This window comes from Streptantibioticus silvisoli, from assembly GCF_027947535.2.
Lineage (GTDB): Bacteria > Actinomycetota > Actinomycetes > Streptomycetales > Streptomycetaceae > Streptantibioticus_C > Streptantibioticus_C silvisoli.
Genome location: NZ_JAAGKO020000041.1, coordinates 1 through 80937, shown reverse-complemented (window position 1 = coordinate 80937; position 80937 = coordinate 1). Strand labels below are relative to the sequence as shown.

The 80937-nt window shown below is 72.4% G+C and carries 59 protein-coding genes, 1 tRNA gene, 4 pseudogenes and 2 riboswitches; of the genes and pseudogenes, 43 read left to right on the top strand and 21 right to left on the bottom strand.

From position 1 onward, the window contains the following. The coding region (locus tag POF43_RS24695) for a potassium/proton antiporter (RefSeq protein ID WP_282704760.1) at positions 1-1570 on the bottom strand (1570 nt) is incomplete at its 3' end. Between the two features lie 262 nt (positions 1571-1832). On the opposite strand from POF43_RS24695, the gene POF43_RS24690 reads away from it, so the two are divergent. Next, positions 1833-4571, top strand: a complete 2739-nt coding sequence (locus POF43_RS24690) for a penicillin acylase family protein (protein ID WP_271324589.1) — start codon at positions 1833-1835, stop codon at positions 4569-4571. Between the two features lie 18 nt (positions 4572-4589). Here the strand turns inward: POF43_RS24690 and POF43_RS24685 are convergent, their stop codons facing one another. Further along, a complete protein-coding gene (locus POF43_RS24685; protein ID WP_271324590.1) occupies positions 4590-5222 on the bottom strand; it encodes a 5-formyltetrahydrofolate cyclo-ligase in 633 nt (210 codons plus the stop codon). 62 nt (positions 5223-5284) lie between these two features. On the opposite strand from POF43_RS24685, the gene galU reads away from it, so the two are divergent. The 7 genes from galU (at position 5285) to POF43_RS24650 (ending at position 10794) form a co-directional block, all read left to right on the top strand. Continuing rightward, positions 5285-6196 (top strand): UTP--glucose-1-phosphate uridylyltransferase GalU, encoded by a 912-nt coding sequence (gene galU / locus POF43_RS24680; RefSeq protein WP_271316538.1) that lies wholly within the window; start codon positions 5285-5287, stop codon positions 6194-6196. A gap of 4 nt (positions 6197-6200) precedes the next feature. Then, complete coding sequence (locus POF43_RS24675) at positions 6201-7787, top strand: molybdopterin molybdotransferase MoeA (RefSeq protein ID WP_282704759.1); 1587 nt, start codon at positions 6201-6203, stop codon at positions 7785-7787. Positions 7788-7840: 53 nt separating this feature from the next. Beyond that, a complete protein-coding gene (gene moaC / locus POF43_RS24670; RefSeq protein ID WP_271325483.1) occupies positions 7841-8323 on the top strand; it encodes a cyclic pyranopterin monophosphate synthase MoaC in 483 nt (160 codons plus the stop codon). Then, positions 8320-8856, top strand: a complete 537-nt coding sequence (locus tag POF43_RS24665; RefSeq protein ID WP_271325482.1) for a MogA/MoaB family molybdenum cofactor biosynthesis protein — start codon at positions 8320-8322, stop codon at positions 8854-8856. The genes moaC and POF43_RS24665 overlap by 4 nt, the downstream gene beginning before the upstream one ends. Next, the gene (locus POF43_RS24660; RefSeq protein ID WP_271318234.1) at positions 8853-9479 is read left to right on the top strand and encodes a GNAT family N-acetyltransferase; all 627 of its coding nucleotides are present in this window, start codon (positions 8853-8855) and stop codon (positions 9477-9479) included. Before POF43_RS24665 ends, POF43_RS24660 begins: the two co-directional genes overlap by 4 nt. Positions 9480-9625: 146 nt before the next feature. Continuing rightward, positions 9626-10672 carry a divisome protein SepX/GlpR gene (sepX, locus tag POF43_RS24655; protein ID WP_282704758.1) on the top strand — a complete coding sequence of 349 codons (1047 nt, stop codon included), beginning with the start codon at positions 9626-9628 and terminating at the stop codon, positions 10670-10672. Between the two features lie 48 nt (positions 10673-10720). Next, positions 10721-10794, top strand: a tRNA-Ala gene (locus tag POF43_RS24650). Between the two features lie 112 nt (positions 10795-10906). Here POF43_RS24650 and POF43_RS24645 read toward each other — a convergent pair. Beyond that, complete coding sequence (locus POF43_RS24645) at positions 10907-11164, bottom strand: tyrosine-type recombinase/integrase (RefSeq protein WP_271325954.1); 258 nt, start codon at positions 11162-11164, stop codon at positions 10907-10909. A gap of 813 nt (positions 11165-11977) precedes the next feature. On the opposite strand from POF43_RS24645, the pseudogene POF43_RS24640 reads away from it, so the two are divergent. The 5 genes and pseudogenes from POF43_RS24640 to POF43_RS24620 all read left to right on the top strand — a co-directional run. Next, positions 11978-12223, top strand: a pseudogene (locus POF43_RS24640) (thiamine pyrophosphate-dependent enzyme); the annotation flags it as partial. Between the two features lie 153 nt (positions 12224-12376). Continuing rightward, positions 12377-13645 carry an AAA family ATPase gene (locus POF43_RS24635; RefSeq protein ID WP_271323623.1) on the top strand — a complete coding sequence of 423 codons (1269 nt, stop codon included), beginning with the start codon at positions 12377-12379 and terminating at the stop codon, positions 13643-13645. A 68-nt stretch (positions 13646-13713) separates the two neighbouring features. After that, a complete protein-coding gene (locus POF43_RS24630) occupies positions 13714-14328 on the top strand; it encodes an RloB family protein (RefSeq protein WP_271323622.1) in 615 nt (204 codons plus the stop codon). A gap of 90 nt (positions 14329-14418) precedes the next feature. Continuing rightward, positions 14419-17070 (top strand): type I restriction-modification system subunit M, encoded by a 2652-nt coding sequence (locus tag POF43_RS24625; RefSeq protein WP_271323621.1) that lies wholly within the window; start codon positions 14419-14421, stop codon positions 17068-17070. Further along, a complete protein-coding gene (locus POF43_RS24620) occupies positions 17060-18265 on the top strand; it encodes a restriction endonuclease subunit S (RefSeq protein WP_271323620.1) in 1206 nt (401 codons plus the stop codon). Before POF43_RS24625 ends, POF43_RS24620 begins: the two co-directional genes overlap by 11 nt. 44 nt (positions 18266-18309) lie before the next feature. On the opposite strand, the pseudogene POF43_RS34975 reads toward POF43_RS24620, so the two are convergent. Then, positions 18310-18447 (bottom strand): annotated as a pseudogene (locus tag POF43_RS34975) (DUF397 domain-containing protein); the annotation flags it as partial. Positions 18448-18932: 485 nt separating this feature from the next. Between POF43_RS34975 and POF43_RS24610 the strand changes: the two are divergent. Further along, positions 18933-22520, top strand: coding sequence for a type I restriction endonuclease subunit R (locus POF43_RS24610; protein ID WP_271323624.1), 3588 nt, complete (start codon positions 18933-18935; stop codon positions 22518-22520). Between the two features lie 4 nt (positions 22521-22524). Then, on the top strand, positions 22525-23331 hold the full coding sequence (locus POF43_RS24605) for a M48 family metallopeptidase (RefSeq protein ID WP_271323619.1): 807 nt from the start codon (positions 22525-22527) through the stop codon (positions 23329-23331). 925 nt (positions 23332-24256) lie between these two features. On the opposite strand, the gene POF43_RS24600 is transcribed toward POF43_RS24605, so the two are convergent. Continuing rightward, positions 24257-25069: a site-specific integrase gene (locus POF43_RS24600; protein WP_282704757.1), complete on the bottom strand. Its 813-nt coding sequence runs from the start codon at positions 25067-25069 to the stop codon at positions 24257-24259. 192 nt (positions 25070-25261) lie between these two features. Between POF43_RS24600 and POF43_RS24595 the strand changes: the two genes are divergently transcribed. Continuing rightward, positions 25262-26632, top strand: a complete 1371-nt coding sequence (locus POF43_RS24595; protein ID WP_282704756.1) for an MFS transporter — start codon at positions 25262-25264, stop codon at positions 26630-26632. A 188-nt stretch (positions 26633-26820) separates the two neighbouring features. On the opposite strand, the gene POF43_RS24590 is transcribed toward POF43_RS24595, so the two are convergent. Then, entirely contained in the window at positions 26821-27804 is a 984-nt protein-coding gene (locus POF43_RS24590) for a C40 family peptidase (protein WP_282704755.1), read from the bottom strand. Between the two features lie 451 nt (positions 27805-28255). Between POF43_RS24590 and POF43_RS24585 the strand changes: the two genes are divergently transcribed. The 4 genes and pseudogenes from POF43_RS24585 to POF43_RS24570 form a co-directional block, all read left to right on the top strand. Further along, positions 28256-28615: a hypothetical protein gene (locus POF43_RS24585; RefSeq protein WP_271318347.1), complete on the top strand. Its 360-nt coding sequence runs from the start codon at positions 28256-28258 to the stop codon at positions 28613-28615. A gap of 188 nt (positions 28616-28803) precedes the next feature. Then, positions 28804-28968 carry a hypothetical protein gene (locus POF43_RS24580; protein ID WP_271325882.1) on the top strand — a complete coding sequence of 55 codons (165 nt, stop codon included), beginning with the start codon at positions 28804-28806 and terminating at the stop codon, positions 28966-28968. Then, positions 28965-29888 (top strand): RibD family protein, encoded by a 924-nt coding sequence (locus tag POF43_RS24575; protein ID WP_271325883.1) that lies wholly within the window; start codon positions 28965-28967, stop codon positions 29886-29888. The genes POF43_RS24580 and POF43_RS24575 overlap by 4 nt, the downstream gene beginning before the upstream one ends. A 117-nt stretch (positions 29889-30005) precedes the next feature. Continuing rightward, positions 30006-30473: pseudogene (locus tag POF43_RS24570) on the top strand (cytidine/deoxycytidylate deaminase family protein); the annotation flags it as partial. Between the two features lie 252 nt (positions 30474-30725). On the opposite strand, the gene POF43_RS24565 reads toward POF43_RS24570, so the two are convergent. Beyond that, the gene (locus tag POF43_RS24565) at positions 30726-31799 is read right to left on the bottom strand and encodes a C40 family peptidase (protein WP_271325724.1); all 1074 of its coding nucleotides are present in this window, start codon (positions 31797-31799) and stop codon (positions 30726-30728) included. 5 nt (positions 31800-31804) lie between these two features. Next, positions 31805-31965, bottom strand: a riboswitch (cyclic di-AMP (ydaO/yuaA leader). Positions 31966-32583: 618 nt separating this feature from the next. Here POF43_RS24565 and pcrA point away from each other — a divergent pair. Next, complete coding sequence (gene pcrA / locus POF43_RS24560; protein ID WP_271325275.1) at positions 32584-35073, top strand: DNA helicase PcrA; 2490 nt, start codon at positions 32584-32586, stop codon at positions 35071-35073. A gap of 637 nt (positions 35074-35710) precedes the next feature. Beyond that, complete coding sequence (gene icmB / locus POF43_RS24555; RefSeq protein ID WP_271317654.1) at positions 35711-36118, top strand: coenzyme B12-dependent isobutyryl CoA mutase small subunit; 408 nt, start codon at positions 35711-35713, stop codon at positions 36116-36118. Between the two features lie 494 nt (positions 36119-36612). Here the strand turns inward: icmB and POF43_RS24550 are convergent, their stop codons facing one another. Together POF43_RS24550 and POF43_RS24545 are read right to left on the bottom strand one after the other, a co-directional pair. After that, positions 36613-38520, bottom strand: a complete 1908-nt coding sequence (locus POF43_RS24550; RefSeq protein ID WP_282704754.1) for a DUF5691 domain-containing protein — start codon at positions 38518-38520, stop codon at positions 36613-36615. A 79-nt stretch (positions 38521-38599) separates the two neighbouring features. Beyond that, on the bottom strand, positions 38600-39991 hold the full coding sequence (locus POF43_RS24545) for an SWIM zinc finger family protein (RefSeq protein WP_271323473.1): 1392 nt from the start codon (positions 39989-39991) through the stop codon (positions 38600-38602). Positions 39992-40205: 214 nt separating this feature from the next. On the opposite strand from POF43_RS24545, the gene POF43_RS24540 reads away from it, so the two are divergent. The 8 genes from POF43_RS24540 to POF43_RS24505 all read left to right on the top strand — a co-directional run bounded on the left by POF43_RS24540 (position 40206) and on the right by POF43_RS24505 (position 52224). Beyond that, positions 40206-41291, top strand: coding sequence for an ATP-binding protein (locus POF43_RS24540; RefSeq protein ID WP_271315064.1), 1086 nt, complete (start codon positions 40206-40208; stop codon positions 41289-41291). Continuing rightward, positions 41288-43906, top strand: a complete 2619-nt coding sequence (locus tag POF43_RS24535; protein WP_271323474.1) for a DUF5682 family protein — start codon at positions 41288-41290, stop codon at positions 43904-43906. The genes POF43_RS24540 and POF43_RS24535 overlap by 4 nt, the downstream gene beginning before the upstream one ends. Further along, on the top strand, positions 43903-45102 hold the full coding sequence (locus tag POF43_RS24530; protein WP_271323475.1) for a VWA domain-containing protein: 1200 nt from the start codon (positions 43903-43905) through the stop codon (positions 45100-45102). The genes POF43_RS24535 and POF43_RS24530 overlap by 4 nt, the downstream gene beginning before the upstream one ends. A gap of 223 nt (positions 45103-45325) precedes the next feature. Beyond that, entirely contained in the window at positions 45326-46114 is a 789-nt protein-coding gene (locus POF43_RS24525; RefSeq protein WP_271323476.1) for a hypothetical protein, read from the top strand. A gap of 309 nt (positions 46115-46423) precedes the next feature. Further along, positions 46424-47518 (top strand): hypothetical protein, encoded by a 1095-nt coding sequence (locus tag POF43_RS24520; RefSeq protein WP_282704753.1) that lies wholly within the window; start codon positions 46424-46426, stop codon positions 47516-47518. Positions 47519-47892: 374 nt separating this feature from the next. Next, a complete protein-coding gene (gene sucC, locus POF43_RS24515; RefSeq protein ID WP_271315059.1) occupies positions 47893-49065 on the top strand; it encodes an ADP-forming succinate--CoA ligase subunit beta in 1173 nt (390 codons plus the stop codon). Between the two features lie 21 nt (positions 49066-49086). Beyond that, positions 49087-49971, top strand: a complete 885-nt coding sequence (gene sucD, locus POF43_RS24510) for a succinate--CoA ligase subunit alpha (protein WP_271315058.1) — start codon at positions 49087-49089, stop codon at positions 49969-49971. A gap of 369 nt (positions 49972-50340) precedes the next feature. Beyond that, complete coding sequence (locus tag POF43_RS24505; protein ID WP_282704752.1) at positions 50341-52224, top strand: cell division protein PerM; 1884 nt, start codon at positions 50341-50343, stop codon at positions 52222-52224. A gap of 22 nt (positions 52225-52246) precedes the next feature. Here the strand turns inward: POF43_RS24505 and POF43_RS24500 are convergent, their stop codons facing one another. After that, the gene (locus POF43_RS24500) at positions 52247-53266 is read right to left on the bottom strand and encodes a hypothetical protein (RefSeq protein ID WP_271324613.1); all 1020 of its coding nucleotides are present in this window, start codon (positions 53264-53266) and stop codon (positions 52247-52249) included. A 204-nt stretch (positions 53267-53470) separates the two neighbouring features. On the opposite strand from POF43_RS24500, the gene purN reads away from it, so the two are divergent. Next, on the top strand, positions 53471-54115 hold the full coding sequence (gene purN / locus POF43_RS24495) for a phosphoribosylglycinamide formyltransferase (protein ID WP_271316629.1): 645 nt from the start codon (positions 53471-53473) through the stop codon (positions 54113-54115). Continuing rightward, positions 54112-55686, top strand: a complete 1575-nt coding sequence (gene purH / locus POF43_RS24490) for a bifunctional phosphoribosylaminoimidazolecarboxamide formyltransferase/IMP cyclohydrolase (protein ID WP_271324612.1) — start codon at positions 54112-54114, stop codon at positions 55684-55686. The genes purN and purH overlap by 4 nt, the downstream gene beginning before the upstream one ends. A 223-nt stretch (positions 55687-55909) precedes the next feature. Here purH and POF43_RS24485 read toward each other — a convergent pair whose 3' ends face one another. After that, positions 55910-56524 carry a hypothetical protein gene (locus POF43_RS24485; RefSeq protein WP_271316627.1) on the bottom strand — a complete coding sequence of 205 codons (615 nt, stop codon included), beginning with the start codon at positions 56522-56524 and terminating at the stop codon, positions 55910-55912. Positions 56525-56588: 64 nt separating this feature from the next. Next, on the bottom strand, positions 56589-57305 hold the full coding sequence (locus POF43_RS24480) for an RDD family protein (RefSeq protein WP_271316626.1): 717 nt from the start codon (positions 57303-57305) through the stop codon (positions 56589-56591). A gap of 253 nt (positions 57306-57558) precedes the next feature. On the opposite strand from POF43_RS24480, the gene POF43_RS24475 reads away from it, so the two are divergent. The 3 genes from POF43_RS24475 (at position 57559) to POF43_RS24465 (ending at position 61136) form a co-directional block, all read left to right on the top strand. Further along, positions 57559-58428 (top strand): bifunctional methylenetetrahydrofolate dehydrogenase/methenyltetrahydrofolate cyclohydrolase, encoded by an 870-nt coding sequence (locus POF43_RS24475; protein ID WP_271324611.1) that lies wholly within the window; start codon positions 57559-57561, stop codon positions 58426-58428. Then, positions 58418-58825, top strand: a complete 408-nt coding sequence (locus POF43_RS24470) for a DUF3017 domain-containing protein (RefSeq protein ID WP_271324610.1) — start codon at positions 58418-58420, stop codon at positions 58823-58825. The genes POF43_RS24475 and POF43_RS24470 overlap by 11 nt, the downstream gene beginning before the upstream one ends. Positions 58826-60146: 1321 nt before the next feature. Next, positions 60147-61136 (top strand): malate dehydrogenase, encoded by a 990-nt coding sequence (locus tag POF43_RS24465; RefSeq protein ID WP_271318358.1) that lies wholly within the window; start codon positions 60147-60149, stop codon positions 61134-61136. Positions 61137-61549: 413 nt separating this feature from the next. Here POF43_RS24465 and pdxR read toward each other — a convergent pair whose 3' ends face one another. Beyond that, positions 61550-63298, bottom strand: coding sequence for a MocR-like pyridoxine biosynthesis transcription factor PdxR (pdxR, locus tag POF43_RS24460; RefSeq protein ID WP_282704751.1), 1749 nt, complete (start codon positions 63296-63298; stop codon positions 61550-61552). A gap of 49 nt (positions 63299-63347) precedes the next feature. Here pdxR and POF43_RS24455 point away from each other — a divergent pair, with 49 nt between their 5' ends. Then, positions 63348-63902, top strand: a complete 555-nt coding sequence (locus POF43_RS24455; RefSeq protein ID WP_308217761.1) for a carboxymuconolactone decarboxylase family protein — start codon at positions 63348-63350, stop codon at positions 63900-63902. Positions 63903-63998: 96 nt separating this feature from the next. On the opposite strand, the gene POF43_RS24450 is transcribed toward POF43_RS24455, so the two are convergent. Continuing rightward, positions 63999-64568 (bottom strand): dTDP-4-dehydrorhamnose 3,5-epimerase family protein, encoded by a 570-nt coding sequence (locus POF43_RS24450; RefSeq protein ID WP_271325362.1) that lies wholly within the window; start codon positions 64566-64568, stop codon positions 63999-64001. A 165-nt stretch (positions 64569-64733) separates the two neighbouring features. On the opposite strand from POF43_RS24450, the gene POF43_RS24445 reads away from it, so the two are divergent. After that, positions 64734-65525: a VOC family protein gene (locus tag POF43_RS24445; RefSeq protein ID WP_271325363.1), complete on the top strand. Its 792-nt coding sequence runs from the start codon at positions 64734-64736 to the stop codon at positions 65523-65525. A gap of 369 nt (positions 65526-65894) precedes the next feature. On the opposite strand, the pseudogene POF43_RS24440 reads toward POF43_RS24445, so the two are convergent. Next, a pseudogene (locus tag POF43_RS24440) lies at positions 65895-66719 on the bottom strand (hypothetical protein); the annotation flags it as partial. A 169-nt stretch (positions 66720-66888) separates the two neighbouring features. On the opposite strand from POF43_RS24440, the gene POF43_RS24435 reads away from it, so the two are divergent. Further along, complete coding sequence (locus tag POF43_RS24435; RefSeq protein ID WP_271323196.1) at positions 66889-69225, top strand: FUSC family protein; 2337 nt, start codon at positions 66889-66891, stop codon at positions 69223-69225. A gap of 246 nt (positions 69226-69471) precedes the next feature. On the opposite strand, the gene rocD is transcribed toward POF43_RS24435, so the two are convergent. Further along, positions 69472-70695 carry an ornithine--oxo-acid transaminase gene (gene rocD / locus POF43_RS24430; RefSeq protein WP_271314271.1) on the bottom strand — a complete coding sequence of 408 codons (1224 nt, stop codon included), beginning with the start codon at positions 70693-70695 and terminating at the stop codon, positions 69472-69474. A gap of 199 nt (positions 70696-70894) precedes the next feature. Beyond that, positions 70895-70981, top strand: a riboswitch (ZMP/ZTP riboswitch). A gap of 32 nt (positions 70982-71013) precedes the next feature. Here rocD and POF43_RS24425 point away from each other — a divergent pair. The 4 genes from POF43_RS24425 (at position 71014) to POF43_RS24410 (ending at position 75631) form a co-directional block, all read left to right on the top strand. Next, positions 71014-72456 carry a glycine hydroxymethyltransferase gene (locus POF43_RS24425; RefSeq protein ID WP_271323195.1) on the top strand — a complete coding sequence of 481 codons (1443 nt, stop codon included), beginning with the start codon at positions 71014-71016 and terminating at the stop codon, positions 72454-72456. 72 nt (positions 72457-72528) lie between these two features. Beyond that, on the top strand, positions 72529-73554 hold the full coding sequence (gene trpS, locus POF43_RS24420; RefSeq protein ID WP_271323194.1) for a tryptophan--tRNA ligase: 1026 nt from the start codon (positions 72529-72531) through the stop codon (positions 73552-73554). A 115-nt stretch (positions 73555-73669) separates the two neighbouring features. Next, entirely contained in the window at positions 73670-74263 is a 594-nt protein-coding gene (locus POF43_RS24415; RefSeq protein WP_271314268.1) for a 2'-5' RNA ligase family protein, read from the top strand. A gap of 330 nt (positions 74264-74593) precedes the next feature. Then, complete coding sequence (locus tag POF43_RS24410; RefSeq protein ID WP_271323193.1) at positions 74594-75631, top strand: YihY/virulence factor BrkB family protein; 1038 nt, start codon at positions 74594-74596, stop codon at positions 75629-75631. On the opposite strand, the gene POF43_RS24405 is transcribed toward POF43_RS24410, so the two are convergent. Further along, on the bottom strand, positions 75534-76730 hold the full coding sequence (locus POF43_RS24405; RefSeq protein ID WP_308217284.1) for a D-alanyl-D-alanine carboxypeptidase family protein: 1197 nt from the start codon (positions 76728-76730) through the stop codon (positions 75534-75536). The two genes, POF43_RS24410 and POF43_RS24405, sit on opposite strands and share 98 nt — an antisense overlap. A gap of 249 nt (positions 76731-76979) precedes the next feature. Here POF43_RS24405 and POF43_RS24400 point away from each other — a divergent pair, with 249 nt between their 5' ends. Beyond that, entirely contained in the window at positions 76980-77246 is a 267-nt protein-coding gene (locus POF43_RS24400) for an SCO4848 family membrane protein (RefSeq protein ID WP_271314266.1), read from the top strand. A 67-nt stretch (positions 77247-77313) separates the two neighbouring features. Here POF43_RS24400 and POF43_RS24395 read toward each other — a convergent pair whose 3' ends face one another. From POF43_RS24395 to sdhC, 4 genes are read right to left on the bottom strand one after another with little or no spacing between them, the layout of a single operon-like run. Continuing rightward, positions 77314-78090 carry a succinate dehydrogenase iron-sulfur subunit gene (locus tag POF43_RS24395; protein ID WP_271314265.1) on the bottom strand — a complete coding sequence of 259 codons (777 nt, stop codon included), beginning with the start codon at positions 78088-78090 and terminating at the stop codon, positions 77314-77316. Further along, the gene (sdhA, locus tag POF43_RS24390; protein ID WP_271323192.1) at positions 78090-79844 is read right to left on the bottom strand and encodes a succinate dehydrogenase flavoprotein subunit; all 1755 of its coding nucleotides are present in this window, start codon (positions 79842-79844) and stop codon (positions 78090-78092) included. Before sdhA ends, POF43_RS24395 begins: the two co-directional genes overlap by 1 nt. 19 nt (positions 79845-79863) lie before the next feature. Beyond that, positions 79864-80352, bottom strand: a complete 489-nt coding sequence (locus POF43_RS24385; protein ID WP_271314263.1) for a succinate dehydrogenase hydrophobic membrane anchor subunit — start codon at positions 80350-80352, stop codon at positions 79864-79866. Positions 80353-80354: 2 nt separating this feature from the next. Beyond that, positions 80355-80735 (bottom strand): succinate dehydrogenase, cytochrome b556 subunit, encoded by a 381-nt coding sequence (sdhC, locus tag POF43_RS24380; protein WP_271314262.1) that lies wholly within the window; start codon positions 80733-80735, stop codon positions 80355-80357. Between the last annotated feature and the right edge of the window lie 202 nt (positions 80736-80937).

The window sequence follows — 80937 nt, the reverse complement described above, 5'->3', positions numbered from 1 at the left end:
GCGCCCCCCCACCCGCTCCCCGCCGCGCCCACCGCATCGGGGTCGACCCCGACCCCTGGCCGCCGGAGGAGGCCGGGCCGTCGTCGTCCGGGGTGCCGAGCCAGCCGGCCAGCTTGCCGCCGCGGCCCACCGCCCGCAGCCGGCGCTCGGTGCGGTCGCGTACCGGGTCGGTGGTGACGACGAGCAGTTCGTCACCGCGTTGCAGCATCGTGCGGCGGTCCGGCACGAAGCTGCGGCCCTCGCGCACCACCAGGGTGACGGCGGCACCGGCCGGCAGCCGCAGTTCGGCGACCTCGACGCCGTGCATCCGCGACGCCTGCGGCACGGAGACCGACAGCAGGTGGCCGCGCAGCCGTTCCAGCGGCGCCGACTCGATGCCCAGGTCGGCCGGGCCGCCGGTCTCCGCCAGTCCCAGCCGCCGGGTCAGCCACGGCAGGGTCGGCCCCTGGAGCAGGGTGAAGACGATGACCAGCACGAAGACGATGTTGAAGATCCGCCTGCTGTCCGGCACCGCGTAGACCATCGGGATGGTCGCCAGCACGATGGGCACCGCGCCGCGCAGTCCCGCCCACGACAGCAGCACCCGGTCCCGCCACGGCGTGCGGAACGGCGTCATCACCGCGAAGACCGACAGCGGTCTGGCCACCAGCGTCAGCAGCACCCCGATGACCAGCGCCGGCACGATGTCCCCGGCCAGTTCCGCCGGGTTCACCAGTAGCCCCAGCAGCACGAACATGCCGATCTGCGCCAGCCACGCCACGCCCTCCGCGAACCCCTGGGTGGCTGGCCGGTGCGGCAGCGCCGCGTTGCCCAGCACGAGGGCGGCCAGGTAGACCGCCAGGAAGCCGCTGCCGTGCGCGAAGGAGCCGCCCGCGTAGGCCAGTACCGCCAGCGCCATCACCGCGATCGGGTAGAGGCCGGAGGCGGGCAGGGCCACCTGGCGCAGCGCGGCGGCGCCCAGCATGCCCACCGCGATGCCGATCGCGGCGCCGATCGCCAGCTCCAGCGCGATGTCGCCGAGCAGCAGGTACCAGGAGTGGACCGGCCCGTGCGAGCAGAAGGCGACCACCAGGATGACCACCGGCGCGTCGTTGAAGCCGGACTCGGCCTCCAGTACGCCGGTCAGCCGGGCCGGCAGCGGCACCCGGCGCAGCACGGAGAAGACGGCGGCGGCGTCGGTGGAGGAGACGACGGCACCGATGATGAGTGCCTGCCGCCAGTCGAGGCCGGCCAGGAAGTGCGCGGCGGCGGCGGTGACCCCGACGCTGACGGCCACCCCGAAGGTGGCCAGCGCGGCGGCGGCCGGCAGGGCCGGCCTGACCTGCCGCCACTTGGTGCCCAGGCCGCCCTCGGCGAGGATCACCACCAGGGCGGCGTACCCCAGGACCTGCGTCAGCCGGGCGTCGTCGAACCGGACCCCGATGCCGTCCTGGCCGATGGCGACGCCGATGCCCAGGTAGATCAGCAGGCTGGGCAGTCCGCTGCGCGACGACAGCCGGACGGCCGCGACGGCGACGAGCAGCACGAGCGCGGCGACCAGCAGGAGCGCGTTGAGGTGTTCGACAGACAGCTGCGGTCCTTCCGTGTCGGCAGGGCCTGGGCCGGCGGGTGGCGCACCTTCCGGTGCCGGGGCCGGCACCGGTGGTGACGGTGTCGATGCCCCACGCAACCATTTTACCTGATCTTGGCATTCCGGCCCGGCGGCCCGTATCGCGGCTGGATGAACGCCTGCGGCCGTCCCCGCCGCCCGGGGTCCGCGTGCCTCACGTACAGCCAGGCCCCATATGGTGGCGGTCGTACCTCGGTCCGCCCTGCCCCCGCGAAGGACAGCGATGCCCGCCAACTCGTCCGCCCCGCCAGCGAAAGCGAAGAAGAAGGGACGTCGGCTGCGCGCCCTCGTGGTCGTGGTCGTCGTCGCCCTGGTGGCGGGCATCGGCTTCGGCTCGTACTGGAGCGTCAGCACGGTGCGGGCCTCCTTCCCGCAGACCACCGGTTCGCTCCAGCTGTCGGGGCTGTCCGGGCCGGTCCAGGTGCTGCGCGACAAGCAGGGCGTGCCGCAGATCTACGCCGACACCCCGCAGGACCTCTTCCGCGCCCAGGGCTACGTGCAGGCGCAGGACCGGTTCTACGAGATGGACGTGCGCCGGCACTACACCTCCGGCACGCTGTCGGAGATGTTCGGCTCCAGCCAGGTCGGCAACGACGCCTTCCTGCGCACCCTGGGCTGGGACCAGGTCGCGCAGCAGGAGTGGGACCACGAGCTGTCGGCGACCACCAGGTCGTACCTGACCGCCTACTCGGCCGGCGTCAACGCCTACCTGGCCGACCACCACGGCGCGGCGCTGTCGGTGGAGTACGCGGTGCTCGGCCTGAAGAACAGCTACACGCCGGCCAAGTGGACGCCGGTGGACTCGATCGCCTGGCTGAAGGCGATGGCCTGGGACCTGCGCGACAACATGCAGGACGAGATCGACCGGGCGCTGATGACCAGCACCCTGACGACCCAGCAGATCGCGCAGCTCTACCCGGCCTACCCCTACAGCCGCAACCAGCCGATCGTCCCGGCCGGCACGGTCAGCGGCGCCGGCACCCCGCAGGCCACCTACACCCCGGGCAGCGGCACCGGTTCGCAGCCGGCCGGCGCCTCCAGCGCCACCACCGCGTTCAACAACGTCAGCGACCAGCTGTCCTCGCTGGCGAACGAGGTCGGCAGCATGCCGTCCATGCTGGGCCAGGCCAGCAACGGCATCGGCTCCAACTCCTGGGTGGTGGCCGGCAAGTACACCACCACCGGCAAGCCGCTGCTGGCCAACGACCCGCACCTGGAACCGGCGATGCCGTCGCTGTGGTACCAGATGGGCCTGCACTGCCGCACGGTGAGCGCCGCCTGCCCGTACGACGTGGCCGGCTTCACCTTCTCCGGCATGCCCGGCGTCGTCATCGGCCACAACCAGTCCGTCGCGTGGGGCCTGACCAACATGGGCGCCGACGTGACCGACCTGTACCTGGAGAAGGTCACCGCCACCGCCTACCTGCGCGACGGCAAGTGGGTGCCGTTCACCACCCGCAAGGAGACCATCAAGGTCGCCGGCGGGGCCAGCCGCGTCATCACCGTGCGCAGTACCAACAACGGGCCGATCGTCTCCGACCGCGACACGCAGCTGGCCGACGTCGGCAAGACCGCGCCGGTCGGCAACGCGGCGCCCGACCGAAGTACCGGGTACGCCGTCGCGCTGCGCTGGACCGCGCTGAACCCCAGCAAGTCCATGCAGGCGGTCTTCGAACTGGACAAGGCGCAGGACTTCACGCAGTTCCGCGCCGCCGCCCGGGACTTCGCGGTCCCCTCGCAGAACCTCATCTACGCCGACACCAAGGGCAACATCGGCTACCAGGCCCCCGGCCAGATCCCGGTGCGCGCCAAGGGCGACGACGGCACCTACCCGGCGCCCGGCTGGGACTCCTCCTACGACTGGAAGGGCTACGTCCCGCAGTCGGCGATGCCCTGGGAGGAGAACCCCTCGCGCGGCTACATCGTCACCGCCAACCAGGCCGTCACCGGCCCGGACTACCCGTACCTGCTCACCCAGGACTGGGACTACGGCACCCGCAGCCAGCGCATCAACGACCTGATCGCCTCCAAGATCAAGGGCGGCGGCAAGATCTCCATGGACGACATGCAGTCCATGCAGCTGGACGACAACAGCGAGATCGCCGCACTCCTGGTGCCGTACCTGCTGAAGATCAACGTCCCGGACGCCTACGTCCGCCAGGCCCAGCAGCTGCTGGAGGGCTGGGACTTCGGGCAGGACTCCGACTCGGCCGCCGCCGCCTACTTCAACGCGGTCTGGCGCAACGTCCTCAAGCTGGCCTTCGGCAACAAGATGCCCAAGGAACTGCGCCCCCAGGGCCAGTGCCTGCGGGTGCCCGCGGTCGGTTCCGGCCCGGTCGACAACCTCGACGGCAAGGAGCGGCTGGTCACCGAGTGCGGCACCGCCGACGCCGACGTGGCCCAGCCGGACGGCGGCGACCGCTGGTTCGAGGTCGTCCGCGACCTGCTGCCGAACGCCACCAGCCCCTGGTGGAACGTCTCCACCACCAGCACCGCCAAGCCCACCGACCGCGACGCGCTGCTGCTCCAGGCGATGACCGACGCCCGCTACGAGCTGACCTCCAAGCTGGGCAAGGACACCAGCACCTGGAGCTGGGGCCGGCTGCACACCATGGAGCTGCGCAACCAGACGCTCGGCACCTCCGGTCCCGCCGTGGTCAAGTGGCTGCTCAACCGCGGCCCCTGGCAGCTGTCCGGCGGCGAGGGCGCGGTCGACGCCACCGGCTGGAACGCCCAGGAGGGCTACGGCGTCACCTGGGTGCCGTCGATGCGGATGGTCGTCAACCTCGGCGACCTCGACGCCTCGGTCTGGATCAACCTCACCGGTGCCTCCGGCCACGCCTACGACGCGCACTACTCCGACCAGACCAAGCTGTGGGCCGAGGGCAGGACGCTGCCGTGGTACTTCTCCGCGCAGCAGGTGGACAAGTCCACGCAGGACAAGCTGACGCTCACCCCGTGACCCGCCGCACCACGGGTCTCACCGCACGAAGCGCCGCACTCCCTCGGGGGTGACCGCCGCGTGGACGGGGTGGTCGTGCGGTTCCCTCGGGACCGCCGCGACCACCTCGTCCGCGTACAGCAGCACCACCAGCGCCGGCCCCGCCCCCGTCCGCTCGCGCGCCAGCCGGGCCAGCACCCGGTCGTAGGAGCCGCCGCCGCGGCCCAGCCGCCAGCCCGCCGCGTCCACCGCCAGCCCCGGCAGCAGTACCGCGCCGGCCGCCAGTACCGCGCCGGTGCCCAGCCGCGGCCCGGTCGCCTCCCGCAGCCCGCGCGGCCCGGGGGCCAGTGCGTCCGGCCCGGTGTACCGCGCCCAGTCCAGGTCGTTGTCGGGCCGCAGGACGGGCAGCAGCACCCGGGTACCGCGCTCGCGCAGCGCCTCCAGCAGTTCCCCGGTGCCCGGCTCGCCGCCCACCGAGACGTACGCGGCCACCGTCGCGGCGTCCGCCAGCTCCGGCAGCTCCAGCGCGTGCCGGGCCAACTCCCGTGCCGCCGCAGCCCGTTCAGGCAGGCCGCGGGCACGTCGCGCCGCCGTCAGCCGGTCGCGCAGCGGCTGTTTGCCGCCGTCGTCCGGCCGGGCACGGGCCCTGTCATCAGGCTGTGGATCACGCATGAGTTCGCTCACCAGTCCCATCGATTCGTACACCCGACCTGGTCAACGGATATCGTGCCCATATGACTGACGTACGTCCCCGCATCACGAAGGCCGTCGTTCCGGCGGCGGGCCTGGGCACCAGGTTCCTGCCGGCCACCAAGGCGACGCCCAAGGAAATGCTGCCCGTGGTCGACAAGCCCGCGATCCAGTACGTGGTCGAGGAGGCCGTGTCGGCGGGCCTGTCCGACGTACTGATGATCACCGGCCGCAACAAGCGCGCCCTGGAGGACCACTTCGACCGCAACTACGAACTGGAGGAGGCCCTCGTCCGCAAGGGTGACGCCTCCCGGCTCGCCAGCGTTCAGGAGTCCGCCGAACTGGCCACCATGCACTACGTGCGCCAGGGCACCCCCAAGGGCCTCGGCCACGCCGTGCTCTGCGCGCAGCCGCACGTCGGCGACCAGCCGTTCGCCGTCCTGCTCGGCGACGACCTGATCGACCCGCGCGACCCGCTGCTGTCCGCCATGATCGACGTCCAGGGACGCTTCGGCGGCAACGTGCTGGCCCTCATGGAGGTCCCCGCCGAGCAGATCCACCTGTACGGCTGCGCCGCCATCGAGGCCATCGAGGGCGAGGACGGCGTGGTGCGCGTCACCGACCTGGTCGAGAAGCCCGCCACCGACGACGCCCCCTCCCGGTTCGCCGTCATCGGCCGCTACGTCCTCGACCCGGCCGTCTTCGACGTCCTCAAGCAGACCCCGCCCGGCCGCGGCGAGGAGATCCAGCTCACCGACGCGCTGCGCGAACTCGCCCGCGGCAGCGCCCCCGGCGGCCCGGTGCACGGCGTGCTGTTCACCGGCCGCCGCTACGACACCGGCGACCGCGGCGACTACCTGCGCGCCATCGTCCGCCTCGCGGCCGAACGCGAGGATCTCGGCCCCGACTTCCGCGCCTGGCTGCGCGACTACGTCACCGGCGACATGCAAGAGTGACGCCATGGGCGAAACGAACGGCGGCCACGACGAGGGCCGGCTGTGGACGGTTGACGAGCATCTGACGGACATCCTGCGGCAGTTGACGCCCCTGGAGCCCATCGACGTCCCCCTGCTCGACGCGCAGGGCTGCGTACTGGCCGAGGACGTCACGGTCCCCGTCGCCCTGCCGCCGTTCGACAACAGCTCGATGGACGGCTACGCGGTCCGGGTCGCCGACCTCGCCGGCGTCCGCGACGGCTCACCGCGGGTGCTCGACGTCATCGGCGACATCGCGGCCGGCGACGCCACGCTGCCCACCGTGCACCCCGGCCAGGCCGCCCGCATCATGACCGGCGCCCCGCTGCCGCCCGGCGCCGACGCCGTGGTGCCCGTCGAGTGGACCGACGCCGGCCGCGGCGGGGGCCCGGCCACCACCATGCGCGCGCACAGCGCCGACCCGTCCGGCGCCACCGGCCAGGTCCGCGTCCACCGGTCCGCCACCGCCGGCGCCCACGTCCGGCCGCGCGGCAGCGACGTGGCCGCCGGCGAACTCGCCCTCGGCAGCGGAACGCTCGTCGGCCCGCCGCAGATCTCGCTGCTCGCCGCCATCGGCCGCGCCCGCGTCCGGGTCCGGCCGCGCCCGCGCGTCGTGGTGATCTCCACCGGCTCCGAACTCGTGCCGCCCGGCGAACCCCTCACCCCCGGCAGCATCCACGACTCCAACAGCTTCGCCCTCACCGCCGCCGCCCGCGACGCCGGCGCCCTGGCCTACCGCGCCGACACCGTCACCGACGACGCGGAGGCCCTGCGCGACGCCATCGAGGACCACCTCGGCCGCGCCGACGTCCTGGTCACCAGCGGCGGCGTCAGCGTCGGCGCGTACGACGTCGTCAAGGAGGCGCTGTCGGGCGGCCCGTTCGGCGGAGCGGGGGCGTTCGGGGCGGCGGGGGCGTTCGGGGCGGTGGATTCCTTCGGGGCGGCGGGGTCTTCCGGGGCGGTGGGGTCTTCCGGGACGGCGGGGTCTTCCGGGGCGGCGGGGTCCGGCGACGGTGGTGGGGCCGACGGCGGTGCCGGCTCCGGCGACGGCAAGGGTGGCTCCGGCGACCGCGACCGCGGCGGGTCCGGCGACAGCGGCGGAGCGGCGGGGGCCGGCGGAGCCTCCTCCTCCGGCGGCGGTGCGGCCGCCTCCGGCAGCGGTGGTTCGGGGGTCGACTTCCGGCGGCTGGCGATGCAGCCGGGCAAACCGCAGGGGTTCGGCCTGCTCGGCCCGGCCCGGGTGCCGCTGCTGGCGCTGCCCGGCAACCCGGTCAGCTCCTACGTCTCCTTCGAGTTGTTCGTCCGCCCGGTCGTGCGCACCCTGATGGGGATGACCCCGGTGCACCGGCCCGTCGTCCGCGCCCGGTGCGTCGAGGCGGTCACCCGCTCACCGCTCGGCCGGCGCCAGTTCCTGCGCGCCCGCCACCACGGCGACGGCACGGTCACCCCGGTCGGCGGCGCCGGGTCCCACCTGGTGAAGGCACTCGCCCACGCCAACGCCCTCATCGTCGTCCCGGAGGAGACCACCGACGTCGCCGCGGGCACGGACGTCGACGTGGTCCTGCTCACCTGACCACGCTCCGCTGCCGGTACGGTGGCCACCGCACAGACTCGTACGGGAGAGGCATGACCACCCCCCAGGACCACTTCACCCACCTCGACGACACCGGCGCGGCCCGGATGGTCGACGTCAGCGGCAAGGACGTCACCGCCCGCACGGCCACCGCCACCGGCCGGGTGCTGGTGTCGCCCGAGGTCGTCGCGCTGCTGCGTGGCGGGGGCGTACCGAAGGGCGACGCGCTGGCCACCGCCCGGATCGCCGGGATCATGGCCGCCAAACGCACCCCCGACCTGGTGCCGCTGTGCCACCCGCTGGCCATTTCCGGCGTCACCGTCGACCTCGCGGTCACCGACGCGGCCGTCGCGATCACCGCCACCGTACGGACCACCGACCGCACCGGCGTCGAGATGGAGGCGCTCACCGCGGTGTCCGTCGCCGCCCTGACCGTCATCGACATGGTCAAGGCCGTCGACAAGGCGGCCACCATCACCGACGTCCGCGTCGAGACCAAGTCCGGCGGCAGGTCCGGCGACTGGCGGCGGCCGTGACGGCGCCCGGCACCGGCACGGCCGGACCCGCCCCGGCGCCCGCCTACCGCGCGCTGGCCGTCACCGCCTCCAACCGCGCCGCCGCCGGCGTCTACCACGACCGCGGCGGGCCGCTGATCACCGAGGCGCTCACCGCCCTCGGCTTCACCACCGACGGGCCGCTCGTCGTACCGGACGGCGACCCGGTGGAGCACGCGCTGCGCGACGCGGTCGCCGCCGGGTACGACGTGGTGGTCACCACCGGCGGCACCGGGCTGACGCCCACCGACCGCACCCCGGAGGCCACCCGCCGGGTCCTCGACACCGAGATCCCCGGCATCGCCGAGGCGATCCGCGCCGCCGGACGCGACAAGGTCCCCACCGCCGTGCTGTCGCGTGGCCTCGCCGGGCTCGCCGGGCGGACCCTGGTGGTGAACCTCCCCGGTTCCACCGGCGGGGTCCGCGACGGCCTGGCCGTCCTCGCCCCGCTCCTCGTCCACGCCGTCGACCAGATCAGGGGCGGCGACCACCCATCGTCCGGGAGATCGAGCTGAACGGTTCCTGGCCCGCCGAGCCGGCGGACGGCGACGTCCGCCTCCGCCCGATAAGGATGCGCGACCAACGGGTGTGGCGTGAGGTCAACCGCCGCAACCGCGACTGGCTGCGGCCCTGGGAGGCCACCATGCCGCCGGCGCCCCCCGGCCACCTGGTGCAGCGTCCCACCTACCGCCAGATGGTGCGCCACCTGCGTGCCGAGGCGCACGCCGGACGCATGCTGCCGTTCGTCGTGGAGTACCGCGGCCAGCTCGTCGGCCAGTTGACCGTCGCCGGCATCACCTGGGGCTCGATGTGCTCCGGCCACGTCGGCTACTGGGTCGACCAGGCGGTGGCCGGCCGCGGCGTGATGCCCACCGCCGTCGCCCTCGCCGTCGACCACTGCTTCCGCGAGGTGGGACTGCACCGCGTCGAGGTGTGCATCCGCCCGGAGAACAAACCCAGCCGCCGCGTCGTGGAGAAACTCGGATTCCGCGAGGAGGGTCTGCGCCCGCGCTACCTCCATATCGACGGTGCCTGGCGCGACCACCTGGTCTTCGCCCTCACCTCCGACGAGGTCCCCGAAGGACTGCTGGCCCGGTGGAACGCGCTGCGGGCCGGTTCCACCCCAAGAATAAAATAAGTGTTCGAATTTCAGGATGAAATAGCCGCAATTCGCTCGCGGACAACTCGACAATCACAAAAAAAGTTCGGTCTGGCGGGCAGATCGTGCGACACACCGCGTCCAATTGCTGTGGGGCCGACCGCGCGGCCCCTACGGTGTTGGGCGTGAGCAGCAGCGGCCTCATCTACGCAGTCATCGTCGGGGCCTGGGCTGCCTATCTGGTGCCGATGTGGCTCCGCAGGCAGGACGAGCTCAACGAGGCGCGCCCCACGGAGCGCTTCTCCACCGCCATCCGACTGCTGTCCGGTCGCGGCGCGATGGAGCGCCGGTACGCCGCCAAGCGCGGCGGCGACCTCGACACCTCCGCCGACCTCGACATCGACGCGTTCCACGACGCGGACGACCTCGACCCCGACCCGGCCCCCGACCACCGCGACCGCGCGCACCCGCCGGTCGTCCGCCAGTCCCACGGGACGCCGCACGCGGGGTCTCATGGGGTGGGGGCTCATGGTGGCGGGGTTCACGGAGCCGGGGTGCACGGCGCGGCGGCTCACGGTGCCGGGGTTCATGGCGCGGCGCACGCGTCGGCGCACGTCCAGGCGCACGCGGCGGCCGACCGCACCGGCAGCCTGGCCCGCGCCAAGGTCCTCGCCCGGCGCCGGCGCAGCACCACCGTGCTGTTCCTCGCCTTCACCGCGGGTGCCATCGGTGCGGCCGTCGGCGGCCTGGGCTACCTGTGGGCGCCGGCCGCGCCCGGGGTGCTGCTCACCTTGTACATCGCGCACCTGCGCCGTGCGGAACGGCACCGGTTCGAGTTCACCATGGACCAGCGCCGCGCCGCCGAGGCCGCCCGCCGGCTCCGGGACCGCCCGCACGCCCCGCGCCCGTCCGCCCAGACCGCGGACCGCCGCGCGCTCGTCGAGCAGACCGACCACGCCGAGTGGATCGACCAGCAGCAACTGCCGCCCGACGACGGCTGGGACTCCGCCCCGGTGCCGATGCCGACCTACGTCACCGCCCCGGTCGCGCCGCGCACCCACGGCCACCCGGACCTCGCCGGCGCCGACTCCTGGTCCGCCGCCCGCTCCACCCCCGCCGCACCCGATCCCACCCCCGACGCCCGCCGCCGCACCCCCCTCTTCGACCAGTACGCCCCGCCCTCCTTCCCGGCCCCCGACCCCCTCGACCGCCCCCGCGCGGCCAACGAATGACGATTCACGCCGCCCCCGCCGGGGATGCTAGAGTTTCACTCGTTGCAAGGGCCTGTAGCGCAGTCCGGTAGCGCACCTCGTTCGCATCGAGGGGGTCAGGGGTTCGAATCCCCTCAGGTCCACCGCAGCTCGAAGCCCCCGCAGGTCACACCCTGCGGGGGCTTCGTCGTGCCGTACAGCAGCGATGTACAGCAACAGCAATCGGGACGACTCCGGGAGGCTGAAGACCACTACCTACGAGGTACGTGGAGCCAGGTGCTTGCCGAGCTTCCGCAACGCCCGCCGGGTCGCCTCGGACGGTACGTGCGTGTAGACCTCCATCGTGACCGCGATCTTGCTGTGCCGGAGGATCTGCATGGCGATGCGCGGATGGACGTCGAGCGCCGCCAGGAGCGAGCCGCACGTGTGCCGGGTGTCGTGCAGGCGAATCGATCGCACAGCCGCCTTCGCCGACCGGTCGGTGAACGAGCGGTTGAAGTTCCGCGGCTCGATCGGCGTCCCGTAGCGCGTGGTGAAGACGAAGTCGGAGTCGGTCCCAGCTCACCGGCCGCGAGCTTCGCCATCTCCTGATCCTGCCTCCGGAGCCGCAGGGCCGCCACGCAGATCTGGGGCAGCGGCAGCGTCGCCGAGGAAGCTTCCGTCTTGGTCTCGTCGTGCACAAGTTGCCGGCGGATGCGTTGCAACTGGAGCGCCACGGTCACTTCCCCGGCGTCAAGGTCCACGTTCTTCCACGTCAGGCCAAGGAGTTCACCTCGGCGGAATCCGAGCACCAGGATCAGCACGTAGGCCGGATAGAGCGGGTCGTGAGCAGCCCGCGCGGCTTCGAGGAACTGGCTGGCCTCTTCGACCGACCATGGGTGGCGCTTCGTCTTGCGGGCGGATCGCACCTTGACCAGGGCTGCGACGTTCTTTGGGATCAGTTCCTCGGTCATGGCGTTGGTCAGGGCCGACCGCAGCACAGCACGCGCGTCCTGGACTGTCCGAGGGGAGGCGAGCTGTTTGCAGCAGGCTCCGGCCGCACAGCAGCGGGGCCTGTCCCGCTTCGCGTCCTTGCCCTGCGCGCAGCACTGGCAATGGGTGAGCAGGGTGTTCACCCAGGTGCGGACATCCCGCACGGTGAGCTTGTCGAACCGCTCCGCCCCCAGGCCGGGGATGATGTACAGCCGGACGTGCATGGCGCGACTCGTACAGCGCGACCGCGTCCGCCTTGAACTGCGGCGGGTAGTTCTTCATGATCATGAGATGTCCGTTCTCAGATCCTCAGGATCCAGTGTCTCGCGTATCCAACATCAGGGGGCAAGGCGCCTGTGGGTCGACGACGGCGGCTACGGGATCCTGCGCGAGTGCATGACCAACGCGTTCGGCGCCACCACCCACACTGAAGTCGCCCGCCCCGACTTCACCGCCGTCGCCGAGTCCTTCGGCAACCCGGCCACCCTGTCGTCCCCCGCCACCCTCCAGGCCGACCTCGCGCAGTCCCTCGCCGCCCCCGGCCCTTCCGTCGTCATCCTCCCGGCGGTTCTGAAGCTCTTCGCCCCGACTCGCCTCTGAGCGCAGCCGACCAAGATCTCCCGAACCCTCCCGCCGGGCCGCCCCGGACGGTATGTTCCGGTCCGCGAGGGCGGCACGCACCGCAGGCCAGGTGCCAATCGCCGGGCCGATGTCAGAGGCCGCGACTACGCTGGGCGCGGAGAGGAGGACGGTGTGCTGCTGAGATTCCGCGTGGCGAACGTGCGGTCCCTGCGCGACGAACAGGAACTGTCCTTCATCGCGCCCGGGGGTGAGGGCGTGAGCGGGGGCGACGGGTCGGCGAACCTGGTGGAGCTGGCGGGCGGCGGAACCGTGGCCGTCTTCCCGCTCCTCGCCGTCTTCGGTGCGAACGCCTCCGGCAAGTCGAACGTGCTCAGCGCCCTCGGCGACATGCGGCACGCGGTGCTCAACTCCTACGCCCGCTGGGCGTCCTACGAGGGTGTCCCCCGCCACGTCTTCGCGCTGAACCCGAAGAGCGAGGACGAACCGTCCTTCTTCGAGGTCGACATCGTCATCGACTCCGTCCGCTGGACGTACGGCTTCGAGCTCGGCTTCGACCGGGTCGAGTCCGAGTGGCTGCACAGCTACCCGCGCGGCCGCCGCCAGGAGTGGCTGGACCGCGACGCGTCAAGGACCGAGGTCTACAAGTGGCCGGGCGGCCGGGTCCGCGACCGGTCCCAACTCGTGCGCCGCACCCGGTCGAACGCCCTGCTGCTCTCCACGGCAGGCACGGACAACCATCCGCAGCTCTCCCCGCTCTTCCACTGGTTCCGACGCAATCTGTGGTCGATCGACCCGGAGGCCGAACGCCCTCAGCGCGAGGCGTTCACCACCCGGGAGCTCGCCGGGGACCGCGCCCAGCGGATCCAGGAGCTGCTCAGGGTCGCGGACCTCGGCATCACCGGGGCCTCCGTCGTGCAGGAGGGCCCGGGGAAGAGCTCGGTGAAACTGACCCACCGGTCGGCGGGCGGGGACGTGGCCTTCGACTGGTCGGAGGAGTCCTACGGCACCCGCTCCTGGTTCGCCCTCCTCGGCCCGCTGCTGCTGGCCCTCGACGAGGGCGCGGTGCTGCTCATCGACGAGCTCGACGCCAGCCTGCACTCCCGGTTCGCCGCCGAGGTCGTGCGGCTCTTCCACGACCCCCTCGCGAATCCCAGGGGTGCGCAGCTCGTCTTCACCTCCCACGACGCGACGATGCTGACCACCCCCAGCGGGGGGCGGCTGCTGGAGCCCGGGCAGGTGTGGCTGACGCAGAAGGACAAGAACGGGGCGACCGAGCTCTACCCGCTGACGGACGCGGAACCGGGCGAGGAGGAGGACCTCACCCAGTCCTACCTCGCGGGGGCGTTCGGCGGCGTTCCGTCCCTGCTCGAGGGGCAGATCGCGCGGCGGCTGGCGACGGCGCGGGAGACCGGGGCGTACGAAGGGGCGGGACAGGGCTGATGGCGCGGCCGCAGCGGGGAAACGACGCGTTGGAACGGTCCTCGAGGGGGGCAAGACAGCGGAGGCGGGTGGTCTTCGTTTTCACCGAGGGCGAGGTGACCGAACCCTCGTACCTCGACATCATCACCGAGGTGGGGGTACTGAAGAACCCGGCCGCCAAGGTCGAGCTGCGCATCGCCAACCGGAAGAAGAAGGGCGACCGTAAGCCGATCGACCTCGTCGAGATGGCGGCGGACTTTCTGCGCGAGAAGACCCGCGAAGCCAAGCGCGCGAAGCTAAAGGGTGCCGCCGCCCAACCGCAGGTCTGGTGCCTCTTCGACCACGACAACCACCCGCGTGTCCCCGAGGCGATGAAACTGGCTAAGGAGGCCGGTGTCCACGTTGCCTTCTCGCATCCGTGCTTCGAGGTGTGGCGGCTTGCCCACTACAAAGCGGTCACCGGTTTGTTCGACGGGGTGTGCGATCTCGCGGCCGACCGACTGCCCTTCCAGCGTGGCAGTGAGGACGCCGCCAATCCGAAGCTCGTCCTTCCCGGCCAGGTTCTCGGCAGGTTCGCGCAGGCCCGAGACAACGCGCGACGCATGAACGACCAGCACGGTGACCATGTACCCAAGTTCGACCGCGACCCGTACACGGACATGCACACCTTCGTCGAGGACGTACTCGGCATCGCCTCCTACTGACATCCCCGGCAGACCGGCCCCCGCTGATTTCAGGATGGGGTGGAACGGCCATAGGGTCGGACCGTCATCTCAGGTCGTAGGGAGTCGTACGTGGCCAAGCTCACGCTCGCCCAGTTGGAGCGGCACCTGTTCGCCGCAGCCGACATCCTCCGGGGGACGATGGACGCCTCCGAGTACAAGGACTACATCTTCGGGCTGCTCTTCCTGAAGCGCGCCAACGACGAGTTCGAGGCGGCCCGGGAGCGGATCGGGGAGCAGGCGAGGAGGGACTGGGGCTTCGACGGCGAAGAGCTCGACGCCTTCCTGGAGCAAGAGGCCCCCTACCGCGAACGCGACGTGCTGTTCGTGCCCGAGAAGGCCAGGTGGCACAAGCTCTCGGCCGTCAGGCACAACATCAACGAGAGCGTGCTGCGCCCCGCCCTGCAACTGCTCGAAGGGCAGAACGAGAAGCTGAGGGGTCTCTTCGACCACCTGGACTTCAACCGCATCGGCGGCTCCGGCGCCGCCGCGGGCACGGCCACGCTGGCCGACAAGCGCCTGGAACTTCTCATCGCGCACTTCGGCCGGGTCCGGCTGCGCACGGATGACTTCGAGTTCCCCGACCTGATCGGCGCCGCTTACGAGTACCTGATCAAGGAGTTCGCCGACTCGGCCGGCCGCAAGGGCGGCGAGTTCTACACCCCGCGCGCGGTGGTGCGCATGATGGTCGAACTCCTCGCTCCCACCCAGGGTATGCGGATCTACGACCCGTGCGTGGGCTCGGGCGGCATGCTCATCCACGCCGCGGAGTACGTAGAAGAGCACGGCGGAGACACCTCCGACATGTTCTTCGCCGGCCAGGATGCCAACAGCGGCTCCTGGATCATGTCCACGATGAACATGGTCCTGCACGGCGTACGCCGCTTCGACTTGACCACCGGCGACACCCTGACAAGGCCGACCCATGTCCCGACCTCGGACGCGGACCGCTTCGACGGGGTGCTCAGCAACCCGCCGTTCTCAATGGACTACACGGCCACGGATTTGGCGCACAGGACCGAGCGGACCTCCTACGGCCTGACCAGCGAGCGCGGCAAGGCCGACCTGATGTTCCTTCAGCACATGCTCTGGGAGACCAGGAAGGAGGGGCGCGGCGGCATGGTCATCACCGTCATGCCCCACGGCGTGCTGTTCCGGGGCAGCGGCGAGCAGCAGATCCGTACGAAGCTGCTGGACGAGGACGCCGTGGAGGCGGTCATCGGCCTCGCCCCGAACCTCTTCTACGGCACCGGCATCCCGGCCTGCATCCTGGTGCTGCGCCCGCCGGGCTGCAAGGACCGGGACAGGAGGGAGGACGAGCCGGAGCGCGCGGGGAAGGTCCTGTTCATCAACGCGGACCGCGAGTTCCACGCCGAGCGGGCGCAGAACGTGCTACTGCCCGAGCACGCCGAGAAGATCACGACCACGTTCCGGACATTCGCGGAGGTGCCCGGCTTCTCGCGCGTCGTGACCCGCGAGGAGCTCGCCGAGAACGGCGACAACCTTAACATCCGCCGCTACGTGGACAACACGCCGCCACCCGAGCCGCAGGATGTCAAGGCGCACCTGGTCGGCGGGGTGCCGCGCGCGGAGATCGAGGCGAAGAGCGAACTGCTCGACGCGTGCGGGATCGAGGCGGACGACCTGTTCGCGGAGCGCTCGCCCGCAGACGCCGACTACCTGGACTTCCGGCCGGCCGACGCCCGCCCCGACCTGGGCGCGCTCGCCTGGCCGCGCGAAGAGGAGCTGCGGGCCGCGTTCGCCGAGTGGTGGGCGGCGGAGGCGAAGCACCTGGAAGCGGTGGGCGCGACACCGGAACTGCTCGCCGCGTCCACGGCCTCCGAGCGCAAGGCCGCGCTGATGCGGGCGCGCGGCTCGCTGATGGACTCCTTCGTCGACCGGCTCACCCAGGTCGGCCTCCTCGACCGGTACGCGCTCGCGGGCGCGGTCGCCGGGTGGTGGCACGAGGCCAAATATGACCTGCTCGCCCTGTCGGAGAACGGGTTCACGGGCGTGATCGACGGCTGGGTGGAGAACGTCGAGACCCTGCTGGCCCCCGAACAGGACCCCCGCACAAAGAAGGAGCGCAAGCGGACCGCCGCGGAGCGGCGTCAGGCGTACGACCACAAGCTCGTCGCCGCAATCGCCCCTGACTTCCTGACGGAGCTGAAGGAAGCGGACGCGCGCAAGGCGGACCTCGACGCGAAGTGGAAGGAACTAAACGAGCGGTTGCCGAAGGAGCCGGCGGCAGGGGGTGGCTCGGCAAGTTCGGCCGACGCCGACGCCGACGGCGGCGAGGAGCCTGACACCGACGTCGAGGAAATCACCCTCTCGGTGGAGGAGCTGGCGGAGCTGTTGGCGGAGATCGCCGTCGTGAAGAAGGACCGCGCGAAGGCGGGCGCGGTAGTCAAGCGCCTGGAAGCGGACTTCTGGTTCCCCTACCCGAGCGACCCTCCCACCCTGGGCGAGGAGCCGCCCCGCCTGTTCCGTGCGCGCGCGGCGCTGGATGCGGCCGAGGAGCGTCGAGTCGTCCTCGCCATCCTCCGCGACGCCCTCAAGTCGAAGCTGAACGGCCACGTGGTCCGCTCGCAGCGGGAGTTGACGACGTCCTACGAGACGTGGGAGCGCAAGTACGCGGTCTCGCTGGCCGAGATCCGCGAGGGCCGCGAGCGGGCGACGGCGAAGCTGGACGGGTTCCTGGAGGAGCTGGGTTATGTCGGTTGACTGGCCCGTTCGACGCCTGATCGACGTGGTAAGCCTGCCGGTGGGGCAAGTCAGCCCTCTTGACGAGCCGTATCGTGGCCAGATTCTGCTCGCGCCGGACCACATCTCAGCCGGGACGGGCGAAATCCTCAAGCGGGAGACAGCTGAGTCGCAGGGCGCGGTGAGCGGAAAGTACGTTGTTCGCCCGGGGGATGTTGTTTTCAGTAAGATTCGCCCTGCGTTGCGAAAGGTGGTTCTCGCCGACTTCGAGGGAATCTGTTCGGCGGATACTTACCCGCTGAAACCGGGAGCAGACGTAGTCGGAGAATTCGTGAAGGCCGTTCTCCTGGGGGAGTCCTTCTCGCGTTACGTGGAAAATCTGTCGGGGCGCACCGGTATCCCGAAAGTGAACCGAGCGGACTTGGCGGGCTTTTCGTTCCCGGTTCCGCCCCTCCCTGAGCAGCAGCGGATCGTCGACGTGCTCCAAAGCGTCGCGAAGCTGGAACGCGGCATCGAGGCGTCGATCGCCAAGTTGCGCAGCGTGCGGGCCGGGATGGTGTTGTCCCTTGTGCGGGCTACGCCAGATGCCACGGCCGGAGAGCATGGAATGAGGCTAGGTCGGCTGCTTCTGCGGATCGAGGGAGGACGCAGTCCAGATCTCGCCGAGATTCCTGCCTCAGCGGGCGGCTGGGGAGTTCTCAAAGTCAGCGCCGTGCATCGTGAAGGGTTTCGCCCCTGGGAAAACAAGGCCATCCCGGCGACACTGGCAAACTCGAGGTACGAGGTGCACGCCGGGGATTTGCTGTTCTCCCGGGCTAATACTCCTGAACTTGTCGGTTCAGCCTGCATTGCTGCTGCGGCTCCGTATCGACTGATGCTCTCAGACAAGACGCTGCGCTTGGTTGTAGATCCGCGCGTCGTCGATGCGAGATATGTCAATATCTGTTTGGCCGCTCCTGGCGTGCGCAGTCAGATCAACAGTAGTTCTTCCGGCAGTAGCATGTCGATGCAGAATATTAGCCAGCGGGCAGTGGAAAATTTGGTAATTCCCCGAGCAGGACTATCTGAGCAGATTAAGCACGTCGATCAAATTTCGTCCATCGATGCGTTGATCGCGGAGAATAATGCGGAGTCCGCTAAACTGCGAAAGATTAAACGTGGTCTGATTGATGATCTGCTGTCCGGGCGGGTTTCCGTTTCGAACGTTGAGGCGTAGTGCGACCCCAGCCAGGAGGGGAAGGCGTCGGACCGCAGGGCTGTGACGAAGGTGGACCAGCTCGTCGAGGGGAATACGACCGTTGGGCAGCGCGGGGTCTTGGAGTCACTGATGGGGACGCCCGACGGGAAGGCGTCCAGTACCTCCACGCAGCTGCCGCTCTCAGTGTTGCTGTATGAGGACTTGCGCCAGCCTTCCCATGCGGAGCTGTCCGGAACGCTGCGCTAAGCCATGGCGTTCGTAGTCCTCCGCTGTCGTCCGGAGAAGGGCGACTGGCTCGGTCGGTGACAGTGCGTCGCTCAGCGCAAGACCGTAGATGGCCTGGAGCCGGGTGACCACAGATGGAGAGTCGTGGAGCCTGCCCACCGTACAACTCCGCTTCCTGGGCGACCGGATGACCGAGGCCCTGCGGGACGTCGTCCGGATTGCCCACAGCAGGGGCGCTCGCCTTCCGGCTCCGGAGCGGGAAGAGAAGGAGGTCGGGGACCCCCGCGAAGGCGCCGCCGAGCGCTGACCGGAGCAAGTCTCCGTGCGGACGTACCACCACAATCAGGTGCGTCCGCACCCCTGTTCACCGCTCTCTCTCCCGGGCTCCTGGCGCGCCCTCATCCCGCCGCGCAGAATGGATCTCCAGGGGACGTACGGGGAGAGGCGCGGGTTCGTGGTGATGCAGGTGGAGCGGGACGAAGTGGAGCGGCCGCTGGTCGCGCAGCTCAAGGCGATGGGGTGGACGCACCGGCCGGGCCGCGAGATCGGCACCCTCGACGTCGACACGCCCCTGCTCGCCGACCTGCTCGCCCCGGCCCTGCGCCGGATCAACACCGGGGCCCTGGACGGCGTGCCCTGGATGGGCGCGAGCGACGTTGACCGCGCCATCTCGGCACTCGCCCGTGTGCCGCTCGGCGAGGGGATCGTCAAGGCCAACCTGACGGCCACCGGGCTGCTGCTCAGCGGACTCGTGCTGAGCAAGCCCTCCGCCGGGCACGGCGGGGCATCGGCCACGGTGCAGTACATCGAGTGGCACCCCGACCGGCTCGGTCTCAACGACTTCACCGTGGTCGACCAGCTCCGGGTCAGGAACCGCGCGGGCAAGGACTCCGTCCTCGACGTCGTCCTCTTCGTGAACGGCATCCCGCTCGTCGCCGTCGAGTGCAAGAGTCCCGACCTCGCCGAGCCCGTCCGCGAGGCTGTTCTCGACCTTCGGCACTACGCGGGCAACCCGGTCTGGGAGGAACGAGCGCGGGCCCGTCCGGGGGAGGGCCACACCCGGCCCGCTGGCGTACCCGAGCTCTTCCGCACCGTGCAGCTGCTCGTCGCGGCGACCGGTGAGACCGCCCACCTGGGGACGGTCACCTCCGGCCCCGAGCACTTCCACCCCTGGCGCAGTGTCGAGCCCGAGGACGGCGGCACCCTGCGGCGTGAACTCCTCACGGCGGGGCTCGTGCCGGACGCCGACGGGTCCGCGCCGACCGCACTCGGCGAGCAACATAAGCTGGTGGGGGTGGTGCTGCGCCCCGCGGCGCTGCTCAACATCGTGCGGCACTACGTGATCGAGCTGCCCGTCGAGACCGAATCCGGCGCCACGCTGACCGTCAAGGCCGTCGCCCGCCACCAGCAGTACCGGGCCGCCGAGAAGGCCGTACGGCGGCTGCTCGACGGGCGGGCCCGGAGCGGGCCGACGACCGAGGACGAGCGCGGCGGCGTTATCTGGCACACGCAGGGCTCCGGCAAGAGCCTGACCATGGCCTTCCTCGTCCGGCGGGTCCACGCGCACCTGAGGCTGAGCGAGTTCACCGTCGTGGTCGTCACCGACCGCACCCAGTTGCAGACGCAGCTCACCGAGGCGCTGGACACGAGCGGGTCCGAGGTCGTGACGGCCGACACCCGCACCGAACTGGAGGGCCTGCTGCGGGCGGGCGGCCGGCGGGTCGTCTTCGGGATGATCCAGAAGTACGCGGCCGGGCTCACCTTCTCCGGCGACGCCGAGCAGGACGAGGACGGCCGCGACCTGGCGGAGGAGTACGCGGAGGCCGAGCGGACCCGCGCCGGCATACGCGCCGAGGTGGCGCCGCCCGTGCCGAACTTCCCCGAGTGCAACACGTCTCCCGCCATCCTCGTCCTGGTCGATGAGGCACACCGCTCGCACACCAGCGTGCTGCACGCCGCTCTGCGCAAGGCAATTCCGAACGCCGCGAAGATCGGATTCACCGGAACGCCCATCACCACCGGGCGGGAGGAGGACACCCGCCGGATCTTCGGGCGCGGTGACTCCCCGCGCGGCTTCCTGGACGAGTACCGGATGGAGGACGCCGAGCACGACGCGGTCGTCGTCCGCATCCGCTACGAGGGGCGCACCGGGGAGGGCGAGGTCAAGGACGGGGCGGGCCTCGACCGCCGGTTCGACGACCTGGTCCGCGACCGCACGCCGGAGGAGAAGGCCGCGCTGCTGAAGCGGTGGCCCACCGGAAGCGACGTCGCCGAGTCCGAACCGATGATCGCGGCCAAGGCTGAGGACATGCTGGAGCACTGGGTGACCACCGTGCTGCCCGGCGGCTTCAAGGCGCAGGTCGCGGCCGTCAGCCGGAAGGCCGCTATGGAGTACCACCACGCTCTGCGGGCGGCCCGCGACCGACTGCTGGAGGAACTGGAGGGCTACGACCCCGAGTCGGTCGTCGGCACTCCGCCCGAGAGGCTGGAGGGCCGACTGCGCTATCTCCACCAGGCCCACCAGTTCCGCGCCCTGCTGCGCCGGATCGACTTCGTGCCCGTCATCTCGCCGGGCACCGGCAGCAAGCACGGCCAGTGGGCGGAGTGGACCGACTTCAGGCGGCAGGAGGCGTACATCGCGCGCTTCCAAAAGGCGTTCCCCCTGCTGCCCCCCGATTCGGTGTGGGCCCCGGCGACGGCGGTGACTCCGCAGGCCCCGATCTCCGAAGCGGAGGCCGCCGACCGGACCGCGGACCATCCCTGGTCCCAAGCCGTCACAGAGCCCCCTGCGTCCCGGCGCGGGACCGTGCCCGACCCGGTGCACCCCGACAGCCCCATCGCGATGCTGATCGTGAAGTCGATGCTGCTCACCGGCTTCGATGCTCCCCGAGAGCAGGTCCTCTACCTGGACCGCCCGATCCGCGACGCCGAGCTGCTCCAGGCTGTCGCCCGCGTCAACAGGCCCCACCCGGGCAAGGAGATCGGCTACGTCGTCGACTACTACGGCGTCTTCGGCCATCTGAACAAGGCGCTGGCCGGATACCGAGAGGCCGACCAGCACGACACGATGCGCAGCATGTCGGTGGAGATCGAAGGTCTCGAACCCGCTGCCGCCGCCGTGCGCGGCCTCCTCCGGGACCTCGGTGTCACGGACGCCGACCTGACCGACCCGGTGCGGCTGCGTGCCGCCCTGGACCGGTTCGAGGACGAGGACACCCGGCTCGCGTTCGACACAGCACTGCACGACTTCCTGGACACGATGGAACGCGTACTGCCGCACGAGGCTGCCCTTGACTACGTGAACGACGCCCGACACTGGGGGCTGCTCCAGAAGCGCGTGCGCCGCCTGTTCCGGGACGCCGAGGGCGGCACGTTCACCCTCCGCAGGTACGGCCGGAAGGTTCGGGCCATGATCGCGGAGCATCTGGAGGGGCCGGAGATCGAGGAGGCGATCCCGCCCGTCTGGATCACCGCGGACGGCTTCGACGACGCGGTGCGCGGCCTGCCGCCCCGCGAGGCGGCGGCCGAGATGGGGCACGCGCTGCGGTTCCACCTGGAGGAGCGGGTCAGGCGGGAGGACCCGGAGAAGTACCAGCGCCTGTCGGAACGCCTTGAGGAGATCCTGCGGACGACTCCCGACCGGTTCGAGGAGCAGGCCGAGAAGTTTGCACGTTTGATCGAGGAGGCCAGGCAGGAGCACGAGGAGGACCCGGAGGTCGCCGGCCTCAGCCCGCTGGAGCAGAGGACCTACCGCCTGCTGGTCCAGCTCATGGCGGACAGCAGTGAGGTCAGGAACACCGGGGACGACATCCGCCCGCTCGTCGGTCAGCTGTGCGACGTGGCGGCCGAGACGATGGTGAAGGTGTCCTACCAGGGGCAGAGCCAGGACCTGGCCACCTTGGCCGGGGTCATCCAGGGAAGGCTGCTGGCCGGCGGGCTCCGGCCCGCGGGCAAGGACTGGGGTCCGCTGAAGGCGATGGCCGAGCGACTCGCCTCCTTCGCGAACGACAACCGCCGCCAGTTCCTGGGCAGGGCGAGAGGAGAATAGGCGGGTGACCGCACCCGCTGAGAAGCACGCTGACAGCAGCTGGGACACCCTGGCAAACGTCTCCCTCCCAGGGGGTGCGTTGATCGACGTCGACGGGTTCTCACTGCGGGTCCGCGCCCATCCCCGGCGCAAGCGGTTCGCGCTGACCGTGGAGCCCGACGCCACCCTGACCCTGCACACTCCGCCGGACCGCACGGCGGAGGAAGCCGAGGACTTCGTCCGGGCCCACCGCCGATGGCTGGTGACCAAACTCGGCGAGCGGGAGCGAACCAGGTCCCTGCACCCGGCCAAGCACCTGGCCGACGGCGAGGTGTTCCGCTACCTGGGCAGGACCTACCGACTGGCGATTTCCGACGGCTCCTTCGAGGACAGCCGGGTGCGGCTGGTGGCCGGGCGGCTCGTGATGGCCGAGTACCTCGCCGAGCATCCGCCGGCGGGGCGGGCGGCCCTCGTCGACTGGTACGCCCGGGTCGGCCGCGCCTGGGCCGTCAACCGGTTCCAGCCATGGGCGGCTCGCATGGCGGTGGCCGAACCGGAGCTGGAGGTGCGCGACCTCCACGACCGCTGGGGGTCGTACCGGCCGGATGCGCGCCGGGGCGGGCCGGGGCTGATGGCCTTGGGCTGGCCGCTCTTCCAGCTGCCCATGCACCTGGTCGACTACGTGATCGCGCACGAACTCGCACACGTCCGGGTTCCGGACCACGGGGACGCCTTCTGGCGGCTCCTGGGCCTTGCCCTACCCGAGTACGCGGCCCGGCGGGCCGAGCTCGACGAGGTGGGGCGGCGGATGTGGATGGGAGACCTGCGCTGAAGGGGCTTTCTTCCTTGGCGTCACAGCTGGTCGACACGGAGGGCGAAGCCCGTCGAACCGGCGGGGCCGGAGAGGATCCACCAGCGGTCGGACGTCCACGCGGGGCCCCAGCCGAGGGCGAGCTGGTCCGGGCCGCCGAAGTCGCCGCCGGCGATGATCCGGGCCGGGCGCTCGCGGGCCGGAACGGGCTTTCCCGTGTGGCGTGCCGGCCCCAGCGCGTCGACGCGGTGCCGCCGGGTGGGCTCGGGGCCCGCGGGGCAGGACGGCGACGCCTTTGAGGTCGCTGGCGGACAGGGCGTCGGCGACCGGGCCGTGCAGGGCGAGCAGTTGGTCGGCGCCGTCGCGCCGTCCAGGTCCGCGGCGGCCAGGCCGCCGAGCCCCCGCTGCCGCCACCGTCCGCGTCCGCGGCGTGGCGGACGGGCTGGGCGCGCCGGTCACGTAGGCGATGGGGGCGGGGTCGACCTTGTCGTTGCGGCTCCAGGAGTCCCCGCCGGCGAGGTCGTCCGTGCCGTCGCCGTCGAAGTCCCCGACGACGACGCTGTTGCCCGGCTGGAGCAGTTCGCAACACTCGTTTGACCTGCGCTGCAGCCACCCAAGACACCTCACACCACATGCTTCGCCGTCGTTGGCATCAGGTGGGACGGGTTAGGTCTGCGGCCTGTTGCCCTCGGACGTTCCCTGGCGGCTCGGCCGGCACGCTGCGGCGTTCGGTGCCTGGCACGTTCGCCTGGTGGGACAAGCGGTGATGTTCTCCTGCTGCCCCTTGGGCATGGTGCGTTTCGGGCTGCCTGCGGACTCCTTTGCGCCGGGCCGGCGGCGCTTGGCTTTCCCCGGGCTCGGCGCCAAAGGCGTTGCCGTGCACCGGCGTTCGGCGCAGCACCCGTTTTCCGCACCCCCGGAGGACCCCCCACCCCCGGAGGGGACCTCACCCCCCGGCCGATCCACCCCCGCCGCCCGCTAGTTGCCGCAGTGTCCAGCCGTGGCCGGTGGGGTCCAGGGGCTGGGTGGCGTGGGTGAGGAGTTCGGCGGCGCGGCGGTAGGAGAGGCGGCCGCGGGAGGAGCGGAAGACGGGGCCCCTGACGTGGCCGAGGGTGAGCAGCGGCAGGAGGCGGGCGGTGCCGGGGCCCCAGCGCACCGGGGGAGTGCGGTGGGTGCGGAGCCGGCGGGCGGCCAGGTCCAGGTGGTCTACGTCGAGCGCCAGCACGCGCGCGATCGGCGCCCCGGACTCGAACAGCAGGTGCCACAGGGCCTGTTCACGCAACGGCGCGTCGAGCGCCAGGACGGCGGCGGCCTGGTCCGCGCTGAGTCGGGCGGCCGGCGCGACGGGCAGCGGACGCAGACCGCCGGTGGGATCACCGGCCAGCCAGCCGCGTTCCCGCCACCAGGCGACCGCGCTGCCCAGCGCCGACGCCTCACGGTTGGCGGTGCGGGCGCCGACCACCGCGGACCGGGCGGCGAACGCCTCCCGCAACCGGGCCGGCGCGTCCGCCGCGTCCAGCCGGGCCAGCGGCAGCGCGGGGGGAACCGCGTTGCGCCGCGCGTCACCGGCCGGCGCCGCCCGGTCCACCAGCGCCCACGCCCAGGTGGCCAGCGCGATCCGGTACACCCGCCGCGACCCGTCCCCGAGCCCCGCGCCGGCCAGGTAACGGTCCACGGCCACCGCGTACTCCACCGGCGGCGCGCCCCCGCTCCCGGCCGCCCCTCCGCCCCGCCCGCCGCTGCCGGGCGCGTCGCTCATGAGCCCGCGCCCTTCCGCTCCGGCCCGCTCATGCCCGTACCCCCTCCTGCTGAGGTCGGCGTCCTGATCGCACAACCGCAGTAAACGACTGGCGGAACACCGTCCTGGACATTCTAAGTTGACACAGGCTGACTCAACTAATTTCGTGGACAGCTCTGGCGTGGCGGTTCTGTCGCCCAGCACGCTGCGCGTATGTCCTCCGCCTCGCGTCTCGCGGTGCTGCGCCTGCGTGCGTTCCGCCGCTTCTTCATCGGCTATTGCGCCTCCCTGCTCGGCTCCTCGATGGCCTCGATCGCGGTGACGTTCGCCGTGCTGCGCGGGGGCGGCGGGGGAACGGAGCTGGGGTGGGTGATGGCGGCGCGCATCCTGCCGCTGGTGGCGATGCTGCTGGTGGGCGGGGTGGTGGGGGACCGGCTGGGCAGTCGGCGGGTGATGATCACCGCCGACGTCGCGCGGGTCGTGACGCAGGCCGGGCTCGCGGTGGCGCTGGCCGAACGGGCCACCGGGCTGGGGGTGTTGCTGCCGCTGGTGGTGATGTGGGGTGCGGCGGAGGCATTGTTCACCCCGGCGCTGACCGCGCTGGTGCCGGCCATCTCCGACGACGCGACGCTCAACGAGGCCAACGCCCTGCTGGGGATGGCCCGTTCGACCGCCGCGATCGCCGGTCCCGTGCTGGCCGGGGCGGTGATCACGGCGGCCGGCCCCGCACCGGTTCTGGTGCTGGACGCGGCCAGTTACGCGGTGAGCGCGTTCGCCCTGTTCGGACTGCCGCCCGTGGAGGCGCCGTTGCGGCCTGCGACGTCGTTTCTGACCCAACTGCGCGAGGGCTGGGGGGAGTTCGGCTCGCGGACCTGGCTGTGGGTGACGACGGCCTGCTTCAGCCTGTTCAACCTGCTGGTGTGGGCGCCGTTCCTCGTGCTGGGGCCGGTGGAGGCGCAGGCGCGGCTGGGCGGTTCCTCGGCGTACGGGCTGATGATGGCGGCCTACGGCGCCGGTGCGGTGATCGGCGGCGCGTTGCTGCTGGGGCGGCGGCCCCGGCGCCCGCTGCTGGTGGCGACGGCCGCCGGGACGGGGTGGGCGCTGCCGTCGTCGGCGCTGGCGTGCGGCCTCCCCCTGGCCGGGGTGTGCGCCGCCACGCTGCTGGCCGGGGTCGGGTCGGCGGTGTGCGGATCGCTCTACGGAACGGTGACGCAACGTCAGATTCCGCCCGGCGCACGGGCCCGGGTCGGCGCGTACACCTCGTTCGGCTCCTACGTGCTCGGCCCGATCGGCCTGGCCGCGGCCGGCCCGCTGGCGTCACTGTCCGGCGCCCGCCACGTCCTGGCGTTCGGCGCCGCCTGGCAACTGGCCTCCACCGCGGTCGTGTTGCTGCTTCCCGCGGTGCGTTCCGTCTCCGGGGAGGTGCCTTCTGTCTCCGGTGAGGTGCTCTCCGGTGAGGTCTCCTCCGTTTCCGGGGAGGTGTCCTCCGGCGAGGTGCCTACCGGGGAGGTGCTCTCCGGTGCGGCCCCCTCCGGCGAGGCGCCGGAGGCCGGTCCGGGGGCGGTCGCCGAGCCTGCCCCGTGACGCCCTGCGCCTGCGCGACGGAACGCGGTGGAACGCGCGGCCTGCTGAGTGCGGACCGCTGAGCGCGGACGCTTGAGCGCGGACCGCTGGGCCGGCGGCGACGGCAGGATCGCGCCCACCTGGGAGGTCCGGCAGGACGACGCCGGCGCCGCGTACCGCACCGGCGGCCGGCGTCGGGGCCGACGGGCTCACGCCGGGCGGGACGCGCCGACGAACGGCATCTCGTTCACCGGTGCCAGGCGGACCTCGGCACCGGGATGGGGTGCGTGGATGATCTGGCCGTGGCCGACGTAGATCGCCACGTGGCTGACGCCGGCGTAGTAGAACACCAGGTCGCCGGGCCGCAGTTGGGACCGGTCGACCCGGGAGCCGGCGTTGATCTGGCTGTAGGTGGTCCGGGGCAGCGTGACGCCGGCGGCGGCCCACGCGGCCTGCGTGAGGCCGGAGCAGTCGTAGGCGGACGGGCCGGTGGCGCCCCAGGCGTAGGGCTTGCCGAGTTGCGCGTAGGCGAACGCGACGGCCGCCGCGGCCCGCGCGCTCGGCGCGCCGGAGGGCGGCGGCGCGAGCGGGGGATACGCGGCGGAGGCGGGGGAGGCGGCGTCGGGGGCGGGCGCGCCGGGGTCGGCGGCCACGATGGCGGCCCGCTGCCGCGCGCCGACCAGGCCCAGCAGCCGTTCGGCCTCGCCGAGCCGGCCGTCAACGGCCTTCTTGTCGGCGTCCAGTTGCTTCTCGGTGGCGTTGATCGCCGACAACTGCTGCGCCGCCCGGTCCCTGGCCTCGCGCTGCACGGCCTCCTGGGCGCTCAGCTTGCGCACCGACGCGGCCTCGGCGGCGTTGGCCCGCGCCAGCATCTCGGCGCGTTCCAGGTACTGGCCGGGGCCGGCGGTCAGGAGCAGTTGCAGCGTGGGGTCCTCGCCGCCGGTGCGGTACCGCTCGGCGGCCAGCCAGCCGAGCTGGTCGCGGGAGGCGTTCGTCTGCTGGGTCCGGCGTGCCAACTGGTCCTGGAGAACGCCGAGCCGGCCGCGCATCCGGTCCGCCTTCGCCTGGGCGCCGTCGTACTTCTGGGTGGCCGCCTCGGCCTGCTGGTACAGCTTGTCGACCCGCTGCCTGACCTGCTCGGGCGTGGGCCGCGCCGCCGCCTGTCCGGTCTCGGTGAAGCCGGTGGCCGACACCGCTCCGGCGACCGCGATGGTCACCGCCGTGCGCGCGGTGTTCGCCGACGCGGTGTTCCGCCGGCGTTTTCGGTGCGGCATCGAAGCCTTCGCCGAGGGTTTCGCGTGAGCTGCCACGGGTTCCACCGCTCCTCGTTACGTCACTGTCCGGCTGCCTGCGGGGGCGTTGCCCGCTCCCGCCGGAGTAGGACGCTAGCCCCGGCGCCCACCCCGCCATGCGCCGCCGACCAGGACTGGCGGTAATCGACCGACTCCTGAACGTGATTGAACGTACCGGCGCTCCCGTTGCGTGAACCGGGACCGGAGACGACCGTCGGCGATGGTGGGACGGGGCGTGCGGAGGTGAAACGGAGGCGGATCGCGGGCGCGGACGGAAGCGGGCCGGGGGCGCGGACGGAGGCGGGCCGGGGGTGCGGGCAAGGGCCGTGGGAAGGCTGGTTAGGCTCCGGGCATGGACGTGCTTCTTCATCTTTTCGTCGGCCTGCACATCATCGGTATCGCCGCGCTGCTCGGCGGCGTGCTGACTCAGCTGCCGCCGCTGGCGAAGGCCGGCCAGCCGACGCGGATGGTCCCGGCCATGCTGTGGGGCGCGCTCACCATGCTGGTGACCGGCATCATCCTGGTCGGCATCACGCAGGCCCAGCACGTGCACCTGAGCCCGTTCAAGATCGGTCTGAAGGTGGCGATCCTGGTGGTCGTCCTCGGACTGGTCTACGTCAAGCGTGACGACGAGACGGTGGACCGCTCCCTGGTCACCGCCGTCGGAGCCCTCACCGCGGCGAACATCTTCATCGCCGTGCTGTGGACCTGACCGACGTCTGCGACGGACGGCGTCGGCCGCCGCGAGAGCCTGGTCCGCGCCGGGGTCCGACCCCTTCGGTGCCGTCGGCGCCGTCGGCCGATCCGAACTCCCGCCGTTCCCACGGACGTTGATCACCCACCGGCTTCGCCTCCCCGCCTGCGCCGCCCGAGGCGGGGCCGCGGTGAGAGACTTCCGTCATGGCTGACCTGATCGCATCGCGGCGAACCGTCCGGACCGCCCGGCCGGTGATGGACCTGGACGCGTCCGACGACCCCGGGCCGGGCGGTCCCGACGGCCGGCGTGCGGTGCCGGCCGGACTCGGCCCGGTACCGGTGGGCGGCACGCGGGCCGGCGGATCGTGACCGGCCGCCCGCACGTCCTGCTGTCGGCCGCCGTCAGCCTCGACGGTCACCTGGACGACACCGGACCGGACCGCCTGATGCTGTCCGGTCCCGAGGATTTCGAACGGGTCGACGCGCTGCGGGCGGACAGCGACGCCATCCTGGTCGGCGCCAACACCCTGCGCAGCGACGACTCCCGGCTCCTGGTCGCCTCCGCCGAACGGCGGGCCGAGCGCGTCCGCCGGGGTCTGCCCGAGCACCCGCTGAAGGTGACCGTGACCGCCTCCGGCGGCCTGGCGTCCCACCTGCGGCTCTGGCACAGCGGCGGCGACAAGCTGGTCTTCACCGTCGACGCCACCGCGGACGCGCTGCGCGACCGGCTCGGCGGGCTGGCGGAGGTGGTGAGCACCGGGCCGGTGATCGACTGGGGCGCGCTGCTGGACGAACTCGGCCGGCGCGGCGTGCGGCGGCTGATGGTGGAGGGCGGCCAGACCGTGCACACCCAGCTCGTCGCCGGCGACCTGGCCGACGAGATCCAACTGGCCGTCGCCCCGGTGCTGGTCGGCGACGCCGCCGCGCCGCGTTTCCTGGGCACCGCGGAGTATCCCGGCGGCCCCGCCTCCCGCATGCGCCTGCTGGGCGCGGACGTCGTCGGCGACGTCGTCCTGCTCCGCCTGGCACCGAAGGACCGCGAACCGGAGGACGCCGCACCGGAGGATGTCCTCCGGACGGGGGACGCGGGGGGCGTTCCTCCGGAGGATGCCGCGCCGGGGGGTGCTGCGCCGGGGGGCGTTCCGTCGGAGGGTGCCGCACCGGAGGGCTCCGCATCGGGGGATGCCGCACCGGAGGACACCGCATCGGGGGATGCCGCCCCGGATGACCCCTCCCCGGAAGACGACGCGCCGACGGACGGGCCTCCGGAAGGCAGCCGCCCGCGCTGAGCCCCGCCAGCCGCCAGCCCCACGCCCGACACCGCCCCACGCCCGACACCGCCCCACCCCCCGACACCGCCCCGCCCCCGCGATCAGCCGTCCCCATCCCCCGAAAGCGTGACCCGAGGAGTGACGACACCGGTGACCGACGCCGACCACGCCTGGATGCTGCGGGCGATCGACCTGTCCCGCGGCTGCCCGCCGTCGGACACCGCGTACTCGGTCGGCGCGGTCGTCGTCGGCGCCGACGGCACCGAACTGGCCCACGGGTTCAGCCGCGAGGGCGGCGATCCGAAGGCGCACGCGGAGGAGGCCGCGCTGGCCAAACTGCCGCCGGGCGATCCCCGGCTGGCGGGCGCCGTGCTCTACAGCACGCTGGAGCCCTGTTCGCAGCGCGCCTCCCGTCCGGTGCCGTGCGCCCGGCTGGTGCTGGCGGCCGGCATCCCGCGGGTCGTCATCGCCTGGCGCGAGCCGCCGCTGCTGGTGGCGGACTGCGTCGGCGTGGAGCTGCTGGCCCGCGCCGGCGTGACCGTCGTGGAGCTGCCCGACCTGGCGGAGGCGGCCCGACAGGTCAACGCGCACCTGCTGGGCTGAGTCGGTCCGGCCGGCGCGGGGGCGGTCCGGCGGTCCGGGCACCACCGCCAACTCCCTTACCGGAAGCGCCGGATACCGTGCCCGCACCCCGCACCCCGCACCCCGGCCACCGCACCCCGCACCCCGGCCACCGCACCCCGCACCCCGGCCACCGCACCCCGCACCCCGGCCACCGGTCACCGCACTCCGCACTCCGCACCTCGGCCACCGGGTCACCGGCCGCGCATGGCTCGTCGGAACGGCCGGGAGGCGTCAGGCCGGGCGGGTCGCGCCGTAGATCGGCATCTCGGTGACCGGCTGGATGTCGATGACCGCGCCGGTGTGCGGGGCCTGGATCATCTCGCCGTCGCCGATGTACATCGCCACATGGCTGATGTCGCTGTAGTAGAAGACCAGGTCGCCCGGTTCGAGGTCGGATATCGCCACGCGGGTGCCGACGTCGACCTGGTCCCACGTGGTGCGCGGCAGGGTGACGCCGGCCGCCGCCCACGCCGCCTGGACCAGGCCGGAGCAGTCGTAGGAGTTCGGGCCGGTGGCGCCCCAGACGTACGGCTTGCCGAGCTGCGCCTTGGCGAACGCGATGGCCCTGGCCGCCTTCGTGGCGTAGGACGCGCTCGACGTGGCGTGCGAGGCGGCGGCCAGCCGGGCGGCGGAGGCGCGGGCGGCGGCCTCGCGCTGCGCCTGGAGCTGGGCCAGCCGCTCCTTCTGCTGCCGGTTGAGGCTGTTGAGCAGGGTCTGCGCCTGACGCAGCTTGTCCTGCACCGCCCGCCGGTCGGTGTCCAGCTTCTGCTGCGCGTTCTGGAGGGTCAGCAGGCTCTGCGACGCCTGGGTGCGCTGCCGGGCGGTGGCGGCCATCTGATCCTCGTACCGGGTCAGGACCTTGCTCTGCTGGGCCGCGCCGCGCTTGAGCAGGTTCTCCGAGTCGAAGAAGGCCTGCGGATCGTTGCTCAGCAGCAGTGTGGCGGTCGGGCCCAGGCCGTTCGTGCGGTACTGCGCCGCCGCGTACTCGCCCAGCGTGCGTCTCGTCGCGTTCAACTGCTCGGCGCCGGCGGCCACTTGGTTCAGCAGCGCGTTCGCCTTCGTCCGCTGGTGGCCGGTGGTGGCCTGCGCCTGGTTGTACCGCTGGGTCGCGGTGTCCGCCTGGTGGTTGAGCGCGTCGACCTTCGCCTGCACCTCCTGGACGGACGGCTCGGGCTTCGACGGCGCGGCGGCCGCGCTCTCGCTCAGCAGGGTGACCGTCGCCAGCGCGGCCGACGTCAGCCCGATCACCGCACGCGGTGCGGTGACGACGGCGGTACGCGGACGCGGCTTGCGGTGCGACGCCATGACGGCGCTCCTTCCGTGACCGCTTGCCGGGTCAGCTGACGGGTTCGGGCATCGGAAGGCCGCCCTACGGCCGGTCCGCGCCGGTGCGCGGGCAGGCCGATTCACCCCCAGGTCGAACAGGTTGGGTCCCCGGCTCCGGCCAGGCCGGATTCAGCGGCGGCAGTCCGTTTCGGCACATCACCGAGTCAGGGGCGGACGCCTGGTCGAGCACGCTAGCGAAGGTGTGCGGCTTCTGTGAAGCCCGGGACGTGATGTGGCCGCGACTTTTCCGTTATCTCCCGGTGTCCTAAAGGGGGGGTGCGGATACGGAGCGTGACGGCCGGGGTGGAACGTCTGCCGGGGGAGGGTGGCGTGCTCGGCGCTCGCGCTTGGTGCTCGGTTCTCGGCGCTTGGGGAACGGCCGGTGCGGTCGGCGTATTGGCGTATCGGCACACTGGCTTGCGGGACGTACCGGCGCACAAGTCGTATCGGCGTATCGGTACACAAGCTGTATCGGCGTACCACCGCACAAAACGATCGGCGTACCGGCGTACCGGCGCACCAAGACCCACCGCCCCCGCCCCGCGCCGCCGACCGCCCTCACCCGGTCCCTCGATCCGCCCGCCGCCGCGGAACCCAGAACCCGCGGAACCCAGAACCCGCGGAACCCGGGCCCCGCAGAACGCAGACCCTCCGCAGAACGCAGACCCCCGCAGAAGCCCAGAACCCCCTCCGGCCTGGCGTTCGTCGTACCGGGGTGGACCGGGTCATGGCTGTCCGTGCGGCCGCCTAGACTCGGTGGACGATGAGCAGCCTCTTCGACGACAGCTTCCTGGCCGCCCTGGAGCCGACCGGGGACGGCCCGCCGCCGCCTCCGGACGACCACGAGTACGCGGACTCCCACGCCGCGGACGACGCGCCGCACGACCTGTTCGGCGGCCGGTTCGACGCGCCTCCGCCGCGGGACGCGTACTACCGCGACGGCGCCCCGCGCCCGGCCCTCGACGCCGACGCCCTGCTGGAGGGGCTGAACGACGAGCAGCGCGCCGCCGTCACGCACTCCGGCTCCGCGCTGCTCATCGTGGCCGGCGCCGGGTCCGGCAAGACCCGGGTGCTCACCCACCGCATCGCCCACCTGCTCGCCGCGCGCAACGTGCACCCCGGTCAGATCCTGGCCATCACGTTCACCAACAAGGCCGCCGGCGAGATGAAGGAACGCGTCGAGCAGCTGGTCGGCCCGCGGGCCAACGCCATGTGGGTCTCCACGTTCCACAGCGCCTGCGTGCGCATCCTGCGGCGCGAGAGCAAGCACCTGGGCTTCACGTCCAGCTTCTCCATCTACGACGCCGCCGACTCCAAGCGCCTGATGGCCCTGGTCTGCCGCGACCTGGACCTCGACCCGAAGAACTACCCGCCGAAGTCGTTCAGCGCCAAGGTCTCCAACCTCAAGAACGAGCTGATCGACGAGGAGACCTTCGCCGCCCAGGCGGAGAACCCGTTCGAGAAGAAGCTCGCCGAGGCCTACGCGCTCTACCAGGCCCGGCTGCGCGAGGCCAACGCCCTCGACTTCGACGACATCATCATGACCACCGTCAACCTGCTCCAGGCGTTCCCCGACGTCGCCGGGCACTATCGGCGGCGCTTCCGGCACGTCCTCGTCGACGAGTACCAGGACACCAACCACGCCCAGTACACCCTGGTGCGCGAACTCGTCGGCACCCCCGCGAGCACCGAGCCCGACCCGGCCGTGCCGCCGCCGGCCGCCGACCCGGACGACGCGATGGCCGAGCTGTGCGTGGTGGGCGACGCCGACCAGTCCATCTACGCGTTCCGCGGCGCCACCATCCGCAACATCCTCCAGTTCGAGGAGGACTACCCGGACGCCACCACCATCCTGCTGGAGCAGAACTACCGCTCCACGCAGAACATCCTCACCGCGGCCAACGCCGTCATCGAACGCAACGCGAGCCGCCGCCCGAAGAACCTGTGGACCCAGGCCGGCGCGGGCCCGGTCATCACCGGCTACGTCGCCGACACCGAGCACGACGAGGCGTCCTACGTCGCCGAGGAGATAGACCGCCTCAGCGACTCCGGCCGGGCCAAGCCCTCCGACGTGGCGATCTTCTACCGCACCAACGCGCAGTCCCGGGTCTTCGAGGAGATCTTCATCCGCGTCGGCCTGCCCTACAAGGTCGTCGGCGGCGTGCGCTTCTACGAGCGCAAGGAGGTCCGCGACGTCCTCGCCTACCTGCGCGTGCTGTCCAACCCCGAGGACACCGTCCCGCTGCGCCGCATCCTCAACGTCCCCAAGCGCGGCATCGGCGACCGCGCCGAGGCGATGATCGACGCCCTGTCGATGCGCGAGAAGATCTCCTTCCCGCAGGCGCTGCGCCGCGTCGAGGAGGCGTACGGCATGGCCGCCCGGTCGCTGAACGCCGTGCGGCGCTTCAACGACCTGCTCGAAGAGCTGCGCACCGTGGTGGAGTCCGGCGCCGGCCCGGCCGTCGTCCTGGAGGCGGTCCTCGAACAGACCGGCTACCTCGCGGAGTTGCAGAACTCCACCGACCCGCAGGACGAGACCCGGATCGAGAACCTCCAGGAACTCGCCGCCGTGGCCCTGGAGTTCGAGCAGGACCAGCCCGAGGGATCGCTGGCGGACTTCCTGGAGCAGGTCGCCCTGGTCGCCGACTCGGACCAGATCCCGGACGACGAGGAGGGCGGCGGCGTCATCACGCTGATGACGCTGCACACCGCCAAGGGCCTGGAGTTCCCGGTCGTCTTCGTCACCGGCATGGAGGACGGCGTCTTCCCGCACATGCGCGCCCTCGGCAAGACCAAGGAGCTGGAGGAGGAACGCCGCCTCGCCTACGTCGGCATCACCCGTGCCCGCGAACGGCTCTACGTCACCCGTTCCACCATGCGCAGCGCCTGGGGCCAGCCCTCGTACAACCCACCGTCCCGATTCCTGGAGGAGATCCCCGCCGAGCTGATCGACTGGAAGCGCACCGGCGCCGGCCCGTCCGCCCCGGCGGCCTCCGTCTCCCGGTCGGCCGCCTCCTCCGTGCTGTCCACCGGCCGCGGCACCAGCAACCACTTCGCCACCCGCCGCACCGGCGCCCGGGAGCGCGACGTCGTCGCCCTCACCGTCGGTGACCGCGTCACCCACGACTCCTTCGGCCTCGGCACGGTCGTCGGCGTCAAGGGCGCCGGTGACAACGCGGAGGCCACGGTCGACTTCGGCGGCGAGAAACCGAAGCGGTTGCTGCTGCGGTACGCGCCGGTGGAAAAGCTCTAGCCTCCGGCGGTTTCCGGGGTTCCAGGCTTCTGGGGCTGCGGGTTCACGGGTTCGGGGTTCCGGCTTCTGGGGGTGCGGCGGCTCCGGTGGGTTTCGGGCTTCTGGGGCTGCGGGCTCCCGGGTTCGGGGTTCGGGGTTCCGGGTTCCGGGTTCCGGGTTCCGGGCTTCTGGGGTGCGGCGGCTCCGGTGGGTTTCGGCGTCCCGGGGCCGAGGCTCCGGCGGGTCGTCCGGCGTTCCGGCATTCCGGGGCTGCGGAGGTTCTGGCGGTCTTCGGGGCCTCTGCCGCGCGGCGGGCTCCCGGGAACGTCGCCAGTCGCTTGGGGCGGCCGTTGCGATTGTCGGGTGATCACATGGGTGAACGGGACCTTCGGTGCCAGTCGGACCGCGCCGCCGACCGCACTCGCTGAGGCCCGGCGCCGACGTCGGGCAGTCCGCCGGGCGAGCGAGACCGGGAGATAACGGGCGGCGCGGAAGCCCGATCCCGCGGTCCGGCCGCCCGGGGGCGGTTGTCACCGGCGGCAGCCGTGTGATTTCGCACTCGGTGTGCTGCCCTTGGCTGCGCGACAGGGAAGCTGGCGATAACGTTCGTTCACGCGTGCCGGTGGCGACCACGGCGAAGGCAAGCATGGAGGCAGTGATGGATGTGACCGGTCCGATTCGCGTAGTGGTGGCCAAGCCGGGGCTCGACGGCCACGACCGCGGGGCGAAGGTCATCGCCCGCGCGCTGCGGGACGCGGGCATGGAGGTCATCTACACCGGCCTGCACCAGACGCCCGAGCAGATCGTCGACACCGCGATCCAGGAGGACGCCGACGCGATCGGCATGTCCATCCTCTCCGGTGCCCACATGACGCTCTTCGCCAAGGTCATCGACCTGCTCGGCGAACGCGACGCCCGCGACATCCAGGTCTTCGGCGGCGGCATCATCCCCGAGGCCGACATCGCCCCGCTGCGCGAGATGGGCGTCGCCGCGATCTTCACCCCCGGCACCCCCACCACCGACGTCGTCGAGTGGGTCCGCGGCAACGTCCGCATCCCGGCCTGATCCGGCCGGGGGTCGGCCTGATCCGGCCGGGGTCGGCCCGCTCCCTCCGCATCCCGTCCCTCCGGAGGCGCGACGACCCCTCCGGAGTGCAACGGTTTCTTGGGGGCGGCAACGGGTTCTTCTGCGCCCGCATCGGTTCCTGCTGGGGTCACCGATGTGGGGCCCTGCGGGCTTGCCGACGGCCGGTCCCTGCGAGGGTGCGGACCCGCAGCCGCTCCCGGGGGCGCCCACGCCCGGTTCCTCCGGGGGTACGGACAGCGGGGCCCTGCGGGGGCGCGACGATGCGCGATCTCCGGCGAGGTGCGGGCGCCGGTGCGGTGCGGACGCCGGTGCCCAGCGCAGGGCCGCCGGTGCTGGTGTTCCTCGGGGGAGCGGGCCCGATGGACAGCGGTCCTCGCCCCGACGCCCCCGCCCGTCAGCCCCTGCAAGGACAGCGGCTCCCGCCCCGACGCCCTCCGCCCGTCAGCCCCTGCAAGGGCAACCGCCCCCGTCCGTCAGCACCCTCCACGGACGGCGGCCACCGCCCCGTCGAGGTCCGTGCCGGCCAGTTCCGCGTGCATCACGGCGCGGAGCTGGAGCGTGGTGACCAGGCGGCGGAACGCCTCCGTCCAGTAGCCGGCCGCCCCGGGCGCGGCGTGCGGGCCGTCCTCGGAGGGCTCGGCGGTGAAGGGGGTGAGCCGGCCGGCGTCGGAGGGGTCCAGGCAGCGTTCCGCCAGCCCCATGACGCCGCTGAAGCTCCACGGGTAACTGCCGGCCTCCCGGGCTATGTCCAGCGCGTCGATCACCGCACGCCCCAGCGGCCGGGCCCACGGCACCGCGCACGCGCCCAGCATCCGGAACGCCTCCGACAGCCCGTGCGCCGCGACGAACTCCGTTACCCACGCCGCCCGTTCGTGCTCCGGCAGTACGGACAGCAGCCGCGCCGGATCGCCCGCCACCGCCGCCGACGCCGGAACGGACGGCGGCGGACCCAGCAGGGCGCGCGCCCACTCCGCGTCGCCCTGCCGCACCGCCGCGCGGGACCACGCCCCGTGCAGGTCGTCCCGCCAGCCGTCCGCCACCGCCAGCGCGACGATCTGCTCCGGCGACCGGCCACCCAACCGCTCCCCCCAGCCCCCCAGCCCCGCGGCCTCCACTAACTGCCCCAGCCACCAGGCCCGTTGACCCCGCCCGGACGGCGGAGTGACGACCACCCCGTCACGTTCCATCCCCGCGTCGCACTCCCGCGGTGCCTCGACGACCACGCGCGGACCGACCCCCGTACGGTCCAACGTGACGCAGGCCAGGGCCCGTTCGGCCATCCGGTGGGAAAGCGCTGAACCGGGCAGGCAGGACAGCAGCTCCGCGGCGGTGGACCGCACGTTGCGACTGCGGTCGGTCAGCGCCGCCTCCAGGAACTCCTCGTCCGCCGGGCCGAGTCCGGTGCGCAGCGAGTCGAGGAACAGCAGCCGGTCCTCGGCCCGTTCCTGCCCCCAGGAGGACCGCAGCAACGCCAGCCCGGCCGCCGGATCGTCCACCCGCAGCGCGGACAGCAGCGCCACCCGCTCGGCGAACAGCCCCTCCTCCCACAACGCCCGTGCCGCCCGTGGATCCTGCGCCGCGTCCCCCGCGGCGCCGTGGTCCCCGGACCGCAGCGCGAACTTCCAGTCCGCGTTCAGCCCGGCCAGCCATCGCCCGCGCGGTCCGGCCAGCGTCACCGCGCCGGCGCGCAGGTCGGTCCTGGCCCGCGCGGCGTCGAGCAGACCGGGCAGCGACGAGGGCGGCGGCCGGTATCCGTACGCGTTGGCCGCCGCCAGCCACTGCGGCAGCAACTCCGCCAGACTCGGCGCACTGCTCCGCCCACCGCCCGAACCGGCCGCCCCCGCACGGTCGTTGAGCAACTGCGCCAACCGCCGCGCCGCCGGCTCCGGCAACGGCGGCCGGGTGTCCGGCGCGGCCGGTGCCGGGTGCTCCGCGCTCACCGCGGGGCGCAGCCCGGCCCGCCGCCGCACCGTGGCGACCGCCGCCGCGTCCAGCAACGCCACCGCCGCGTCCCGCTCCCCGCCCGGCCCGCCACGCCGGTCCGTCCCCAGCAACGCCGCCGACAGCAACGACTCCCAGTCACCGGGCACGCTGTCGCCGGGCACTTCGCCCTTGCCGGCCACGCTGTCGCCGGGCACCCCCGCACCGGGCACGTTGTCGCCGGGCGCGCCCTCGCCGGCCACGCCGCCGTCGGCCGCCGTGTCCGCGCGGCCCAGCGCACCCCCGCCCGGCACACCCCCACCGGGCACGCTGTCGACCGGCGTCACCGGGCCCGCGCCGACCGGCGCCCCCGCACCGGTCGCCCCGCCGCCGTCCCCGTCGACGACCTCGCCCCCGGCCGCCGTCCCCGGTCCCGGGCCCGTCCCGTACGTCCCGTTCATGCTCCCTGTCCTCCTCCTGATCCCCATGCGCCCCCGGTTCCCTCTGATCCCCCTGCCGCGCGGTCGGGCCCCGGGCGGGTCACAGCGTCACGGCCTGGGCCGGCTCGGCGTCGTCGGCCGACCAGGTGGTCAGCGGGGTGAACCCGCGGTGTCCCAGTGAGCCGAAGACGGTGACCGGCGCGCCGCCGGATGTCGCCGCCAGCCGCCACAGACCGGGACGTCCGAGCCGCCGGGGGTCGACGGGCAGCGCGGCGCCGCCGTCCGCGTCGGACAGCTGCCAGCCGGTCGGCGCCGGTATCGGGACCACGCCGGCCAGCACCACCGGCCAGCCCTCCAGCCAAGGGTCCGCCGCCAGCGCCCGGCCGTACCCGTCCAGCGCCTCGCCGACCCGCACCCCGGGCGGCACCGTGCCGGGGCCCGGCTCACCGTGCCGTTCGCCGAGTACCGCCCGCAGGGGCGACGCGCCGGGGTGGAAGGCGAGTTCGGCGTCGAGCGTGCGGCCGACCGGCAGCGACAGCTCCGGCGACCGGCCCGCCGCGCCGAACGACAGCAGCAGTGCCGACCGCCCGAGTTCCGCCCCGAGCAGCCAGGTCCGGCGCGTGGTGAGCCTGCCCTCGGCGCTGTCCTGCCGCGCGAGCACCAGCCAGCGGTCCCGAACGGCGGGACCGGCCAGCAGTTCGGCGCTGTCGGTGGTGAAACCGACCCGGGCACGCACGGTCGCGGCCAGCCCCCGCGGCAGTGCGTCGCCCGCCTGGTGGCCGCGGGCCAGCAGGTGCAGCAGACCGTGCTCCTCCAGCATCCGGGACGGCCAGTCCCCGCCGGAGCCCGGTATGGCGGCGAACTCCCGGGCGCGCGAGGCGAGTCCGGGGGCCTGCGCGTCGACCATGCGGGCCGCGACCTCGTCCCACACCTGCCAGCCGGCCGGACCGGTGGCCGCGAAGCCGGTGCGGATCTGGTCGGCCAGCCGCTGCTCCAGCTCGCTGACGCCGTCCGCCACCCGTTTCGCCCGCCGTTCGGCCCGCCGCCGCGCCGCCTGCGGGTCGGCCTTCCCCGCCGCGTTCTCCCCGGTCGCGGCGGCCCTGCGCTCCCCGGCCGCCGACCGCGCGTCCCGCCACTCGCGCACCCAGTCCGGCGCCGCGTCCGCGCCCGCCGCGGGGAAGCCGGCCGCCGGGTCCCGGTGGGACCAGAGCAGCAGCAGCCCCAAGGCGTGCTTGCAGGGGAACTTGCGGCTCGGGCAGGTGCAGCGGAAGGCCGGCGGCCCCCCGAGATCGGCCACCGCCCGGTACGGCTTCGCCCCGCTGCCCCGGCACTCGCCCCACACCCACGGGCCCGCCCCGCCGGCCGCGGGTGAGGTGCCCGTGCCGGACCACGGACCGGGCACGCCGAGCTTCGCTCCGGCCTTGTTCGAGGCGGCGTCAGGAGCAAGCGCCAGCACCTGCTCGGGCGACCACCTCACTTCGGTGTCCTCCATGCCCGCAACGCTACGAGCGCCCACTGACAATCGCCCCGGGAACGTCTCTGACCTGCGGTCACGTGCGATCTCGGACGGATTGTCAGAGGGCTGGTGCAGGGTGGAACCCGTAGGCGGTTCCCGGGGGTTGGAGCGGGAACCGCGTGGTTCCCGCTGGGCATTTCGTCGTACCGAATTCCAACCTGACCGCGCACACGCATCGTTGGGGGCAGCCATGACAGAACAGGCCCTTCGGCCGCACGCCGAGGACGCATTCGCCGAGGAGCTCAAGGCCCTCGCCGCGGCCGACGACCGCCCGCGCCCGGCCCGTTGGAACATGTCGCCCTGGGCCGTCGCCACCTACCTGCTCGGCGGCGCGCTGCCGGACGGCACGGTGATCACCCCGAAGTACGTGGGACCGCGCCGGATCGTCGAGGTCGCGGTGACCACCTTGGCCACCGACCGCGCGCTGCTGCTGCTCGGCGTGCCCGGCACCGCGAAGACCTGGGTGTCGGAGCACCTGGCCGCCGCCATCAGCGGCGACTCCACGCTGCTGGTCCAGGGCACCGCCGGCACCCCGGAGGAGGCGATCCGCTACGGCTGGAACTACGCCCAGCTGCTCGCCCACGGCCCGAGCCGCGACGCCCTGGTGCCCGGCCCGGTCCTGCGGGCCATGGCCGGCGGCGGAATCGCGCGCGTCGAGGAGCTGACCCGCGTACCGGCCGACGTGCAGGACAGTCTGATCACCATCCTGTCGGAGAAGACCCTCCCGATCCCGGAGCTGGGCGAGGAGGTGATGGCGGTCCGCGGGTTCAACCTGATCGCCACCGCCAACGACCGCGACCGGGGGGTCAACGAGCTGTCCAGCGCGCTGCGGCGCCGGTTCAACACCGTCGTCCTGCCGCTGCCGTCCAGCGTGGAGGACGAGGTCGACATCGTCGCCCGCCGCGTGGAGCAGCTCGGCCGCGCCCTCGACCTGCCGCCGGTGCCGCACGGCGCCGACGAGATCCGCCGTGTCGTCACCGTCTTCCGCGAGCTGCGCGACGGGATCACCGCCGACGGCCGGATCAAGGTCAAGTCGCCGTCCGGCACGCTGTCCACCGCCGAAGCGATCTCGGTGGTCACCGGCGGCCTGGCGCTGGCGGCGCACTTCGGCGACGGGCGGTTGCGCGCCGCCGACGTGGCGGCCGGCATCCTCGGCGCGGTGGTCCGTGATCCGGCGGCCGACCGGGTGGTCTGGCGGGAGTACCTGGAGTCCGTGGTGCGCGAGCGGTCGGGCTGGAAGGACTTCTACCGGGCCTGTCGCGAGGTGGGCGCATGAGCACCGGCACCCTCCCGGGCCCGCCGCGCGGCTCGGTGGCGGGCGACGACGCGGAACGGCTGTGGCTGCTCGGCGTGCGGCACCACGGCCCGGGATCGGCCCGCGCGGTCCGCGCCGCGCTGGACAGCCGGCGGCCCGACGTCGTGCTGATCGAGGGGCCGCCGGAGGCCGACGCGGTGGTCGGCCTGGCCGCCGACCCCGAACTGCGGCCGCCGGTGGCGCTCCTGGCCCACGCGGTGGGCGATCCGGCACGGGCCGCGTTCTGGCCGTTCGCCCGGTTCTCCCCGGAGTGGGTCGCCATCCGCTGGGCCACCGACCACGGCGTCCCGGTCCGCTTCATCGACCTGCCCGCCGCCAACTCCCTCGCACTGCACGCCGAACGCGACGCACGGCAGGAGCTCGCCGAGGCCGATCCCGCCGAGGCCGACGCGGAGCCCGCCGAGGCCGACGCCGACCCCGCCGGCGAATCGGTGCCCCCGGAAGAGGGCGCGCAGCGCGACACGCCCGAAGGCGGCACGCCTGAGGCCGGAGCGGAGTTCGGCGTTCCGGAGGACGGCACGCCCGACATCGTTCCGCGTACGGACGGCACCCCGGAAGACGGCACCCCGGAAGACGGCGCCCCCGAAGCCGGCGCCCCCGAAGCCGGCGCCCCGTGCGCCCACACCCCGCAGGACGCTGAGGATTCCGCCGCCGTACGGGTCGATCCGCTGGCGGTGCTGGCGCGGGCTGCCGGGTACGACGATCCCGAGCGGTGGTGGGAGGACGCCGTCGAGCACCGCGGCCGGGAGGGCGACGACCCGCTCGCGCCGTTCACCGCGCTGGCGTCGGCCATGGAGGCGTTGCGCGAACGCTACGGCGACGGTGGCCACCGGGACGACGCGATCCGCGAGGCGCACATGCGGTTGCGGCTGCGGGAGGCGGTCAAGGAGTTCGGGCGGGTCGCCGTGGTGTGCGGCGCCTGGCACGTACCGGCGTTGCGCGCGGACGCCACCGTCACCGCCGACCGGCGGCTGCTGAGGGGGCTGCCCAAGGTCAGGGCCGAGCTGACGTGGGTGCCGTGGACGCACCGCAGGCTGGCGCGGCGCAGCGGGTACGGCGCCGGCATCGACTCGCCCGGCTGGTACGACCATCTGTTCAGCGCCCCCGACCGCGTCGTCCCCCGGTGGATGACCGCCGTCGCGGGACTGCTGCGCGCGCAGGACCATCCGGTCTCGTCCGCGCACGTCATCGAGGCGGTCCGGCTGGCCGAGACCCTGGCGGCCCTGCGCGGCCGTCCGCTGGCCGGGCTCGGCGAGGCCCACGACGCGGTGCGCGCGGTGATGTGCGACGGCTCCGACGTCCTGCCGGCCCTCATCCACGACCGGCTCGTCGTCGGCGAGGACCTCGGCACCGTGCCCGACAGCGCGCCCGCCGTCCCGCTCGCGCGCGACCTGGTCCGTACACAGCGCACGCTGCGCCTGAAGCCCGAGGCGGCCGACCGGCAGCTCGACCTCGACCTGCGCAGCGACAACGACGCCGCCCGCAGCCGCCTGCTGCACCGGCTCGGCCTGCTCGGCGTCGAGTGGGGCCGGCCGGGCGAGGCGCGGCAGGGCACCGGCACCTTCCGGGAGAGCTGGCAGCTGTGCTGGGAACCGGAGTTGTCGGTGCGGGTCGCCGAGGCCGGCGTGTGGGGCACCACCGTGGAGTCCGCCGCCACCGCCAGGGCGCGGGACGCCGCGGAGACCGCGGCGGGTCTGGACGGCGTCACCGCGATCGCCGAACGCTGCCTGCTCGCCGACCTGCCGGGCGCGCTGCCCACCGTCATGCGGGTGCTGGCCGACCGCGCCGCGCTCGACACGGACGTGAGCCGGCTGGCCGGCGCGCTGCCGGCGCTGGTGCGTTCGGTCCGGTACGGGGACGTGCGCGGTACCGACGCGGGCGCGCTGCGGGAGGTCGCCGAGGGGCTGGCCACCCGGATCTGCGTCGGTCTGCCGCCCGCCTGTGCCGGGCTCGGCGAGGACGGCGCCCGGGAGATGCGCGGCCACCTCGACGGCGTGCACGCGGCGGTCGCGCTGCTGGCCGGGGCGCACGAGCCGCTGCGGGGCCGGTGGGCCGGCGTGCTGCGTTCCCTGGCCGGCCGGGACGCGACGACCCCGGGGCTGATCCGGGGCCGGGCCGCCCGGCTGCTGCTGGACGACGCCCGGCTGGAGACCGCCGAGGCCGCGCGGCTGATGGGGCTGGCCCTGTCGCCGGGCACCGCGCCCCGGGAGGCGGCCGCCTGGGTGGAGGGTTTCCTGTCCGGCGGCGGGATGCTCCTGGTGCACGACGAGCGGCTGCTGGCGCTGGTCGACGGCTGGCTGACGGGGGTGCCGGAGGAGGCGTTCACCGACGTACTGCCGCTGATCCGGCGGACGTTCGCGGAGTTCGACAGCGGAGTGCGGCGCACGGTGGGGGAGTTGGTGCGCCGCGGCCCGTCGACGGCCGGTGGCACGGTGGGCGGGGGCGGCGGTGAGCCGGGGGCCGCCGGGTTCGGCGCGGGCCTCGACCCCGGTCGCGCCGACGCCGTACTGCCCACCCTCAGGCTGCTGTTGGGCCTGCCCGGCGCCGCCCGGGACCTGGAAGGAGACCGCGCATGACGACCACCACGACCGTCCCCGACGCCGACGGTGACGGACCGGAAGCGGAACGCCTGCGGCGCTGGCGGCTGGTGCTGGGCGGCGGGGAGGCGGACGGCACCGGCCACACGCTCGCCGGGCGCGACGCCGCGATGGACCGCACGCTGGCCGCGCTGTACGGCAGCGGCGGCGGTGCCGGGGCCGGCGGCCGTGCCCCGTCCGGGGAGCGCGGCGCGGGACTCGGCGGTTCGGCGCCCCGGGTGGCCCGCTGGCTCGGCGACATCCGGCAGTACTTCCCGACCTCGGTGGTCCAGGTGATGCAGCGGGACGCCATCGACCGGCTCGGGCTGGCCGCGTTGCTGATGGAACCGGAGATGCTGGAGGCGGTCGAGGCGGACGTCCACCTGGTCGGCACCCTGCTGTCGCTGCACAAGGCGATGCCGGAGACCACCAGGGAGACCGCGCGGGTCGTCGTGCGCAAGGTCGTGCGGCAGTTGGAGGCGCGCATCGCCACCCGCACCCGCGCCACGGTCACCGGTGCCCTGGACCGTTCCACCCGGGTCTCCCGGCCCCGGCACCGCGACATCGACTGGGACCGCACGATCCGCGCCAACCTCAGGAACTACCTGCCCGAGCACGGCACGGTCGTTCCGGAACGCCTGGTGGGCCACGGCCGGGCGGCGCGCGCGGTGAAGAAGGACGTCATTCTGTGCATCGACCAGTCCGGTTCGATGGCGGCGTCCGTGGTGTACGCGTCGGTGTTCGGCGCGGTCCTGGCGTCGACGCGGTCGGTCAACACCTCGCTGGTCGTCTTCGACACCTCGGTCGTCGACCTCACCGGCCAACTCGACGACCCGGTGGACGTGCTGTTCGGCACCCAGTTGGGCGGCGGCACCGACATCAACCGGGCGCTGGCGTACTGCCAGTCGCTGATCACCCGGCCGGGAGAGACGATCGTCATCCTGATCAGCGACCTGTACGAGGGCGGCATCCGTACCGAGATGCTCAAGCGGGTCGCGGCGATGAAGGCGTCCGGCACGCAGTTCGTGGCGCTGCTCGCGCTGTCCGACGAGGGCGCGCCGGCCTACGACCGGGAGCACGCGGCGGCCCTCGCGGCGCTGGGGGCACCGGCGTTCGCCTGCACGCCCGACCTGTTCCCCGACGTGATGGCGGCCGCGATCCAGAAGCGCCCGCTGCCGATACCCGAGATCGCGTGACGGACGATACGCGGCGGTTCGTTGACGGCACCGCGTCACCCGGCGACCGCGTGACGTCACCGGGTCGCGTCGCATAGCGGATATGACGGGGCATCAACATCCAAGTCGGAGAGGGAGGTTGCGCCGGGGGCGGTGGGCGTTGAAAGATCAACACGTCATCCGGAACGTGTCCGTCCGCTCGGAAGGCCCCATCGTGCTGTCCCCGGTCCGTGCTGTGCCCGTCGTGTCGCGTGAGCGCGGCACGGGTGGCGGTCGCGCGCTGTCGGTGGCACTGCTGCTCGGGGGATTCCTGGCGCTCGCCTTCGTTCTGTGCGGCCAGGCACACGCGGCGGCGCCGGAAAGCCCGTCCGTGCTGTCCGCGCCCGCGACCGGACCGGCGCTCGCCGACTCCGTGACGCGGGGCGCCGAACAGGGCGCGACGGAGCAGGCGGCCGACGGCGGCCGGGACGTCACGCACGCCGTGGCGGCGGCCACCGCGGGACCGGCGACCGATCCGGTCACCGGACTGATCGACGCCGTCACGGGTGTCACCCACCAGGTGACCACACCCGTCGTGCAGGCCGTCGGCCCGGTGGTTCCGGTTGTCCCAGTGGTTCCGGTGGGAGCACACTCACGGGCGCCCGGGCACCACGTCGCCGACCACCGTTGTTCCGTCGCGACGCGGACCGCACGCCCGGCACCGGCCGGCCCGCGGTCCACCACTGCGGCGCGCACGCGGGCCGGCCACCACGCCGCCCGGCCCGCGCCGCACGCCCTGCCGCGGCAACGCGCCGGTGGTCAGGCGGCTCCGGCTGCCGCGGCCGCACCGGCCGTACCGGTGCGAACCCCGGGCGTGGCCCGGCATTCCGGGCACCCCGTCGACGGCGACGGAACCGCCCACCACACCGGTGGTACGAACGCGTCCGGCCCTGCGGCCGGCGCACACGTCCACCACGACGCGGCCGCCCGTGCGATCGCGTCCGGTTCGACGCCGCTGCGCCGCGCGTCGGACGTCTCCGTACAGCCCGACTAGGCGGTACGGCCCCGCCCGGCATGACGCCGTGCGGTGCGCCCGCCCGGTCGGATCTTCCGCGTCGAACGGCCCGTGACGGAACGTCTTCCGTCACCGCCCTGACGCCACTTCACCCGATCGTGTCGTGCCCGCCGCCCGCGTCGCCGGGCCGCGCCACCGCTGTCGCGCGGTGTCCGCCGACCGGTCACCCCTCGCCCGGTTCGCCGTCCCCCCGCCTGAGCGGTCCGGCGCCTCCGCCGATCCGACAGCACGCCGGATCGAGCGGTCAACGTCAACACCTCACGTTCATCCATCACTTGGAGCACCCTCATGCGTACGACCCTGTGCCGCGCCACCCTCGTCGCCGCTGCCACCGCCGGCCTGCTGGCCCTCGGCTGCGCCGCCGCCGACGCGGCCCCCACGTTCCCGATCACCGGCGTCACCGGCATCACCGGTGGTCTCTCCGGCACCGTCACGCACACCTCCGGCGGTGTCCCCGGCACCGTTACGCACGTCACGGACGTCACCGGCGGTCTCTCCGGCGCCGTCACGCACACCTCCGGCGGTGTCCCCGGCAACGCCACCCACGTCACCGGCCCGGTCACCGGCATCCTGCGATCCGTCACCGGTGACCTGCTGGGCGGCGGCCGGATCGAGCACCCCCTCAACCAGGGCGCCGGCGGCGGCCTGACCGGCACCGCGGGCCACCTCACCGCCGGCCCGGCCGACATCATCAGCGGGCCCGCCGGCACCGTCAGCGGCCTCGACGCCCCCGCGGGCGACCTCACCGCCGGCCCGGCCGACATCATCAGCGGACCCACCGGGAGCGTCAGCGGCATCACCGTCAGCGGACTCGTCGGCACCGTCAGCGGCTTCTCCGGCAACGGAGCCTCCGGCGTCAGCGGACTCACCGGCACCGTCAGCAGCCTCACCGTCGGCGGCCTCACCCTCAGCAGCTTCGACGCCCCGGTCGGCGTTCTCCCCGTCAGCGCCCTCCCCGGCAACGGCGTCTCCGGCCCCGTCGCCGCCCTCCCCGTCCACGGCCCCCTGAGCCCCACCAGCACCGTCAGCCCCATGAACACCGTCAGCCCCCTCAACCCCACCCGCACCGTCGGCGACCTCACCGCCGGGCCCGCCCGTATCAACGGCCGTGACGCCCGGAACCTGCCCGCTTCGGTCGGCGGGGCCGTCGGAAGTGTGGAGCCGTTCGCGTCCGGTACCGGGGTCCAGGCGACCCCGTTGGCACCCTGTGCCGTCGTGCGGTCGGCCGTGTTGACCGGCGTTGCGGTCCGGCAGGGCGTGGCCGCCGGCGTGGCGGCGGTCGGCGTCACCGGCCACTCGGTCGCGCCGCTGCCGGGTGACCTGTCCGACGGCCCGGCGCCGGTGCGGCCGCTCCCCATCTCCCCGCTGGTCCCGACCGTCTGACCGGTCGCCACCGAGCGGTGTCGCCGCGGTCCGCGGTCCCGTACTCCCGTACCGGACCGTGGCGACACTCCCGGCCGCCGGACGGTCCGGGCGCGTGGCTACCCCCCGCGCGCCCGTGGCCGTCCGGCTTCCGGCCCGGCCGCCGACCGGAAACCGGACGGCACTCTGTGACTGTTCTCACCGCCCAGGGGTGACCTGGAATTTAGACCGCCGCTACAGGCAGGGATAACCTGCGATGCGGACATGCCGCGTATCTGGCCGACGTGTGCGCCCTCATTTTCGATCGCGTCCTCACGCCGCCCGCCTGCGGCACGCCCGCGCAGACATCAGACCGGTCACCAGACTGCGACAGAGAAGCAAAGGGACGGACGCGCGTGGACCTGTTCGAGTACCAAGCGAGGGATCTCTTCGCCAAGCACGGTGTGCCCGTGCTGGACGGTGAAGTGATCGACACCCCCGAGGCCGCGCGTGAGGTGACCGAGCGTCTCGGTGGCCGTGCCGTCGTCAAGGCGCAGGTCAAGGTCGGTGGCCGCGGCAAGGCCGGTGGCGTCAAGCTGGCCGCCGACCCGGCCGACGCGGTCGTCAAGGCCGACGCCATCCTGGGCATGGACATCAAGGGCCACACGGTCCACAAGGTGATGCTGGCCCAGACCGCGGACATCGCGGAGGAGTACTACGTCTCCTTCCTGCTGGACCGCACCAACCGCACCTTCCTCGCCATGGCCTCCGTCGAGGGCGGCGTGGAGATCGAAGAGGTCGCGGTCAACAACCCCGAGGCGCTCGCCAAGATCGCGGTGGACGCCAACGAGGGCGTGACCGACGCGAAGGCCCGCGAGATCGTCGAGGCGGCGAAGTTCCCGGCCGAGCTGCACGACCAGATCGCCAACGTGCTGAAGACGCTGTGGACGGTCTTCATCAAGGAGGACGCCCTCCTGGTCGAGGTCAACCCGCTGATCAAGTCGGGTGACGGCAAGATCATCGCGCTCGACGGCAAGGTCTCGCTGGACGAGAACGCCGGGTTCCGCCAGCCGGAGCACGAGGCGCTCGAGGACAAGGCCGCCGCGAACCCGCTGGAGGCCGCGGCCAAGGCCAAGAACCTCAACTACGTCAAGCTCGACGGTGAGGTCGGCATCATCGGCAACGGCGCGGGGCTCGTCATGAGCACCCTGGACGTCGTCGCCTACGCCGGTGAGAACCACGGCGGCGTCAAGCCCGCCAACTTCCTGGACATCGGCGGCGGCGCCTCGGCCGAGGTCATGGCCAACGGTCTGGAGATCATCCTGGGCGACCCGGACGTCAAGTCCGTGTTCGTCAACGTCTTCGGCGGCATCACCGCCTGTGACGCGGTCGCCAACGGCATCGTCCAGGCGCTGGAACTGCTGAAGAACAGGGGCGAGGACGTCACCAAGCCGCTGGTCGTCCGCCTGGACGGCAACAACGCCGAGCTGGGCCGGAAGATCCTCAGCGACGCCAACCACCCGCTCGTTGAGCGCGTGGACACCATGGACGGCGCCGCCGAGCGGGCCGCCGAACTGGCTGCGAAGTAAGGGACGAGGACCAAGAACACCATGGCTATCTTCCTCACCAAGGACAGCAAGGTCATCGTCCAGGGCATGACCGGCGCCACCGGCATGAAGCACACCAAGCTCATGCTGGCCGACGGCACCAACGTCGTCGGTGGCGTCAACCCGCGCAAGGCCGGCACCTCCGTCGACTTCGACGGCACCGAGGTCCCGGTCTTCGGTACGGTCGCCGAGGCGATCGAGAAGACCGGTGCCGACGTCACCGTTATCTTCGTGCCGGAGAAGTTCACCAAGAGCGCGGTCGTCGAGGCCATCGACGCCGAGATCCCGCTGGCCGTCGTGATCACCGAGGGCATCGCCGTGCACGACAGCGCCTCCTTCTGGGCGCACGCGATCGCCAAGGGCAACAAGACCCGCATCATCGGCCCGAACTGCCCCGGCCTGATCACCCCCGGCCAGTCCAACGTCGGCATCATCCCCGGCGACATCACCCAGGCCGGCCGCATCGGCCTGGTGTCGAAGTCGGGCACGCTGACCTACCAGATGATGTACGAGCTGCGCGACATCGGCTTCTCGTCCGCCGTCGGCATCGGTGGCGACCCGATCATCGGCACCACGCACATCGACTGCCTCAAGGCGTTCCAGGACGACCCCGACACCGAGCTGATCGTCATGATCGGTGAGATCGGCGGCGACGCCGAGGAGCGCGCGGCGGCCTTCATCAAGGAGAACGTGACCAAGCCGGTCGTCGGCTACGTCGCGGGCTTCACCGCGCCCGAGGGCAAGACCATGGGCCACGCCGGCGCCATCGTCTCCGGTTCGTCCGGCACCGCCCAGGCGAAGAAGGAGGCCCTGGAGGCCGCGGGCGTCAAGGTCGGCAAGACCCCGTCCGAGACCGCGCGCCTGGCGCGCGCCGCGCTCGCTTCCTGAGCCTGGTTCCGATCGTTACGTGTACGACGGGCGCGCCCCCGCACGGGGGCCGCGCCCGTCGGCGTTTCCGCAGGTGGCGCGCGATCGCTCGCTGACGCGGGGGCGTCGGATGGGGATGGGCAGGGGTGTACGTGCCGATGCGGTAACGGTGGTGTACGTACCGGTGCGGTGGCGGGCGGTATACGTACCGGGGTAGCGGCGGGCGGTATACGCACCGGTGTGGTGGCCAGTGGTGTACGTGCCGATGCGGTGGCGGACGGTGTACGCGTCGGCGGGGTGGCCGAGCATATGAAATGTTCATCACGGGCGACACGCTGCTGAACGCGTCATCCCTGGGCGAACCGGACGTCATTGGCAGCATGGCTCGATGTGACGCACTTCACCGGCCATGTCCCCCCGCTGCAGGGCCACGCGCGGTCCGCACGGCGCGCCCCCGAGGTGATGGCCGCGATGCTGGGCGGCGCGGTCGCCGCCGGCCTGGGGTTCGGCATCATCGCGGTCCTGGTGCTCTTCCTGTGGATCACCTCGCCGTTCCCGGACAGCGGTCCCGACGACGCCCTGCGGGTCGCCGCCGCGCTGTGGCTGCTCGCCCACGGAGCCGACCTGGCCCGCGCCGACGCCCTCACCGGCGGCACGGTCCCGGTCGGGTTGACGCCGCTGCTGCTGGCCGCGCTGCCGTGCTGGCTGCTCTACCGCGCCGCCGCCCACGCCATCGCCCGCGACCATGACGACCCGGCCGGGCCGGAACCGGAATCCGACCCGGCGCTCGGCCCGCTCGCCACCACCGGCTGGCTGCTGGCCGGTTATCTGCTGATCGGCCTGGTGCTGCTGGTATTCGCCCGAAACGGCGGCCTGCGGGCCGACACCGTCTCCGCGCTGCTCAACGTGCCGCTGGTGGCCGTCGGCGCCGCCGTGCTCGGCACCTGGAGTGCGGGCGGCTGGCACGTCGTGCGGCCGTCGCCGATGGTGCGGCGCGTGATGAACCGGGTGGCGTTGCCGGCCGGGGGCGTGAAGACGGCCTGCTGGGCGGCGGTGTCGGGGGCCGCGGCGCTGTTCGGCGGCGGCGCGCTGCTGGCGGCCGGTTCGCTGGCCTGGCACGGGGGCGCCGCCGCGGATTCGTTCACCACCTTGACCTCGTCGCTCTCCGGCCGCTTCGCCGTCCTGCTGCTGACCCTCACCCTGGTGCCGAACGCCGCGGTGTGGGCGTCCGCGTACGCGCTGGGCCCCGGGTTCGCGCTGGGCGCCGGCGGCTGGGTCTCCGCGGCCGGCACCGTCGGCTATCCGCCGACGCTGCCGAACTTCCCGCTGCTCGCCGCCCTGCCCCGGCCCACCGGCCCGCAGGGCGGCACGCCGTTCGCCTGGCTCGTCGTCGCCCTGCCGCTGGCGGCGGCCGTCCTGCTGGCGCTACGGGTCTGCCGCGGCGCAGTCGCCCGGCGCTGGACGGCGACCAGGACCCTGGTCGTGATCCTGCTGACGGCGGCGGCGCACGGCGCGGTCGTCGCGGTCGTCGCCGCGTTCGCCGGCGGCCCGATGGGTACCGGCACGCTGGCCGCGTTCGGCCCCGACGGCCTGCGCACCGGCGGCGCCGCGGCCGCCTGGGCCCTCGGCGCCGCCCTGCCCGTCACCCTGATCGGCCGCTGGTGGCGGTTGCGCCGCTCCCGCGACCGCCCCCTGTCGCCGGCCCCGCCGACCCCGGTGCGCCTCACCGTCCCGCCCCCCTCGTCCCGCCCCCAGACCCACCCGCTGACGCCCCCCACCTGGCCGGACCCGCTGAAGACGCCGCAACGCCGGACGATCCCGGAACGACTGAGGGCACCGGAGGGCCTGGCGGCGCGGGAGGGGCTGGCGGCGCCGGGGGGCACCGATGCGGGGGGCTTGAGGGAGCCGGAGGGCGTTACGGAGCGGCAGGGCAGGGCGGCGCAGGAGGGCATGGCGCTGCCGGAGCACCCCCAGATGTCAGGCGGGCCGAAGGCGCCGGAGCCGGACCGCCCGAAGACGTTCGACCGCTCGGAGGCGCCGGACCGCTCGAAGGTGTCGGGGGAGTCCTGGGCATCGGGGGCGTTCCGGGCGCCGGGGCAGTCGCAGGCGTCGGAGGGGGTGAAGACGTCGGAGGGGCTGAAGACGCCGCCGCCCCCGAACCCGTGGAGGGCGCCGGGGGCGGCAGGGCCAGGGGCCGGGGAGCCGGCCGACCGGAAACCGGAACCGAATCCGGAGCGGAAACCGGAACCGGAGCCGGGATCGGGACCGGAGTAGGAGCCGGCTCCCGGCGGGCGGGTCAGTTGCCCTGGATCGAGCTCATGTGCTGGCGGATCGGCGCCGGGAGGTCCGTGGCGCAGGCCGCGCGGGCCGGCTGCGTCAGCGCGTCGTTGACGCAGCTGTAGTAGTCCTTGTAGACGAGCTGGAAGGTGAACGCGGCCGCCACCAGCGCCAGCGCCAGCGACGCCGCGATCGTGCCGCACACCGCCGCGGCGAACTGCGGCCGGTAGCGCTGCGTCTGCGGTCCCGCCGCCGCGCCCCACGCGGGTTGCGCACCGGCGACCGGGGGCCGGCCGGGCGCGTTGTCCGGCGTCGCCGCGGTGGGCGTCACCCCGCCGGCCGCGGGCGGTGTGCCGCGCGGCGACTGCCAGGCCGACAGGTCCGCCCCGGTCCGTTCCGGGCCGGCGGCGTTCTCGGCGGCCGGCGGCTGCGCCTTGCCGCGCAGCGAACTGATGCCCCAGTACAGCGCGAGCGCGCCGAACAGCAGCGCGAGCTCCGGGATGCCGTACAGGCCGAAGAACAGTGCCGCGGTGCCGCCCATCAGCGCGTACCGGGCCCGGCGCTGCACCGGGTCGGTGACGTCGAACCGCGGTCCGCCACCCTGCTGCCCGCCGGGTCCGCCCGGTCCGCCCTGGCCGGGGCGCCGCTCGGGGCCGGGCTGCGACCCGCCCGGGCCACCGCCGAACGGATCACGCCGGCCGTCGCCGTGCGGCGCCGGCTGCCGACTGCTCCAGCGGTCACCGCCGCCCGTGCCGCCGTTCCCCTGCCCGTTGCCGTCCCCGGAACCGCCGGAGGCGCCGCCGTCATGGTCGCCGGGCGCGGGGTGGCGGGGCTGCCACGGGCGGTCCGGGGCACCCTTCGGCGGGGCCGCGAACGGATTGTCCGACCGGCCGCCGGGGGTCGCGCGCTGCTCGTCCGGCGAGGACGACGATGACGGCGACGGCGAACGCCCCTCGCGCAGCGCGGTGACCGCGACGGGGACGCCGCGCGTCCCGCGGATGATGGTGATGCGGCCGCTGCTCATAGTTGGTTGCGCCATCCCCTTGCCGACTGCTCCTCGTCCATGCTTGCGAGTCTCCTACCTGACGCTACCGGTCCCCGGGCTCCCGGCGCCTGCGGGGGCCGGAGGCAGTGCCGGTATCGTTGCTGACGGCCGACGGCTTCGTAGGGTTCCCCATACCGCGTGATCCCTGCGATTCGTACGACCGTACAAACACCCGGTCCCGCGAGAAGGAACCCCGCTGTGGCCTCCGCCGCCTCCAGACCGCCCGGTTCGCCCGGTGCGCGTCTCGTCGTCCTCGTCTCCGGTTCCGGCACGAACCTCCAGGCACTGCTGGACGCCATCGCCGCCGACCCCGACGGCTACGGCGCCCACGTCGTGGCGGTCGGTGCCGACCGGGACGCCATCGCCGGCCTGGAACGGGCCGAACGCGCCGGGCTGCCGGTCTTCGTGTGCCGGGTCCGCGACCACGGGACCCGCGCCGCGTGGGACGCCGCGCTGGCCGAGCAGGTCGCCGCGTACCGGCCCGACCTGGTGGTCTCCGCCGGGTTCATGAAGATCCTCGGGCCCGCGTTCCTCGCCCGGTTCGGCGGCCGGACCGTCAACACCCATCCCGCGCTCCTGCCCAGCTTCCCCGGCACCCACGGGGTGCGCGACGCGCTGGCGTACGGCGCGCGGGTCACCGGCTGCACCGTCCACTTCGTCGACGCCGGTGTCGACACCGGTCCGATCATCGCCCAGGGCGTGGTCGAGATCCGGGACGGGGACGACGAGAGCGCGCTGCACGAACGCATCAAGGACGTCGAGCGACGCCTGCTCGTCGAGGTCGTGGGCCGTCTCGCCCGCGACGGTTACCGCATCGAGGGAAGAAAGGTCATCGTCCCGTGAGTAGCGAAGCCACCTCTGCCACCCGGCGCCCCATCCGCCGGGCCCTGGTCAGTGTCTACGACAAGACCGGACTGGAGGAGCTGGCCCGCGGGCTGCACGCGGCCGGCGTCGAACTGGTCTCCACCGGCTCCACCGCCGCCCGGATCGCCGCCGCCGGAGTCCCGGTCACCGCGGTCCAGGACGTCACCGGTTTCCCGGAGTGCCTGGACGGGCGGGTCAAGACCCTGCACCCGAAGATCCACGCCGGCGTGCTGGCCGACCTGCGGCTCGACAGCCACCGCGAGCAGCTCGCCGAGCTCGGCGTCGAACCGTTCGAACTGGTCGTCGTCAACCTGTACCCGTTCAAGGAGACCGTCGCCTCCGGCGCCTCCCCGGACGAGTGCGTCGAGCAGATCGACATCGGCGGCCCCTCGATGGTCCGCGCGGCCGCCAAGAACCACCCCTCGGTCGCGGTGGTCGTCAACCCCGGCCGCTACCAGGACGTGCTCGCCGCGGCCGCCGAGGGCGGCTTCGACCTCACCACCCGCAAGCGGCTGGCCGCCGAGGCCTTCCAGCACACCGCCGCCTACGACGTGGCCGTCGCCAACTGGTTCACCGGCGACTACGCCGCCGAACCGGAGGCAGCACTGCCCGCCTTCGTCGGCGCCACCTTCGAGCGCCGCGCGGTCCTGCGGTACGGCGAGAACCCGCACCAGCCGGCCGCCCTCTACACCAACGGCCTCCCCGGAGGCATCGCCAACGCCGAGCAGCTGCACGGCAAGGAGATGTCCTTCAACAACTACGTCGACACCGAGGCCGCCCGCCGCGCCGCCCACGACCAGGACGAGCCCTGCGTCGCGATCATCAAGCACGCCAACCCGTGCGGCATCGCGATCGCCGCCGACGTCGCCGAGGCACACCGCAAGGCTCACGCGTGCGACCCGCTCTCGGCGTTCGGCGGCGTCATCGCCGTCAACCGCCCGGTGACGGTGGAGATGGCCGAACAGGTCGCGGAGATCTTCACCGAGGTCATCGCCGCCCCCGGCTACGAGGACGGCGCTCTTGAGGTGCTGGCCCGCAAGAAGAACATCCGTGTCCTGAAGGTCGACGGCCTGCCCACCACCCCCGCCGACATCAAGACCCTCTCCGGCGGCGCGGTCGTGCAGCACACCGACGTCTTCCAGGCCGAGGGCGACGACCCGGCCAACTGGACGCTGGCCAGCGGCGACGCGCTCTCCGAGGCCGAGCTGCGTGAGCTGTCCTTCGCCTGGCGGGCCTGCCGCGCGGTGAAGTCCAACGCGATCCTGCTGGCCAAGGACGGTGCCACCGTCGGCGTCGGCATGGGCCAGGTCAACCGGGTCGACTCCGCCCGCCTCGCCGTCCAGCGGGCCGGTGCCGAGCGCGCCGCGGGCGCCTACGCCGCCTCCGACGCCTTCTTCCCGTTCCCCGACGGCTTCGAGGTGCTGGCCGAGGCCGGCGTCCGCGCCGTGGTCCAGCCCGGCGGCTCGATCCGCGACGAGCTGGTCCTGGACGCCGCGAAGGCGGCCGGCGTGACGATGTACTTCACCGGTACCCGGCACTTCTTCCACTGATCACGTAAGCCACGGGTCGACCGGCACCGGTCAACGGTGCCGGTCGGCTGCGCCGGTCAGCTGTGCCGGTCGACGGTGCGGTCCGTCGCACGGGGGCCGGCGTACGGAGCCCGTCGCACCGGCCGACTCGCTGATCGGCGTCACCGACCACGGAACGCGGGCGGCCCCGGAAAACCCGGGACCGCCCGCTTCGTCCGTCTCCGGGGCGGTGCCCGGTGCCCGGTCAGTACCGCGGGCGGCTGAACCAGGCCGTGCCCGCCCGGGAGAACATCGCCACCAGGAACACGATCCCGAACCCGAGCCCCACCATCCCGATCAGCAGGCCCACCACGGTCGTGTTGCTGACCATGTCCAGCACGCCGCCTAGGATCTCCACGATGCCCAGGATGATGGTGGTCACCCGGACACCGCCACGGCCGCGTGAGTACCGCACGGCCAGCGTCATCACCAGCGCGCCGATGACGATGACGGCCACACCGGCCGCCACCGCGGGAGCGGCCAGCCCGGAGGTGTCGGAGTCGTCGCTGCTCGACGACATCACGATGCCCGACAGCAGCGCCAGCGCGCCGCCTATCACCGACAGCCCCGACATGATGAACAGGATCACCCGGGCCGCCGTGACCACCCCCGGCATCTGGGGCGGCCCGACCGGCCAGCCGGGCTGACCGCCCCAGCCGGGATAACCGCCCGGCCCTGCCCCCGGGCCGTAGGGCGACGGCTGCTGCGGATAGCCGTACGGCTGCCCGTACTGCTGGCCCGGCTGCTGCTGCGGCGGGCCGTAGGGTCCCTGGCCCGGCTGCTGCGGCGGCGGACCGTACGGGTTCGGCGGATAGCTCACCGGTTTCCTCCTCGTCTCCTGGCTCGTCCCGGGGCGCGCGTGCCGCTGTCCGTCTCCGGACCGCTCACGGCTTGATGACCAGCGTCCCGGCCGCCCGGTCGTGCCAGCCCTGCGTCTTGCCGGTGCTGTCGAAGAACGGCGACAGGTACACCAGCGCCGCGCCGATGTAGCACAGGAAGACGCCGACGATCGGGATGATGAACCGCACGAACCCCGACCCCAGGCCCGGGTTCTGCCCGTCACGCTCCTTGACGACCTTCAGGCCGACGGCCATCTTTCCCAGCGTCTGGCCGAGGAACGCGATCATCAGCCACTCGTAGAGCAGTGCGAAGCCGGAGAAGATCCCCATGAACGCGAAGATCAACCCGAACCCGCCGTCCGGCGAATCGCCCGTCGCGTCCGTGCCGTGCATGCCCATCGCGCTCGCCAGCCCCGCGAACATCGCGATGAGGATCACGATGCCGGTCACCACGCCGTCCAGCAGCCGGGCGAGGAACCGCTGGCCCATGCTCGCCACCTGCACGGTGCCCAGGAACGGGACGTTGACGTAGCCGTTGTGCGCCTGCGCGGTGCCCTGCGCGGGCATCCCCTGCGGATACCCGTAGGCCGCGTTCGGGTCGTAGCCCTGCTGGGGGTAACCGTAGGGCTGTTGCGCCGGCTGCTGCTGCGGGTAGCCGTAGGGCTGCTGGTTCGGCGGCTGGGCCGGCTGCTGCTGGGGATAGCCGTACGGCTGCTGCTGCGGACTGCCGTAGGGGTCCTGGGGGCCGGGCGGGTAACTCACGGGTGGTCCTATCGCAGTGCCGGAACGCTGAAAGGCTGACAAGCCGGACACCTCAGAGATCCAGGTTCCACAAGCGCCCCCGCACCCCCCTGGCCCAGCGCTCCCATCGTCCTGGCAGCACATGTGCGCTGTCCAGACAACCCGTTCAGACGACCAAAGATCAGTAATCTTATAGGGTGTTATGCCCCACAATGCGGCGTCTGGTTGACGGCCTGATTGGTTCCGCGCCCGCCCCATCCTGGAGTATGGAGTCATGACCGCCCAGATTCTCGACGGCAAGGCCACGGCCGCCGCGATCAAGTCAGAACTCGCCGTGCGTGTCGAGGCCCTCAAGGCCCGCGGCATCACCCCCGGCCTCGGAACCGTCCTGGTCGGCGACGACCCCGGCAGCCACATCTACGTCGCCGGCAAGCACCGTGACTGCGCCCAGGTCGGCATCGCCTCCATCCAGCGCGAACTGCCCGCCGACGCCACCCAGGAGCAGATCGAGTCGGTCGTCCGTGAACTCAACGACGACCCCGCCTGCACCGGCTACATCGTCCAGCTCCCGCTGCCCAAGGGCATCGACGTCAACCGGGTCCTGGAACTCATGGAACCCGACAAGGACGCCGACGGCCTGCACCCGATGAGCCTGGGCCGCCTGGTCCTCGGCCAGACCGGCCCCCTGCCGTGCACCCCCAACGGCATCGTCGAACTCCTGCGCCGCCACGACGTCACCATCAACGGCGCCAACGTCGCCGTCGTCGGCCGCGGCATCACCGTCGGCCGCTCCATCGGCCTGCTGCTGACCCGCCGCTCCGAGAACGCCACCGTGACCCTGTGCCACACCGGCACCCGCGACCTCGGCGCCGTTCTGCGCCAGGCCGACATCGTGGTCGCCGCCGCCGGCGTCCCGCACCTGGTCACACCGGAGAACATCAAGCCGGGCGCCGCGGTGCTCGACGTCGGTGTCAGCCGCGACGCCGACGGCCGCATCGTCGGCGACGTCCACCCCGACGTCGCCGAGGTCGCCGCCTGGGTGTCCCCCAACCCCGGTGGCGTCGGCCCCATGACCCGGGCGCTGCTGCTGCAGAACGTGGTCGAGGCCGCCGAGCGCCAGGTCGCCGCGGACCATGTCGGCTGAACCGGCCGGCGACGAACGCCGCGTTTCCCAGGTGACCACCGACACCGCCCGTCCCGAGGGCGGCGGCCGGGCCGCCCCCGCCGACCTGCCCGCTCCGGCCCGCCAGTGGCCGCTGCTGACGGTGCTGGCCGGGGTCGCGCTCGGCCTGATCCTCACCGCCGCCGACGCCTTCCGCGTCGGACTCATCCTGGTCGGGGCCTCTCTCCTGCTGGGGGCGGTACTGCGCTGGCTGCTGCCCGAGGTCGGCATGCTGGCGGTCCGCAGCCGCTTCACCGACCTGATCACCTACGGCGTCCCCGGCGCCGCGATCGTCATCCTGACGCTGATGGCCCAGCCGGATCCCCTGCTCCATCTGCCGTTCCTGGACCACATCATGCGGTTCGCCGTGCGCCGCTGAGGCGTGGCGGGCGGGGCGGGTGGGGGTGCCGCGGGTCGGCGTCGCGGGTCGGCGCCGCGGGTCGGCGCCGCCGGTGGGAGGCGTCGAGCGGGGGTGCGGCCGGTCGAGGGCGCCGGGCGGGGCTGTGGCGCGGGGTGGGGTTTTCTCCGGGGCCCGCGGTCTCGGCGTCCGTGCGGTCTCGGCGTCCGTGCGGTCTCGGCGTCCGTGCGGTGCGGGTGTTCGTGCGGTGCGGGCTTTCGGGGGAGGAGCTGGCCTTCGGGGGAACTGCTGGCGCTGATGCCGTTGTGGCGGGTGCGGGTGTACCGGGGCGGGTGTCCGGGGCCGGGCCCGGCCCTTTAGCGGGTGCGGGCGTCCGGGGCCAGCCGGGCCCGAGCGGGGCCTGGCGTCTGGGGAGCTGTCGGCGCCGGCGCGGGTGTGGGCGTCCGGGGCGGTCTTTCCGGCGCCGGTGTAGGCGGATGTCTGTCGGCTGGGCGCTGAGCGCTGGGCGCTGGCCGCAGGGGAGTGGGTGCTGGTGCGGGGGCCGGTGGCCCGGAGTGCGGGGCGTCCGTGGGCGGGTGGTGGACGTCCGCGGTGGGGGAGGCATCGCATAGGGTGCACGGCGTGAACACCGCACGGTGCCCTGTGCGAACACCGTCTCGATCGTGTGTCCGACGGTCGGTTCGCGACATCTTCTCGGTGGGTCTCGGCGCCGGTTCAGGGCCCGGGGCAGCAAGTCGGGGCTCCGGTGGGCTCCTTCCGGGTGGCCGGATTTCTGCGGCTCGGGGCGGGGGAGGCGAACCGCCCGACCTGGAACGCGTCGCCTTGGGTAGTCATCCGGCGACAGTTGTGGCACCGGGACGACCCGGCGTACTCCAGGGAGAACCATGCGGCGGCGCGTTCGCACGCGATGGACGGAGGGCCGGTCGTCCGGCGACGCGTGGACTGACAGGGTGTCGGCCGCCGACCGGTGGCTTTCCGGCCCCATGGCGTCCCGTGCCGAGCCCGATCCGGTCCTGGCGGCCCGCCGTGGCAGGCGGTGGCGCGCGGTGCTCGCCGGGCTGGCGGCCACCGCCCTGCTCGGTGGGGGATTCGCCGAACTGTTCCAGCCCGGCTCCCCGAGCCCCCGGACCGCTCGCCGGCCGGCACTGCATCGCGGACTTAGTGGGGCGCACCACACCCCGTACGGCGATGGCGGGCACCAGGTGTCCGATAGCCTTGCGTGGGTTCTCTCGGCGTCGAGAGATTGATGTCGCGGGAGCCGACAAGGGCCGAACAAGGCTGGGGACGCCCACCGTCCCGCTTACGGGGGTATCCCCCCGTCAACACAGCGCAGGAGATCGCAATGACCCGCACTCCCGTCAATGTCACCGTCACCGGTGCGGCCGGCCAGATCGGTTACGCACTGCTGTTCCGGATCGCCTCCGGTCACCTTCTCGGCGCCGACGTGCCGGTGAAGCTGCGCCTTCTGGAGATCGCGCCGGCGCTGAAGGCCGCCGAGGGCACTGCCATGGAACTCGACGACTGCGCCTTCCCGTTGCTGCGCGGCATTGACATCACCGACGACCCGAACGTCGCCTTCGACGGTGCCAACGTGGCCCTGCTGGTCGGCGCCCGCCCCCGCGCCAAGGGCATGGAGCGCGGTGACCTCCTGGCCGCCAACGGTGGCATCTTCACCCCGCAGGGCAAGGCGATCAACGGCCACGCCGCCGATGACATCAAGGTTCTGGTCGTCGGCAACCCGGCCAACACCAACGCGCTGATCGCCCGGTCCGCCGCCCCGGATGTTCCGGACGACCGCTTCACCGCCATGACCCGCCTCGACCACAACCGCGCCATCAGCCAGCTCGCGCAGAAGGCCGGCGTCGGCGTCGAGGACGTCAAGAAGGTGACGATCTGGGGCAACCACTCCGCCACCCAGTACCCCGACATCTTCCACGCCGAGGTAGCCGGCCGTAACGCCGCCGAGGTCGTCAACGACGAGAAGTGGCTGGCGGAGGAGTTCATCCCCACGGTCGCCAAGCGCGGCGCCGCCATCATCGAGGCCCGCGGCGCTTCCTCCGCGGCGTCGGCCGCCAACGCCGCCCTTGACCACATGCACACCTGGGTCAACGGCACGGCCGAGGGCGACTGGACCTCCATGGGCATCGTCTCCGACGGCTCGTACGGCGTCCCCGCCGGTCTCATCTCCTCCTTCCCGGTCACCACCAAGGACGGCTCGTTCGAGATCGTCCAGGGTCTGGAGATCAACGACTTCTCGCGCGCTCGTATCGATGCTTCTGTCAAGGAGCTGGAGGAAGAGCGCGACGCGGTGCGCGCGCTCGGCCTCATCTGATTCTCCCGACTCCTTTCCGGGGAGCCGAGGACCAGGACTTCACCGTAGACCTGATTCGCGAACTCTGTCCGGAGTTATCCACAGGGTCGGCCCGCTGCCGGGGTTATCCACAACCCCGCGGCGGGCCGCCGTTGTTTCAGGGGTGCGCCTGGCCGGGGGTGCCACGTCCAACTCGCTGGCGTGGGGCGGTTGTTCTGCGATCGCCGGTCGGATCGGCCGGCCCGGATTCGTGGGTCCGGGCCCGCCGGTGCGGCCTGCCAGCCAGGATCCGCGGGTTCGGGATCCGCCGGTTCGGGATCGCCGATGCACGGGTGAACCGTTGATCGCCTGATCGCCTGATCGCCTGATCGCCTGACCGGCGCCTCCTCGGTCGGCCGCTGACAACTCCCTTAGAGAGCAATGACGTTGGGGTTTTACGCCCGTCCTGCCGTCGCCTCCGCCAGCACCGAGCACAGCCGCTCCAGCGCGCCGCTGAAGGCGTGCTCGGGCGGTCCGCCGAAGCCGATGACGAGAGTGGGCCCGGCGACACGCCGACGGTCGGCCACCGCTCCGGAGGTGAGCACGCGGCCGGCGTCCATTGCCCCGGCGTCCCCCACTCCGGCGTCCCCCACCCCGGGAACCACCGCTCCGGCACTTCCCGCTCCAGCACTTCCCTCTCCGGGGCCCACCGCGCCGGCCACCGTCCCACCGCCGCCCCCCACTCCGGCGCCCCCGGCGCCCTCATCCCGCGTGCCCCAGCCGGAGCTGGCCGGATCTGCCTCCGGTTCTGGGAGGTCTCCGTAGAACGTCGGGCCGGCGAGGGCCAGGCCGAGGGTGGCGGCGCGGGCGGTGAGGGCGGGCACGGAGGGGGAGCCGGGTGGGAGTTCGATCACGGCGTGCAGGCCGGCGGCGATGCCGTGGACCCGGACGGCGGGGGCGTGTTCGGCGAGGGCGGCGACCAGGCGGTCGCGGCGCCGGCGGTAGTGCTGGCGCATGCGGCGCACATGGCGGTCATAGCCGCCGGAGGCGATCAGTTCGGCGAGCGCCAACTGCTCGATGACCGGGGAGAGGTGGTCGGCCATGCGCTTTTGCAGGGTGACCGGTTCCAGCAGGCGTTCGGGCAGTACGAGCCAGCCGAGGCGCAGACCGGGGGCGAGGCTCTTGCTCGCGGTGCCGGCGTAGACCACGGCGGACGGATCGAGTCCCTGGAGCGCGCCGACCGCCTGCCGGTCGTAGCGGAACTCGCCGTCGTAGTCGTCCTCGATCACGGTCCCGCCGGTCCGCCGTGCCCATGCCACCACCGCGGTCCGCCGCTCGGGAGAGAGCGGGACACCGGTCGGGTACTGGTGGGACGGGGTGAGCAGGACGGCGTCCGCCGATCCGAGGGCGTCAATGCGCGCGCCGTCCGCGTCGACCGGAATCTCCACCGTCGTCAGCCCGGCCTGCCGCAGGATCGTGGGCGTGTCCGGGAAACCCAGGGCCTCCACCGCCATCCGCCGTGCCCCGCCCGAACGCAGTGCCCGGCCCAGCAGCCCGACGGCCTGGAGGAAACCCGAGCAGATCAGCACCAGTTCGGGATCGGCACGTACACCGCGCGCTCGTGCCAGGTACGTCGCGATTTCCTCGCGCAACTCCGGACGGCCGCGTGGATCGCCGTAGCCGAAGACGTCGTTGGGGGCTCGGCGCAATGCCTGACGCGTCGCTGCCAGCCACGCGGAACGCGGGAAGGACGACAGGTCGGGCGACCCCGGCCGCAGGTCGTACGGCAGCCGGGTCTCCTGCGGGAACGACATCAGCCCGGCCCGTGTCAGCGTCTGCTCGGAGGGCGTCGTCACGTTGGCCTGAGTGGCCGGCCGTACTGTTGCGGGTCGTTCGCTGCGCCGTGTGCGGGGGCCGTCGGGCGGACCGGGCCGCCCCGGTGCCACCCGGGTGCCCGAACCCTGCCGGGCGGTGAGCCAGCCCTCGGCGATCAGTTGCCCGTAGGCGTCGGCGACGGTGTTCCGCGCGATGCCCAGGTCGGCGGCGAGGGTCCTGGACGAGGGCAGCCGGGTGCCGGCCGCGAGCCGGCCGTCGCGTACCGCGTCGCGCAACGCGTTCTCCAGCCCGGCCCGCACCCTGGTGCCGGTCAGCGGTCCCAGGTGCAGATCGACACCGGTGCCTCGCAGATTGGCCTGCCCATCCATGTCATAAGTGGACCATGCGGCTGGGCCAATCGCGGTCTACCGTGAAGCCATGACCACGACCAATGTGAACGAAACGGTGCACGGGGGCAACGTCGCGAAGGATCATGATGCGAAGGTGCGGCCCGCCGACATGCCTGTTCCGGCGGCCGCGCAGCGTATGCGGCTGGGGCAGCTGGCCCCGGACTTCCACCAGGCGATGGTGGCGTTGGACGCCGCGGCCGCGAAGGGCCTCGATCCGGCTGTCAGCGAGCTGATCCGGCTGCGTGCCTCCCAGGTCAACGGCTGCGCCTTATGCGTCGACATGCACGGCCACGACGCCCGCGCGCTCGGGATCCCCGAGCAGAAGGTCCTGGCAGTCACCGCCTGGCGGGAGACCCCGTTCTTCACCGGCCGGGAACGCGCGGCGCTCGCACTGACCGAGGCCGTCACCCGGCTCGGCGAACACGGTGTGCCGGACGATGTGTACGACGAGGCCGCCCGCGTCTTCGGCGAGGACGAACTCGCGCGGGTCGTCGCCATGGCGGTGACCATCAACGCCTGGAACCGCATCGGTGTGGCCACCCGGATGTCGCCGGCCGTGCGCCACGATCACCGCGGGGTGTGACGGGGTACCGAAGCGTCCACCCGCCCTCACCGCTGCGCGGCGGGGCCCGCCGCTGCACCGGAACGTCAGCCGTCCCTGGCCGTCGCGCGGTGCCCCTCAGCCCCGCCAGGGCATGAGCAGGCCCGCGTCCATGACCTCCTTGAGCGACGGCGCCTTCTCGTCCTTCGCCGACATCAGTGGCTGCTCGGTGAAACCCCAGGGCAGCGCCAGATCCGGGTCCAGCGGATTGATGTCGATCTGGGTACCCGGCACGAAAGCGCTCGACAGCACGTAACAAATGCATGCGTCATCGGTGAGCGTCAGGAAGCCGTGGCCCACACCCTCCGGTACGTACACAGACACGCCGGAATCGGCGTCCAGCAGGGTGCTGGCCCACCGGCCGAAGGTGGGCGAGCCGACCCGCAGGTCCACCACGAAATCACGCAGTACACCGCGTACACAGGTGATGTATTTCGCCTGTGCGGGCGGATCGGCCACGCTGTGCAGACCGCGCAGCGTATTGCGTCGCGACACCGAGTAGTTGATCTGCCGCGGCTCGAAGGGCTGTCCCATCACCCGTTCGAACTCGTCGGTCCGCATGGATTCGTAGAACGTCCCCCGGTCGTCGCCGATCTGGTCCGGCGTGATGACGAAGGACCCGGGTACCTCAAGTTCGGCGAAGCGCACGACTTCCCAACCCTCCTGTGCTGACGTCAACGCACGCATGGCGCACGGGCGCCCAGTGTCGGCGCTCGTCATGGAGCCCCACTCGAAGGGCGGATGTCAGTGGTCGCTGCGATGCTGAAAACAGCAGCCACTTCCTGTCCGCGACCAGTCGGAGGCCCGACCGAGATGCTCACCACGAGGTACGTACCAGGGACGCCAAGCTGGACCGATCTCAGCACGCCCGAGGTCGAGGCCGCCAGTGCCTTCTACGGCACCTTGTTCGGCTGGGCGTTCCGGTCGGCCGGACCGGGCGCGGGCGGCTACGGCATGTTCACCCTCGGCGCGCAGACGGTGGCCGCGATCGGTCCGACGGCCGAGGAGGGCGGGGAGTCGGAGTGGACGGTGTACTTCCATACCGACGACGCCGACGCCACCACCAAGGCGGTCGAACTCGCGGGCGGGACCGTGCGGTTCGGGCCGTTCGACGTCTTCACGGCCGGCCGCATGGCGGGGTACACCGACCCCACCGGCGCGCGGTTCGCCGTCTGGCAGCCCGGTGAGCGACGCGGGCTCGACGCCGTCACGGATGTCAACACCTTGTGCTGGACCGAGCTGACCACGCGTGATCCCGACCGGGCCAAGGAGTTCTACCGCTCGGTCTTCGACTGGCACATCCAGGACATGCCCATGGGCGACGGGGTCTACGGTCTCGCCGGGCCGGCCGGCACCGGCATGGAGGCCACCCACAGCGGCATCATGGGCATCAGCGACCAGATGCGCGAGATGGGCCTGACCGGCACCGAGTGGAACGTGTACTTCGAGGTTGTCGACTGCGACGCGGTCGTGGCGCTCGCGGAGGCCCAGGGCGGCCGGATCGTGATGCCCGCGACCACCATGCAGGACATCGGCCGTATGGCCGTGCTGGCCGACCCCTTCGGTGCGAAGTTCTGCGTGATGACCAGCGCCACGGGGGCCTGAGACTCGCGGTCGCCCTGTCCCGTCCCTGGGACCATCCCCGTTCCGGAGACGGAGGCGGGGACGGTCCCGGTACGGGGAGATCGCCGACGTCCGGTGCGGATCGGCCGCCGACCCATCCGCCGCGTCGTCGCCGAGCCGCGTTCAGTGCTCCGACCGCCCGCGGGCCGCCTCAGCGTCTCTCGCCGCCCCGACGTCCCCCTGCCGCCCCCGTGGCCCGCCGCCGCTCCGGGAGGCGCCAGGCACCCCTCCGGAGGCCACTGAGCCCCCGCCGGCCGCCGCGGCACCGTCTGCCGCGACGCCGGCAACCCCCGCCCTGCTGTCCGCTCCGGCACCGTCAGCACCCGCCCCGCCATCCGCCCCGGCACCGTCCTCCGCCGCGCCCCCCTCGCCGAACCTGGCCAGTGCCAGCGCGCCGAGGACCGCCAGGGCGTAGCCGGCGATGGCGAGGCCGCCGAGGCCCGGCCGGGTGCGGTCGCCCAGGGCGAGGACGCCGACCAGCGCCGGGCCGATCGTCTCGCCGATCACCATGGCGGCCGTCGCCACCGTCACCGAACCGCGCTCCAACGCCGACGTCAGCAGCAGGAACGCCGTGCCGCCGCCCAGCAGCACCGCGTAGGTCGCCGGGTCGGACGCGATCCCGCCCGGCGTCAGCCCCGGGATCAGCCGGACCGCGACCGTCACCACGCCGAAGCCCAGCCCGGCGCCCAGGCCCAGCGACGCCGACCGGAAGCGCGCGGGCAGCCGCCCGGCCGGCAGGCCCAGCAGCAGCACCAGCGCCGCGGCGCCCAGCGTCCCCCAGCGCAGTGCGGGCGTACCCGTGCCGGAACCCTCGGCGCCCGCGGCCAGCGCCAGCAGTCCCAGGCCCGCGCACACCACCGCCACCGCCGCCCACTCGGCCCGGCCCAGCGACACCTTCAACACCCAGGAGGCCACGACGGCCGTCACGGCCAGGCTCGCCGCCAGCGCCGCACCGACGGCGTAGATCGGAACCGTGCGCAGCGCGACGATCTCCAGCACGAAACCGACGGCGTCCACCGCCAGGCCGAGGATGTACCAGCCCTGCCGGACCGCCCGTACGAGGAGCCGGGGATCGACTCCGGACGTCTCCCGGCCGGTGGCCGCGCGCCGCGCCGCCACCGCCTGGAACACCGAAGCCGTACCGAAACAGAGCGCGGAGCCGAGGGCGCACAGCAGACCGGGAAGCACCCCGAGGACTCTACGGCGCCGACGCGGCGTGATCAGCGCCGCACCACACCTTCGCGTGGCGCCGGGTACGTCGTACCGTAACGGGGAAGTCGATCGTGGGAGTCCGGCGGCGACGGCCGGACGACGAGGCGGTAGCTGACCTGGGAGCGCGCGCGGCATGGCGGCACAGAAGTTGTGGACCGGCGGTGTCCTGGACCGGTTCGTCGCCTCGGACCCGGGGCTGCTGCGACTGACGGCGGGACTGCGTACCGTCGCGTCCATCGCGCTGACCCTCGCCGTGCTGGCCGCCTTCCGGGCGCCCGCGGTCCTGCTGGTGGCCGGCGCGATGGCCTCGATGGTCTCCACCTTCGCCGTCGTGGAGTCCAGACCGCGCGAACAGGCCGTCACCCTGGCCACCGGCCTGCCCGTCGCCCTCGCCGCCGTCTCCCTCGGCGCGATGCTCAACCGGTACGTGATTCCGGGCGACATCTTTTTCATCCTGCTGATCTTCTGTGCCGTATACGTACGCAGGTACGGCGACCGGGGCACCGCACTGGGCCTGATGAGCTTCCAGTTCTACTTCGTCTCCCTCTTCGTGCACGCCCGTCCCGCCACCCTGCCGCCGCTGTACGGGGCGCTGGTGGCCGCGTTCTGCTGTGCGGCGATCAGCCGCTTCGCCCTGGTGCGTTCCGCGCCGGAACGCACGCTGGACCGGCTGCGCAGGGCCTTCCGCGCCCGGCTGGCCCAGGTGGTGACCACCGGGACCGGCCTTGTCGGTGCCGGTGCCGAGGGGGAGGGTCTGGAGAAGGCGGTCGCGGAGCTGCGGCGGGACACCGCACGGCTGCACGAGACCGCGCTGATGATCCAGGGCCGTCTGGAGGACGGCACCCGCGACCCGGCCTCCGCCGACCTGCTCCAGCGCCGCATCGCCGACGCAGAGATCGCCGCGGAACGCCTCGGGCTGCTGCTGATCAAGGCCCGTGACCAGGACAACGCCACCACCCTCACCCTGCACATGCCGCCACTGCCGGAGGAGGCACCCGGCGGGGCTCCGGGGCGGGTGCACGGCGGGCGCCGCACCGAGGACGCCGTCACCGCCCGGCTGCGCCGCGACCTGGCCGGGCTGCGGCTGCTGATCACCCGCTCCGCCCCCAACGACCGCGGCACCGCGCTCAACGTCATCCGCAACCGCCTGCTGGGCTACCGCGACCAGGAGAACCTGCCCGACGCCCCGCTGGTCGAGCAGGACGTATTCCGGGGCATCGGTGAACTGACCCGCGCGGTGCTGGGCCTGCGCATGCCGGTCGACGGACCGCAGGACGAGTCCGACGACAGCCCCGAGACCATGCGCTCCCGCGAGGAACTCGACGCCGAGGACCTGTCCATCGCCCGGGAGGACGACGACGACCACGACGCGGACGCCGACGGCACCGGCGGACTGCGCCGGCCCACCACCCGGGCCGCCTTCCAGGTCGCCGTCGGCTCGGCGCTGGCGGTCGCCGGCGGTGAGCTGCTGTCCACCCAGCGCTGGTACTGGGCGGTGCTGACGTGCTGGGTGGTCTTCCTCAACACCTCCTCCACCGGCGAGATCCTCGTCAAGGGGTACCGGCGGCTGCTGGGGACCGTGCTCGGCGTGATCGCCGGTGTCGGCCTGGCCGGCGCGGTCGGGCACCACGTGTGGACCGCGCTGGCACTGGTGCTGTTGTGCATCTTCGGCATGTTCTTCACCGCGCCGCTGTCCTACGCGCTGATGTCGTTCTTCGTCACGGCCATGCTCGGCCTGCTCTACACGCTGCTGAACACCTACAGCCTCGCGGTACTCCTGCTGCGCATCGAGGAGACCGCGCTCGGCGCCGCCTGCGGTGTCATCGCCGCCCTGCTCGTGCTGCCGGTACGCACCGACGACCGCACCGACCAGCAGTTGCGTACCGTGCTGGAACGGCTGCGCGAGGTCAGCACGGCGGCCGTCGGCCAGCTCAGCGGCGGCCCGGCGGCCGACCTGCTCGACCTCGCCCGGGACCTGGACAAGGCATTGGACGACTTCCGGCGCTCCACCCGCCCGCTGACCCACCCCATCACCCCGCTGCGGGTCCGGCGGCGTACCGCGCGATACCTGGTCGGCATGCTGGAGACCTGCGCGTACCAGACCCGCAGCCTGGCGGCGACGGCCGAACTCATGCCGGACAGCAGCCGGATCGCCGCCGACCCGAGACTGGCGCTGGCCGGCCGCCGCATCGGCGACAACCTCGACGTCCTCATCGCCCACCTCGCCGACGACAACGCCGGCGGACGCGTCGAAGCAGGCGCCAGTGTCGCCGCCATGCTGGAGGGTCCCCGGCCGGAGGTGCCACGTCCCGGCTCGGTGACGTTCCGCGTGCTGCGGCACATCCAGCGGCTCGACGAGTGCGTCGTCGGCCTCGCCCGCCCGCTCGGCGTCCCGCTGGCCACCGGCCGCGAGGAGCCGGCACCGGGCAAGGGCGGCGCGGACCGCACCCCCCTGCCCGGCACCGCGTGACACGGCACGCGCTCATCGCGCGGTGTACGTCACGTTGCCGACCTACACCCGCTTGTCGCGTCGGGACCCGTCGCGCGGTGTACGTCATGCCGGCGACGTACACCCGCACGTCGTGCAGAGACCCGTCGCGCGGTGTACGTCACGTCGCCAGCGACGTGCACCCGCTCGTCCCGTCGGGACCTGTCGCGGTGTACGTCACGCTCGCAACGCACACCCGCCCGTCGATGCCCGTCGGATCGTGACCCCTCACGTCGTGACGACGCCGAGCACCTCGCGCAGCTGCGTCAGTCCCCAGTCCAGGTCCTCGCGGGAGATGACCAGCGGGGGTGCCAGGCGGATGGTCGAACCGTGGGTGTCCTTGACCAGCAGGCCGCGGGCCATCAGCGCCTCGGAGATCTCCCGGCCGGTTCCGTGCTCGGGGTTGATGTCCACCCCGGCCCACAGGCCGCGCCCGCGCACCGCGTCCACCGCGCCGCCGCCGACCAGCGCGTTCAGCTCGGCGTGCAGGTGCTCGCCCAGCTCCGTCGCCCGCTGCTGGAACTCGCCGGAGCGCAGCATCGCCAGCACCTCCAGCGCCACCGCGCACGCCAGCGGGTTGCCGCCGAAGGTCGAGCCGTGCTCACCCGGCCGGAACACACCGAGTACCGCGCGGGACGACACCACCGCCGACACCGGGACCACGCCGCCGCCGAGCGCCTTGCCCAGCACGTACATGTCCGGCACGACGCCCTCGTGCTCGCAGGCGAAGGTCTTGCCGGTCCGGCCCAGACCGGACTGGATCTCGTCGGCGATGAACAGCGTGTTGCGCTCGGCGGTGATCCGCCGCACCCCCGCCAGGTAGCCGCTCGGCGGCACCAGGACGCCCGCCTCACCCTGGATGGGCTCGATCAGCACCGCGACGGTGTTGTCGTCCACCGCGGCCTCCAGCGCCGCCAGGTCGCCGTACGGGACGACCTCGAAACCCGGCGTGTACGGGCCGAAGCCGGCGCGGGCCTCCTCGTCGGTGGAGAAGCTGATGATCGTCGTGGTGCGGCCGTGGAAGTTGCCGTCGGCCACCACGATCTTGGCCTGTCCGGCCGGTACGCCCTTGACCTCGTAGCCCCACTTGCGGGCGGTCTTGACCGCCGTCTCGACCGCCTCGGCGCCGGTGTTCATCGGCAGCACGGCCTCCATGCCGCACAGCTGCGCCAGCTCCGTGCAGAACGCGGCGAACCGGTCGTGGTGGAAGGCGCGTGAGGTCAGCGTGACCCGGTCCAGCTGCGCCTTGGCGGCGGCGATCAGCCGCTCGTTGTGGTGGCCGAAGTTCAGTGCGGAGTACCCGGCCAGCATGTCGAGGTAACGGCGCCCCTCGACGTCCGTCATCCACGCCCCTTCGGCGGTGGCGACCACCACCGGCAGCGGGTGGTAATTGTGCGCGCTGTGCTCGTCGGCCTGGTGGATCAGGTCGCTGGACAGTGCCTGCGTGGTCACCTTCGGGACTCCGTTCGTCGCACGTGTGGACCGGGCGGCGCCGGGAGGAGGAATCAGCCCCGGCACGTGTCCCTCGCTTTCTATCGTCCGGCGTCGTGCCGGGGAAGAAAGCGGGACTTGCGGTTTCCCGATAGGGCATTGCGAAATCCCGATGTCTGAGACACGCCCGGTCGGCATGGCCGCTCTGACCTAGAGTGATGGCGTGAGCCGTGACTGGCGCGCTGGGATGGGATCGACCATCGGGGAGCGGCTCACGTCAGCAGTGCCGTGCGCCTGGGCCGTCTCGTGGCAACCGTATGCCCCCGCCCGGAGGACCCCATGGCCGAAGAACTCAGCACGCAGTCCGTCGCGTACCGCAGCGCCCTCGACGTCATCCGCGCCGTCGAACCCCGTGTCGCCGACGCCATCGGAGCCGAGGTCGCCGACCAGCGCGCCTCCCTGAAGCTCATCGCCAGCGAGAACTACGCGTCTCCGGCCGTCCTGCTGGCCATGGGCAACTGGTTCAGCGACAAGTACGCCGAAGGCACCATCGGCCGCCGTTTCTACGCCGGCTGCCGCAACGTCGACACCGTCGAGGCGCTCGCCGCCGAACACGCCCGCGAGCTCTTCGGCGCGCGGCACGCCTACGTCCAGCCGCACTCCGGGATCGACGCCAACCTCGTCGCGTTCTGGGCGGTGCTCTCCCAGCGGGTCGAGAGCCCGGCGCTGGCCAGGGCCGGGGTGCGGCAGGTCAACGACCTCGCCGACGCCGACTGGGACGTGCTGCGCCGCGAACTGGGCGACCAGCGCATGCTCGGCATGTCCCTGGACGCCGGCGGCCACCTCACCCACGGCTTCCGGCCCAACATCTCCGGCAAGATGTTCGACCAGCGCTCCTATGGCACCGACCCCGTCAGCGGACTGCTGGACTACGACGCGCTGCGCGCCACCGCCCGCGAGTTCCGGCCGCTGATCATCGTGGCCGGGTACTCCGCGTACCCGCGTCTGGTCAACTTCCGCCTCATGCGCGAGATCGCCGACGAGGTCGGGGCGACGCTCATGGTCGACATGGCGCACTTCGCGGGCCTGGTGGCCGGCAAGGTCCTCACCGGCGACTTCGACCCGGTGCCGCACGCGCAGATCGTCACCACGACCACCCACAAGTCGCTGCGCGGCCCGCGCGGCGGCATGGTGCTGTGCGACGACACCCTCGCCGAACACGTCGACCGCGGCTGCCCGATGGTCCTGGGAGGGCCGCTGCCGCACGTGATGGCGGCCAAGGCCGTGGCGCTCGCCGAAGCCCGTCAGCCGGCCTTCCAGGACTACGCACGGTGCATCGTGGACAACGCCCACCGTCTCGCCGACGGCCTGCTGCGCCGCGGCGCCCGTCTCGTCACCGGCGGCACCGACAACCACCTCGTGCTGCTCGACGTCGCCGGCTACGGCCTGACCGGGCGCCAGGCGGAGGCCGCGCTCCTCGACAGCAACATCGTCACCAACCGCAACTCCGTCCCCAACGACCCCAACGGCGCCTGGTACACCTCCGGCGTCCGCCTGGGCACCCCGGCGCTCACCACCCGGGGCCTGGGCGCCGCCGAGATGGACGAGATCGCCGCGCTCATCGACACCGTGCTGACCGCCGCCACGCCCGCCACGACCGCCTCCGGTGCGCCGTCCAGGGCCAAGCACCTGCTGGACCCGGCGGTGTCGGCCGAGGTCGCCGCCCGCGCCACCGAACTGCTGGACGGGTTCCCGCTCTACCCGGGCATCGACCTGAGCTGAGCCGCGCGGCACCCGCGCCGGGGAGCGCACCGGACGTCGTCGCCCGATCGCCGGACCTGAGAGGATGAGGTCATGGCCATCGAACGTCCTCGTGTGCTCTCCGGCATCCAGCCCACCGCGGGCTCGTTCCACCTCGGCAACTACCTCGGCGCGGTGCGCAACTGGGTCGCCCTCCAGGAGACCCACGACGCCTTCTACATGGTCGTCGACCTGCACGCGATCACCGTGCCGCAGGATCCCGCCGAACTGCGGGCGAACACCCGGCTCGCCGCCGCCCAGCTGCTGGCCGCCGGGCTCGACCCCGAACACTGCACCCTGTTCGTGCAGAGTCACGTGCCGGAGCACGCCCAACTCGCCTGGGTCATGAACTGCCTCACCGGTTTCGGCGAGGCGTCCCGCATGACGCAGTTCAAGGACAAGTCCGCCAAGCAGGGCGCCGACCGCACCACCGTGGGCCTGTTCACCTACCCGGTCCTTCAGGTCGCCGACATTCTGCTGTACCAGGCCGACGCCGTGCCGGTCGGTGAGGACCAGCGCCAGCACGTCGAGCTGACCCGTGACCTGGCCGAGCGGTTCAACGGCCGCTACGACAAGGGCGGCACCGCGACGTTCACCGTGCCGAAGCCGTACATCGTGCGGGAGACGGCGAAGATCTACGACCTTCAGGACCCGACCGTCAAGATGAGCAAGTCGGCCTCGTCACCCAAGGGGCTGGTCAACCTGCTCGACGAGCCGAAGACGTCGGCGAAGAAGTTCAGGAGCGCCGTCACCGACACCGACACGGTGATCCGCTTCGACGAGGCGGCCAAGCCCGGCGTCAGCAATCTGCTGACGATCTACGCCACCCTCACCGGTACCGCGATCCCGGCGCTGGAGGAGCGGTACGAGGGCAAGGGGTACGGCGCGCTGAAGACCGACCTGGCCGAGGCCTTCGTGGAGTGGGTCACCCCGTTCCGCGAGCGCACCCAGGCGTATCTCGACGATCCCGAGACGCTGGACGCGGTGCTGGCCTCCGGCGCCGACAAGGCGCGTACCGTGGCCGCGGAGACGCTGGCCACCGTCTACGAGCGGATGGGCTTCGTCCCCGCCAAGCACTGACAACGAGAACGCACTCGGGCGCCGAGTGACGACACCCGCCGTGCGGGACGCGTGAACCGCGTCCCGCGCTACTTTCGACACCCGACCCTCGACGGTCTCGGAAGGGGGAAACCCAGTGGGATCCAGAACGATCGGCGTATCGGTCGCGGTACCGGAGCCGTACGGCAGCCTGCTCCAGCGGCGCCGGGCCGGCTTCGGGGACCGTGCCGCGTACGCCATCCCCAGTCACGTCACCCTGCTGCCGCCCACCGAGGCCGACGAGGATCTGCTGCCGGAGTTCGCCCGGCACCTGGCCGCCGTCGCCGAGGGCGGCCGGGCCTTCCCGCTGCGGCTGTCGGGCACCGGCACGTTCCGGCCACTGACCCCGGTGGTGTTCGTGACGCTGGCCGAGGGCGCCCCGGACTGCGCGCGGTTGCAGGAACGGGTGCGTTCCGGGCCGGTCAGCCGCGAGCTGGACTTCCCCTACCACCCGCACGTCACCGTCGCCCACGGGATCGCGCCCGAGGCGCTGGACCGCGCACAGTGCGAGCTGGCCGCCTTCAGCGCCGCCTGGACGGTCACCGGCTTCGCCCTGTACCAGCAGGACGCCGGCGGGGTCTGGCACACCCTGCGGGAGTTCCCCTTCGGCCGGCCGCCCGGCGCCCCGGCCGCACTCCCGCACCAGTACGGCACCCGCCCCGGCGCGGACGCGGGCGGCCGCCTGTCGTGACGTACCGCGCCCCGTCGTGACGTACGCGTCACGTTCCCCGGGGTCTTCGTAACGTACCGCGCCCCGTCATGACGTACACGTCACGTTCCCGGCGTCTTCGTGACGTACCGCGTCGTGCTTCCGGCGCTTCGTGACCGTGACGTATCGCGTCACGAAAACCGTTCCGCCGCACCGGGCGAAACGGGAGCAATACCACAAGTGCGAGCACCTCGCCTGATGGAATTTCGCCGCGTTCGACACCAAGAGTCCCCCGATGGCCGATCGGTGTCGGTCGATCAGCGGATCGGCCGGATCAGGTATGTCCGCCCGGCGGCCGGGTAGGCGCCGATCATGGAGTGGATGACGCGGCTTCCGGTGATCGGACCGTGGATCGCGCGGGCCATGCGCACCCACGGTTGGCGGGCGTTCGAGCATGCCCAGGAGGTCACCTGGGACCGGCTCGCCGCCGCGGTCACCTTCACCAGTTTCATCGCGCTGTTCCCACTGATCACCGTGGGTGCCGCGATCGGCGCCGCGATCCTCAGCAAGAGCCAGCTCGACGACGTCATCCACAAGGTCAACCAGCAGATCCCGGGCCTGGCCGGGCAGGTGGACATCGCGGGACTGGCCGCCAACGCGGGCACGATCGGCACCATCGCCGGCGCCCTGCTGCTGCTGACCGGTGTCGGCTGGATCGCCCAGCTGCGCGGCTGCCTGCGCGCGGTGTGGAAGCTCGACGTCGACCACGACAACCCGGTCAAGCGCAAGATCCTCGACGCCGGGGTGCTGGCCGGGCTCGGCGGCGTGGGACTGGCCTCCATGGCCTGTTCGGCGTTCGCCACCACCGCCGTCGGCTGGGTCGTCAAGCACATCGGGCTGGTCAGCGGCGGCCCCGCGAGCGTCCTGCTGACGGTCGCGGGATACGCGGCGGCCGTGCTGGTGGACTTCGCGGTACTGGCCTACGCGCTGACGCTGCTGCCGGGCGTGCGGCCGAGCCGGCGGGCCGTCGTGGAGGCCGGGCTGCTCGGCTCGGTCGGCTTCGAACTGCTCAAGGTCCTGCTGTCGGGCTACCTGCAAGGGGTCGCCGGCAAGAGCATCTACGGAGCCTTCGGCACCCCGGTCGCCCTGCTGCTGTGGATCAACTTCATGGCCAAACTGCTCATGTTCTGTGCCGCGTGGACCGCCACCCAGCGCGACGGCTCAGGGGTGGGGCCGACCGCCCCCGCCGCGGCGCCCGGCACCGCGGCGGGTCCCGCCGTGACCCCCGGGGACGCCGCCCCGGGAGCCGCCATCACTCCTGCCGACGCCGCCGGCGCGACGCGGGGCTGGGCCAGCGCCGCCGTACCAGCAGCGACACGCCGGCGAGAAGGACCAGCACGCCCGCGGTGATCCCGGCCGCGGTCCACATGCCGCTGTCCGAACCGGAGGCGACCGACGCGGACGACGTCTTGCCGCTCCTGGCCGCGGCCGGCTTGTCCTTCGCCTTCGCCGACGCGGCGGCCCGGGCGCGCTGCACGCTCTTCGGCGCCACCAGCGTGCCGACCGGCGTGACCTTGCCCTCGGCGGCGAAACCCCAGTTCAGCAGGGACTCCGCCTCCTTGTAGACCCGGTCGGTGCCCGGCTGCGGGTGCATGACCGTCACCAGCAGCTTGACGCCGTTGTGATCGGCGACACCGGTGTAGGTGTTGCCCGCGTTGGTCGTGTAGCCGTTCTTGACGCCGGCGATGCCCGGGTAGGGCTTCAGGCCGCCGGCGGGGTCACCGGCCAGCAGCCGGTCGGTGTTCTGGATGCCGAAGGTGTCGCGGTCCTTGGAGTCCTTCTTGTACTTGCCGGGGAACGCCGCGCTCACCGTCGAGCAGTACTCGCGGAAGTCGGGGTTCTGCAGGCCCGCGCGGGCGAACAGCGACAGGTCGTACGCGGACGAGACCTGGCCCGGCATGTCGTAGCCGTCCGGGGTCACCACGTGGGTGTCGTCCGCCTGGAGGTCATCGGCCTTCGCCTGCATCTCGGTGACCGTGGTGGCCACGCCGCCGTTCATCGCCGACAGCACGTGCACCGCGTCGTTGCCGGACCGCAGGAACACCCCGCGCCACAGGTCCTGGACCGTGTACGGCATGTCCTCCACTATCCCGACGAGGCTGCTGCCCGCGCCCATGCCCGCCAGGTCCTGCGGCTTGACGACGTGGGTCTCGTCCTTCGGGAACTTGCTGATGACGGTGTCGGCGAACAGCATCTTCAGCGTGCTGGCCGGCGGCAGCTTCCAGTGCGCGTCGTGCGACGCGAGGACGGCGCCGGTCTCCGCGTTGGAGATGATCCACGAACGCGCGGTGGTCTTCGGCAGGGCGGGTACGCCGGGTGCCATCGACACCTGCGTTCCCATGTCGCCGAGTCGGACGCCGCCGACCTGCGACATGTCCTCCGGGGGTGCGGGCGTACCGGACTTCGCGTACGCGAGGGGAGACGCCGACAGCACGGCGGCGGCCGCGATGCTCACGGCACACAACGTCAGAGCGGGGCGGCCTGGCGCGGCCTGAAGGATCCTGGACACGCATCGAACGTACAGGGCCCGTGTGGAGCGGACGACAGCCGTCCACTGGCCCGCGGGGGTGAGGAACGCCACGTTCGGCCTACGCGGCCACGGGCCGGTGCCGCGCTGGCGCTCCGGCCGCCGGCGTCGTAGCAGCCGCGCGGCGGACCCGGCGGCGGACCCGGAACGGGCCCGGCCATACTGGAAGGCATGAAGCTCAGCCGCCGCGTGTCCTGGTTCCTGCTCGCCTTCGGCGCCTGGAGCTGGATGATCTGGATCACGTTCGTGAAGAACCTGTGGGCCGACGCCAGCGGCCTGGCCTTCCACCACGGATCGCCCACCGCGTACTTCTACATCCACCTGCTGCTGGCGATCGTCTCCTTCCTGCTCGGCACCGCCATCGGCCTGCTCGGCCTGCGCGGGCTGCGGGCCCTGAAGGCGGAGAACGCCGCGGCAGCGCCGCAGAGCGCCGGGTGAACGTGGTGATGCCCCCGTTCCCGGCAGGGGAACGGGGGCATCACCGGGTCCGCGGTGGTGACCGCGATCAGAAGCGGCGGGTCAGCAGGGCCCGCTTGACCTCCTGGATCGCCTTGGTGACCTCGATGCCACGCGGGCAGGCGTCCGTGCAGTTGAACGTGGTGCGGCAACGCCACACGCCGTCACGGTCGTTGAGGATCTCCAGGCGCTGCTCGCCGGCCTCGTCGCGCGAGTCGAAGATGAACCGGTGCGCGTTGACGATCGCCGCCGGGCCGAAGTACTGACCGTCGTTCCAGAACACCGGGCACGACGAGGTGCACGCGGCGCACAGGATGCACTTGGTGGTGTCGTCGAAACGCGCGCGGTCCTCCGCGGACTGCAGGCGCTCACGGGTCGGCTCGTTGCCCTTGGTGACCAGGAACGGCATCACGTCGCGGAACGCCTGGAAGAACGGCTCCATGTCGACGACGAGGTCCTTCAGGACCGTCAGACCCTTGATCGGCTCGACCGTGATCGGCTTTTCGGGGTTGATGTCCTTCAGCAGCGTCTTGCAGGCCAGCCGGTTGCGGCCGTTGATCCGCATGGCGTCCGACCCGCAGATGCCGTGGGCGCACGAGCGGCGGAACGTCAGCGTGCCGTCCAGCTCCCACTTGATCTTGTGCAGGGCGTCCAGGACCCGTTCCTTGGGGTCCATCTGCATCTCGTAGTCGACCCAGACGACCTGGTCGGAGACCTCGGGGTTGAAGCGCCGGACCCGCAGCGTGACCGTGATCAGGTGCGCGTCGCCGGTCTCCGCCGCGTCCAGCGCAGCGGAGTGCTTGCTCTCCACCGTTGTTGTGCTCATCAGTACTTACGCTCCATCGGCTGGTAGCGGGTCTGCACGACCGGCTTGTAGTCGAGGCGGATCGACTCTTCGCCGTCTTCGCCGACCTCGCGGTACGCCATGGTGTGGCGCATGAAGTTGACGTCGTCGCGGGTGGGGTAGTCCTCGCGGTAGTGGCCGCCGCGCGACTCCTTGCGCGCCAGCGCGGACACCGCGAGCACCTCGGCCAGGTCGAGCAGATTGCCCAGCTCCACGGCCTCCAGCAGGTCGGTGTTGTACCGCTTGCCCTTGTCCTGGACGCTGATGCTCTTGTACCGCACCTTCAGCGCGGCGATGTCGGACACCGCCTGCTTGAGGGTCTGCTCGGTCCGGAAGACCATCGCGTTGGCGTCCATGGTCTCCTGGAGCGCCTTGCGGATGTCGGTGACCCGCTCGCCGCCGTTGGCGTCCCGCATCCTCTCCACCAGCTCGACGACCAGCGAGTCCGGGTTCTCCGGCAGCTCCACGAAGTCGTGGGTCGCCGCGTACTCGGCGGCGGCGATGCCGGAACGGCGGCCGAAGACGTTGATGTCGAGCAGCGAGTTGGTGCCCAGCCGGTTCGCGCCGTGCACCGACACACAGGCCACCTCGCCGGCCGCGTACAGCCCGGGGACGACCGTGGTGTTGTCGGTCAGCACCTCGCCCTGCACGTTGGTCGGGATTCCGCCCATCGCGTAGTGCGCGGTCGGCTGAATCGGCACCGGGTCGGTGTACGGCTCGATGCCCAGGTAGGTCCGCGCGAACTCGGTGATGTCCGGCAGCTTGGCGTCCAGCTGCTCCGGCGGCAGGTGGGTGAGGTCGAGGTAGACGTGGTCGCCCTCGGGACCGCAGCCGCGGCCCTCGCGGATCTCGGTGTAGATCGCGCGGGAGACGACGTCACGGGAGGCGAGGTCCTTCATGACCGGCGCGTAGCGCTCCATGAAGCGCTCGCCGTCCTTGTTGCGCAGGATGCCGCCCTCACCGCGGGCACCCTCGGTGAGCAGGATGCCCATCCGCCAGATGCCGGTCGGGTGGAACTGGAAGAACTCCATGTCCTCCAGCGGGAGCCCACGCCGCCACGCGGCGGCCTGACCGTCGCCGGTGAGGGTGTGCGCGTTGGACGTCACCTTGTAGAACTTGCCGTTGCCACCGGAGGCGAAGATGACCGCCTTGGCCTGGAAGACGTGGATCTCGCCGGTCGCCAGCTCGTAGGCCACCACGCCGGCGGTGCGCTTGACGCCGTCCACCTCGGCCAGCAGCAGGTCGAGCACGTAGAACTCGTTGAAGAACTCCACGCCCTCCTTGACGCAGTTCTGGTACAGCGTCTGGAGGATCATGTGACCGGTGCGGTCGGCGGCGTAGCAGGACCGGCGTACGGCCGCCTCACCGTGGTTACGGGTGTGACCGCCGAACCGGCGCTGGTCGATCCGGCCCTCGGGCGTCCGGTTGAACGGAAGGCCCATCTTCTCCAGGTCGAGGACCGCGTCGATGGCCTCCTTCGCCAGGATCTCGGCGGCGTCCTGGTCGACCAGGTAGTCGCCGCCCTTGATCGTGTCGAAGGTGTGCCACTCCCAGTTGTCCTCCTCGACGTTGGCCAGGGCGGCGGCCATGCCGCCCTGCGCCGCGCCGGTGTGGGAACGGGTCGGGTACAGCTTGGTCAGCACGGCGGTGCGGCTGCGCTTCGTCGCCTCGATGGCCGCGCGCATGCCGGCGCCGCCCGCGCCGACGATGACGGTGTCGTACTTGTGGATCTGCATGGTCGCGTCAGCCTCGGGTCTACTGGATGTTCGGGTCGAAGGTGAAGATCACCAGCGTGCCGAGGAGCACGGTGAACACGGTGGCCGCGTAGAGCAGCCACTTCAGCCACGTACGGGTGACGTCCCGCTCGGCGTAGTCGTTGATGACCGTCCGCAGGCCGTTGGCGCCGTGCAGCATGGCCAGCCACAGCATGGCCAGGTCCCACAGCTGCCAGAACGGGTTGGCCCAGCGGCCGGCGACGAACGCGAAGCCGATCTTGCTCACGCCGCCGTCCAGCACCAGCTGGATCAGCAGGTGGCCCAGCACCAGCACGACCAGGACGATGCCGGACAGCCGCATGAACAGCCAGCCGTACATCTCGAAGTTCGTGCGGGTGGCGCGCGGGGTGCGCTTGGTACGCGCCCGCGGCGGTTCGATGAACGGCGCCGGGTTGTCCGGACCGAACGGGGTCACTCCGCCATCGGCCGCATCGGCGGCGTCGACGGGGTTGTGGGTCTCGGCGGACATCCTCAGCTCCCGAACAGATCGTGCAGGGAGTGCTGGAGCACGGGATAGAACGCCCCCGCCATCAGCACCACCCAGATACCGACAACGGACCACAGCATCTGCCGCTGGTACTTCGGGCCCTTGGACCAGAAGTCGACCGCGATGACGCGCAGGCCGTTCAGGGCGTGGAAGAGGATGGCCGCGACGAGGCCGTACTCCATCAGGTTGACTACGGGGTTCTTGTAGGTCGCGACGACCTTGTCGTAGTCCTGCGGGGAGACACGAACGAGCGCGGTGTCGAGGACGTGTACGAACAGGAAGAAGAAGATGAGGACGCCGGTGACTCGATGAGCCACCCAGGACCACATGCCTTCCCGGCCGCGGTACAGCGTTCCAGCCGGCACGGAATACCCTCCGGTAACGGGATCAGGGACCTGCCGGCTTGACTGTCGGTCGGGCCCGGCCGGGTACGGTCCACCGGCCCCGTCCATCGTAGCGACGCCTTGTCGCTCCGCGACGCCGGGGCTGTCAGGTGTGATCCAACTAGCACCGCGCGGGGGAACGCGGGGGAGGTTTCCGCATGCCGGGGGGTGGTTCGTGGGGGCC

Excerpts from the sequence above, each read along its gene's own strand:
- POF43_RS24530 (WP_271323475.1), top strand. The coding sequence starts at position 43,903 with ATGACGACCACCACGACCGTCCCCGACGCCGACGGTGACGGACCGGAA.
- POF43_RS24500 (WP_271324613.1), bottom strand. The coding sequence starts at position 53,266 with ATGGCGCAACCAACTATGAGCAGCGGCCGCATCACCATCATCCGCGGG.
- sdhA (WP_271323192.1), bottom strand. The coding sequence starts at position 79,844 with ATGCAGATCCACAAGTACGACACCGTCATCGTCGGCGCGGGCGGCGCC.
- galU (WP_271316538.1), top strand. The coding sequence starts at position 5,285 with ATGACTGACGTACGTCCCCGCATCACGAAGGCCGTCGTTCCGGCGGCG.
- sucD (WP_271315058.1), top strand. The coding sequence starts at position 49,087 with ATGGCTATCTTCCTCACCAAGGACAGCAAGGTCATCGTCCAGGGCATG.
- POF43_RS24470 (WP_271324610.1), top strand. The coding sequence starts at position 58,418 with ATGTCGGCTGAACCGGCCGGCGACGAACGCCGCGTTTCCCAGGTGACC.
- POF43_RS24545 (WP_271323473.1), bottom strand. The coding sequence starts at position 39,991 with ATGGAGGACACCGAAGTGAGGTGGTCGCCCGAGCAGGTGCTGGCGCTT.
- pdxR (WP_282704751.1), bottom strand. The coding sequence starts at position 63,298 with ATGGATGGGCAGGCCAATCTGCGAGGCACCGGTGTCGATCTGCACCTG.
- POF43_RS24565 (WP_271325724.1), bottom strand. The coding sequence starts at position 31,799 with ATGGCGTCGCACCGCAAGCCGCGTCCGCGTACCGCCGTCGTCACCGCA.
- POF43_RS24475 (WP_271324611.1), top strand. The coding sequence starts at position 57,559 with ATGACCGCCCAGATTCTCGACGGCAAGGCCACGGCCGCCGCGATCAAG.
- POF43_RS24465 (WP_271318358.1), top strand. The coding sequence starts at position 60,147 with ATGACCCGCACTCCCGTCAATGTCACCGTCACCGGTGCGGCCGGCCAG.
- POF43_RS24400 (WP_271314266.1), top strand. The coding sequence starts at position 76,980 with ATGAAGCTCAGCCGCCGCGTGTCCTGGTTCCTGCTCGCCTTCGGCGCC.
- POF43_RS24455 (WP_308217761.1), top strand. The coding sequence starts at position 63,348 with ATGACCACGACCAATGTGAACGAAACGGTGCACGGGGGCAACGTCGCG.
- POF43_RS24540 (WP_271315064.1), top strand. The coding sequence starts at position 40,206 with ATGACAGAACAGGCCCTTCGGCCGCACGCCGAGGACGCATTCGCCGAG.
- POF43_RS24395 (WP_271314265.1), bottom strand. The coding sequence starts at position 78,090 with ATGAGCACAACAACGGTGGAGAGCAAGCACTCCGCTGCGCTGGACGCG.
- icmB (WP_271317654.1), top strand. The coding sequence starts at position 35,711 with ATGGATGTGACCGGTCCGATTCGCGTAGTGGTGGCCAAGCCGGGGCTC.
- POF43_RS24550 (WP_282704754.1), bottom strand. The coding sequence starts at position 38,520 with ATGAACGGGACGTACGGGACGGGCCCGGGACCGGGGACGGCGGCCGGG.
- trpS (WP_271323194.1), top strand. The coding sequence starts at position 72,529 with ATGGCCATCGAACGTCCTCGTGTGCTCTCCGGCATCCAGCCCACCGCG.
- POF43_RS24585 (WP_271318347.1), top strand. The coding sequence starts at position 28,256 with ATGGACGTGCTTCTTCATCTTTTCGTCGGCCTGCACATCATCGGTATC.
- POF43_RS24620 (WP_271323620.1), top strand. The coding sequence starts at position 17,060 with ATGTCGGTTGACTGGCCCGTTCGACGCCTGATCGACGTGGTAAGCCTG.
- POF43_RS24520 (WP_282704753.1), top strand. The coding sequence starts at position 46,424 with ATGCGTACGACCCTGTGCCGCGCCACCCTCGTCGCCGCTGCCACCGCC.
- moaC (WP_271325483.1), top strand. The coding sequence starts at position 7,841 with ATGACCACCCCCCAGGACCACTTCACCCACCTCGACGACACCGGCGCG.
- POF43_RS24535 (WP_271323474.1), top strand. The coding sequence starts at position 41,288 with ATGAGCACCGGCACCCTCCCGGGCCCGCCGCGCGGCTCGGTGGCGGGC.
- POF43_RS24425 (WP_271323195.1), top strand. The coding sequence starts at position 71,014 with ATGGCCGAAGAACTCAGCACGCAGTCCGTCGCGTACCGCAGCGCCCTC.
- pcrA (WP_271325275.1), top strand. The coding sequence starts at position 32,584 with ATGAGCAGCCTCTTCGACGACAGCTTCCTGGCCGCCCTGGAGCCGACC.
- POF43_RS24675 (WP_282704759.1), top strand. The coding sequence starts at position 6,201 with ATGGGCGAAACGAACGGCGGCCACGACGAGGGCCGGCTGTGGACGGTT.
- POF43_RS24610 (WP_271323624.1), top strand. The coding sequence starts at position 18,933 with ATGCAGGTGGAGCGGGACGAAGTGGAGCGGCCGCTGGTCGCGCAGCTC.
- POF43_RS24595 (WP_282704756.1), top strand. The coding sequence starts at position 25,262 with ATGTCCTCCGCCTCGCGTCTCGCGGTGCTGCGCCTGCGTGCGTTCCGC.
- POF43_RS24445 (WP_271325363.1), top strand. The coding sequence starts at position 64,734 with ATGCTCACCACGAGGTACGTACCAGGGACGCCAAGCTGGACCGATCTC.
- POF43_RS24690 (WP_271324589.1), top strand. The coding sequence starts at position 1,833 with ATGCCCGCCAACTCGTCCGCCCCGCCAGCGAAAGCGAAGAAGAAGGGA.
- POF43_RS24580 (WP_271325882.1), top strand. The coding sequence starts at position 28,804 with ATGGCTGACCTGATCGCATCGCGGCGAACCGTCCGGACCGCCCGGCCG.
- POF43_RS24600 (WP_282704757.1), bottom strand. The coding sequence starts at position 25,069 with ATGAGCGACGCGCCCGGCAGCGGCGGGCGGGGCGGAGGGGCGGCCGGG.
- POF43_RS24685 (WP_271324590.1), bottom strand. The coding sequence starts at position 5,222 with ATGCGTGATCCACAGCCTGATGACAGGGCCCGTGCCCGGCCGGACGAC.
- POF43_RS24435 (WP_271323196.1), top strand. The coding sequence starts at position 66,889 with ATGGCGGCACAGAAGTTGTGGACCGGCGGTGTCCTGGACCGGTTCGTC.
- POF43_RS24385 (WP_271314263.1), bottom strand. The coding sequence starts at position 80,352 with ATGTCCGCCGAGACCCACAACCCCGTCGACGCCGCCGATGCGGCCGAT.
- POF43_RS24410 (WP_271323193.1), top strand. The coding sequence starts at position 74,594 with ATGGAGTGGATGACGCGGCTTCCGGTGATCGGACCGTGGATCGCGCGG.